The following is an 82,013-nucleotide window of genomic DNA, read 5'->3' as shown; positions in this document are numbered from 1 at the left end:
AGAAAGAAAAATTAGGATAATCCAACTCGATATGTTCTGCAATCAACAAGGGGGTGTTTTTCAAAACTTATCAAAACCACCTTAATTCGACTATAAAACAACTGTTTTCCAACAATCACAGATTAGTCGGATGTCAGTATTACTTTTATATAAAAAATATGGTGCTACTCAATATAGAATTTCTGAAAATAAAAGGTATTTTTCCACCTGACATTTTCCTGTACGCAAACGGCTCTTTTATAGACGTTATAAAAGAAGGGGAAAGCAAAACGCTACCATTGCGCAATGGTCTAAATCAAATAGACCTTGGAGTGAGAAATACAAAGAAAACTTATGTCCATCATATTACAGACAGCAATGTAGAGGAGGATAAATACTACATCAAATCATATTTATCCTTTACCAAGTTTATAGTCTTTTTAGCAGGTACTCTACTGTTATGGGGAGGTGGATGGCTCGCCATTTTCGCCAATCACCCGATTGCTGGAATCCTCCTGATATCGGTATTTCTAGTTTTCATTTTAGTCGATGTACTTCGTCATTTTGTTATTAAAAAAAGAGCACTGTACTTTTTAACAAAAGAGTATTGAAAGGTTTTTACAATGATTGTTTTCGAAACAGAAGCTTTGTAAAGTTAAAATAAACTGAGCAGACTACCTGCTACTCGCTTTTATCCTGATGATTCCGTTTCTGTAAAGATCCAATGCCTGATTCATAATCGAATTGATAGCAGCTATTGGCAAATCGCCGTTTGAATTTACCCTGAAAATTTTCATTCGGGAGCGATCTCCTGCCTCCAGCTGAGGATGATCAAGGTGTTTTCCCTCAACCATCAGAAAATAAGGTTCTTTGCTTTTTTTATCTTCCCATAGGTAGCAGAACATTTTTTCTCTGTAGCAAAAACAAGGCATCCCATATTTCCTTGTCTCAGTAATATCTTTATCATAGCCCAGAATGATTTTTCGCATAGCCAGCAAACAGCTTTTATTTGGTTCCTGCTTATCAAAATAAAAATTATCCTTATCATTCATTGTTTTTGCTCCCAATTGAAAGAATTGTCCTTTCAAAGATAATACATTGTGTTAAATCCTCTCAAAAGGAAAATCACTCGTTGCACCACCCCTTGTAATTCTCCCGATGTAGAATCCGGTTCTTTTGAGGCTTGTTGGTTACAAAACCAACAAGGGCGGAAACAGCTTTTATTTGGTTCCTGCTTATCAAAATAAAAATTATCCTTATCGTTCATTGTTTTTGTTTCCAATTGGAAAAGTACCTCTTTCAAAGATAACTCATTGTGTTAAATCCTCTCGAAATACAAATACATTCATTGCACCACCCCTTGTAATTCTTCCGATATATAATCTGATTATTTAGAGGTTGTGGGGTACAAAACCAACAAGAGGGGAAATGTTAATGGGATTTACAAACCCGAGGGAAGTTTGTCAAGTTGGAAAATCAGATCTTTGATCGATGAGAATGGTAATAGCTAACTCTTTAGAAGTAACTAAATTTGTGAGTCTGTCACATGAAAAACATCAAACAGTAGTTATCAGTGAAGGCAAATTTACTTACTCTCTTAAAAAGATTAATTTTAAAAATACAGAAATGACAATAGTAAAAAACTTTAAAAGAACTTTTGAATTTGAGAACTGAAATGAATCTTGGCAGTAAATAAAACATTCTCTCCACCCATACCCACCCACCTAAGAAATGAAAACAGAAAATTTAATAGCTATCTTTTCAGGCATAGTGATCCCAATAGTTCTATTTCTTTTATCAAAAGACTATTTCGGGCAGAAGTTTAGACAGAAAAAATATCTCTTGTCAAAATTCCTAGAAAACAAACAAAAAATAGAACACTTTACAACAAGCTTAGAGCATTTACTCCAAACTAATAATTCACCGGAATCAAAAATTTTTCCAAATAGTGACATAACATATTTGGAATATCTAAATGTAATGAAATTAAAATATGAAAGTGAATATTCTAGTTTACAATACAGTCTCTTAAAAAAGAAAAAACTATCAAAGTTGGAATTACAAGAATATATTGAAAAACTCAAAATTCAAGAGGACTCTCTTAATAAATTAATATTGAACCTAGATTTAATCAAGGCTAAGTATTCATAAAACCGTAATTTCGCCTTTGTTGGTCTTGTGACCTGCAAACCACTGGAGTAAGGTCTATCACTAAACCAGAAAAAATGAAAGCTGGAACGATATATTTTTATACAGCTACAATACTTAACTGGAAACAGTTACTTCAGGTGAATAAAAGAAAGGAGATTATTCTCAATTCATTGCAATACCTAGTTGAAGAAAAAGCAGCAAAAGTATATGCCTATGTTATAATGCCAAACCACATACACTTGCTTTGGAAGCCACTGGAGAACAAGAAGTTTCAAAATGTACAATTGAGTTTTATGCGGTTCACTGCCCAAAAGCTTTTGTATCAACTACAAGATTCAGGATATAGACACATAGATGACTTTTTGGTTGAAAGTAAAGACAGAAAATACCAGATATGGCAAAGAAATCCTTTGGCAGTTGAGATGTATTCCCGAAAGGTGATCGAGCAAAAGTTGGATTACATTCACAATAATCCTGTCCAAGGAAAATGGATGTTAGTTAAGAGTCCACTTGACTATGAGTACAGTTCGGCTCAGTTTTATGAAAGTGAAGATTTGGCACATCCATTTTTAACTCACTATATGGATGATATCTAAGCCGCTTGCCTTAGAGGCTTGTTGGTTACAAAACCAACAAGGGCGGAAGTACAGCCATTCCTGCCTTTGCAGGTCTTGTGACCTGCAAGCATCCGCTGTATTAGATTATACTTTAGCAGAATCCTGTCCATAGAAAATGGATGTTGGCTAAGAGTCCACTTGACTATGAGTACAGTTCGGCTCAGTTTTATGAAAGTGAAGACTTGACACTTCCATTTTTAACGCACTATATGGATGATGTCTAAGCCGCTTGCCTTAGAGGCTTGTTGGTTACAAAACCAACAAAGGCGGAAACTCAAATGTGGTTTACGAAAAAAGCTCAGATTTCGCCTTTATTTGATTTGTGACCAACAAAAACTTCCCTGATCACAGAAAGGTCATTCTACTTGATAATTCTTATTGCTGATAAGTACATAGAATATAGCCTTAGCATCTATTCCTACTCAACCCATTCAGAAGGTTTGCTCACTTTTTTAAAAGTATTGGCTTTACTTAAATCTTTGTAAAGGTTTTCTACCCACTTGTATGTTTCCGGCCAATCACCAATGGCGACTAATTGCCGTGGGCACATCAATCCCGTCACCTGGGGCAGGTCGGTTATGCGTAAACAATTAAGCATTTCGATTGCCATACCTGTCCCGTCTGGTTCGCTTGGAGCATTTTGAGTAGCAGGAGGATTTTTTAGAAGCAGGGATTTGACTTTATCATCCAGCAGACACGCATAAGAAGCAATTGCTGCCATTTCCCCTTCAGCAACAATACTAATATTGTCTGGATCAACTCCCGGTAATTGTCGTAAGGCCTCAAGACATCTCAGCACATCATAAACCCTCATGGATGCAACGGTACGTCCTGTCCAGGCGGCAGCTCTTCTAATATGCCACTGCAACGAAGGAGACCATCCGGTTTCTCCAATACCTCTGGCTTCAAAAGAAGCTATGATCATTTTGTCAGCTAAACCTGATGTAAGCTCGTAAGAAGACCAACGACTATCCATTGGATTTCTCAACACCAATACTGCAGGTTTTTTTTTCTTTGAAGGCTGACCCGTTCGGAGAAAGACTTTTAACCTCCACCCTTCTTCCGGGACAAAGCTGTAAATCTCTCTTTCATCTCCCTGCTTATTGGTATATTGAAACTCCTTCCGAATCTCCAGGGGAGTATTTTCTTCGGGAAATGCTCCAAATGTTTTTTCTTTCAGAAAGTTTATTACTTCCTTTCTGTAATCCTCCAACTGACCGACACTTTTAATCTCAGGAGGAGTAGCCATCTCTACAAAAGAATCTTGAATTGTTTTTGTCTTGTCATCCTTAGGAGCACCATTTACATAAGCAGCCAATTCCTCATTTGACAACTCTTTCGAAATATCAATAGGCTCTAATTTTTCAGGAGACACCTTTTTACCCATTAGTTCTTTCATGAAAAAAGATAGAATAACCGACCTGAATTCTTCATTAGATCCGTAGCTATGTGCTCCACTTGCTTCTACCATTGAAAGATTTTCAGACTTGCCATACCAATTATATACAGGCTTAATCTTATCATACAATGTTCGCACAGCTTCTATAGAATAATACTGATCCTGAGTGGTCTGAGCTATCATAAATGGCCTTGGGGTGATAAGGGCACCCACATCGGTAAAATCTATTCCATAAGTATTGATGGGCATCATACAGTCGCAATGATCGTCTATGGATTTTTGACATATCTGACCTTCCAGTGACCCTGCTCCTGCCACAGCAGCAACAGCTTTTATCCTTGGATCGGCCACCGGAAGATACCAACTCTGTGAACCTCCGCCAGATATACCGGTAACACCCAACCGTTCTTTATCTACTTCCGGCAACCCGCTTAGCAAATCCAATCCCCGAATGCCGTTCCAGATTTCAACTCCTCCGGGATTGTACCCTTTACTGTACCAATGAAACCAACCCAGAGATTCTGCACCCAGGTGTTCCCCTTTTACTTCGCCACGTTGGATGGTCTCAATAATCAAAACAACAAAGCCATTTTGAGCAAAACTCTTTGCATGCGCCTGATAGTTGTGTTTTTGAGTATGTGAATGCCCACATACATATAATATTGCAGGAACTGATTTTTTAATCCCATCAGGAATGTACAAATTGGCTGGCACATACAACCCCGGAAGAGATTCATAATACAATTTTTCTATCCTGTATCCTTTCTTTTGAATCACCCCTGTTTTGGTCACATTTAGCGGAGACCGCTTGCCTTCAAAAGGTTTCCCTTGCAATCCCATCATTTCCAGAAATTCTGTACGCCGTTGATCCCTAACGGCTTCCCAATCATTTAGACTTTTGATGTCACTCAAAGAATTATGAGTAATTTCACTGGCTACTCTACTCAAATAGGTGCGAATGTTATTGGGCTGGGCAAAATCTGAGCTTACGGAATAAGGAAAAGGCTGGGACAAAAGGCTTCCATAAGACAAAACCAAAAAGATGATAGGTATTACTACTTTTCTCATAATATATACTTTACGTACTCCTAAATTTCTATTCTACTCTAAAACCCTGATGCCATCTACTCCAATCTGACCATTTTCCTTTTGAGTTTTTTTGACGCACTCTGATAAAATAAATTTTACCAGAACTGAGAGCAGTTTTTCCTTTCAATGAACCTTTAAACACTCCACTGTTTTCCTCTACTACAACTTTTTCCTCTTTTCCCAGAACGTTTGATTGAAAAACAACATCACTGCCTTCATAGTCCGAAGCAAGTTCAATTTCCCATGCTGATAATTCACCTGGTTCATGATAAGGGGTTTTGTACAAAGTGGGATTTTCAGGTGAAACAACCGGACCAATTGGTTTTGTGGATATTACAAAATTGTCAAACCAACGTCCTTGAGTTTTTATTGATCCATTGTTCCAATAGGATTCAAGAAAGACCGCATTAATACCATGCTCGGTATAACTCCCTCTAAAGTTCAAATTTTTCCTCTCAGCCTCTAACCTTCCATCAATCCAAAGTTGATTGATACCATCGTCCATTCCAGGAGTGTTGAGTTTAGCCCTGGATTCCACAAGAACCCAATAACCTGATTCTTCCGTTGCGGAAATTTGAAAATCCGACGCAGGCTTATTGCCCAGCCAATACAAATTATCAAAGTCGTTGTATTTGGTTGTTTTAATTTGGTCTGTTTGCCCATCGACACCACGAGCAGGATCAAGGGTAATTGAGTTGTTTGCACCGCTCCACACATGTGCTATCATTGCCTGCTGCCAGTTATCAGAAACAATACTCGTCGCTCTCGACATTTTTGCTGGAGCACCCTCCCACCCATGCTCATGCTTGACATATATTCTCCAATATACCTCATCATACTGTTGCCCTTGGTTTATGACCGATGGATTGCCAGGGAAATCCCCAAAAGCTACTTTTCTATTTCCCCTACCATCAACATCTCCTTTATTGAAACCCATATCAATTGAGCCTCCACTGGTTCCAAAATTTTCATTAGAATCAATTACACCATATCCATCCATGTAATCCTTTTCGGACGAAAAATCATCATACCAGATTATACTTTCATCTCCAATATGAGGCTGGATTTTGGACATTTCTACAAAATCTATATGAGGGATTTCAACGTATTCACTTAAATTATCTTGTTGGTCTCCTCCAGTTTTAGAATCGTCAGAAGTGCTATCTGTACATCTCAAGAAAACTATAAAAACAACACAACTGATTAATTCGGCTTTAACTGCTAGATATTTCATTTCACAATAACATTTATTATTAAATACATTAGAATTTATCTAATTATTTTTATTCTTAAAGAAACATTTTCCTGGCATTTCTAGCGTAAATTTTATCTACCACTTCTTTTGGTAGTTTAAGTCCCTGAAATTTTTCATTAACCCTGTCGCTGGTCATCCAATCGTCTGTGACCAAAAACTGCCAATCCAACAGCCAGGTCTCATGCATTTCTTTTTTCAGGTCTGATTCATTCTTTTTTCCACTGTCTCCCATGTCGGTGGCATAAAGTAACCTGTCCTGATATTTGATGAAAAAATTTCGGACTTTTTCCCTGTCTTGAATGGTTTGATAAAATACCTGCCCAATACGAGCAGCCAAATCCACAGACATATTTGGAAACTTATCCAGGCGTTTAGCCAACTCATCTACATCATGCTCCAGGCTGCCCATGTGCGCTCCCATAAAAGTAAGGTTGGGATGCTTCGCCAGCATTCTGTCACGAGCTGCTATCTGTTCTTCATAAGTTGGCATATCGGGATGTTTGTACATATGATATTCCGGGTGTTCTCTGAAATAAGTAATGTCATTGTTCACTATCATTTCATCAAGTGGCAACCAGCAATTTTGTGGTTCTCCAAGATGTCCTATCAAGGTTTTGCCTCGTTTTTCTATATAGCTAAAAATAGTATCCAACTTAGGATCATCGATCATTATGAGTTCTCCATTTTTATCCCTGAAAACCATTCCAATATTTTTCCAAACTTTCACACCTACCGCCCCATCATTGAAGCATTTATCCAACCAGGCAATGGTATTGGCGACCCAATTCGGATCATCCCATTCTTTGATAGAAAAGGCAGTAGCCATCTCAAACTGTTCAGGGTGTCGGGTCTTCTGATCCAAACGATGAGCATACTGATTTTCTATGTATTCCCACCCTTTGGTAAAATCAACTACAATATTGAGCAGTTTGAAATTGTCTTTTTTGGCTTGCTCCACAAAGGCATCACGAGTAGTACCAACATGAATATGAACATCCATTTTTTCGACCTTGCCAAAGTCGTTCAGAGAATAAAACTGAGTGGATTCTGCGCAAGAAAGGAAAGCGAGTATTAGTATCGATAAGATTAGGTTTTTCATCATTGTGATTGTCTTTTTAAGTGATTCAGTCTTGCTTCTGTTTTTTTTTGTAAAGATTTTAATTCAATGCTTAAAATTTAAAAGCATCACCCAATGTCCGTCGGAAGGTGCTTTTATTGTTGTATATCTACCACCGCTAATCGATGCACCACTTATCCAAATGGATTTCATCACATCTAACCATTGGATTTTCACCTTGCCTTTTGTGTCTTCCAAATTCAGTTTGACTTCTCCCCCATTAGTAAAATATATCGCATAGTATTTTTCTGGCACAGCCCGGCAATATGCCTCATTTTCCTCTCTGCCTGACAACAACTCATTACTGGGCACTGCACTAAAAAAATCAATATTGTCAGATAATTGCCTCATGCTACTAATGACTGCTTGCGCTTCTTTACTTAGTCCAAGGCCAGAATTAGGTCTGTGAAAACGAACAGCGGCAGATCCAAAGAATACACTTCTTATAAAACTCTGAATTCCATTTTGAGTGCCCCCACCATGCTGCCCCAAATCATTTCCATAAGTCTTCACATTGGTCAAAGGCCTGAGCTTGTCAATGGCTTTTAACCGCTCTATCTGTTTCAACCCATTTTCCCAATGATCTTGTCCTCTTTGATGATTATTTTGTGAAATTTCTACAAAATCATAAATTTCAGGATGATCAAAAGTCTCTCTATGCAAAATGTGATCAAGATCCCATGGATCCCACATTTCAGTAATATTCACATGCTTTCCCTGCTCCTGGGCTTTCTTTTGAATATATTCCGCCCAAAATTTACCCCAAGATGCAGTTACCGATGTTTCATTGTCAATGCAATACAGTACGTTCCCGTATTTGAGAGAATAAGACAATAACTTATCTACAAACCTCTGTTGGTAATTGAGTACAGGAATGTTGTTTTGTAGCATGGGAACAGACCAAAAAAAAGGATTTTCGGTCCATGTTGGATGTGAACCTATTTGTTCAGGAAGTTTTACTCGTTCCTTTGTATAGTTACTATTATTTTTTGGGTTAAAAGGGTTTCTATCCCAATTCTCTCGATAAAAATCAAAAGTCGCCCACACTTCAATTTGGACTATAATGTCTCTATCAGAAGTAAGTTGTAATAACTTTTCGAATCGATTCCAGTACTCTTCGTCCCATTTCCCAAGATCAAAAAGTTCTTTTTCGGAATCAAAATAAAAAGCCCATACATTTCCATTGTCTCGAGATGACATAGTATTCCGAACATAATTACCTCCAATTTTCTTTAGACTATCAAGAGAATATTCTAAATCTGGTATCTGAAATAAATTATCTTCTACACTACCTCCAAGTAATAATACCAACTCCCCTTTGTAAGACCAATACTGAGGGAATTCTGAGCTTATCTCTATTGGATTCTGCGCATTTAATTCTAATACCAGAAAAAAATAGATAAATACCAATGTTTTGGTTTTCATAATGTATGAACAATAACTTAAACTATTAGAACTTTTCAATGACTAAAAATCAAATACTTTTTTTGATAATACTAATTCCATTGCACTCATACTATTCTCTGTTTTTTTCAATACCCAACTGAGGTGGGTATAAATAACCCATAGATGCATCCGCTACTCCCAAACGATACTGCCTGTTTTGCATCAAACAAACTTTTTTAGTTGATGCTGGAATATTTGTAGAATAGATGCGTAATTCTCCTTTGATACTGGTAATTATTTCTTCCCGCCAGTCACCGATAACATCCGCAACCATTTTTACTTCTCCTTCAATTTGAAGCAGTGTATCTCCTTTATACTTAAACAAGTTGTCATTATAGTTTATTTCTTTCAAATCATCTCCATCCCACCAAACTGCCTTTGGTGCAAGACCCCAAAGATTTTTATCCGATAGTCGTTCACCTTTTGCCGACATTAGAAAAAATTTATCTCCGCCTTTTGCTTCTCCTGCATAGCATTCAATACCTTCATAATCTGGATCTATGTCGCCAATCATACCCTGAGAATGCACATGATATGTTCTTTCCTCATATCCCCAAATGATTTCTCCTGTTTTAGCATCAACCAGACATACGCCGTTTTTAGGTGATCGTGATTCGATCCCATAAAAAATCTCCATCCCCGGGCGAGTCGGATCTATATCTGCAATGTATCCTACATCATTGTGTCCCAAACCAGTATGCCAAAGTGGTATGCCATTGTCATCAAGAGCAGCAGTTCCAAATACCAATTCATCCTTGCCATCAGCATCAATATCTGCACACATAATACCATGTTGTCCCTGACCTCTGTATTTCTCATACTCTCCCGTACTTTCCCAATACCATATTTTATTAAAATCTTTATCCAATGCGAGTGTTTTGATTATAGTATAAGTGCCTCTTTGTTGAATTAGGGAAGGTTTTTTACCATCCAGATAAGCGACAGTAAGGAAATTTCTACTCCAAAAATTATAAATATCAAACTTTTCTTTTGATAGCCAATCCGTTTTATTCTCAATTTTCCCTGTAAGCCCATTTAATTTTATAAGATATTCTGATCCGTCAACCACGTGCCCGTCAATTTGCCTTGGATCACCCTCCCCGGCTTTAGAATAAACCTCAGCCTTACCATCTCCATCAATGTCATAAACCATATAAGGAGAATACCATGTACCCGTTTCAATTGCCCAACCCATGTTATACCTCCACATAAATTTTCCTTTGGAAGAGTAAGCATCCAATTTGTATGGTTGGGGACTAGGCTTCCAATAATCAGGGCGGTGATACGGATCAACGTTAAAATCAGGATGCTGAAGAACAAAATCGTATGCACCATCTCCATCCAAATCTCCAACACCCAATCTCTTTAGGGTAATATCATCATCAAGCTTAATTGAGTACCATGGCTGATTCCCTGTTTTTACAAAAACATAGCCTTCACCTTTTGTACCCTGCTCTTTCTCATTAATTATTTTTTTTATGGAATAATGATAGGCTCTTCCCGAAAAGCATGTAGAGTCAATATAGTTTGTAGATTCAATAATAGGACTGGGATTGATTTTTTCAAATCTACCCCCACCAAAATCTTTTCGGTAAATATTAAACGCAATATCATCAGGATCGCTTTTAAGAAGTCTCCAGCCTACATAAACAATGTTTTCATTGACCGTAAGGGCTATTACTCCACGGTCCAGTTTTTCATTTAACTGGGCACAAACTACTCTACCCAACAACACTATTGAAACCATTAAAATTATAGTTCTAGCTTTCATTATTTTTAAAATTTTGTTACCTACTTATTCCGCATTTATCATTGATGGCCAGAAATTGTGAGGCTCATATATCAATTACAAACCACCCAGATTAACCAAATTATATCCTGAAGCTGTTAGCTTTTGAGCTAAAATATAATTAGGTGAGGCATATCTCTTTCTTGCTATTTTAGAATCCTTTGCATTTTTATCAGCCCATATTTTAACTGCTCCATCGGGATAATAGCAAAGGATTTGTTCCCCTGGAAGGTTCATGAATTTAGAGGCCATTGCTAAATAGGCATTTGCTCCTAAATCTGCAATTACCTGCCCTGAAATATCATATACTTTTCTATCCGCCTGCTCTCCCATTGCACATGCAAACTCATGATAACCATCTCCATCCAAATCTATCGGTACCGTGTTGTAGGCATTAAAATCCAAATGGATTCTTTTACCCGTCTCACCGTTATAAGCAAACTCTTTTACATCGGTTCTGAAAAAACCATTCGGACCTGCTATTTTTCCGCCTCTACTTATGGTGAATGCTAAAATTGATAAGGAATCAGTATTTACATGAGCGGTCCACCCCATATCCATGTGTCCTAACTCTAAATCCGACCACATACGTTTTCCCATATCATCGAACATAACTACTCTGGGTTTAATCTTTCCCTTGTCACCACTCTCTCTACATGTAAAAACACTCCACTTATTTGTCTCTCTATTTAATGTAGGTTGAATCACATCTGAATGACCATTATACTCCTTTTTATCTGCTATGAATAAATAACTACCATCATCAATACTGATACAACGCTCTCCCCACATGATTTCATCGGTTTGATCAAAATTGATATCTACAACCGGAGACATGTGGCATCCACGAGCTCCCAAACCATCGTCTTCAATAATTAAACCCCATCTACTTTCCATACCCTTTTTCCAGGCTTGCAATCCCATTCGTTGATAAGTACCTTGAGCTGTGACCAATACAGGCTCTCCATTGCTATACCCCCCAATAATAAAGTTGCGATATGTGTGGCTATTTGATTCTCCATAAACTGATCTTTTCCATGGCCACTGTCCAATGCTTTCTCCCGTATTCGAATCAAGTACTTCTAAACGCAAATGATCATAACTTAAGATATGTATGGAATCTATGTTGTTAACAAAATAAATCTCATCGATTCCATCATTGTCTAAGTCGAATGGAAAAATTGGGGTAAACCAAGTACCATTTATTGTACTATTATTTAGCTCCTTTTTCCATAACAGTTTACCTTCCAGATTGAACAAAGCAAATTTAAGCTTATCGGTAGGTGGGTAAAACATCTCAATCCATGGATCAATATCTTTGTCTGCAGAGTACGCCATCAAAATAGCTGATTTCCCTTTTGCAATTTGAACAGGAACCGCCCGCAAGCTTCCAACTTTTGAACCCAATGAAAATTCAACTATAGTTTCTAAACTATTCGTTTTTTTACTTTGTCCATAGGAAGTGTGAAATAAAATACTGGTTATTATAAATGAGGTAATTACTTTTTTCATCTTAGCTAAGGTTTTACATTCAAACAGTCTCTCCATATCATCACCTAAATTAAAATTCCAATTGAAATGCTTCCCGGTATGCTTTCAGTTTTTCAAGGTAGCCTTCCATGTCAAGCAGTTGCTCGTCATAGATCAAATAACTCATATCGGCAGTCCGGTTTGCATAGTGTCGGGAGCGATCCATCTTATAGAAGTATTTCTTTTCAGGAGTGGACATGCCCTTTGGCAATCTGGTTTTCTCCCAGGTCTTTACCAAATCTGAATAAACTTTCTGTCTTCGCTCCAAACTCTCTTCTATAATTTGCTCTGCTTTCTCAAGGCTGTTTTGTGCTTCTTTCCTGTCAATAAATGCATTTCTATGGGCTTCAGTAATGGTATATTCCAGCTTTGACAAATCCAGATATGTAAGGCAGGTATGATCGATCAACTTAGCAATGGACTCATACACTTCAAAATCATAGGCATGTTCGAGATCGAGATTTTTATTCGTTTCAATGATCTGAAGAGCACGCAGCATCTTTTCACTTTGTTTTCCGGATCTTATAACCATTTCCTTATACTCTGTATTCCAATAAGGATCGTATTCCAGGTATTGACCTCTTGGTAAATCCGGAATGTGGGTTTTGCCAATCTCTCCATGATGCCAGATATTTCGTTCCAGAGTTGCTGCGTAGTAATAGGCTCCTTCATTCAACAACTCGTACAGTTCCTTCATATTTTGCGCCTGACTGCCATAATAGCTTGTAAAAAAGGAATCCTCAAACTCATCTAATCCGGGAGCAGATCCGTTCCAGGAATACTGGGCTGAGGTAACAAAACTCAGCATCCACATTTGATTGTGAAGACCTGAATCGTCCCACGAAGTATTGATCATACCATCGAATGCGCCTGATTTTGCTCCTGAAGACAGTAAATTATAAGAGTCTTCCATACAGCCAATGGTTCTCCTTCTAAAATGATAAGGAAGAAAAAGTGGTTCCAAACCCGGATTAGGATCATACATAAAAACTTCAAACCCCATATCCTTTGACTTCATAGCATACTTAAAATCCCCGGTTTCATAGGAGTAACTTTCCGTCAGCACCAAATCAGTATCCGGCTTCATATTCATGATAGGAGATCGATTCATTTCCCATCCCATAGGCCTTTCCCAAAGCATTACCTTCCTTGATTTTTTAAGGTGATCTGCTGCCTTGCTGGCAAACAAATGATACAGGCCACTGTTGCCTATTTCCTTAGCTTTTGTTTTGCACTTATTACAAACTCCCAGCTCAAAGGTCTCATCAGACCCAATGTGAATGTATTTCGATCCAGGAGTGGCTTTGACGGCTTCATCCCATAGATCAAACAATATATCATAAGTACCTTCTTCCAAAGGACAAAATTCCCAGTCCGACCCCTCCACTTCTCTCAATTCTTTGTATTGAGGCCATTTTAAGATAAAACTCACATGACCTAACCCTTGAACCAAAGGAGTCAATTCGATGTGGTATTCTCTGGCATAGCGTGTAAACTCCTGCATCTCTTCTATGGTGAACGCACCCGGAGCTCCAATTTCGGGATGGCTTTCGTATGCCAATTTGTCTTCCCATTCCCACACCAACATGTTGATTTTGTATTTGGCCAAATCTCGTATGAAATCTTTCACATAACTGCCCTTGTCCTGATGGTGTTTGGTATCATAATGAGCCGCTCTTATTTTTACATCTGGCCAATCGGTGATTTCCATACCAGGTACTGAAATATTGTCTCTGTTTCTTTTAATCAGTTGAAAAAGAGTCTGAACTCCATAGAATAATCCGTCTTCGTCTTTGGCTGAAATTGTCAAAACATCTCTTTCTGTTGAAAGTATATATCCTTGTGCGGCAAGAGATTTAGGTGTTCCTTTTCTGGTTAAAATTATATTGCTCGTTCCTTTGGTCTCAGAGATTACAGTTTTCAAATTCCACTTTCCTTCCAACTCACTCTTAAGCAATTCAGCCGTTTTTAGGTCAATCGCCGAAGCATTCTTATCCAATACAATATTTACCGGACTTTTCAATACATACTCACTACCTCCAATTGCTACCTGTTGCGGATAAGGTATCACATGCAGGCCTAAATTGGTGAGATCAGAAGCCAGAATCGTACTTTGGAATGAAATCACTGCAAATAGCAATGCTAAAAACTTATATAATACTGTCTTATTTTTTTTCATCTTTTTCTTAATCAAAATCTATTAAATGAATACAATGAATGGTCTATGTGAGGCTCTTTAGCAGTGATCATTTCTGCAATGAGTTTACCTGTTGATGGTGCCATACTGAGCCCCAACATATTGTGACCACAGGCCATGTACAAGTTTTGGTGTTTTGGAGACTTGTCTATGATAGGCATACCATCGGTGGTCATTGGCCTCCAGCCACACCATTCTTCTGCATTTTCTTCGGTAAAAGGTTCTTTGAGGTACTCTGTAGCCGCTCTTTTCAGGCTTTGCAACCTGTCTCGGTTAAGTGTAGTATCATATCCAGAAAATTCCATAGTCCCACCAAGTCGATATCCGTCTTTCCAGGGTGTAGCCACTACTTTTCGTTCTTCAAAAATCAAAGGACATATCGGACTAATTGCAGGCCTTTTCATAGTGATGCTATAGCCTTTTCCCGGTACGATTGGAATTTTGAGGTTAAGCTGGTTTTCAAGCCAAGGAGACCAGGCACCAGTAGCCAAAACCACATCTTTTGCTTTGATATTTCCCTTGTTGGTCACAAGCTCAGTGATGCGGTTATTATTTTTTTTAAACTCCGTTACTTCACAAAGTTCTTCTATCACCACGCCTTTAGCTATTAGTTCTTTTCTAAGTCCGGTCAGTAGCTTTCCGGGGTTGAGTGAGGCATCTATTTTATAGAACCACGAACCATAAGCACGATCGGTTAAGGCAGGTTCCATATCCAAAAGGGTTTGGCCAACAATGGGTTCAGCAGCCAATCCAATGGTTGCCAATTTATCATCTTTCGCCCTGTATGCTTCAAAATTTTCTTCTTTTCCAAATACAAAATGAATACCGTCGGGAGCCCAGTTGCAATCAAAAGATTGACTGGCAAACAAGTCATTGTAAAGGTTTTTGGAATCAATCAATAAGTTATTACGGCCGTGCATACTCCGTTCTATCTGCTTCTTGTTGAATGCATTCAAAGCAAAACCAAGCATCCAACTCACAAACTTCATATCCAGCTGAGGTTTGATATAAAAAGGAGAATCTTTTTGAAAAAGCCATACTGCAGCTTTCATAATCAATGCGGGACTATTTAAAGGCAAAGCATGACTGGGACTTACTAATCCGCAGTTGCCATAAGAACATGCCTCTTTAAGTGGCCCTTTTTCCAGAACAGTAACAGATTTTCCTTCTTTTGACAAATAGTAGGCACAAAACAACCCTATTATTCCTCCACCTATAATCACTACGTCAGACTCCTTTTGATTCATTATTTTAAAAAGTATTTATTGTTTGTTTCAAAAAAGCTATTCCAATTGTATTAACCAACAAGGCTACTAATTGCCATAGTTTGCCACAACTTAATTTCGACACTAAAATAATAATAAGTTTTTGAAACATAAATATAATAGTATTTTTACTTTTTTCTTTCGATTATACCAATCATATATTTCATATCATTTTATACGAAAAACTATTAATTAAACTTTCAATACTTAAATCGAAATAACATTCACCAAATAAGTTTTAATTCAACTGTACTTTCACATTATGTTTCAAACTTGCTACATCAGCTTTGTTTACCACCCGGAATGCGATTTCATGTACAGATTCTGTTAAAGTTACATCTATGCTATTTTTAACTTTTTCCCAACCTCCATCGGATAGCCTTTTCATTTGAAATTCTTTGAAATTGGGAGAGGACAAATCCCTTTCAAAGATGATATTTTTCTTATAAACCAGATTATCCACTTTGATAAGTCGATAATCTTTCTGACCACAGGCATAGCACCAAACTAGTGTCAACAATATTGCAACAAAGCTTTTCATGAGTTCTGTTTTTTATAATCCATTTCAGTCTATTACTTTTACACTTCCCAAATCATACCACCCATCTTTGGTAATGCCTTCATTTGCCAATTTGATCTTTGCTTTTGGAGTGGCCTCATGGGTTGGAAAGATCTCAACTAAGGCTAATTGAATCTGATACAATCCAGATGGGATCTCCTTAGAAACAAATATTTTATTGTTGTAAACTATGTCTCCCGGCAGCCAGTCACGGATATCTGCATCTGTCAAAAAAGTGTAACTATTCCTTTTATTAACCAATCGTATTACCAATGGGTATTTTCTATAGCAAGGAGCTACTCCACTGTTTTCCCACCAAGATTCAAATTTCAAAAATCCGTTATGTTCTACTTCTTTTGGGTAAGAAAACCTTCGTAGTACAAATCGATACCCCATTTTTTTCTGCCATTCATCAATAAGAGGCCTCCATTCTACCGGAATTTCAGAAGATTTATTATTAAAGGAAGAAATGTGCCATTTCAGGGATTGATCAATGATGTACTTTACATCCTTTTCATCATATCCCTGATTGTTTTTCCAGCCTATTATATCTGCGCAGGATTCAAAGGTTACGGCCGCCTTTTTCCATGCATCCTGCATATTGTATTCTATTATCGTTTGCGGATAGTAGTCGTACATATGAGTCCACCCGTTTTGATCATCTGCCCAAAAACCAAGGTCTCCCAAACAATCCTGCCGCCAACCTATTTCTCTCTTTGATTTAATATAGTCCACCGCCTCTTTCCCATGAAGAAGTGCTGTAAGAGGTGTTTGTTTGAATGACTCCAGATAGGCATCTAATAAATTTATTGTAGTTTCATCGGACAAAAGTTCTGTTCCACCTCCCTCTCCTGCCCAGCCTACAATAGACAAATCAACGCTCTCCAAATCTGGATGTCCATCATAGCGAGCTCCAAGGGCTCTTATCATATTTCCAAAATAATGTGAATATTGCGGATCTTCGGGATCAACTACCCACTTCTGATGAGCAAAATCTCTATTCTCCCCTACATGTTTTCTATACCATGTTGGAACATCAGTCCCAGGGTTTCCTTTGTAAGGGGCAATTCTCAGCATAAGTGTTTGATTACGCTTATGCGCTATTTCCAGAAGCTTATCTATGTAATCCCATCTATATTCCCCTTCTATTGGCTCAATGAATTGCCAAAGGATTCTGAAATAAGCAATAGAAGTATTTGGATACCCTTCGTTTGTTAAATCGTTTTTTTTGATTTGATGATCTTCAATGTTCGGATTGATCAATACATCTACATTAGGTAGTAGATTATCCCCATTAAACATTTGAAAGGTTGTAAAGCCTATGCCAGGATTGGTCAATACATCGTCTATCTCCTTTGGACGTACAACTATAGTTCCTTGATCTGTTTGAGCAAACACCCGTACAGAATGGAGGATTAAAGCCAATTGGAATATTTTGAAAACAAGTTTTTTCATAAAATTCAGTTGCTATCAAATAGGATCGAAGAAAATATTTTCACTCAATTTTGTACTCTTGACAAGTGGCCTTAGATATACTTTTTGATCTCCATTTCTCCATCGATCGGCTCTGGATTCCATTAAATCCAAAGCAAACTGACTTTTGTAACAGTGCATGGCTTTAATGGCATTTTCACGATCTTCTTCTGAGTAAGCTACCTGTGTTGTCAGGTAAGGATCCGCTACTCCTCTTAAAACTTTCTTATCTTCTTCATCGATATGAGAAGATGGTGTTGCTACATAATAGAGTGTCTTCGTTTTATCCCAAATTTTGCTCAAAAAAATCTGAGTAATGGATGCACCCACTATCCTGTGATCCATGTGATTGGATCCTCCGTCAGGCCCCCATGTAATGATGACATCAGGTTCTATTTCAGTAACCAGACTATCCAGTTTTAACATGATCTCCTGTATGTAGGGGACATGTCCAAAAAAACCATCTTTGAGCTTCAATTGATCATGATAGCCCATCCATATTGGTTTCTCTATTCCCATATTCATAGCTGCACAATTCACTTCTTCATTTCTCAGCACTGTCAACTCATCTCCTGGCTTTAGATCGGTTTGTCCTGTTCCATATCTGCCATCAGTCACGGTGACCAACTGTACTTTTGCTCCTTCACGAGCATATTTTGCCATTAACGGCCCAATGTAAAGCTCGTCATCGGGGTGGGCAAAAACCGCCATGATCACTTTACCTTTCACTGAGACAGGCGTTTCCACTCGGGCAATTTCTTTTTGCTCTGTCTTTTTATCAGGTTGACATGAAATGAAAATACATCCAATCAATAACAGAAAATAGCTTGAAGAACTGATTACTGTTAATTGATGAGGTTTTTTTGCGTCTATTTTTAGAATTTGTATCATAAGGTTTATTGAAAGATCGTGAAACATTTTTTCAGTTTAAAATGTGTTTTATTCCTTAATTATTTTTTGACTGTAAAGCTTCCCACCCTCATTTACCTGAAGTAAATAGAGACCGTTATACAGATTCAACTGACCTAGTTCTATGACATTTATTTTTTTTAAATTCCAGTTCCCGTCAAACACTACATGCCCCACGGCATCAAAAACATTTATTCTGGCTTCTCCTCCAACTCCATTGAGTGACAGACTTATATTGCCTTTAAAGGGATTTGGCCATACTTTTAATTTGGATTGGCCTCTTCCATCATTTGAGTCACCAGTAATTGGTGATACATTATCAACAATGGACAATTTGGTTTTAACAATTTGTCGCAAGCCATTGTTTGCCATCAGGGTGTCAACATAGACTCCTTCTTCCATCCTAAATTGTCCCTGTAGAAATATTTTCTCTCCAAAATCAATTGTTTTGTAAACTGAAGTTGTTTTGAATATTTCTTCATTTTCTGAAATCAAATAGGTGTGGTTTACTTCCAGATTTTTAAACACCTGATCTTCACCATTTGGCCAGGTGACAATCAAGCTGTCTATTTCAGGTGTAGTACCCAATCCAAAATGGAGTGTGTTGCTAGTATGGGATAAATAACTTGTACCTCCACTCAATTCCCTGATCAGACTCCTACTTTGAAAAACAACTCTTACCAAACTACCATAACCATCTCTATTGCTTGAAGTACCGTTGAGTTTTACTTTTACCCAGTTTTGAGCATTTCCTGGATTTTGATACAGAAGTGTATGAAACTTTGGTGTTGGACTATTTGAAACTACTCCTACCAATATATCAAGCTGACCATCATTATTATAATCGCTGATGGCAACTCCTCTGCCCTTAAAAGCACTTGCGACTCCCTGCAATTTTGAGACTTCATCAAACGTGCTTCCATTGCCTTTGAACAACCGATGTTCCTGCTCTACAGAACCAATTTCAAACACACCATTAGCAACAAGTAAATCCAAATAGGTATCATTATTATAGTCAAAAAAGGCATTTCCCCAACTGGTGCCATCAGAGTTGTCAATACCTTTTTCATGTGCCCGTTCTATAAAAGTATTGTCTCCCTGATTGTCGAATAGAAAATTATCACCAATGTCACTCACATAGTAATCCAAATCACCGTCTTCATCATAATCCCCTACTGCTATGCCCATGCTATTGATTTCAATATCCCATGATGCTGTTTGGGAGATTTCATCAAAAGACAGTTCAGGAAAATTATTGCTGAAAAAGCGATTGGGTTGATAAAGAAATCCAAAATCATTTCCCACCAAAATGTCAACATCATGATCCATATCAACATCAGAAAAAGCTACAGCCAATGCGGTTCCTCCATTTGAATCACCTAGCAGCTCACTTACATTGCTAAATGTCCTGTCACCATTATTTTTCAATAAAAAATCTCCTGGGTTTCCCGAATTATAATTACATATATACAGATCCAGATTTCCATCAAGGTCAACATCTCCCATTGCTGCTGAACTGCCGTAAAAATTTTCACTGATACCTGCTTCCAATGCCCCTTCGGTAAATGATAATCCTTGGTTGTTCCAAAAGAGATAGAACCGTTCCTTGTTGATAGTGGTTACCAATAGGTCGGCAAAACCATCGTTATCAATGTCACCAGATGTAACTCCCATGGTAAATACCTGATCAATAACATCAATTCCCATTTCTTTAGTTACATCCTTGAAAGTGCCATTTCCATTGTTTTTGTACAACTTATCAGGACGGTCTCCACCAATAAGGTAGATGTCTTCAAAACCATCATTTTGAAAATCAAAAAAAGCCGCACCACCACTCAGGTTATTTGGATCCACGGTCAAATGACTGATACCAGCTTCTTTGCTGACTTCTGTAAATTGAGCATTTACCTGCGTACTGATCAAACAATACAAAGTCATTCCCCAATAAATGAAGTAATGGTATTTGTTCATTGAATAAAGGGTTGCTATGAGTAATAACGTGACTATCTCCAAGAAAAAACCACCTGTTTCTAGAGCATTAAGTCAGTACACCAGACTCTCCTAGATACAAAAGATAATTTTAAGGTGACAATATGATTGGGCAAAAAGTCCAACAAATAGATGTATCGCCATACATTGTGAAAAGTGAAAGTTGTCAGTATATAGTCAACAACTTTCACTTAATTAGTTCACTTTTTTAAATGTCAAATCAATCGTATGGAGGAAAAACACCTTGTTTCGGATGATCAAAAGGCACACCTGGTTTAGTATCCCACCAAATTCGACTGGTAAGCAAATCCCCTCCAACAAGTCTGGCTGCTGCTGCTTTTACGTTTACACCATTCAAATTATACTCACTCAAGGGATAAGCTGACCTTCTAGGCATAGCAAAATCTGTATCAAGTGCAGATAAACTTCCGATCCATTGTCTTGGATACCCTGTTCTTCTGTGTTCTGTCCAAGCTTCATAAGAGTCTCCAAAAAGAGCCAGGTATTTCTGTACTATAATTTGCTCCAATTGCTCCTCGGTGGTTCCTGTCAATGTTCCGGCAGCAGAAGCCAGAAAAGTAGAGATATCACCAGCGTCAATACCATATTGCTCCATAGACAATTGAATTCCTTCTCTGAATAAATTATTTGCATTTTCAGAACTTAATCCTGCTAAGGCTGCCTCTGCTCTTAAAAAGCTTATTTCTGCAGCCAACATAGCATTAAAATCATACTCGGCTTGAATAAAAGCGTCATCAAGTTTGGCAGTTGATGGTGCATAATTTTCCTTTTCATCAGGATCCATGTTTATTGCCCTTCCAATATATTCATCATCAATGTTTGGATTCAAATAAACAGGCATCCTCGGATCAGCAGTACTAAGTAAATTTTCCGTTAATGTAATTCCTACAACCGTTGCATTAGAGGCACCTGCATTACCATTGATAAAATTCTGATAAAGAGGATTTGTATTGACAAGACTAGCAGCACCCTCACCCTCAGAAGTCACAGTAGCATTCTGACCGTTGGAGGTTATCAATGGAGCACTTAATACGTCAGAAATATGGGTTTGCGCCAAGGTCTGATCTGTATACCGAACCCTGATAGCTAATCGCAAACGCAAAGAATTGGCAAACCTCTTCCAGGAATCTGCATCACCACCGTAAAGTACATCTGCTGCACCAAAACCGGTCTGGCCTGCATCCGAGCTTAATTGTGCTGCAGATTCTTTCAGTTCATTCAATAAATCCTTGTATATGGCTTCCTGCGTATCGTAAGCAGGAGATGTTACAACTTCTTCAAAACTCTTGGCAGAGTCAAAATAAGGAATATCTCCAAAAGCATCTGTCATTCTATGAAATACCCAGACTTTCCATATCCTTGCCATAGCATTCATATTGACTAAAGCCGGATCTTCATCTGTAAGTCTGATAATCGCCGCAAGATTTACAATGTGGCTCGTATAATTAAAAGGGCCAAAAACACCGAAACTTAGAGGTTGACCAGAATCACCACGTGAAGAATAACCTGAATACTCACCCGCTCTTCCCTGATCCAAAATCTCGAAACTTGACTCTTTCAGTACTTTTGTAAATAACAAACCCGGTTTGATGATGTCATCTGTCACCAACTTGGGATTGGTATTCAACTCATCATATCCATCAGTACATGAATAAGGCACAAATAATACAATAGCTATAATTATCGCTAAGGGAAATTTATAAATAGTTTTCATATCTTTCTTTTTTTAAATTAAAATGTAAGAGACAGATTAAAACCTAAACTTCTTGTTGTAGGCATAGAGAAGGCTTCATAACCTTGCGCTGCTGCAGTAGGTGCAAAAGCACTTTCAGGAGCAATTCCCATCTCTTCAAATTTGGCATCTCTGTAGAGGTACAATAAATTCCTACCAACAACAGAAAATTTAGCTGAGTTAAATGGCGTTTTTGAAAGTATAGACTTACTTAGGCTATAGCCTAATGTCACTTCTCTCAATGACACATAAGTGGCATCCAAAACGAACTCTTCACCAATGTTTCCCCAAGAAAGCTGCGCAAAGCGATTTTGAGACAGAACTGTTTTAGAAGTTGGAGTATATGTCCCATCATTGTTATCAATAACACCTTCCACTACTAAGTTATCCCTATTATTAGTCCAAACGCCTGTGCCCTTGGCATTTTGATCAACTCTACTCCAAGAATAAATCTCTCCACCCATTCTGATATCTAATAAGGCGCTTAAAGAAATACCTTTGAAGGACAAGGTATTGGTAACACCAGCCAACCAATCGGGCTGAACATCTCCCAACACCGACTGATCATCCTCACGTACATAATAGTCTCCACTTTCATGCACTACCAGTTCTCCATCAGGGCTTCTTTTGTACTTGTATCCATAAATAGTTCCATAAGGCAGGCCAGGGATAGCTACAATACTGGCATTACCAGTACTGATGAAGTTATACCTATCAATACCATCTACAAGCGATTCTACTTTAGAGTTGTTCTTAGAGAAATTAACATCAATTCCCCATGTCAAAGAATTAGTTGATTTAATAGGAGTTGCAGAAACAAATAACTCAATTCCCTTATTGGACACTTCACCCGCATTCAGGAATAATGAACCATATCCCGATGCTTCTGAGAGACCTACATTCAGAATTTGGTTGCTCGTTTTCGAACTGTAATAAGTGAAATCGATCGATACTCTATTATTGAATAACCTTACATCTGTACCAACCTCGAAAGAACTTGACAATTCATTTTTAAGATTGACAGGTGGCACACTTCCCTGGATGCTTGCAAACCGTTGGCCTTGAAAAAACTGCGACTGCACATTATAACCTCCCTTAGTCTTGTAAGGATCAGCATCATTACCAGCCTGAGCATAAGACAACCTTAGTTTAGCAAATGTTAACAGTTCAGAATCAACTTTCAGTGCATCAGTAATGGCATAGCTCAAACTGGCTGATGGATATATAAAGGAATAGTTACTCAAGGTACTTGACCAGTCATTTCTAGCAGTTACGTCTAAAAATATATAATTTTTATAGGCCAATTGACCAGTCATATAAACTGACTGAATTTCCTTTTTTATGATATCATAAGACGGGATAACAAGTTTTGCATTCTCAATAGTATAAAGACCCGGTATATCCATGTTTTGCCCCACAGTTGCTACTTTTTCCCAACTTCTGGTGTACCTGTTACTTCCAACTGATAGAGTTCCCTTGAAATCTTCTGACAAGCTGCCACTTGCAGTTACCAACACATCAGTATTGAGTTCATTCACTCTATATTGATTAAAGTCCACCCTTCCGTTTACATAAGATCCTCCCGGAGTTCCCTGATTGTATTGCTGTCTCTGGCTTTCAGTGTAACTATCGCTACCAACCCGAGCCTGAACATTCAACCAATCTGTCAACTTATAATTGGCAGACATAAGGCCAATCAACCTATCCCTACTGTCCTCACTTGGCATTTCATTGATAATCCAATAAGGATTAGTTGGAGATGCTCTCCAGTTACGATGGCTTCCATCAGGATTCTTATACTCCTTCAACCAATCCAAATTAATGTTTTGAGGTATTAAATTGATTGACCCAGCTACGTTTGTTCCAGATGACACACCAGCGATAGGTCTGTTTACCCCTATACTATTTATAAAATTAGCTTTGGCTTCTATATGTAAACGATCCGTTACATCTGCACCAAATCTTGCACTAAATGTACGTCGTTTGAACTCAGAATTTGGAATAATCCCCTTATTGTCCATATTGGAGGCAGACACTCTATAGCTTACTTTATCAGCACCACCACTTACCGAGATTGTATTTGTAAATGTGGATCCGGTATTGTAAAAATTCCTGATATTATCCTGAGGCTGGGCACTATATGGTACCGGGCCAAGATCCCTCAATAAAGGATAGACAACCAACCGATCATCAAATTTTGGCCCCCAGTTGTCTATAGCCCAACTAGGAATTTGATCATAAGTTTGACCATCAATAGTTGTAGATTCAAAACTACGATCATCATCATCATAAGTCGGTCCGTACGTGTTTTGAAATTTTGGAATTACATTGATAGTTTCGAAAGTAGCATTGCTATTGAATGATACACCTATGCCCTTTTTTGATGATTTTTTAGTGGTGATCAAAATAACTCCATTTGCACCTCTGGAGCCATAAAGTGCGGCAGCACTAGGCCCTTTCAAAACAGAAATTGATTCAATATCATCAGGATTGATGTCCTTAATACCATCACCAAAATCTCGTCCTGCAAAAATATTAGTCTGATTTAAGTTGTCATTGCTGATCGGAATTCCATCCACCACATAGAGGGGCTGATTGTCTCCTCCTAATGAACTACTGCCCCTGATCTGCACAAAGGACGACCCTCCAGGCCCTCCTGAAGATGAGTTTACAAATACACCTGCTACTTTTCCTTTGAGTGAATTGGCTACATTTATTTCTCTGGCTTCTACCAACTCATCTCCACTTACTTCCTGAACAGAATAGCCTAATGCCTTCTTTTCTCGCTCTATACCAAAGGCAGTGACCACAATTTCTGATAGTTGCTGAGCGTCAGGAGTCATTTGAATGTTGATTTCAGATCTAGCTCCTACTTGTACTTCCTGAGTAACATATCCAACATAAGAAACTACTATAATGCCATCGTCTGGTGCGGTCATTTTATAGTTACCATCCAAATCTGAGGTAGTACCTGTAGATAGCCCTTTGACCACTACTGTAGCTCCTGGCAATCCCTGGCCGTTTTCATCAGTCACTTTTCCAGAAATATCAACCTCCAGCATCTCTTCGACAGCAAAACTGTGATCCCTTTCGCCCTTTTTAGAAATATTCCTGATAAAGATGTTGTTGTTTACCCTGCGAAATCCTATTTCCGCTTTGTCCGAAATTTCTCTCAAAATTGTTCCCAAAGAACCAGTGTATTGATCCAGTTCAATGTTTTTTTCCAGATTGATTTTTTTGCTGTTTAGTGCAAATTCAAAATCTGTACTTTCAGAAATCTGGTTTAAGATGTCAGCCAGTTTCTTGGTGCGTTTTTCAATACTGATATTGATTTTCTCAATGCTTTGTTTCTGAGCACTCGCTTCCCTTGAGGCAAGCAAAGACGTTCCCACGATACATTGAATGATAAGCCCATATACACAATATTTAGATATCATGAATAGTTGTCTAAGTACACTTAATTTCATACTTTTGTGTGTTTTTATTAGGTTCGACAAAATTTAATTTAAAAACGATCTTTGAGCCGTGAGATGCCCTACATTACACGGCTCATTTTTTTATGTACTGTTATTGTATCCCTTCATACTCATTTAGTTAGTAAATATATCTTTAGATTTTAATATCACCTTCTTGTCCGAAACAAGGTAATCAAGAGAAAAAGAATACGAGATTCCTTCCAATACTGCCTTCAAACTCTCATTTTTAAAACTGGCAGAAAAAACACCATCAATCTTATCTTCTACCGTTATTTCTACTCCATACCATCTTTCCAGTCTTCTGATCACTTCGTTGATGTCTTCGTTATGAAAAATCAATTCCTTGCTTGTCCAGGCAGTAACCTTGTCAACATCAATGTCTGTTTGAACCATACTTTTATCTAACCTGGAATAAATCACGCCTTGCCCTGGCACCAATTCAAAGGGTTTTTCGTCACCTTCACTTTCCAACTTTTTCACTTCTATCCTACCACTGGTCAGGCTTATTTTGACATCATCTTCATCTTCGAAAGCATCAATATTAAAAGTAGTACCCAGCGCAGTGGTCATGGTATTGGCTGTTTTTACCCTAAAGGGCCTTGAAACATCTCTGGCTACCTCAAAATACGCCTCACCCACCAATTCGATCACCCGTTCATTATTAGCAAATTCGATAGGATACCTAACCTTACTATTGGAATTTAAAATTATTCTTGATCCATCTTTCAGGTGCACCGTTGACTTCTGACCGGAAGGGTTTGATTTTTCTATGTACTCAACAAAATAATCAGACTCTTCCGGATTGTTGGTGAAAAGATTCATAGCCAAATAAGACAACCCGATGATAAGTGTAACAGATGCAGCTATTCTCCAGTTTTTCGGAAAAAAATAGTTTCTTCTTACTGATTTTACCTGATTATATGAATCGGCATTGTGCGAAACAAATAAATCTGATTCGTTCTTAATAGCATTTACTCTGGCTAATAGTTTTTCAGAGTCCCACTCACTATTCGTATTGCTCTGCCAATAATTCTCGATCTGCTCTTCAATTTCCTTTTCGCCCTTACCAGACAAATACCACTTAATAAACCTTTCGGCTTCTTCTTTGGTACATTGGTTATTAAAGAATCTCTCTTGTAGGTTTTGTTCGTCCATTTTTTTCAATCAGTTACTATATATAGCCTTAACCGAAATGAAATACTCAGTGAAATTCTAAAAAAAAATAAAAAAAGAATGGAAACGAATTTACAATCGAAAGGAAACAGAATCTAAAAAGGCAAAAAAACAACGAATAGTAGCAGAAATTGTACTATTTGAAAAAATTAAACAAAAGAAAAAGTGGAGTAATAATTTTCGTAGCAGAGATCACCTGATGCCTGGTCAATTGATTTTTCAACTCCTTGCAAGCTCTGTAAAAATGATTTTCTACGGTTCTTTTAGAGATATTTAATTCCGCAGAGATTTCTTCAATAGAAAAATTATCTCTGGTTTTCATCATGAAAATCTGCTTTTGCTGTTTAGGGAGACTATTCAAACACTCATTTGAAAAAGACTCCAGATCAGAAAAAATCACATAATCTTCTGTTTGATTGGAGTAGGGCAGAGAATTATTAAGCGCATAATTTTCATAGGCAAAATGGTATGCTTTCTTCCTCCCTGACTTTATGATGATAGACTTGGCAATGGTAAGAAGGTAGGAGTTGAATGAAAGTTCCTCATTGAGGCTGGCTCTATTTCTCCAAATTTTCAAAAAAACATCCTGAACGACTCCCTCAGCTTCTTCATGATCCAGATGCATCTTCCGGGATACGGAATACAATTTCTTTGAATACTTCTTGAAAAGCTCATCAAAAGCATGCTCATCCCCATTTTTGAGCTTGAGTACACTGGTTCTGTCGTTATTTTTAAATATGATGTTTTTCATATTAACTTCAAACCTAGTTAAAATTAATTTAACATCCATTTAAATAATATGGCTTTAAATCAAAACAGAAGCAATTGATGTTATTTTTACACTATCAATTCACCTAATCGCTTTCCTTTTTTATGGAAGAAATAAAAGTTCTCCTAAGGAAACCAGGTATTATTATTCTCCCAGAATTGGCACAACACCAATCCGACAAAGTCAGATATGTGCAAAAGATTAGAGATTCTGGTCGATTCGTTTGAAAACTGAGATAACACCGACAGCATTGTCATCATAAAAATTTCCGACCTGTATTGTGTCTTCCGTTTGATCAAAGTAGTATTCTTTAAATGCTGAATTGCTCGACAAATACCAACGTAAAGATATTTTGTCATTTACTACCTCATAATCATAAGGCCCAACATTTGGTTTTGGTAAAACATTGCCATTTTTAATTTCAACTCCTCTTCCAAGGGTCATTACAGGTTTATCTCCAAGCAACTCAAAAGTGAGTGTATCAGTACGGTTAATCACCTCTACCCAATCACCTTCTAATGTAATGCCTTCAGACACATTATCCTCCGAACAATTAACAAAAAGAACTAGCAAAGAAATCCAAATCACATATTTCATGGCGTTGCATTTTATATTTCACTACTTTATTGAAAAGAACAATTCTATTCAAATATAATTAATTGCCATTTATTTTTCAATGAACTGATAGCCAATACAAAAAGGAATTTGCATGTGGTTAGGAAAGATGCTTATGCGACCCATCGCAGTTAGGTTGTTTTTTGGACAGTCCACAAACGCAATCATTTATCCCTTTTCCATTAAGAATTCGTTGTGTGTACTTTTCAATTCTTGAGACTCGGGTTTCGGGTTGTTTGGCTGCCGAAAAATAAAGATTGTATGCCCTTTGTCTGCCTGGTGTCAATGCTTCAAACGCAGTTTTAAAGACTGGATTTTCTTCCAATTTATCTAATAACTCTTTTGGAAATATAAGGTTAGTACTCTCTTTAAAATCGACTTTTAAGCCCGCCTTTTCCACCTCTATAGCCTCATAGATATAAGCTTTCAAGATAGACTCCATCTCAACTATTTGCCTGACATTGGTAAACTTGATCATTCTAACCGTCTGAGAATTTTCTCCCGGTGCGACTAAAATACCATCAACATCATTTAACAAAACACCTTTAAAAAAACCAAGCGTACAGTATTCCTTAAATGCACCAATTAGTACTATGTTACTGGCTTTGTACATGTAGCAAGGCACACGCCACTTCAATTCTTCGGTCAGCATACAGTCAAGAAGGATTGTTCTCAATGCCTCCATTTCTTCTTGCCACTTTTTTGCCTTACTTAAATATTCGTCAACTTTGGGGTTCATATTTTTTTATTGATTTACTGAAACAATCTTTCTATCCGCAGGTCGAAAGTACCAGGATACTACAATCAGAATTAGTAGTAATGTAGGTCCAAAAAGTTCCGTAAGTTGATCATCCATTGCCAAATGGGAAATAATAGCTCCCGACATGTTAAAGAAAAAGCCAGCATAGGCCCATTCTTTTAGCAAAGGGAATTTTGGTAAAAGTACGGCCACAACTCCTAAAATTTTCCAGACACCTATTATTGTTAGGAAATAGATAGGATATCCCAAATGTGTCATCATCTCTACTTCCTCTTCCAATTTTATTAGCTGTACTATTCCAGTTGATGTCATCCCCAGGGCGAGCCAAAGGGTTGAAATCCAATAGATAATTTTATTTCTCTTTGTCATAGGTATTATTTTAAGTTAGTCACTAATTTTTCTAATCGGTTGTGAGCCATATTTATGCCTTGAGCAAAAGGCAATTGTAGCATTTGGTCTCTGTCTGCCACAGATTTATAAATTATGTGCATATTGAGTTTGCTGGTGTTGTCCGTAAGTTTTTCAAATTCCAAAAACTCAAGTTGGACAGGAAAAGGTGCATTCTCCATTTCAAATGTTCTGATGATTTTCTGATTTGGCATAAACTCATGGATTGTTCCATTGAATCCATGTTTGTTTCCTTTAGGATCAGTTGTCTCAAATTGCCAACTGCCATGTCTTTTGTTTTCAAGCTTCAGTACTTTGGTTCCCATCCACTGTTCAACAATTTCAGGCTCTACGTATGCTTTGAAAAGCAATTCCAATGGCAAATCAAACTCTCGTGTAATCACTATTTCCTGTTTGCCATCTTCGGCATGGATTTTAGTCTTAGCCTCCATATATTTCTATTTATCTGATTGATAGTTTTTCATAATGGACTCCAGCTTATTGAACCTGTTATCCCACAATTCCCGAAACGGTTCAATAAAGTCTGCTATCTCCTTGATCCTTTGAGGATTTAAATGGTAATATATCTCTCTGCCATTTTGCTCCTGTTCCAGCAATTCGCACTCAGTTAGAATTTGTAAGTGTTTTGAAACTGTAGGCCTGGCAGTGTCAAAGTTTGAAGCTATAGCACCTGCAGTTAGAGATTGTGAAGCCAATAATAAAAGTATAGTTCTTCTTGTAGGATCTGCAATCGCCTGAAATACATCTCGTCTTAGATTCATTATGTAGTTATTTGACTACAAATATAAATGTAGTCAAATAACTACGCAATTTTATTTTGTTTTTTTTGACAATGAATCAACTATTGTAGTTTGTTGGACACAAGGCCAACAAAGGCGAAAACTTATCAAGCCGTTATAATTTTGAAGCGGGTTACAGCCCTCGAATTCACTACTATTTCGCCTATTTTGTATATACATTATTAGGGCATGTAATTCCTTGCCTATCATTCCTTTGTTGTCCATGATATACAATTTAATGTTCCTCCAAATTTTAAAGTTTCATTCATATCAATTTGAACAATATTTCCTTTATAATCAGAATAGAAGTTTTCAATCTGCTCGAATGCTTGTCCATCCTCATCAATTCCAAATTTCGGAAGAAGTATAAAATCTTTTGTTTGTAAGAAATTCAGATAAGCCCAATTACGTTTATCATTCTTTTTTACAGTGTAATCAATGTATTCTATTTTGAATCCAGCCTGTTTTAATGGTTTTAGCATAGCTGAATAATCTTTAAAGTAATATTGGGTTAAAACAGTTTCATTGTCAATGAACCGAACCATTCCATCTGAATGTCCATATTCTTCTGATTTATCCCAAGGAATCAAAACTATCTTATCCACTTCAAATGTTTCCTGAAGTTTTTTAATCAATTTGGTTTTTGTATAAAGAATTCGGTTTTCTTTAACAATCTTGTCAGCCAGTATTATGCAGTCATTTGATTTCACAAAATTACCACCATCCAATATTAAGTCAGATTTCTTGGTTTGAAGTTTTATAGTGTCACAAACAATATCTGGATATGTTTTTAAATCACGATAGCCTTTTGTGGAACCTTGTAAATAATCTGGGTCAAAACGGTATTCTATGTATTTGTTGTCGTTGATTTGAATTGGCATGTAATCTCTTGCCCAAATATCTTTTGTATCAGGCAGGAACTTAAACTTTGCCCCAAAATTTTCAAGAGTTGAAATTATTTGGTTAGAAGTCTCTAAAAATCGGGAATCCGTTTTTATTAACTCAGAAAAATAGACAGTATTTGTGTCTTTATCTGCTATCATGTTAGAACTTCAATTTCAGGATATGTAAAATAATTGTATTTTAAATCCAGATAAAACTTGTCTGAGTCTTCCTTTTTCAAATTAAGTCCTTGCCTATGCTTCTTGAAAATTTTCAATTCATTATTTTGACATGTTTTTAAGTAAACAAATCCAGAAGAATCAAAGATATTTTTATCTGACTTGTAAAGTTCAACAATTGAAAAAGTACCGTCAATATCACTGATAATCTGATTTGTCAAATTACCTATCCCAGTAATAATTTCACTGGTTTTAATATTTTCGATTGACCGAATAAGTATTCCACCATAAACTGTTTCTTCGTTACCAAAAGTTATGTCAATACCTTTTTGTTTCAATCTCACATATTTTTCAGGGTCTTTGAAACGATGAAAATATAACTTTTGATTCGTTAACTGTCTTTCGTTTTTATGACAATAGAAATCCTTATGAATAACTGAATAATAGTAAAACTCTATTTCTCTAATTCGATATGAATTTTCCTTTGTTGTAAGTTCAAAATGGTTCAACAATACTTTTGCAATTCTATCAAAATCGGATTGATAGCCTTCTCTTGTATCATGTTTGTTAATTGTTAAAGTATCGTTCATTTCGTCATCTGTCTTATGTGTCCTAACGTTTGATGCGCATTATCCACTTTCCAAATATACTTATGATTTTCAAATTTTTCAGTGGGGTTTTCACTTCAATCATGTTCGATTTACTCAAATGGGTATTGATTTCTGACGTCTTGCTGCTCGTATGTCCCAGCAACTCTTGAATGTATCGTGAGTTTAAAACCTTGCTCCAAAAAATGATTGCAAAGCGTGTACATCCCACATGTTTTCTACTGCCTTTGCAGGTCTTGTGACCTGCAAACATCGAATACATCGGTTCAGCCTTTCTTTCCTGTTATTAACTTTAGTGCGCAAGCCTCTATTGTGGTTTGTTGGACACAAGTCCAACAAAGGCGAAAGCATCTCACAGTGACCTTTTTCAAACCAGCTTTACCTTTTATAAAAAATATAGTCTGTAATGACAGGCTCTATTCTTTTTTGTCTCAGGTCTGAGATAATCTGCCCTTTGTGGTGGGTGAAGTGATTGGCTATGTGGAATAAAATCTGCTGAATGGTGTTTTTAAATTGCTTTCCCTTAGAGTTTTGGTACGCTATGTTTTTATGCAACTGACATTGCTCCAAGATTCTCAAAGTATCCTCATAGTTAGTGTCGTCAAGTGCTTTGCACTTTTCGAGGGAATGGGTATGATGAACTCCTACGGTAGGTTGCGTGCTAAGGATTCTCGCATTCCAGATCAGATGGGCATTAATGGTGTGTGAAAACAGCGGCACTGTTCTTTTACTAATTTTAGCCGAGTGTTGAATCAACAAGTCAGCCAGTTTTTGATTGAAATGATGATGGTACTCGAATATGTCCTGAAAAAACTCTTTCATAAGCCTTCCAATTTAGTGTTAACAACAAGTACAAGTGGCATTTCCGATGGCTGGTATCCTAAAAAAACAGGAATTTACTTCTACTAAAATAACTCTTTTACAGGGTACTATCAAATGCAATTCATACGCATATTAAAAAAAATTATACCCCTAGGCTCATGACTAGTTAATAAAAATTATGAATTGCTGTTTGATTACGGCTAGGCTCAAATTGAGACACTTCACTTTGTTCAGTGTGACAAGGCTAAAGAGCAATAAATAACCTTCCTTCAGTTGTTGAACAGACATTAAGCTCTAAAGGCTTCCTTGATATTGTGAATGCCTAACAGATATTGTTGACCGGTTGGCTGATCCCCTCTTTGGAGCAGGGCTGTTGCATTCTAAAATTGTATTTATTTTAGCAGAAAAAAGGGAATTGTGAAAAAAAGTATAGTTGATTTTTTATCGAAGGTGCCTGATACCAGGAGACAAGCAGGTAAAAGGCATGACCAAGAATTGATATTGTTGATTGTATTGATGGCAATAATGAGTGGTTACTATGGTTACCGTGCTATTGGAGATTTTATAGACAGGAACCGTACTGACCTTTTGGCCAATTTAAAGCCATTAAAAGACAGGTTGCCTACTTTTTTCACTGTACGGCGTGTATTGATAGGATTAGACTATGATGAATTTGCCAAGCAATTTTATCATTGGTCAAAATCATATATTGAGATAGAACCGTGGGAGTGGTTAAGTGTGGACGGGAAGGCGATTGGAGGTACGGCCAAGGGGAAAAACAGTTATCAGGATTTCGTTAATATGGTGAGCATTTTTGTTTCCCGCCAAAAAATGGTTTTGACCAATGGCAAAATTATTAACTCGAAAGAAAGCGAGATCCCCATGGTTCGACAATTGATAAAGGCCTTGGACTTAACAGGGGTAGTTTTCACTTTGGATGCCTTACATTGTCAAAAAAAACAGTAGAGGTTATTGTAGAGAGTAAAAATCATTATGTGATTGGGGTAAAGAAAAACCAACTCAAGCTCTATGAACACATTGAAGGGCTTACTAGACAAAAGCCTGTTGGTTGGTTTAGTGAAATGGAATTGAACAAGGGAAGGTTTGAGAGAAGGGAAGTTAAGGTCTTCAACCTGTCGGAGGATATTTCAGAGGTTTGGAACGGGGCAAAACAAGCTGTATGGGTTGAGCGAAATGTCAAGAAGAAAGGAAAGGCCAGTGTAGAAAACGCCTATTTTATAAGCAGTTTTGAAGGCTTTGCCGAGTTGTATTGTTACGGCATTCGATCTCATTGGAGTATTGAAAATAGTTTACATTGGGTAAAAGACGTGACATTAAAAGAGGATGCATCTAAAATACGATCAGGTAACGCACCAGCCAATATATCAACAATAAGGAATTGGGCCTTGAACATCTTTAGAAAAAACAAAATGGAGGAAATAGCAAAAAATATTAGGTTGGTCTCCAACGACATAGAAAAGTTGTGCCAATTAGTAATATAGAATGCAACAGCCCTGCTCTTTGGAGGGATATTTGATCCTGCAAACATCTTAATTTATCATATTTAGACCCGTCGGTTTAATAATCAAACAGGCCTGTGTTGCCCTTTTCCAAAACAGGTTTCAGCTTGTCCACAATATCCGGAAATTTCGCAGAGACATTAATGGTTTCATTTGGGTCATTTTTGTGATCGTACAGTTCGTAAACGATTCCTGATTCTCCATAATATTTAGTAAGACGATAACGGTCATTGCGCATAGTGATGCTGTTTTTAAAATAGCTGTATGCTACATCTTCTTTTTGCGCTTTAGGATTGTTCAGTAACGCCACTAGGCTTTGTCCATCCAAGCCCTCCACATCGTCAATACCACAGAGTTCGGTCAATGTAGGATAAATATCAACGGTCTCTACCACCGCATTAGTAGGCTTCCCCTTTTTCGCTTGGTCTGGTATCCGCATGATCAAAGTACTATTGAGTGACCGCTCAAACACCGTATGCTTACCCCATACCGTGTGGTCACCCAAGTGCCAGCCATGATCTCCCCATACTACTACAATCGTATTTTCACTCAACCCTGTTCTATCCAATTCGTCCAGCAATTTCCCAATTTGAGCATCTACATAGCTGATACAGGCATAGTAACCATGTCGTATTTTTCTTGCATAATCGTCACTGAGTGGTTTTCCAAGTGCAGCTTTTTCTTCTCCCAGTGCATACCCGTTAAACTCTCCACTACCATGGAGACTGTTTTTTTCAGAATTTTCCACCAAAAAAGGGTTGGGTGAAAGCGGGATTTTATCTCTGTCATACAAATCCCAATATTTTTGCGGAGCAGTAAAAGGAAGATGCGGTTTAAAAAAACCAACTGCCAGCAAAAAAGGTTCTTCTTTGTCTTTCAACTCATTGAGCTTCTTAATGGCCAATTGGGCATTGAGTCCATCGGGATACCCTGTATCCTCTACATCAGCTGACTCATAGGGTTTTACCTGTTTTTTTTCTGTAGTACGATTTTTAAATCCTGCATAACCAAAGAATGTATTCCAGGCAGTGCCCCAGCCTCCAACATCACAGAGCGATTCATCCCAACTGAAAGGGAATTCCAATTGATCGCTTTTTTCTTCGTCATAACCATAGACATAACCGTCCGGATGGTGGCTAATCTTTCCTATACCAACAGTATTGTATCCGTTTCTTTTGAAGTGGTGCACAAAAGATTCCGGTATTTCTCCTTCAACTTTACCTGTACTTAACTGTGCTGAAATAGAATTAGACAGGTATTTCTTCTCAATAGGCCGCTTGCCAGTAAGAAGACAATGTCTGGATGCGCCACAGGTTGGCACTTGCACAAAATGATTGTTGAACAACCTCCCCTGATCACTCAATTTATCGAGGTTAGGCGATTTTACTATAGGGTTGCCATAACTTCCCAATTCCGTGCGCAGGTCATCTACACAGATAAGCAGGATGTTTGGTTTTTTTTGTCCAAAAGCAAAAGAGGTAAAAGCAAAACAAAAAGCAATGAGTAAATAGTTGATCCGTAGTATCATAATGAATTTGAAAACAGTCTTGTTACAAGAAAATCAAATTTCTCTATTTAAAACAATAATGCCTTCTAAAATCTTATTTAATTTTCTCCAGTGTCAACTTAGAACTTTATCCAACACTGCGTAGGCATTTGAAATTAGCATGCTCTGACACCTGACTTTTTCATTTCGACGAAGGAGATATCTTTATTATTGTCCTGCAATAAACAAACAAGATTTCTACCTGTCGGAAGACATGGCCTCCTTCGTCGGAATGACAAGGAGATAGTTTACTTAGCCAAACGACCATGACAACTGTTGCTGTAAGGAAGTTTTGTTTTTAAATGCGTTTGTTCTGCACTAAAAATAAATAGTGCTTAAGTATTGAAACTGGTTTCCACAATCATATTGGTACTGATACAAACCATCATTGCCAATCATAAACAACACATCGTCGAGCGGAATAACGTCCAAGGCATGTATTCCTTCATGGTGAGCCATCAAATTCTCACCAATCCGGGATACATCGCTGGCATTAAATACTTTCAGCCCATAGTCTCCTTCGGCAATAAACAAGCAAGTGCCATTGATGCCTAAGCCATGTGGATTTTGCATCGGGTAAGTTTTCACTAAAAATGGATTGTGTACATCTTTAATATTGATGACATCCAACTGGTTTGTAAAATTATCACACTCGTTACCAGACCTCAAGGTAACATAAGCATAATCACCCTGAACCACTACAGGATCACAGGTATTGATGTGTGAGTAAGTAGAAATGTACTCCGGTAAATTTGGATTACTATTATCATAAATATGCATGCCATTGCGTGCCCCTAAGAACAATTTGTCCTGATATGGAAATATGGTCTCTATGCCCCAGCCTAACTCCACTGTGTTGCCTTCAGTCGGATTTTTAAGATCTGTAATATCAAAAAGTTTCATTCTCCAGTCATTGATGGTGTATAAATAATCATCTGTGATTGTAAACCGAGCCAATGAACCTCCAATGCCAGTAGTGGCTCCTCCAGAATTATCCTGAGAGTATGCAATTAAACCATTTTCCGCACGCCCAAACCAAATCACATCATCAAATATTACATCCTGACCACAGTCTAATTGCACTTCTTCTTCTCTCAATTGATAGTCAATCAATACACCCAAATCTTCATAGTAATGGTAGTAGGCATCAAATACATCCTGCACCCGGCCCGACTCTACAATTTTATTTTTATTGGAAATATCCAGAACTACCAAGTCCATGTAGTTATCAGCATACATATAATCACCACGAGCGGCCAGGTCTTTATTGCCGGGCAAATTGACAAACCCGACCGCTACAGGGTGAGACAAATTCCTGTTGTCTATAACATGAATCCCTTTATCTACTTCATTGATAAACACATAACCATCTTTGTAGTAGATTTTTCCGGGATTTTCTATTTCTCTTGCCTGCTCATAAGCAGCCGTGACCCTCACTTCTTCCATAGGTGCAAAAACCGGCTCTGAATATTGAACCAACTGCATCGGACAATCATCTTCCTTACATCCTGACCCCAACAATGCGAGAAACAACAGGATCAAAAAAGTAAGGACAGATAACTTTGCGATATCCTTCTTATCATTTTTAGCTTTCATTGACGATTGTGATTCCATGATAAATTGATTTGAGTTAAAAATTGTATTTGATGCCAAGTGATACTCCAAAATTGGTAGGGCGTCCCTCGAAAGAACTGCCCGTTTTTGTAAAATTATTGATGGCTTTTCTATAATTAGGTTCAAGAGACAAGTGGTATTTCTCTCTAAATCTATATCCCAATTCGACACTGGTAAGAAAGTCGAAATAGGTCTGACTAAAAGTATCACTGGCTTTTTCTGTATTGCTATAATTCTGCAATCCTCCGTCGGAATTGTACAAACTTGATCCTATCAATATGTTGGTGGACATTCCGGAATTCAATACCAAATTAAATTTCCTGTCCAAAATTACATACCCTGCTTTCAACGGAATACTCAGGTACTGTAGCGTATTGGAGAAGTTGGTAACACCCTGAGTCACTTCCAGATTGCCACTTCTCAGTCCGGCATCCAAAGTGGTGCTTTCAGTAGCATTACCAGACAAAGCAAACGATTCGTTGGAATTGCGGTCAGTCACTATGATGTTTGATGTAGAACCCGGCGACACTGCACTATAGTGCAAACCGCTACTCAAGAGTATTTTTTTCGACAGCTTTCCTCCCAAATCCATTCCTGCCGAAAAAGAATTACCCGTTACGTACTCAGATCTTAGGGGTACAGTATTAGCTGTTGTGAAATTTCCCAGGCTGTTGTGAACATCCGCAAACGCCATATCAGAAGTTCCTGAAGTACTTTCACCCGTTCCGGGATTAAATGATCCGGAAGAAAAGCTAACTCCTGCCCATAAATCAAATGCCTGATTTGATTTTGAATTAATGACTGCATTTAAGTCCGGCACGAGGTACAATTGATCAGCTTCCCAAAGCTTTGAGTGGATTTCAGGCTCAATAGATATTGGTTTGATATAAGCAAACTCATGATGCTCTTGTAAACCTTTGCCTACTTCTTCCTGCACCAGAGATGCCGGAGCATTGCTATTTTTCAAGAGAGTATTTAATTTCTTTTCTCCGGTATTTTTTTCTTCTGAAAATTGAATCACTTTGTTATTGGACTCATCAGTGTTATCTGACAATGCCACAAAAGATTTATCTTTTTGCCTGATTTCATCAGATTCTGCCCGAATTAAAACTTCATTTCCTTTCGTAGAAATATTTCCCTCATCATCACTTTTTGCTAACAAATGGTTCGAATTGGTTTCTGCATCAACTTCTTTTGAATCATTCTTCGGCGATATAATTGTTTCTTTATTTTGATCGATTTGTTTTTCTGTTTTAGAAATAATTTCTGATTGCGCAATTGCTGTCTCCTCTGTTTGGGGTATGGCAGATTCTGCATTTTTTGCAATGCTATTTTCCATATCCCGGTTTTGATTTAGCAAAGCAACAACCGAAATGATGGCCAGTGAAATAGATGCAGCAGCTACCCATTTGAAGAAAATTATTCTTTTTTTATACTTGTCTGCTGCCTGATTGGCCAATGCGCCATCAATGGACGCCCATACGTGCTCTGGCGGGCTCATTTCTGCACCCTCAAAAGCTTCACTCCATTGATCTTCGAAAGACTTATTAGCTTTTTCCATAATTTTTGGCGTTATCTAATCTCATTCTATAGTTGTCCATTTTTAAATTTGACATAAACGACAACCTCCTATTTATGCCTTTTTGAATATCCTGACACTGCCTGCTGCATTTGTTCTCTCAATAAATACTTTGCCCTGGAATACTGCGATTTTGAAGTTCCCTCCGTCAGATCCAGCATTTTTGCTATTTCATAATGCTTGTACCCCTCAATCGCATATAAATTAAAAATCACTTTACAACCGGACGGTAATTCATTTATCATTTTCATTAATTCCTCCATGGTAAAATCAGAAACTGGTAAATCATTGCCCTGAGATTCTTTCAAAGAATCCACATCCACCATAGGATACAAATACAGCTTGCTGCGCTGTGCATTCAGTGCCGTATTGATCACGATGCGCTTGATCCAATAAACCAACTTAGAATCCCCTCTGAAATTTTTAATATTTTCAAACACCTTGATGAAAGACTCCTGTAAGATATCTTCAGCCTCTTGTTGCTCTTTGGCATACCTCAGACACACCACATACATCTGCTTAGCGTATTTGGCATAGAGCATCTGCTGAGCCTCCCTGTCTCCTTTTATGCAGCCTTTTAAAATTTCCTGGTCAGTTAACCCCATCGGGAAAGGGTGATTTTTTGTTTGATTTGTTCTTATGACACCACCTGATCAAAAAAGGTTGGAATCAAACAGAAATATTGATGCAAATTTATGCCAATCGGGGATGAATAAGAATAGGATGTTTGTAAGTTGAATTGTGCCGTTTCTATAAAACAATAATGCCATGACTTCCTGTCATGGCATTATAAAATACTTTTTGCAACGTGATTGAGTAGCTATCCTTTTACCTGCTCCAGAATATCAACTATTTGCTTTGCCAAATTCTTCTGATTTTCATAACTTTTTAAGTAGTCTAAATCTTTCTGATTTGATAAAAAACCTAAACTCAACAACACAGAAGGGCATTTACTTTCCTTTAGCACCATAAAATTTGCGGTTTTCACACTATTAGATCGACTGCCTCTTCTAAATTTAAGCTTCTCAGCAAACTGTTGGGCAATAGTTTTCGATTGCTCAGACGCAAAATTAGACTCAGAATAAAAAATTTCTACCCCATTGCTTTTGGAGCCAACTTGAGAACCTACATGTAGTGACACCAGCAAATCTGCATTTACGGAATTGGCTAAGTCAGTGCGGTCTTTCAGGGAAACAAATTCATTTCCTCTGGTGTACACAAAATTGGATTGTGTTTGTATCTCCTTAATGATACTTCCAATAGAATTGATGATTTCAGTCTCTGTAACACTATTGTCATCACTTAGTGTGCCCGGATCTTTGCCGCCATGTCCAAAGTCTATGACAACAGTAAATTGATCATTTCCATTCTCATTCATTTGAGGCTTTTCTATATTCTTAAAAGCCAACATTGCAGCAGTAGCCAATACTAAAAGTGATGCAAGTGCTACCTTATTTGCAAATAGCAACTTACTGTTTTTTGATTTTGATAACATCATAAGTCTGTTTTTTATGGAAGAATAATTAAAACTACATTCGAATAACATTGTATTTTTTGAATGGGCAAACTGGATTAGGTAATTGGCATATTTTTCTAAATCAGAATGTTTTTTTATAACCTTTTCATCTGCTATATATTCATGATTAGATTTCAAAAACAATCTATAAACCCAAACCAGAGGGTTAAAGTAAAAAACGACCAACAACAACTCCACAAAAAGTATGTCAATAGTGTGGTATTGACGAGCATGTACCAATTCATGAGTCCAAATGGTTTCATTTATTTCATCATTCTCAAATTGATTTTTGTTGACAAAAATGAAACTCATAAAGCTAAATGGCCCTATCAACTTTTTGGTCAGAATAAGCTTATGTGATCCTCTGTCAACCCTTTCTGAAGCAGCAATCAACTTGCTGAGGTCAATCAAGTTTTTAAAGTATCTAAAAAACATCAACAATACCCCAATAAAGTACGCCATCAATACAATAGTATAGAATTGGTAAAATGGAGTTATTGCTGTTGACTCTTCATTGGATTTCTTGGTGGTTACTTCAGCAGTTTCTGCCACCACTTCATTGTCTGCAACAATGTTAAAGTGGCTGCTGTCGAAATATGAATATTCCGTTTCAATATCTATAAAAGGAAGTGACAAAGACAAGATTAAAGTAAACAACAGGTAGCCTCTGTTGAAATACAAATACTTATCATTATTGAAAAAAATGACATAACAAATCAAGGAAATTGACATACAAACACCCGATTCTATGATATAAGTAATCATTTTCTTTTCTTTTGGATTTGACTTTCCACTATTTTCTTCAACTCTTCTAGTTCTTCTAGGCTGAGGTCGCTCTTAGTGGTAAAAAATGAGGCAAATTGCGATGCTGAATTATTAAAAAAATTCTTCATAATGTTATTAAAGTGATTCGCAAAGTATTCTGTTTTTTTTAGGACAGGGTAATATTCTCTCACTTTTCCATATTGATTATAAGCCACATAGCCTTTGTCTATCATACGTGTCAAAACAGTAGCTATGGTGGTATAAGCAGGTTTGGGCTCTGGAAATTCTTCCACCAAATCTTTCATAAAAGCTTTTTCCAATTTCCAGAGGTATTTCATAATGACCTCTTCCGTTTTTGTCATCTGAACCATATACTACATTAATAGTTTAATTACTACAAATATAGTAGTAATTAAACTAATTCAAAATTGTTGACTAAAAATAATTAATTTTAGCTTTTATCAAGTAAGACTTATATTGCTGTAAAAAACCACCCTGCACTATGAATCCTGTTCTCAATCGCAACTTATTTTTTGTTAAGGAGCATGTTGGCATGTTTAAGTCTGCCAACAACTACGACATCTATGACCCTGAAAATCAACAAATGATTATGAGTTGTCGAGAGCCTAATCTTGGCTTTTTCACCAAAATACTGAGGTTTACAGATTACAAACGAATGACTCCATTTGAAGTAGTGATTACCACCCCTGCCGGAGAAAAAGTACTCACTGTCAAAAGAGGTGTTTCTATCTTTTTGTCAACCGTAGATGTATTTGATAACCAAGATGAGCTGGTAGGAAAATTCAGGCAAAAGTTCTTTTCTCTTGGAGGGAAATTTGATGTACTCAGTCCAAATGACGATGTACTATGCACACTCAGAGGCAAATGGACTAGCTGGGATTTTAAATTTGAAAAAGATGGAGTAGAGTTTGCTTATGTAAGCAAAAAATGGAGCGGACTTGGCAAAGAGCTTTTTACCTCTGCCGATAATTATATGCTTCAAATCGACCAGAAAATTCCTGCCGGTAATCCTCTTAGGGTTCTCATTATGGCTGCTGTCATGTGCATTGATATGGTGCTAAAGGAATAAACCTCTGCTACTTCTTTCAAAATAAACATTTTTTTGTGGCTCAAACATTTACCTTCTTTTTCATCTGCTTTCTAAGTTTTTACAATCTATATTCTCAGAATAAAAAAGAATATAAAGATGAAATATTTAAACCCTTCATAAAAACTGCCAGGCTTTATCCTGCTATCAACACTCCTGATCAAGACATGCAAGTTCCGATAGTTTCGTTAAGCAGCAATCCGGGATTGGTATTGGAGTTTGATGCGCTGTTGGAGGATTATGAACAATTTCAGGCTAAAATCATTCACTGCAATGCCAATTGGACTCAATCGATGCTATCAGACATTGAGATTCTGCAAGAGTACAACGCCTTTGATTTGAATGACTTTGAATACTCTCAAAACACAAAAACACTTTATGTTCATTATTTATTTCAGGTGCCACCTACTAAAGTTTCTGGTAACTTCATTCTGAAGGTTTATCAAAACAATGACGAAAATGACGTACTGCTCACCAAGCGTTTTGTGGTTTTTGAAAATCGTGTTACCATCAATTCTGATATAGGCCTTTCTACCAGCGTGGCTCGAAGAAACTTTAACCATCAAATAGAATTTGACCTGACTTATGGAGGAATCAAGGTTTCAAACCCTCATTCAGATATCTATGTAGTGGTTCGTCAAAACCAAAGGTGGGACAATGCCATTTATGGATTGCGACCAACCTTAGTAAGACAAGATCAATCCTACATGGAATATCGCCATTTCAATCAGGAAAATAATTTCCAGGCGGGTAATGAATTTCGTTTTTTCGATCTAAGAACTTATTTATTTAAAGGGCAACACATTGCTTATATCAACAGCGATGCTGAGCCCATGATCGCTCATGTTTTTCCCGGAGAGAACAGATCCTCCGATGTATATACCGAATTTCGGGATATGAACGGACAATATTTTATTGAGACAAGGGAACCACAGGCAGGGTATCTGGAAAGCGACTATTTCGATGTGAAATTTCAACTCAATTCTCCTCAGGAGCAAACTCAAAATGTGTATGTGATAGGTGCTTTTAACGATTGGGCAAGAAATCAAGAGAACCGAATGACTTATGATCCTAATACTCAAATGTATTCTTGCGATTTGCTATTGAAGCAGGGTGTTTACAGCTATGCCTACTATCTTGAAGGAAATCCTTATTATTTTGAAGGCTCATATTACCAAACTGAAAACGAATATGACATTTTGGTATATTACCGGCCACTTGGTGCTTTTACAGAGCGGGTCATAGGATACTCATCCTTCTCCTCCAAATTTTGATTCTTCGGGAACTCTATACTTTTGAAATGGAATTTTCAAAAGATTCCCCACACGATTGTTTTCATGTTCTGCCATATGTGTATCAATACCATAAATGAGTGATCTACTGTCATCAACTCTGGCAAAAGTTCCAAACATATGGTCCCAAATTGAAAAAATATTGCCAAAATTAGTATCGGTCAGTGGCTGTTTATAGTGATGATGCACTTTATGCATCAGGGGAGTTACAAACACATATGACAGCATAGCGTCCACTCCTTTCGGCATATTGATGTTGGCATGTGAAATGTGAGCAGCTAAAACAGATAAGCTTTGATACAGCATGATAATCCACATAGGTGCACCAATGATGAATACCGCAAGTGCTGTGAAAAAGATTCTGAAAAATGTTTCTCCCGGATGATGCCTCAGCCCTGAGGTAACATCAATATTGGTATCGCTGTGATGCACCAGATGAAATTTCCACATCCATTTTACTTTGTGCTCAAGCCAATGGATAAAATAGGCTCCAATAAAGTCCATCAACAATATACCAATTACCATTTGCAGCCACAAAGGCAGATCGAAGATATACAATAACCCTATTTTATTTATTGAAACATAATCTGAAACCCATAACAGCATCCCTGCCAGACCAAAACCAATGACCATGGTAGTTCCAGTAAAAAACAAATTGAGACCTGCATGACGGTACTTTGCATAGTCATTTGAAAACAAAGGAAAAACACCTTCTAAAATCCAAAATAACATAAGTCCTCCTATCAAAATAGAGGCTCTGAAAACCGTAGGTATATCGTCAAAAAAAGCAATTACTGGTTCCATAATGAGTGTATAGTTGTATGGAAAGTTAATCATTTCCCTGCTGATGAAAAATAATTGTTTTCGATGGATATTAATCGAATGGTAAATAGTATAGGACTTTTTAATACCAGAGGCTGATATCTATCGTATTTTAGCGATATTTACAACTAACTATGGGATCAGCGAAAACAGAAGCCTTTACACAAGAAGAAAATGAAGTTGCGAAGTATGCCAAAGCACTAGGCCATCCGGCTCGAATTGCTATAATCCAATACCTGATCAAAAAACAATCTTGTATCTGTGGTGACATTGTGAATGAATTGCCACTATCTCAGGCTACTGTCTCCCAACACCTTAAAGAATTAAAAACTTCAGGAATCATAAAAGGAGAAATAGAAGGAGTCAAAACCTGCTATTGCATCGATCCGGAAGTCTGGAAAAAGGTGCAAGGTAAATTCAATAGCATTTTTGATGCCTTCAAACCCATTAACTGTTGTTAGAATATTTTCTAACCTTGATTTAAGTATTTATACTGAATCAATCACCCACATATTTTGTTAAGTTTTGTTATCAGAGTTCTTAAAGGGGTTTCCCTTTGAATTCTGCGTTTTTTAACGTTATATTTATAGAGTTCATTCTCAATTTCATAATGAACTACTTAAATCGGCTAACATTGAGTATTTCCCTTCTTATATTATATGAACATCATCAAATAAAGTTATTGATTTACAAACCATACCGTAACCAGAATTTAACATCATGAAAAAAGCATCAGATTTATTTATTGAGGCACTAGAGAATGAAGACGTAGAATACATTTTTGGAATACCAGGAGAAGAAAATCTGGATTTTCTCGATTCATTGAGCAGATCGAAAATAAAGTTAATTCTCAACCGCCATGAGCAGGGAGCAGGATTTATGGCTGCTACCTATGGCCGGTTAACAGGTAAACCCGGTGTTTGTTTGTCCACACTCGGGCCAGGTGCTACCAACTTTGTAACTGCTGCTGCTTATGCTCAGCTTGGAGCTATGCCAATGATGATGATCACCGGACAAAAACCTATCAAAAAAAGTAAACAAGGTAGGTTTCAGATATTGGATGTAGTAGATATGATGCGACCCATCACAAAATTCACCAAGCAGGTAGTTAGTGGAAATAATATCCCTTCCATAGTAAGAGAGGCTTTTCGTATTTCTCAAGAGGAAAGGCCGGGAGCTGTTCATATAGAATTGCCGGAAGATGTAGCTGCAGAAGATACAAATGAAGTGTTGTTTGATGTGCAGGCCGTACGAAGACCATCCCCGGATCACAAAGCCATTGACAGTGCTGTGGAGATGATTCAAAAGGCTAAAATGCCTTTGTTGCTAATAGGAGCAGGTGCTAATAGAAAAAGAACAGGAAACGCCCTCATCGCATTTATAGAAAAAACCAAAATCCCATTTTTCAACACCCAAATGGGTAAAGGTGTAATAGATGAAAGGCATCCTTTATTTTTAGGAACTGCTGCTTTATCAAGTAGCGATTACTTGCATTATGCCATTGACAAAGCAGATCTAATCATTAATGTAGGCCATGATGTAATTGAAAAACCGCCATTTTTCATGGAGCACGGTGGCAAAAAAGTAATCCATGTAAATTTCTCTCCTGCTGAAATAGATCAGGTGTACTTCCCACATTTGGATGTATTGGGAGATATTGCCGCATCAGTTTGGGGTATGGCAGAAAACATAGAAGTCCAATCTCACTGGGATTTCAGTTACTATGAAAAGGTTAAGAAAGAAGTAGATAGTCACATCACCAAGTATTTCGAAGACGAAAGATTTCCAATATTACCTCAGCGTATTGTTAGTCAAATAAGAAAAATACTGCCAGAAGATGGGATAGTTACATTAGACAATGGCGTTTATAAAATATGGTTTGCCAGAAACTATAAATGCTATGAGCCAAATACACTTTTGCTGGACAATGCATTAGCCACTATGGGTGCCGGACTCCCCTCCGCAATGGCAGCCAAATTGATCAACCCTGACAAAAAAGTAATCGCTGTATGTGGTGATGGTGGGTTCATGATGAACTCACAGGAAGTAGAAACGGCTGTCAGAATTGGTCTAAATATGGTTGTCATCATCTTAAATGACAGTGCCTATGGCATGATAAAATGGAAACAGGAAGGAATGGGATTTAAAAATTTCGGACTTGACTACAAAAATCCGGATTTTGTAATGTATGCACAAAGTTATGGTGCTCATGGTCATAGAATTACCAGCAGCCAACATTTCACAGAAACATTAGAAAAATGCCTGAATGAAGATGGTGTCCATATTATAGATTGTCCCGTTGATTATTCTTTAAACCATTCTATTCTAAACAAAGGAATAAAAGAAAAAGCCAAAGAACTTCTTTAATCTCAATTTGAATTTATAAAACTCTACAAAAAAATGAATTCTTTAAAAGTATATGCTCCTTACGACCTTAGCCTGATCGATGAAGTGCCATTGAAAACCGCAGACGAAATGAATGCAGCAATTGAAAAGGCTTACAGCCTGTTCGAAGACAGAAGTAAATGGCTTCCAAAATATAAGCGGGTTGAGATATTAGAAAAAATAGCTCAATTGATGGAGAAGCATTCTGAAGAAATTATAAATACATCTGCGAGAGAAGGGGGTAAACCTTACATGGATACTAAAGTAGAGATGGCAAGAGCCATAAATGGTGTCAAACTGGCAATTGAGCACATAGGACATTTTGGTGGCGAAGAAATACCCATGGGACATACTGCTTCATCTGTAAACCGACTGGCTTTCACAATGAAAGAACCCATAGGTGTAGTAGCTTCTGTCAGTGCTTTCAACCATCCCATCAACCTGATCATACATCAAACAATACCCGCCATAGCAGTAGGTAGCCCTGTTATTATTAAGCCAGCACCTACTACACCTCTTACTTGTCTTTTATTGAACAAAATCTATGATCAGGCAGGATTACCAGAAGGATGGTGTACTACTATGGTTTGTGACAATGATGTGGCAGAGCTATTGGTAACAAGCCCAAAAGTCAATTTTTTCTCATTCATAGGATCAGCTAAAGTTGGTTGGTATTTAAGATCCAAATTGGCTCCAGGTACACGATGTGCTCTGGAGCATGGTGGAGCTGCACCTGTGATAGTAGAGCCGGATGCAGATATTGATGGTATGATTGCTCCATTGGTAAAAGGAGGATACTACCATGCAGGTCAGGTATGCGTATCTGTACAACGGGTCTATGTACATGAATCCATATTAGAAGAAGTCAAGACAAAAATGGTTGCCTCCATCAAACAAATAGTAACCGGCGATCCATTGAACCAAAAAACAGAAGCAGGCCCGTTGATTTTACCAAAAGAAGTGGATAGAGTAGAGCAATGGGTCAAAGAAGCAAAAGATTCCGGAGGAGAAATTGCCTGTGGAGGAAACAGAATTTCCGAAACCTGCTTCGAGCCAACTCTTATCATAAATCCACCGGAAAATGTTAGTGTATCAACTATGGAAATATTTGGGCCGGTAGTTTGTCTCTATAGTTATAATGATAGAAAGGATGCCATTAGAAAAGCAAACAGTCTGGATTATCATTTTCAAGCTTCAGTATTTACGAAAAACATAGATGCAGCACTTTCTGCGGTAAAAGAACTCAATGCCACAGCCGTTATGGTAAATGACCATACTGCTTTTCGAGTGGACTGGATGCCGTTTGGAGGCCGTGATTCCAGTGGACTGGGAATTGGTAGTATTCCACATTCAATGCACGACATGTCAAGAGAAAAAATGATGGTGATTAAGAGTAGTGTAATATAATCACACTACTCACCTGCTTCTTCATTCTTACTCTCTGCTTGTTGCTTATTATAGTGATAAGTAGCTGCTTTCAATACTTTTTGGAAGTATTCATCCCCCTCAATATCAAACTGTTCAAGTGTTTCCAAACAAGATTTATAATCCTTAGAGTACAAATAATTCAATGCTAGGTTTTTTAATGTTACTTCATAATATGGTGCATAATATAAAGCCTTTTTATAGGTAATAATAGCACTATCGTACTTCTTAGTTTCCGTATATATAGTTCCTAAAGTATTCAAATTACGAGTACTGTGTGGATTATATAACAACGCCTGCTTCGCCTCAACCATAGCTTTATCATAAACCTTTAAATTCTTATAAGCCATAGCACTTTGAATCTCTAAAGGATCTTTATTGGGATCCAATGAAACATATTTACTTTTCCCTGCCATTACTTCTTTTATGATCTTATTATTATCCTTTCTTTTCTGATATGCTTTGGCTCTGTTCATGTGGTATTCAAACCTATGCCGCTCCATGCCAAGAAAAATATTCCAAGCCAAAAAACCTGCAATTGGTATCAACAATAAGCGTGTCCATTTGGCATACCCCGGTTCTTCTTCTTTCTGATTTTTAAAATGGTTTAGATAACTACCAATGGCTAGCCCCATCATTACAAACAAAAACAATGTATGTTCATAACGTTCTAAAGGAAAGCTAAACATGCCATCCAAAGCAAAAGAAGCAAACCCCGCAGTTAACATTATCATCATCAATTTTTGATTGGGCTTTTCAGATTTAAAAAGTACTATCAAGGCACAGGTAAGTACCAATACCCAAGAACCATAATACAACAGAAACCCAATGATCCCATTTTCTGTTAATACCTGAACATAAATATTGTGAGGACGTATTCTGACAATTTTTCCATAATCATTACGTATTCCACCGATTCTATAATATGGAACAGTCACTTTCCAATTACCAGGACCAACTCCTAAAACAGGATGGTCCTTAATAATACCGATAGATTCCTGCCAAACTACCAGTCTTTCATTGATACTCTCACTATTGGTATTAATCTTCTTCAATATGGATACCTCTTCCTGGTTTTCTTTTTTAGTGGTATTAGACTCTTCTTTAACTTCAGCCTTTTTATTGTTTTCACTTAATTCAACTTTCCTGTTTCTCTTTTGAGGCCTTTCATTTAACAACTCATGATACTTAATCAAACCAAATATTACTGCCAATCCGGAACAACCAATAACAAATACCGATATTGTTCTCTTCCTTAGGTCAGGAAGAAAAATCAACACGCCAACAACAGCAATCATAAACACCAACATCGCTGAAATCCATGCTGCCCTGGTTTGCGCAACTACAATTGAGGCTATAAGACATATCATAGAAAACGTTCCAATACCTCGCCAAAAACCTTTTCCTTTGTACACAAGGTAAATAACGAAAGGAAACATTAATGCCATAGCTGAGCCGAAAAGATTTCGATTTGCCATCAACCCGTGCGGACTAACTCCTCCTGGGAATTTAGTATTACCCCATTCAAAATTCTCATCCAAACCAATAAATCCATGAATAATAACCGCAATAGCCACCATTCTACAAAATACCATGAAATTCATTTTAGAGTTAACTACAGCATGTACTACAGTAAACAGTAGTAACAGGTTCAATACATTCCGACTAACTTCATAAACACTCTCCTCAAAATTGATAGACGATAAAGTGGTTACAACACTCCATAACACAAATGCAGAGGCCAATAAAAAAGCATAAGAAGCAATTTTTTGAAAATTGATAAAATACCTTTCTCTTCTGATACCAAAAAAATACAAATGATAGACCAGTAAAAAAGAAGACTCAAATATAAATCGAGGGGATAGAGAGGGCTCCATGCTTTTGCCGGAATACACAAACGGCAAAACAAACATTAAGACAATAATCCAATTAAGCTTATTATTCCAAAATTGAGGTTTGGACGTCCTAACTGGCAACTCCTGAGCAGTTACCTTCTTCTCCTTTTTAATTTTGTTTTTTTTATTCTTACCCAAAACTTAAATTCAATTTAAACCCTGACAATTCGTAAATTTAAAAATAAAAAAGGGGTTAAGATACCATCTTAACCCCTTTTTTATTAAGGTTAGTTATTCCTAATTTGCATTTAATACCACAAATTTAACAACAACAACTCTACTTTCTTCCTGATCATTTGTGGCATTTACTTCACCATTTGGCATAACCATAACCCGGTCTTTGTCACTGTCAGCAAGTTTGGCCTTTAAATAGTTAGCCACTCCTGTAGCTCTTTTGTGAGATAAAACCAAATTATAAATCTCATCTCCAACTTTATCGGTATTACCTTCAACCACCAAACCAACATTAGGATTAGCATTCAAAAAATTAACTGAACTCTCAAAATCTGCATTGTATTTATTTTCATCAAATACAAAAGAATTAGATTTAAACTGAACCCTGATACTCTTAGGCATACCATCAATCAGGCTCTTTTCTTTAATTACTTCTTTAACAACGATTTTCTCCTCTTTTGCTGGTTTTACTACTTCAACAAGTTCCCATGTCCCTTCAAATATATCAGCATACTGAGTATCTCTGTTACTGGATAACATGAATTTACCATTTTCATACAATGAAAAATATCCATCAAATTTATCTGAATTTACATTCTTTCCTAAATTCTCAGGGGTTGACCAATGCAACCAGGTATCATCCAATCTTTTTGACATGTAAACATCACCATTGCCATAACCTTCAAATCCGTTACTGGTAAAAAACAAAGTTTTTTTATCGTCAGTTAAAAAAGGAGACGTTTCAAAACCGCTGGAATTAATATCATGCCCTAAATATAACGGATCTCTCCATCTTCCGTCTTCACTTTTTAAACTCACAAACAGGTCTTCCTCTCCTTCGGACAAATTGTTATACATAGTAATAACAATTACATCCTCAGTATGATTCATAAAAAACGAATATACTTTGCGTTGTGTATCAACGTAAAACTCAATCGGTTCCGGTCTGGTCCATTTCCCTTTGATAAAAGTAGTTTTTGAAATGCCTTGATTACGAATTACTGTTGAGGAATAACTATTAATTAAATACAATGATTTACTTACTTCTCCAATTCCAACAACTGAATTATTACTAGAGTTATTGAGAGCTTCTAAGTTTATACTTTCAGTCCATTTACCGTCCTTTTTATAAGTGTACCAGATATCAAAATTATCCTTATTCTTACCTATGTTATCATAATGATGTGACCTAACGAAAAACATAGTGTCATAAGCCTTATTATATAAAGGAAAAATCTCCTCACTTTTAGAATTAATATCCGGTTCTTTTAAAAAATCTACCGCTGAAAACTTGTAGGTATATTCCTTATCCTGTGCATAGGCATTTGCGCATAAGACAATGACTAAACCCAGGATTATTTTTGTCGATCTCTTTAACATACTTCTTACCAAATTGGCGTGTAATTATTGTTATTAAAAAATCTAATTCCTAATCCAAACTCATGAGAACTAACAACTGCAGATTTACCTGATGTACTACTAAATGTATAACCTAAATTAATATAGTCACCTAACTGAAATCCAAGCTGTGCTAAAATTGTCTTATTGGAAGTAAAATTCATTCCAACAATTACAACTTCATTAATTCTACCTCTTAACCCCACGTTCCATAAAGAAGGCACATCAGATTGTAAAGTGACTGAAGTAACGGCAATTGCCTCAAAACTATGACTATGAAAAAATCTATAACCACCAACAGCATTTGAAATCAAAGGGTTATCGAAATTCAAATCCGAATCCCCTGAAATTAATGCATTTGCTATATTATTAACACCAATAGCAAAATAATAATCATTAGAAGTTACACCTAAACCTGCATCAATGTGCAAATTAGTATTATTCCCTCCAGACGCTACAAATCGATTATATACATCATCATCCAACTCCCTTAACGTCAAATCAAAAACATCAACCTTGGTAGAATTAAAACCAGCAGCCAAACCCATAGTTAAATAAGTGTGATTGGCAATAGGAACATGAACCGCATAACTATTACTGTTATAAGTTTTGGTAAACTCTCCAAACTTTTCCGTATAGATTGCTGTACCAAACCCCATTTTTAAGGTTGACCTCTGATTTCTATTTGCATAAAAATCTTCCATCGTTTCTGTCCCAGTGCCTCTAATGGAATTATTACTACCATGCGCTTGTGATCTGGTAGAGTAATATGCGCTGAACAGGGTAGTGTTGAGTGATGCTCCTGAAGCTAAAGGCTGAACACCATGTCCAACATTGATATCCAAATAATTATTTACACCAGTCATTGCAGGACTAAAAAAAGCTAAGTGCCTATACTTCTGCAATACAGTAGGGATTCCCTGACCAAACAGGTCTAAGTGTAAGCCCAGAATCAAAATTATTATACCTAATCTTTTCATTGAATTGGTGTTTTATGCGCTATTAAATTAATTATTTTTAAGTCGTAATATATGTAGAATCCCTTTCGTCTCCCCTGTACTCAGTTTTATAGTAAAAGGATAAGCTCCAGTTGGCAGTGGCCTTCCATCGAAAGTCCCATCAAAAGGAACACTATAACCTACGCTACTAAAGATAATACTCTTATGAACATCTGTAATAGTAACTTCTGCTTCAGGATGAGCTGAAATATTCTCTATAATCCACTTCTCATTTTTCCCATCACCATTAGGAGTAATGGTGTTAGCGAAGATAATATCCAAGGTTACATCCTGAATCAAGGTAATTATAAATGTCTGCTCAAAAGTTCCTCCTTTGCCATCATCAGTTCTTACCCTTATAGAAGCTACAGGAGTTTCTTCAAAATCAAGAAGTTCTTTAGTGAACAATTCGTTATTGGTAATGTCAAACAAACCATTTTGATCACTTCCAACTCCACCTACAAGTGAATAAGTATGACTGTCTCCTGCATCAGCGTCAGTAGCTGTAAAGAATCCAATAAGGGTACCTACACTCACTGATTCAAATATATCTACATTAGAAACGTCAGCATCTTCATCATCAGAATCAGTCAATGTAATGGCAGTAGGTGCATCATTAGTGTCAATAATAGTAATTTTAATCACTTGCGCAGCACTTACGAAAGTTCCATCAGATACTGTTATGGACAAATCATAAGATGGTGTGGTATCAAAATCAAGATTACTGTTATCTGCTACCGTCAACTCTCCTGTTAAGGAATTTAATGTAAACACATCGTCAACATTGCCACTGGTAATCAGCCAGCTTGTAAATCCGGGATTTAAATCAGCATCAGTTGCAGTTATTGAACCGATTGAATGACCTATTGCTGCATCATCACTAAGCGTAAATGTAAGAGCATCAACAACCGGAGCATTATCATTTACATCAGTAACATTAATAGTAACATTTTCTTCTGCACTAGTATTTAATCCATCAGTAACCTGAACAGATACAGTATATTGTGCTATAGTTTCTCTATCCAAAGCTTCACCTACGGAAATTACACCATCTCCGGATCCAATAGTGAACACTCCATCCAATCCGGTAGTAACAGTATTTCCTGAGCTATTAACAGCTGTTATAGAAACAATAGACCATACAGGTGTTCCTTTAAGATCAGTAGCAGTAATAGCAGGAGATAACATGGTAGTTATATCGGCAGCTTCACTTACACTGATTACAATGTCAGGATTAACCACAGGACGCTTGTCAGTATTGGTAAGTGTGCCTATACCAGTTCCTTTAGAAAAAGAAACGTTTTTACCACCAGCGTCTAGTGTGCTTAAGGTTACGTTGAATATTTCATCTTCTTCAACTATTAAATCTCCATTGGTAATTACCATAACAGGCAGTACCTGACCATTAGCTCCACTGAAATTCAAACTTCCACTAGTAGATACATAATCATTATCGTCAACTGTTGCCGTACCATCACTTGTAGCATAATCAAGAGTTACATTTTGATCAACCGCTCCATTAAGCGTTACATTAAAAGTATAAGTCTTAGTGCCAGTGTCACCTTCATCCATTTCAACATCAGTTATACTTACAAATGCTTCATCTTCATCTGTAATAGTACCTACTCCCGTTTCAGTAGTACTAGAATTACCACTAACGAATGTTACGTTTCTTCCTACAGCTACAGTAATGTTCGATAGTATCAGTTCAAATGTTTCAGTTGCTTCAACTATTGCATTATTTACAATAGGTACAGTAACCGTCTTATCGGTATTGCTTCCAGCTCCAAATACTATTTGTTGGTTTACTATGCCTGTATAATCTTGAGCAACCATTGCAGTACCATTAGCAGTATTTGCTGTCACAATCAAAGGTTCATCTACCGGATCACTTAATTGAACCGTAAATATCATGCTACCTCCATCTTCAGAAAGTGTCTCATCAGAAATACTGACTGTTGCAGCATCCAAATCAGTAATGGTAACCACACCTGATACAGTAGCTCCACCACTGCTAAATACAACATTCTTACCACCTGCAACGATATCACTCAACTCTAATTCGAACTCTTCAGTTGCTTCAACTAAGTTATCATCTTTGATTTCAATTGTTATTGTAGAATTAGTGAACTTATCGCCAGCATCAAAAATATAGGCCGATCCTGCAATCTGAACATAATCGACAGTATTCTTCGCAGTACTTTGTCTTGTATTACCAGTAATGGTAACAGCTTCGTCAACAGGATTGTCCATTGTAATGCTAATAGTAACAATACCAGTAGCTTCTTCAACACTTACATCTGCAATAGATATGACCGCCTGATCATCATTGGTAATAGTTCCAACTCTGGTTACTGACGTCACGACAGTCCCACCATTTTGTAATGAAACAGCGTAAGTATTGTCAGGAACAACCAAACCACCAATTTCAACACTAAATGATTCATTAGCCTCAACCGTTTTATCTTCAACCAACTGGATTGTTACAGTCTGTGAATTATTAGCCATCAACGCATCGAAAGTTAATGAACCAGCAGTTACTGCGACGAAATCTGAAGAAGCCAACGCTGTTCCAGCAATTGTACTGTAATCTAACGTCAGGTCTTCATCTACCATATTATCCAAAGTCACTGTAAATTCAATGACACTGTTGTCAGCAGTTACATTACCCTCATTAGCCGATTTAGAAGCAGACACAGTAAATATCGCTTCATCATTGTCAGTAATTGTGTACTCTGCTACATTGTTAGCACTAATAGCTGCATCATATCCATCACCAGAACCAACAGACAAGTTTGTAATCTTAGCAGTGAATGTTTCATCACCATCTACAATCAGGTCATCAACGATTGGTAACGTAACAGTACCTGTTGTTGAAGTCATCGGTAATACTATAGTAGTACTAGATAACGTACCGTAATCAGCAGCAGTGGCACTACCAGCCGTAATGGACACTGTAACCGTTACATCTTTATCAAACTTCAATCCTGAATCAGACTTAATTCCGATATTCATACTACCTCCATCCTCAGACAATGTAGCTCCAACAATAGAAATAGTAGTAGCATCATCATCAGTAATGGTATAAGTCGCAGTAGCTGCAGCTACATTAATAGCAGCATCATATCCATCACCAGACCCAACTGACAAACCACTAATGCTTGCAGAGAAGTCTTCTGTACCTTCAACAATTGTATTTTCAATTGTCGAAGTAGTTTTAACTCCTTCTTTAGTACCTGCCGGAATGGTAATAATTGTACCAGTCAAGGCCGTGAAATCATTTGTAGAACCAGCTAAAGCTGTATTATCCGTTGTATTTATAAGTACGGTAACGTCTTTATCAAATTCTAAAGCAGATTCAATTGTAAAGGTCATCGCATCACCTTCCTCAGTAGTATTATCTACACTGCTTACAAGTGAAACGGTAGTAGCATCATTGTCATTAATTGTAACAACAGCGGTACCATCGTCTTCAATCAAATCATGGTCTTCCATTGTCACTGATACTATGGCATCTATATCAACGGTAAACATCTCTGTACCTTCTACTACTTCACCATTTACACCTGGTGTATCAGGTAAATCAATAGTGAACGTTTTCGTCATAGACATAGCATCCAACTGAACAGGAACAGATATAACTGTATAGTCATCTCCTTCAAAGGCTCCCTGCAATGTTCCTCCATCAGTAAATGTGAAAGTTAATTCTACATCTTCATCAATCATAAGATTACTTGTGATGGTCATCAATGCGGTACCACCTTCAGTTCCAGAACCGTCAGCTAATGTAAATTCGGCTGTATCATTATCTGTAATGGTCATTGTGTTAGTTGTCACATTGATTGATGCATTATAAGTGTCATCAGGAGAAGTATTGCCTACTCCTACTGACAAGTCGCTTATCAAGGCAGTGAATGATTCCGTCGCATCTACAATATTATCATCCACAACTGTAAATGTAATACTACCTGAACTTGCACCTTCTGCAATAGAGATTGTTTCTGTTGTAACAAAGTCAGTAAAGTCAGCCGCAACAGTTGATACATGTGTTAAATCAACAGCCACTGTTACTTCCTTGTCAAATGTGTAACCATTGTCGGTTTCTACCTGAACTGATATTGTACCATCCGCCTCATCAACAGTTGCCGCCAATACCGAAATAGTAGTAGCATCAGCATCTTCTATAGTCACCACTGCATTGGCAGTTCCAACCGACACCATATTATCACCAGCACTGGCAATAGTTATAGTGTTTGCTGATACGCCAAATGTCTCATCGGCTTCAACTACCATATCATTATCAATAATCGGGATAATGATATCTGCACTTAAATCTCCTGCAATAATAGTTACGCTTGTCGGCCCATCACTGTAATCCACACCATTGACAGCCAATCCTATATCTGCATAGTCAATTTCAATCGTTACATCATTGTCGATTTCATTAGTAGTTGTAAGTTCAACTGTTACATTACCTGCATCTTCATCTACAGTCACATCAGATACAGCCAATTCAGCCGAATCGTTATCAGTAATTGTAGCAGTAGCTGCATTCACAGTACCAATAGACACACTATGTGAAGCCAAATTGGCTACATCCAAACTAGTAATGGCTAACATAAAGTCCTCAGTATCCTCAACCAGTACCCCATTTGGTTGACCAGAAGTCTCAAGAGTAGGTACAGTTAAAGTTTTGGAAGATGTTAATTTTGTTATCACTACATCTGCAACCGCAGTGTAATCAGAACCATCTTCAGCAGTTCCGTCGGTATAAGTAAATGAAACTGTTACATTTTCATCTACCTGATCGCCATCATTAACTACAGTAAATGTAACGTTACTACCTTCAACGAAGCTACCAGTACCATCCACTGTTACACTGAAGTCTGCATGATCACCAGCATCATAGATGGTGAACTCACCCAAAGCATCATCAATAGTCGCTTGATAATTATCAGTTCCCACAGGCGTCAGTACATCCAGTGCACTTATTGTTCCAGTAAATTCTTCAGTACCGTCAACAATGCTATCATCATTAATAGCCACTGTGATTGTACCAGAGAATGCTCCTTCATTTATTTGAATTGTGCCAGATGTATGAGTGAAATCATCAGCAATTGTTGACACATCAGCGAAATCAATATCCACAGCAACATCCGAATCAAATGCTTTCACAGTAGAAACTGTTATGATCATACTTCCACCATCTTCAGAGATGCTATTGTCAGCAATAGAAAGTGTCGTAACATCATTGTCACTGATAGTAACAACTCCAACATTATCAGTCGCACCAGCAATAAGTATATTATATCCATCTAAAGTCAACGAATTGGCCATGTCACTTATCGTAACATCAAATGTCTCAGTACCTTCCACTATATCTCCTCCTAGAATAGGAACAGATAAGGTAGTCGTCAAACTCAGCGCATTCAAATTAGCACTTGATATTCCAGTAGCATCATAGTCAGTACCATCATTAGCAGTTACATCTGATAATGCTACATCAATAACTATTGCTTTATCGATTTGTTTATCACTAGTCAATGTCAATACTGCATTTGCATCAACATCTTCTGTTACTGCTTTATCTGCTATACTAATAGTTGCTATATCGTCATCATGAATAGTAGCTGTAGAACTCAATTCCGTTGTAGTTGTCATTGCATCCACGTCGTAGAAATATACATTTCTACCAGTTGGAATAGCCAGATTAGACAACAACAGGTCGAAGAATTCGTCTCCTTCTACTATGTCATTGTTAACCAGATTAACCGTTACTGTTTTGCCAGAGTTATTACCAGCTCCAAAGGTCAATTGGCTGCTTTTGTTTTCTGCATCAAATCCAGCCATTGCATTGGCATTGAAATCGGTTTGATAATCAAAAGTAACTGTTTGATCTACAGCTTTACTCATTGCTATATCGAAAACAATAGTTTGACCTATTCCCTCAGTACCAACAGGGTTGTTCTCTGCTATAGAAAAGGTAATTTGAGCTTCATCATTATCCAGAATAGTACCAGTTGCATTCAAGGTAGCACCAAGTCCTGTCAATGTCACGTCTCTACCAGCAGCAACAGTCAGCCCACTCAATTCCAGAGTGAAACTTTCAGTAGCCTCTACCAATTCGTCTGTAGTAATAGTAACAGGTAAATCAGCAAGTGAAGCAGATAAAGTTCCAGCAGGGATAGTATAAGTTGCATCAGAAATTGCCGTATAATCTGAACCAGGTGTGGCAGTCACAACTCTGGTGTTAACTGTTAACGAAACTGGCTGATCAATTGGGTTAGTAATAACAATATCAAAATTCATTGTTCCTAGTAATTCACTTTGAGTCACATTAGCCAATGATATGGTTGACTTATCGGTTTCGTCAATAGATACTGTAGCATCAATACTTGCGCCAGCTCCAGCGAATATTACATTTCTTCCACTAGCTGTCAATCCTTCCAGCCTCAATCCGAATGATTCATCCGTTTCTACTAAATTGTCATCAATCACCACAACATAAACTGTAGTATTTGGAGCAAGACCACCATTGGCATCAATGGTAATTGCCTGACCTGATATCAGGTTGAAATCACCTTCTACAACTTCAGTCCCACCTACATCTGTACTTTTTGCAGTACCTTCTACAGTACTCATAGAGAACAATACATCTGCATCAACAGGATTACTCATAGTAATAGTAACTGTCTGAGACATTGCGCCCAAGTTCTCTTCTGTATCAGAGATCCCATCAATTGTAATTATAGCTTGGTCTGTATCTGTTATTGTCACAGTAGAGGTAGCAGCAGCAATAGAAACATTTTTATCCATGATACCACTTGGTACATCAAGGTTACTAATAGACACTGTAAAGGTTTCGCTCAACTCTACCAAATTGGTATTAGTTATAACAACCGGAATATTAATACTTGTAGTACCTGCTGTGATAGGATAAACAGTATTGCTCTGAGCAGTAAAGTCATCACCATCTGTAGTAACATCCAAAGTATTTACAGTGATATTCATATCAACATCAACTGCTTTAGAAAGTGTTACCGGAACATTTACAATTCCGCCAACAACTTCTTCACTAACAGAAGCAGTAGCAGCTATAGATATTGTAGAAATATCATCATCGTCAATAGTCACTACTGCTGTGCTCGTACCACCAGTAACATCCGCACCGTCCATAGTTCCAGCACCTCCGGGAGTTCCTATTGCAATATTGAAATCTTCATCGCCTTCAACAATATTGTCATTATTAATGGCTATGATATGACTACCTGTACTCATATTAGCTGGAATAACCACTGATACATTAGTAGTTGCAAAATCGACACCAGCATCTTCAGCTTCAGTAACACTTATTTCAGAAGTGGTCAATTGTACAGTAACATCTCTGTCTATTAGAGAAGAAGTGGTTACAACTACATTTGCCTCTTCCGTAGATTCGTTTATTAAAAAGTCTGCTATCGAAATTATAGCAGCATCATTATCAATAATCTCAGTTTCCACTTTATCCACACTGAAAGTTAACCCTGTAGGAACAGATACTCCCGATATCGTAGTAGCCAAATCAGAAAGCTGCATTGAAATATACTCATCCCCTTCTACTACAGCATCATCAACAATAGTGACAACAACAGTCTGTGTTGCTCCTGCCAATGAACCATCAGCAAAAGTGATCACATCAGTAAGAGCAGTAACCGTAAAGTCACTGGTCACTGTAGTAGTATTACCTGTAGTAAGTGCTCCCAATATATCGTAAGTGAAAGAAACATCTCCACCGGTAATATCCTTATCTATTGAAAGAGTAAATGTTAAAGTACCAGCACTTTCATCAATAACGGCAGCACTTGTCGCAACAGATACATTAATCACATCATCATCTACTATCGTAGCAGTAGCTTCCAACATAGTAGGATCATCATTCAATTCTGCCTTATTAGAAGCTAAAGGATTAGAAATAGCAATGGACAAGTCTTCATTTCCTTCGCCAATTTCATCATTCAATACATTAATAGTTATATCCTGTGAGGTATTTCCTGAAGCAAATGTTAAAGTACCAGTAAGCGGTGAAGCTGAACCATCATAATCTACAGATTCAATAGCCGTACCACCCGACACTACATAGTCAACAGTTACTGTATTTGCACCAATGATAGGTCCATCCAGATACACTCTAAAGGTTACATCACGAGTGTTCTCCAAACCATTTCCTACAGGAGCCGATGTTGGTACATCCACCCTGAATTTAGGCCTGTCATCATTCAATACATATCCAGTACCTATTCTATGTGTGCCAGTACCAACGGATACCGCTCTCGTATCACCTCCTGTAATGGCAAGAGTAACTGTTTGTAGTTCTGCAGAAAATACTTCATCATTCTCAGGTGTATCATCCACAACGTAGTTAACATTAACAGTTTGAGGAGCATCAATTTCAGCTGAGAAAGTCAACGTACCATTGGTAGAGACGAAATCATTCTTAGCTCCAATATTAGAACCTGCTCCTAAGTCCAAAGCATTACCATCAACAGCATTAGTGCCATCCACAGTTATATATTGTATTGTGAGTGCTCTATCCACACTCACAGGAGTATAGATTGGAATCGTCTCTGCAAGATCAGATGCATCATATAAAAATACCTTAAAGACCGATTTGCCTGCAGCAGTATCAGTGTCGCCTTCAAAGCCATTACTTCCAAGTCCACCATCACCAGCATCCCGAATTACAACAACGGCAGCATCATCATTCAAAATAGTACCTTCAGTAGTTGCAGTCATAATAGACACCTCTTCAACCCATAGGCTGGTAACATCTACCAATACATCATCAACTTTTAGATTCTCAATCAATACACCCACTTTCTCATTGTCTTCAACTTTATAGTCTCCAATAATTGGAATAGTAATAGTCTGAGAAGCCGTTGTTCTTGCATCGAAAGTAGCAGTACCAGTATTAGAAATGTAGTCACCGTCACCAGTTGTGGCATCTTCACCTGGTTCAGCAATGAATCCATCTAGGGAAGAGAATGTTACACTTACCTGATCATCTACTGGTGCACTCAATGTTACATCAAATACAAGTTCATCATCTTCTCCCAAGTCTGTCTCAAACTTCTCTGAATCACCCTGAACAACCACTGATACATAAGCCACATCAGTATCTTCAATAATACCAATGAATTCACGGAATGAATCTCCTGATGTGAATTGTGCCATCCTTCCGTTTTCATTCAATTGTGCGTCGATCTCATCAATTCTAAATCTGAAATCTTCATCCAATTCAACCAAAGTTTCATTTACCAAGGTTACGTCCTGAGTCTCAAACTCATTTATCCCAGGATTAGGATCGAAAGTAATTGTTCCCGTCATAGGAGTAGCAAAATCTTCCACATCCTCAGTATCTCTATATTTAATTTGTGCAGCTCCACCATTCAGTATGGTATAACCAATCGCAAATGTTTCTCCATTGTAAGATTCTATTGCATTGCTTGTGGTTACCGTATAGGTAAATGTTCCACTTTCATCACGTTTAGGATAGGTCTCAGAAGTAGTAGGGCCTGAAGCATTTGTCAATGAGAATGTAGTTTCATCATCATTGGTAATTGTCAAACCTGCTACATCGTTGCTATCCACAGTATTGATTACTACATCTGTATCGCCAGTATAAGAGGTGATTTCAGGATTAGCAACTTCTATGTCATCTATTGTCAATTCTAAGAATTCATCTCTTTCTACTACATCATCCCCTACTATTGTTATAGTAAATGTTTTAGTTGTTTGTCCAGCAGATAAAATCACAACGCTGTTGCTACCAATTTCATAATCCACATCTTGTGTAGCTAGGTAACCCGTTCCAAAGTCGAAATCACTACCGGAAATGAATACATATAAATCCTCATCAATTGAGCGGGCATTATTGGCTCCCTGATCATCAAGTGTCAAGGTGAAAGTTGATGTAATATTTCCATCAGTTTCAGCAACAGTTCCGGTAGAACTGATTCTTACTTGTGTCTGATCATCATTTACAATCTCACCAGCCAATGTAGTGGTTGAACCAAGTACCACATCAAGACCACTATCAAATGACAATCCACTAATAGTGAAATTGAATGTCTCATCAAGTTCAACTACATCATCTTCATTAATAGTCACAGGTATGATATAAGTAGATGGTGTTTTGCTTTCTAATTCAACTGAAGTCGTAGATGCTATTTCTATGAAATCATTATCACCAGCATTTGAGCCTGGTCCTTCAGTACTCACATGCGATGTAGCGTAATCCACAGTTACAACCATATCAGGATCTATATCATTCGACACTACTATTTCAAAATCAACAGTTGTAGTTCCGGCATCTGCCTCAGAAATACTAGATCCAGAAACTTTAGCCAGACTAATTACAGCCTGATCATCATCATCTATTGTTACAGTAACCTCATCCGTTCCTGATGGTATTGTGATGTCATCACTTGCAACACCAGGAGCACCACCAAATGACAGACCATCATAGGCAGTCAAATCAAGGTTAGACAGTGTTACAGTAAACCATTCGTTTAATTCTACCAATTCATCTTCATTTACTGTGAAAGTAAACGATTGCGACTGAGCTGCACCATTTCCAAAAGTAAACCAAGGAGTAGTGTCTAATTGTCCATCATTATAATCAGGGTAAGTAGGATTTTGAACACTACTTTCTAAATCTGACAAATCAAAATCAAGGTCAATTTTCACATCAGCATTGAAATCTTTAGAAGAGGTCACTGTAAATTTCACATTGGTGTTACCCTCTGCTATTGTCTTACTTCCACCAGCAGGTTCAGCATCCACGTTTAAGGTGAAAATTGCCTCGTCATTGTTTTCAACATTATAGTCCTCCGTTAATGGAGTGCTCGTACCAGCTCCTGCAGTACCGAAAGAGATATTTCTATCGCCAGCATCTGTAATTGTAGCCAACGTAATTTCAATCATTTCATCAGGTTCTACAACAGAATCGTCAATAACACCCACCGTTACGGTTTGTGATGCTATCGAAGTAATTGTAGGTGAAATATTATAGGTAAGCGTACCAGTGTTTGCTGCAGAATAGTCATCTGAATCTACAGTTCCCAAAGTACCATCATTTGTTAATGCATAATCCACCGTAAATGAAGCATCCACCGGATTAGAAATATTGATGGTGAAGTTTTGTGAAGCACTCTCAGAAGTATTGCCCAATGGCACTATTGTAATAATAGCTTCATCATTATTTTCAATGATTCCCTGAGCTGTGATATTGCTTCCGGCAATAGTAAATAATCTACCATTCACACCATCGAAAGTTTCAGAATCCACGTCAGCGTCAGCCACATTTACAGTAAACTCTTCGTCTAACTCGACAATATTATCATAAATCAAGTCAATAGTTACAGTAGCAGTTTGTGCGGATTCAGTACCACTGAATGCATCAAAACTAAATACAGCTCCATAAGTTTCATAGTCATTCATTTCAGCAGCATCTTCAGTAATACCTACTGTATTTATAGAAAATTCTACATCATAAGCCTCATCAACTTGTAAACTGGAAGTCAGTTCGTAAGTGATAGAACCATTTGTTGACACACCATCATCTTCTTGCTCTGCACCGTCTCCAATGACTGTCAAAGTGAATTCTGTATTATCATCATTATCTATAGTAGTACTACTTGAAGAAATATCGTCAGTAACAGCCACTGACTCTGTCATGGTATATTCCGGCATTCCAAAGGCAACAACATATGCACTTGGATCAAAACCAGATCCGTCTCCATAAGTCGTGGCAAAATCAGCCTCGCTTTGTACTGTAGCAATTACCGCAGGCTCACCATATAATTCTTTGGCTATTGTAAGTGTAAAATATTCATCCCGCTCAACAACAAGATCACTGTTGATATTAGCATAGAATGTACCAGTAGATTGACCTGCTTCGATAAACGCATACCCATCTATTGTAAAATCACCAAAAGTAGAGGTATTACCCTCAACAGCCATATCTGAAGTTCCATAGTCAGCAACAACACCAAATACTACATTTTCATCAACAGTAGTTACACTTCCACCATTTTGATCGGTAAATGTTATGGTAAATGCAGCAACACCTTCTAAATCTTCAGTTACAGTTGCTACCGAAGAAAGCGTAGCAAACACCGCATCATCATTCTCTATCTTTCCTGTAGTTTCATATTCTGTAGAGGATATAGATACCCCAAGTTCTCCAGGTGCTCCGTCTTTTACAAGGTTTTCAATTCTAAACCCAAATTCTTCATCACGTTCAACGACATCATCTGTTGCAACATCAATATCAACTACATAAGTCAAATCAGTAGTACTCACAAGAGTCCCTGTATTTCCGCTAACTGCGGTATAGTCTGATCCAGCGGTAGCAGCTGCGGTTTCCTGAGTTGACGGCCCTACATCAAACGTGGTGTAATCCACTGTAACACTCAAAGTAGGATCTATATCTTTAGAAACGACAATTTCAAACTGAATATCGTCAGTAAATGGATCAGCATCACCTTCGTTAACCAAACCATCAACCACTCTCGCAGCGCTTAATACAGCTTCATCAGGGTCAACAATAGTTACTACCACATCATTAGTTACTGTACTTACAGTCAATGCATTCGATAAACCATTATCAAACGTCTGACCAGCGTATGCACTTACATTCAAGTTGTTTATACCTGTAACGAAATCTTCATCCAATTCTACCAATGCATCATCAAGGAATGTGAAAGTATAAGACATAGAAGTCACACCAGCAGCAAAATCAATCTGCGTGGTAGCATCATTACTTCCATCAAAAGCAGTATTGATATTGAAATCATTATAGGTTGTACCTCCAACCATCTGACCATTAGCCAACATTCCACTTCCAGTATCTAATTGATGAGCAATATCTACACTTATAGGTGCATTCGCCGGACTAGAAAGCGTAATAGTATAAGTAACATCAACTCCTGAGTTGTCATCATTAGTTCCTTCATTTACTGAATCAGAACCATCGACAGCTATTGTAAACTCAGCCGTATCATCGTTCAAGATAGTAGATGTACCCTGTGCAACAGGGGCATCAGCGGCTGTAAGAATTATGCTTCTATCGTCAGCATCCATTACCGGAGTAAGGGTTGCTACAACGGTTTCATCCGGTTCTACTATATTATCTCTTTCTACTGTAATTGTAATAGTCTGGGAAGCAACACTGGTTGTAGTACCGACCAAAGGATAGTCAACCACAAAACTGTTTGTTCCACCTGTCGATAATATATCACCATAGTCATCAGAATCAACTGTACCTAATGTGCCATCGTCCATAATGGTAAAAGGTACAGTAAAGGCATCATCTACCGGATTATCTATGGATACGGTATAAACTAAATTAGTTGTACCTGCTCCTGTACCCTCGGTAACAGCTACCGGATCATCTATTGTAATGATGGCCGTGTCATCGTTCACTATTACACCATTTTCAGTCTTCTTAGTGAAAACAGCCATCCTGCCAGTACTCATAGGATTAACTGTATTGGCATCAAATGTCATATCTCCCAATGACAATTCTACTCCAAATTCCTCATTCAACTCTACAATGTTCTCTTCGTTGATAGTTACAGTCAACACCTGCACTTCCCCAACATTACCCATGAAAGAAACTGTACCAAATAAGTCGTCGAAATCTGCATCTTCAGCGGTATCATCAGCGGTAACGCCCAGTACGTTTTCAGTTGTTAAAATCTCGAAATCCAAGTCAAAATTAGTATCGACCGCATTAGAACTTGAGACATAGAATGTCAGTACGGTATTATCACCTGAAACATCACCTTCATTACCAGTGCTGCTAGCTGTGGTTATTGACAATTGGGTAATATCATCATTGTTGATTGTGAACGTAGCACTACCCGAAGTTGTACTAGCCTCTACATCCTCATTGTAAGCTAAAAATACATTGTCAAAGTCCGTACCGTTCCAATCCCCAACAATCAAATCTTCAATATTCAATGCCAGGCTTTCAGCCCTCTCCACTATATCATCACCCACTACGTACAACTCAAATGTCGTAGTAGTAGTATTCTTAGATATAATAATAGGATTGGTATTAGAATCGGCATCAATGTTATAATCTACCGAGAAGCTTGCCTTAGCTCCTGACAGAGCACTGGTAATATCCTCAATATCAATTAACAGATCCCTATCTATTTGTTCAACATCATCCAAATGTAGCGGGGAATTATTATTACCTTGATCAACCAATGTTATGGTAAAGGTGCGGGTGTTGGCTCCACCGCCACTGCCTTCGTCAAATGAAATAGGGTCAATCGAAATTTCAACAAACACCTTATCATCATTGGTAATAGTACTGGTTTTGGTAATGGCATTAGGAGTAGCCCCTAAGTCCTCATCTTCGAGTGTAATCGCACGATTACCAGCAGACAAATTATCTATGGTTATGTCAAATATTTCGTCAAGTTCCACAACAAAATCATCGGCTATAGAAACAACTCGCTGGATACCAGATGTAGGGCCAGCCGGGAAGGTAATCACATTATTTGGTGTAGAAGTGAAATCAGCCGCTTCAGCCGCATTAAAACCACCTAAAAGAATTGTTGAAAAATCAACACTTACCGGTACATCTACACCTGATACCGTTGAAGTGCCTGCCCCCACAATAGACACCTGGAAATTCATGTCAGTACCAGAATTAAAATTATCCGGCTCGTTAATTTCAAAATCATTGCTCCCATTGATATGGGTCAGTATTATCTCCGCCACATCATCATTCAGTACATTGGCAGTATGGGTAATTCCAGCCTGTCCGAGTTCTCCTCCATCGTAATATTGGATATTATATCCAAATATCTCTGAAGTCGGATCAGACGATGTTTTCGGGAACGGTGATGAAGTATCACCTATACCATTGTTGTCCAATGTAACTTCAAAGAATTCATCCATCTCAACTACCTGGTCGCCATTAATGGTGATAGTAATTGTATTGACCTGATTTCTTGAATTGGCATCAAAAGTCACTTTGTTACTTGTTGACTCATAATCATCACCACCGAAACTATTCGATCCTGCAACCAATGCAGCATTTGGTGATGCTGTATTTCCATTTAGATCAAACCCATCTTCTGTAAAATAGGACACTGTGAAAGCTTTGTCCACAACCCCTTCAAGCCTTACCTCAAAAGTAATGGTGTTGCTGCCGTTTCCTTCGTTGAAGGACTTATCCGCCTCAAGGAGTACATAGGCAACATCATCATCTTCTATAGTAACATCATCAGTCAATTCAGATGCCCCTCCTGTAAAACTTACATTTCTGGTAGTCAAATGGTCGCCTCCATCCTCAATCTTTCTAAGTTTGAACCTGAATACTTCATCATCTTCGACCAAATCGTCATTTACTATATCCAATACAACTTGTTTCACACCTTGTTCTCCAGGACTGTACAGTAAGTCCCCGGAAACAGGATTTGTAGCACCCCAATCAATCACCTCAACTGCTGAACCAGATTGAAACACATAAGGGATATTAATATCCTGATCAACTTTTGCGGACATACTTACATTAAATACTGCATTATTTACTGAAAGGGTTCCTTCCACCACAGGGTTTTCAACTGTAATTACACTAATGATTGCTTCATCATTATCGATGATAGTACCAGAATCCTGATCTCCACCATCTGTATCAAGAGAGATTTTACCAGTCCATAAACCTGAATTAGGCTCAATAGTAGTCAATTGTACACCAAATTCTTCATTCAACAATTCCACATCCAAATCCCCATTGATCAACACATCTATAGTTTGGCTTTCCTGTGAAATGGCATTGAACTCTCCGGTAAATGAAATCACCTGAGGTCCTTCCGGATCAAAGTCATCGTCAAAACTGTTGACCGTCACTACATCAGTTGCTGTACCTTCAACCAGATCGTAATCAACTGTATAGCCAGCGGCAATCTCTACTTCATGATCAGAAACGATTGTAAATCCGTAGTTAGAGGTTCCTGTGTTTCCTTCAACCACAGATGCCACATCGGCAGTAATGGAAATAGTAGCATTGTCATCGTCCCCTATAGTACCTACTGCTGTAGTTTCGGTATTTCCCCCAATATGGTTGATGTCAACAGTACGGGTCATTGCAAATACACCTTCAGGTATCACTACCACCTCATAACGTTGTTGCAATTCAACTACCTCGTCATCATTGATCGTTACCGTTTGACTAACACTGGAAGACCCGGAGTTAATCGTCAAGGTATTATCAACGGTTACAAAGTCATTACGTCCAACACCATCGTTAGTTGATTTGGCATTGTTGTCAGGTTGACTGAATTCAATTTCGAAATCCCTTGAAATACCTCCGTCACGAGTTTTGAAATTCAATACTACAGGAACATCTACAAGCACATCATAAGTAGGATCAAATTTCACCAGGAAGTCTGCATCCAAATCCGGATTTCCTTCACTCACACTACCATCAGTAGCTACATCTTCTGCACCTTTTTCGATAATTACAACAGCATTATCATCGTTAAGAATCTTGGTCACAATATCATTGTCTCCGGGAGCCTCACTAATCACGACATTTTGGTATCCGGTACTTCCCATCAACTCTGTGAAAGAGATAGAGCTAATAAAATGCTCGTCAAGCTCTACCACATTGTCTCCATTAATAGTAATGGTAAACTGATGTGCAACTGTAGGAGTCATTGAACTTAAGTCTTCCAATAAACCTACAGAGAATCCATCGGGATTATAGTCAGGATCATAATCATCATCCCCAACAGCAGCACTTGTGTTAGATTGGGCTGTTGCGTCTTTTACAGACATAGAGTAATCGTCGATAGAATATCGAATATCAATCGGATTTTCCAGATTCTTATCTATAGAAACAGTAAATGTTACTACAGGGTTATCCCCTGTGTCACCTTCCGTTATGCTATTCGCAGCAACATCAGAAGAAATGGAGAAGGTAGCTGTATTAGCTTCTATTATTGTAGTATTCACCGTATTGCTAGAACCGGAAATCGTTACCGGATTAGTATTAGATCCACTACCAACCCAATCAGCATCAAATGAATTTAAAGTCAGATCGAATGATTCATCTGGTTCTACAGTATTAGGATCAGAGATCCATCCGAAGGTATAAGTTTCTTGCAATGCACCAAATGCTCCAAAAGTGATTGTTTTGGTCATAGCAGCTGACCCTGCTACATCAAAATTAAGATTAGAAGGACCTGTAATATTATAATCCGTACCATCTGTCTCAACATCATCATTTACACCTGGAGCAGTTTCTTCAGAAGTAAAGAATATGCTCACAGTTACAGTATTACTTACAGGGTTTGATATGTCAATTGTATAATCATGTCCTAACGTAGTTTCCAATTTATTGACATCAGCTACAGAAGTAAAACTGAACTCCAAATCATCATCGTTATAAATAACCCCATCACCCTCAGCATCTGCGGCAGTCCCTGTTATATCAGTATATCCATCCACAGAGATATTCAACATATCATAGGAATCCAGGGTGATCACAACAGATTCATCAGCCTCAACCAATTCACGACCACCCACTAGGTTGTCAAGAGTTCCAATTGTCAATGTTTCAGATGAAGCAGTAACGTTATCATCATCTACACCAAATGACAGTGTTCCTGTCATAGCACCAATGTCACTCATCGCATCAATAGGATCCATAGATCCTCCTCCAATACTGAAATTTACTACTACTTCCAAATCACCAGAAGTACCTGTCACGTCTATCCTTGCCTCATTGCTGTCTTCATCTATTATCGATACTTTATAAACCAGATTATTACCCTCAATAGCCTCAATGTCATCATTGATCACAAAGTAAGCCTCGTCATCATTATCTATAACACCCGTAGCAGAGTTTGCACCAAAAGAACTTAATCTTCCGTCTTGGAACACATCAACATCTAAAGCTGTAAGTTCTATTTTGAAATGCTCATCTAATTCAACAATGTTATCGTCTAATGCCGTAACAGTCACAGTCTGAGAAGCAGTAGAGAATGCATCAAACTGCACTGTCATTATAGTAAGTGAACCAGCTTCAGTTTCATTGTTATCAAATGATATATCGAAATCATAATTATTAGCTCCTCCATCAGTAGAAGAGTCTCCATTTATTCCATTCACAGAGAACGTTACAAGGAAAGAAGCATCAACCTCTAGCGAAGAATTCACAACAAAATCCATTGTGTTTGTACCATCTCCTTCAGCCATATTGTTTGGTGCAGGTTGCGTGATGGTAATGATCGTTTCGTCATCGTTGTTAATTGTAATAGAAGCAGCATCGGCTGAGCCTATTTCTAACGTAAAGCCATCAACATCATTCAGGTAACTATTGTCCATAACAGTCAACCCGTTAGCAATTATACCAAGAGTCTCATCACGCTCAACAATGGTATCCGTCATCGGTGAAACAACATTCACCCCATAAGTGGTCATACCAGCAGTGATAGTGATGGTATTGGCATAAGTATAATCATTATTAAAAGTAGCAGTGCCCGGGCTATCTATCAAACTAACCTCTACATCCAAATCAACTGGATGGGATAATGTAAAGGTCATCGCTATCGGGCCGCTATTTTCATTTCCGTTATAACTTGCTAAGATGATATTCAATTCTGAATCATCATCATTGTGTATTTCAGTAGTTGTAGTAAGGGATTCAGTTGCTGGGTCTACATCACCAGTCCATACTATATTTCTATTTGTTGCATTGCTGATTCCAGTCAACGCTATGTCAATTATTTCATCGGCTTCTAAAATATCGTCTCCTAAAATACTTAAGTCAAATGTATAAGTATCAGCTTTAGAGTCTATGTTGTTAAGTGTACCATTGTCGTCTGCACTATAGTCAGTATCACCAAATACTCCACTCTCTTTAGCCGTGTTGGCAGTAATAGTCCAATCAACACTGATTCCGGTATCTATGTCCTTATCTGTTTTCACTCTATAAGTAACTGTGGTGGAACCACTTGCGCCTTCATTATATACACCATCTGTGTCAGATCCAGAAATTTGAGAAAGACTGATGGTTGCAACATCTGTTTCAATAATATTTATTTCAATTGGATCAGTATTAATATCCAGAGCCGGAGTAGCCTGACTAGGATTAATATCTTCATACAAGGCTGTCAATGACACAGAGAACGCTTCTCCAAGATTGCTTTCAACTAATTCATCATCCAAATAGGTAAATGATACATCAACCGTCTGACTATTTGCTGAGAAAGTCACACTCATAGTATATGTACCAGCACCAGCGTCATAAGTATAATTTCCAGAAGTAACAGTTACTCCGTTTATCTCAAATGCATTTGAAGCGTTGTAATCTGTAGAAGTTGATAATGCCGACAAATCAAAAGTAACGTCAACTGTCACTGGCTCATCAACTGAAGTCAATGCCCCACTGTCTACATCTCTTAACTCAATGGTATAAGTAATCTCTGTAGAAGCATCTTTAGAAGGGCTATCGGTATCTTTTCCTATACCTTCTTCACCCACAGTCGATGCAAAGGTTGTTGTCATTGAGAAAACAGCAGTATCATCATTATCAATGGTAACACTAGCTGCACTAATATCACCTGCTCCAATTGATATTTCTCTAGCTGCTACACCAGTTCCGGCGGGTGTACCTAAAGTGATTTCTAAAATTTCGTCTTCCTCTACCTGTATGTCTTCATCTATAGATACTGTAAATGTCTGAGTCAAAGGCCCTACTGTAGTGTTGTCATTTGTACCTGTGAAGGTAACTGTCATAGAACCTGGTGCTGTATAGTCATTTAGTGAAACTATTGAACCTGATTCATTGGTAAAACTTACCGGAATATAAGTATCAACATCCGCAGGATTGTCCATTGTAATGGTAAAAGTTACCTGAGTATCATCACCAGAAACATCTCCCTCATCTACTGAAACCAGATCATCAACAGATATTTCAGCTGCATCATCATTAAATATGGTACCCGTACCAGTCATACTGCTTACGGACAAGTCCGCATCTCTACCATCTTCAACTACTGCTGAAGATCCTCCATCAGGATCAGTCAATGCTATACTAAAGTCTTCATCCAATTCTACCAGACTATCATCAGTAGGTAAAATCTGAATTTGAAGTGTTTCATTTTTTCCAGCCAACTCGCTAAACTGTAGTGTAGTGCCTGTAGCAAAACCACCAGCCCTTTGAGAAGCCTGAACAGTATAATCATTCGTCTCAATTTCACTACCGTCTGTACGTGTAGGAATTACAACTGTAAATTCTATATCATAATCGGCATCTACTTCTAGGGAAGATACCACTTGGAAGGTTAATGTATTTGCTTCCGCTGTACTTATCTGGTTGATAGTAGTGATAGAAAGTACCGTCACATCATCGTTATCGATGGTAACAGTAGCTTCATTATTAGTAGCGTCAATCACTACCTCATCATCAGCTGTATATTCCGCTATGGTTATACTACCTGCGTCAACCACCGCTACACTTGCTATTGTAACGGTAAAATCTTCATCTCTTTCTACGATTTCATCGCCCTTAATAGTAATATCAAATACCGTCTCAGAATTTCCTTTTACAATTGTAACTGAACTAGGAATACTAAAATCATTACCAGCCGCTTGGATGGTATTTAAAGTGGCTGAATTCAAACTCACGATAAGGTCGTTATCTATGGTTTCAACATTATTTCCTAATTTATCAAAAAGCTGAACCCTAATTTGAGTAACATAGTCCGTATTTGTTTCATTTACGGTTCTAGAATCAGCAAATGTATTAGAATCAGCAAAAATCTTAACAAACACCTCATCATCATTGTTAATCGTGTAAGTATCCGAATTCACGTCTGCAATATCAACACCTGTCCTTTCTTCGGGAGAACCATTGTTTTCATCTCTTATAAGGTTATAGAGATCCACAGTAAAATCCTCATCTCTTTCAACTACATCATCATCGTTCACTGTAAATGAAATATTTTTATCCGATTCATCACCAGCAGCCCATGTCAAAGTTCCGTTGCTTCCAGAATAATCCACCCCATTAGTCGCTAGTTCGTTGTTAAATGAATAAGAAACTGTAATAGGAATATCTATTGGGTTGGATAGGCTCACACTAAAATTACTCACACCATCAGCTTCGGCAGCATCCGAAGGAGCCGATATCGATAGCTCTGCAAAATCATCATTCTCGATTGTCACAATTGAAATCAGTGGAGCAGCGTGTGTGACTGTCATTCCATCGGTTGGATCTGAATCAAAAGCAAGTGCCTCGTTTTGACCTAAAGTCAGTGCCGTACCATCAAGACCCGTAAGCAGAAACTTAAATGTTTCATCCCGTTCAACGGTATTATCATTTCCAAATTGAATAATTACTGTTTCAGTATCACCATCTGCTCCATTAAACGTCATTATACCATTGTCAGCGACATAATCAACAAGTGACGTTTGAGCATCATTAGGCTGATTACCGTCCAGTGTAGTCCAAGAAACGCCAAAAGACTCCTCAACATTACCGTTTAGTGTTGCTATAAACGTTACAGAGTTTGCTTGCACGTTTAGTCCACCTATACTTTCCGTTATGCTAAAAGGACCATCAATAGTAATTGTGGCTTGGTCATCATTAATTATGCTAGCCCTAGATAAATTGGATCCAGCGGCAAAAGAAATCGCCATATCTCCTCCAAAACCAGCTGATAGCGCATCCAATATGGCAGTACCCTTTATGTCAAAGTCTTCGTCATCTTCTACCAAATCGTCTATTTGTACGGTCACAGTAAACGCCTTAGAAGTTTCACCCGCATTAAATGTAATTGTAGGGTTGTCTTTTCGATAATCATCACCCACCGAAAATGCACCAGGTGCACCTAAAGCTTCTCCAGCTACATCAGTAATACTAATAAATGCATTTACTTCTTCATCCACAGGAGTAGATAACGTTACCATAAATACAACTTCACCAGAATCCTCAAGACCTGTTGCATTATCGGTAACATCTATTATTGTAGCATCCTGATCGTCAATTGTTTTGGTATTCGCAGCATCACCTATAGTAGCAGTACCTCCATCAACTACAACACCATCAGATATTGTCATCGTCAATAGCTCATCTCCTTCTACCAACATATCTTCTACCGCTTCAAATTTAAGGGTATGTGTGTTTTCTTCTGGCTGAAATGTGATCAATCCTGTGATCAATCCATTGGTACCACCAGAGTTGACTATATTTTGTAAATCGTCCAGATTAGCAGCCTCTCCGGATAAGGTATAAGTCAAAGAACTTACCTGATAAACCTCTCCAGTTCTTGTTATGGTAAATGTTCTTGTAGTGCCACTATTTTCCGCTACTGTTTCTGAATCAATAGTGATATCAAATTCAACTACAGCACCCGTTACCGTCACATGGAAAGTCTGTGTACTTGTATTTCCTGCAATATCTTCTGCTTGCACTGTGACCGTGTTAGCCATTGTTGTACCAGTCTCATCAAAATCTATGGTCAGGGTGTTGGCAGTAATACTCGCAGAAAATACATCATAACTATTCCCTGTCAATAATGTATATGAAAGGTCTGCATCTGCATCGATATTATCCTCAAAATAAGCATATAAGTCAATCTCAACATCTGGAGCATTTACCAATTCAGAAACATTTGGTATGCTGCCAACCAATGCTGGAGCAGTAGTGTCTTTTGTTTCTGTGTCTGTTGCTACGTCTGAAATGTTACCAGCCTGATCGGTTAAAGTTACACTAACAGTAAGTATTCCATCATCTAATCCTGAAACATTTATTATTTCCCCGGGACTACCTAAAGTAGCATTACTCAGCGTAGCACTTACTGTACCAGTCATAGATACAGGACTAGTCGCCCCATTGCTATCATCATCAATAGAAAAACTATATATATATGCGCTACCGCCATCATTATTAGCTCCGTTTATAGCTAAGTCAATAGCGGTTTCGTTTGCTGGTGTAATAATCTCAGGACTCGTTCCACCAACATTGTCATCGTTGAGTGTTACAGCTGGCGAATCGAATGTTGGTTTAGCCGTATCCAATGTGATAGTCATACCAGCTACGCCAATATTCCCAGCAGCATCAGTAGAGGTCACAGAGAAGGTATATACACCATCACCATCAAGGGTAATTGTTGTAGTTAAATCCGCATCGCCATCGAAGGTTGCATCCAATGCTACGCCAGATTGTACCGTTGTTGTTGCTGCTACTGGTACACCTACCAAATCAATCTGAACGGAAGTAGAATTCTCACCAGTTATATTAAATGTAGGGGTTGTATCATTGGTGTAATCATCAATGTCTGATGATCCTGAGTCAGAACCCGCAACCAGATCAATGGCTACTGCTGGCGGTGTATTATCCACTGCCAAAACAGCAGTAGATTCTACAGAAACATTGCCTGCAGCATCAATTACAAATAGATGGTAGTCCCCTTCATCAGCAGGTGTTATTATGCTTGTAGCATCGCCCGAGGCAGTGGTTACAGTAGCACTAGCCACAAAATCGGTTGTACCAGATGGCGCCAGCCAATTGACATCAACAGCAAGTCCTGCGGTAATACCAACACTAACGCCACCTTGGACAGATATACTGGCTGTTAAAACATCATTCTGATTGGTAGGTGCAGTATTATCAATCGTATAAGTCTGCTCTCCTGTTTCATCTGCGACAGTCATAGTATTATGAGCTATGTCATGAACATTCTGCGAAACAACACTCAAATTCAAAACAGCATCAGCAGACGCAATACCATTTACATTTACAGTGGCTGTCATTCCAGCAGTACCCGTAGCACTATTGATGACACCAATAGTAGAAGTGAAACTACTCACCGAAAAAGTCACTTCTTCACTGAATACAACTTCAAATGTTACATCATCTACATTAGTAAATTCCTGAGTAGGAATGCTTCGAGAGATGCTAGTAATGGTAGGAGGTATAACATCCGTTAATTCTGTAACAATAACATCATCAACTTCAATCAAAGATCCCACACCACTATATTCCATTGTAAACACTCCTGATTCAAAAACCCAATCAGGAGAGCCTATAAAATCAGTAATATCAATTGTAGTATTTTCTGTACCAGCTACAGTATAGGTTCCTCCACCTATTGTCAAAGTGCCCGACACCCCACTAGTATTTCTTACAACCAATGAGGTGAGGGTCACCGAAGGGATACCTCCAACGACTTCCTCTATGGTTGCTGTTTGGGCATCACTCAAGCGAATGAAAGGGAAAGTAGCAGAAGAAAAGACCTGTAGTGTTGTAATTTTATAGTTGTCTTCATAATGCACAGTTGTATTAGTTAATTCTGTATTGCCTTCTGCATCCTTAGGAGCATCATTGAAATCTAAGGTTACTGTTTGGGAAAACCCAGTGGCAGATATTCCAATGAAAAGAAATAAAAACAGAATTGCCTTAACGGCAGTTGATTTACCGATGAGATTTTTCATGGTTGTTGTAAATGAGTAAGAAGATTTTTTGAGTTTTTTATTTGGATATCCCGAATCAGGAGTACTGCCCAAAGACAGGCCTGATGGAGTCAGGAAATTAAGTTTTTCAGAAGGAATACTACTAATAGGGAAAGAAGTCCCTGTCAAAGGCGTATTAGATGTCTTCATAAGTTGGCGGTTGTATTCGTGTTTCAATAAAACGGTTTTTATCCAATTGTAAACTTAACGACACACTCTGAATTATCCTACTATTTCTTAAAAGATTATACATGAAATAATTGCATCATTTCGTAACTACCTGATAGCAAGTAAGATAAATTATTTCAGTTAATAGTTTGTTAAACAGGATAATTTACAGTTAACACCGCAAAAAAAAGTCACTTTTTTTCAAAAAAAATGAGGATTTTTTAGGATAACCCAAGAATTGAATTAAAGAAGAAATATATATTCGCATAAGCAAATACTTCATTAATTGTTATGAAAATGAACTATTTCTATGAATTCATATGGGTAATGTGATTTATCTGCATGGTCATGCATGCAGGTATGGAAATAGTACCTTTTTCAGAACCGTTGTGGGAGAATCCGTAAATTGTAGATTCCTTTCTATTACCACCTCGCCGGACTCCTGACTGCCCGTAGGCAGGTATTCCGGCGTCCCTTCGGGTTTTCTTACATTGTCAACTCTGCACACCAGAGAAAACAGACAGATCGCAGAACAGAGTCCGCGAAGGGAGGTACTTCGGAGTATCTACCTCACCGGACTCCTGCCGGCCGTCAGGCAGGTATTCCGGTGTCCCTTGGAGTTTTCTTGCATTGACAGTTTGGGAAAAGATAGATTGCAGAACAACTGCCTGGACAGCAGGAGTCTGAGAAGAAAAGATGAAACAGGTATAGGAAGAAAGAATAGAACAGCTTTGGGAAGAAAGAAGTCCCGGATAAATCCGGGAAGGGAGTAACCACCTCGCCGGACCTGTTCCGGCGTCCCTTCGGGTTTTCTTATATTGCCAGCCCTGACATCTCATTGTAAAATAGACAGATTGCGGAACAACTGCCTGGGACGGCAGTCAGGGAGTCCGCAAAGGAGGTAAGTCTGAGGAAGGATAAGATCCGCAAAAGACAGATGAAACAGGCAGGGGAAGAACGAATTAATCAACAACGAAATCCTCATACAAGTCCCTCCAATCTGGATTGAACTCATTGATAAGGTTTTCCTTCCACTTTCTCCTGTATTTTTTCAACTGAACTTCACGATGAAGGGCATCTGCCATCTCTTTAAATTCCTCGAAATACACCAGTTTGAAGCAATTGTATTTCAAAGAAAAACCTTTGTGAATCTTGTTTCTATGTTCATAGGTTCTCCTCTCCAAATCATCTGTAAATCCGGTGTACAACACTGTATTGTTCTTGTTGGTAATGATATAGACAAAGTAATTTACCGAAACGGACATGGAATTAAAGGTAAGAATTGAATCACTATTTTTGAAGTCAAATGAGGAGAATTTGATGTCTGAATAACCTTAGTATGAAGCAACCACATTGCCGGATTCCTGCCGGCCGTCAGGCAGGTATTCCGGCACCCCTCTGCTTCACCACCTCACTAGATTCCTGACTGCCCCAGGCAGGTATTTCGAAGTATCCACCTCACCGGACTTGTTCCGGTGTCCCTTGGAGTTTTCTTGCATTGACAGTTGGGGAAAAGACAGATCGCAGAACAACTGCCTAGACAGCAGGAGTCTGAGAAGAAAAGATGAAACAGGTATAGGAAGAAAGAATAGAACAGCTTTGGGAAGAAATAAGTCCCGGATAAATCCGGGAAGGGAGTAACCACCTCGCCGGACTCCTGCCGGCCGTCAGGCAGGTATTCCGGCACCCCTCTGCTTCACCACCTCACTAGATTCCTGACTGCCCCAGGCAGGTGTTCCGAGATATGTCTGTTTTCTCTGGTGTGCAGAGCTGACTATGTAAGAAAACCCGAAGGGACGCCGGAATAAATCCGGCGAGGTGGCGTACCCTGGGATCGCAGAACAACTACCTGGGGCAGTCAGGGAGTCTGCGAAGGGAGGTACTTCGGAGTGAAAGCAGTAAGAGTCTGAGGAAGGAGGAAAAACTGGTCAAGGAAGGATAAGATTCGCAAAGAGAGGATGAAACAGGCAGGTTTCGGAACGGATTCGTGAAGGAAGAAGCTTTAATTCCAGAGTAAATCCAAGTATTAATAATGGATGAATTTCGCTTTTTCTCTATCTTTATTAAAAGTCAACGGTCAACGGCCAACTAGCGAAAACTAAAAGACAGAATAAGGGTTAGACAATAAAATAGTTAAACAAAATGGGACATCAGCACTCACATGAGCACCACCACGATGTAGGAAATATCAAAGTTGCATTTTTCCTGAATCTGGTATTTACGATTATCGAACTTATCGGTGGGCTGTATGTGAATAGCATGGCGATACTATCCGATGCTGTTCACGACCTGGGAGATAGCCTCAGCCTGGGAATGTCGTGGTACTTTCAAAAGCTGTCCAAAAAAGGCAGGGATAAAACATTTTCCTACGGTTACAAGAGATTTTCAGTGTTGGGAGCTATCATCAATTCGATAGTACTGGTGGTAGGGTCACTCCTTATAATAAGGGAAACTTTACCCAGGCTTTGGAATCCTGTACAACCCGATGCTAAAGGTATGCTGATATTGTCCATATTAGGAATAATCGTAAATGGGGCTGCTGTTTTTAAATTGAAAAAAGGGAAATCCCTCAATGAAAAAGTAGTGTCTCTCCACCTGCTGGAAGATGTATTGGGCTGGGCAGCAGTGTTGATTGCCAGCATGGTAATGATGTTTTATTCGGTTCCCATTATCGATCCTGTTTTATCGTTGCTGATTACTGGATTTATTCTTTATAATGTTTTCAAAAACCTGAAAACGAGTTTTAAAATTGTACTTCAGGCTTACCCTTCCGAGCCGGATCAAAAAACATTGAAACAAAAGATCATGTTACTCCCAAAGGTAAAAGGCATTCACGACATGCACATCTGGAGTATGGATGGCAATTATCATGTCATGAGCATACATATCGTATTGAAAAAAGGCATTGACATGCAGGAACAAATGTTATTAAAAGCTAAAGTAAGAGAAGTAATAAGTCAAAATGCCATAGATCATGTCACTATAGAGATGGATTGCGAAGAAGAAGATTGTGAGTTGAAGGATTGCTGAGTTATGCTTTAAAGACTTTATTCTCAAGGCGCACGATACGGTCTTCCATTTTATTCTGTTTGGTGAGCAAGTGATCATTCATCCTGTGAAATTCTGTTGTTAGCCGCTCCTGTCCTTCCAACAGCTTACCAAGGATGCCACTTTGTTTTTCAAGGATGACTCCTTGCTTTTCTATCAATGAACCCTGTCGTTCCAATATTGTTCCATGCTTTTCTAATATAACTCCATGCTTTTCCATGGTTTCCCCTTGCTTTATATGAGATTCAACTAGCTTGGTCAACAATTCTTCCTGCCTGTCTTGCTTTCTCAAAGATTCTGCAAGGATTTCTATAATTCTTTCTTCGTTTTTCATCTTACTAATTTAACAAAAAAATCTTTTGATCTCAACAAAAAAAACATAACTACAACTGGCTAAGAAACTCCAGTGTATCCACCCCGTCAGCATAATCCCACACCTCCGGTTCTTGCGCCTTGCCAAACGGAATATACTCCTCTCCTATGATGCATTGAATCTTGCCTTCATTTTCCTTCAAAACAGACTTCAACTCCTCTTTACTCTCATATTGCTCATAAAACAGTACCGAAATAGGAGACACCAATTCCTTGCTTTCTTTTACCAATAAAAACCCATTGTCCAAATGAGGCTCTCTATTCACCAAATAAATTGACCTATTGTAATCATAATTGTTTCTGTACTTATGATGGTCTCCCACTGACTCAAACTGCTGCAATGAGTCCAGGAAAAACTGGAAGCTATACCCCTGAGGCACATAGGCCTTTGATACGTTTCTGCATCCCAGTCCATAATAAGTAAAGATGTCTTTCCCCAGATTGTGAATGTCTTCTTCTGATTCATTTCCAGTCAAAACAGCAACAGAAGTTCTGTTTTTTCTGATAATATGTGGCTTCTTTCCAAAATAATATTTGAAATATCTGGCTGAATTATCACTACCCGTACCAATAAAAGCATCTGCATCATTGAGTCTCTCTACGATTTCTATCCTGGCCTTATATTCCGGTTCAATCTCTATCAGCGTATTAATTATTTTGGTCATCAATAAGCTGTCCTGTGATCCGGGCTTCACCATAATATGGTGCCCAGATATAAGTACAGAAAGCAAATCATGAAATCCAACCAGGGGAATATTACCAGCCATTATCACCCCTATTCGTTTATTCGAATCTTTGGGTAATGTATAATTACCAGTCCATTTTTCAAGTATTTCCCTATCCAAAAATTTCCTGATACCCAACAATGAAAACCTGAC

General features: G+C 37.9%; 49 protein-coding genes and 1 pseudogene (1 of these 50 only partly in view). 11 read left to right on the top strand and 39 right to left on the bottom strand.

Going from position 1 to position 82,013, the window contains the following annotated elements; all coding sequences use genetic code 11:
* Positions 1 to 158 precede the first annotated feature (158 nt).
* On the top strand, positions 159 to 590 hold the full coding sequence (locus AAOP42_RS09140; protein ID WP_349528191.1) for a hypothetical protein: 432 nt from the start codon (positions 159 to 161) through the stop codon (positions 588 to 590).
* A 63-nt stretch (positions 591 to 653) separates the two neighbouring features.
* On the opposite strand, the gene AAOP42_RS09135 is transcribed toward AAOP42_RS09140, so the two are convergent.
* Positions 654 to 1,031 carry a DUF1801 domain-containing protein gene (locus AAOP42_RS09135; RefSeq protein WP_349528190.1) on the bottom strand — a complete coding sequence of 126 codons (378 nt, stop codon included), beginning with the start codon at positions 1,029 to 1,031 and terminating at the stop codon, positions 654 to 656.
* A gap of 679 nt (positions 1,032 to 1,710) precedes the next feature.
* Between AAOP42_RS09135 and AAOP42_RS09130 the strand changes: the two genes are divergently transcribed.
* Both AAOP42_RS09130 and AAOP42_RS09125 read left to right on the top strand, forming a co-directional pair.
* On the top strand, positions 1,711 to 2,130 hold the full coding sequence (locus AAOP42_RS09130) for a hypothetical protein (RefSeq protein ID WP_349528189.1): 420 nt from the start codon (positions 1,711 to 1,713) through the stop codon (positions 2,128 to 2,130).
* A 74-nt stretch (positions 2,131 to 2,204) separates the two neighbouring features.
* A complete protein-coding gene (locus tag AAOP42_RS09125) occupies positions 2,205 to 2,726 on the top strand; it encodes an REP-associated tyrosine transposase (RefSeq protein ID WP_349528188.1) in 522 nt (173 codons plus the stop codon).
* A 439-nt stretch (positions 2,727 to 3,165) separates the two neighbouring features.
* On the opposite strand, the gene AAOP42_RS09120 is transcribed toward AAOP42_RS09125, so the two are convergent.
* The 24 genes from AAOP42_RS09120 to AAOP42_RS09005 form a co-directional block, all read right to left on the bottom strand.
* Positions 3,166 to 5,214, bottom strand: coding sequence for an acetylxylan esterase (locus AAOP42_RS09120; protein WP_349528187.1), 2,049 nt, complete (start codon positions 5,212 to 5,214; stop codon positions 3,166 to 3,168).
* A gap of 28 nt (positions 5,215 to 5,242) precedes the next feature.
* Positions 5,243 to 6,469 carry a hypothetical protein gene (locus tag AAOP42_RS09115; RefSeq protein WP_349528186.1) on the bottom strand — a complete coding sequence of 409 codons (1,227 nt, stop codon included), beginning with the start codon at positions 6,467 to 6,469 and terminating at the stop codon, positions 5,243 to 5,245.
* A gap of 55 nt (positions 6,470 to 6,524) precedes the next feature.
* Positions 6,525 to 7,592, bottom strand: coding sequence for an amidohydrolase family protein (locus AAOP42_RS09110; RefSeq protein WP_349528185.1), 1,068 nt, complete (start codon positions 7,590 to 7,592; stop codon positions 6,525 to 6,527).
* Positions 7,593 to 7,652: 60 nt separating this feature from the next.
* Complete coding sequence (locus tag AAOP42_RS09105) at positions 7,653 to 9,032, bottom strand: putative collagen-binding domain-containing protein (RefSeq protein WP_349528184.1); 1,380 nt, start codon at positions 9,030 to 9,032, stop codon at positions 7,653 to 7,655.
* Positions 9,033 to 9,123: 91 nt separating this feature from the next.
* Positions 9,124 to 10,824, bottom strand: coding sequence for a rhamnogalacturonan lyase family protein (locus tag AAOP42_RS09100; protein ID WP_349528183.1), 1,701 nt, complete (start codon positions 10,822 to 10,824; stop codon positions 9,124 to 9,126).
* A gap of 75 nt (positions 10,825 to 10,899) precedes the next feature.
* On the bottom strand, positions 10,900 to 12,354 hold the full coding sequence (locus AAOP42_RS09095; protein ID WP_349528182.1) for a rhamnogalacturonan lyase family protein: 1,455 nt from the start codon (positions 12,352 to 12,354) through the stop codon (positions 10,900 to 10,902).
* A 49-nt stretch (positions 12,355 to 12,403) separates the two neighbouring features.
* Positions 12,404 to 14,551 carry a beta-N-acetylhexosaminidase gene (locus tag AAOP42_RS09090; protein ID WP_349528181.1) on the bottom strand — a complete coding sequence of 716 codons (2,148 nt, stop codon included), beginning with the start codon at positions 14,549 to 14,551 and terminating at the stop codon, positions 12,404 to 12,406.
* Between the two features lie 11 nt (positions 14,552 to 14,562).
* Entirely contained in the window at positions 14,563 to 15,816 is a 1,254-nt protein-coding gene (locus tag AAOP42_RS09085; protein WP_349528180.1) for an NAD(P)/FAD-dependent oxidoreductase, read from the bottom strand.
* A 256-nt stretch (positions 15,817 to 16,072) separates the two neighbouring features.
* Positions 16,073 to 16,375 carry a hypothetical protein gene (locus AAOP42_RS09080; RefSeq protein WP_349528179.1) on the bottom strand — a complete coding sequence of 101 codons (303 nt, stop codon included), beginning with the start codon at positions 16,373 to 16,375 and terminating at the stop codon, positions 16,073 to 16,075.
* 24 nt (positions 16,376 to 16,399) lie between these two features.
* On the bottom strand, positions 16,400 to 17,848 hold the full coding sequence (locus AAOP42_RS09075; RefSeq protein ID WP_349528178.1) for a DUF4832 domain-containing protein: 1,449 nt from the start codon (positions 17,846 to 17,848) through the stop codon (positions 16,400 to 16,402).
* 15 nt (positions 17,849 to 17,863) lie between these two features.
* Entirely contained in the window at positions 17,864 to 18,757 is an 894-nt protein-coding gene (locus AAOP42_RS09070; protein ID WP_349528177.1) for a PIG-L deacetylase family protein, read from the bottom strand.
* Between the two features lie 48 nt (positions 18,758 to 18,805).
* Positions 18,806 to 20,746 (bottom strand): CRTAC1 family protein, encoded by a 1,941-nt coding sequence (locus AAOP42_RS09065; protein ID WP_349528176.1) that lies wholly within the window; start codon positions 20,744 to 20,746, stop codon positions 18,806 to 18,808.
* Positions 20,747 to 20,984: 238 nt separating this feature from the next.
* Positions 20,985 to 22,499: a SusD/RagB family nutrient-binding outer membrane lipoprotein gene (locus AAOP42_RS09060; protein WP_349528175.1), complete on the bottom strand. Its 1,515-nt coding sequence runs from the start codon at positions 22,497 to 22,499 to the stop codon at positions 20,985 to 20,987.
* Between the two features lie 17 nt (positions 22,500 to 22,516).
* Positions 22,517 to 25,984, bottom strand: a complete 3,468-nt coding sequence (locus AAOP42_RS09055; protein ID WP_349528174.1) for a SusC/RagA family TonB-linked outer membrane protein — start codon at positions 25,982 to 25,984, stop codon at positions 22,517 to 22,519.
* Positions 25,985 to 26,107: 123 nt separating this feature from the next.
* Complete coding sequence (locus AAOP42_RS09050) at positions 26,108 to 27,148, bottom strand: FecR family protein (protein ID WP_349528173.1); 1,041 nt, start codon at positions 27,146 to 27,148, stop codon at positions 26,108 to 26,110.
* 154 nt (positions 27,149 to 27,302) lie between these two features.
* Positions 27,303 to 27,917, bottom strand: a complete 615-nt coding sequence (locus tag AAOP42_RS09045) for an RNA polymerase sigma factor (protein ID WP_349528172.1) — start codon at positions 27,915 to 27,917, stop codon at positions 27,303 to 27,305.
* A gap of 219 nt (positions 27,918 to 28,136) precedes the next feature.
* Positions 28,137 to 28,532, bottom strand: a complete 396-nt coding sequence (locus tag AAOP42_RS09040) for a hypothetical protein (protein WP_349528171.1) — start codon at positions 28,530 to 28,532, stop codon at positions 28,137 to 28,139.
* Positions 28,533 to 28,650: 118 nt separating this feature from the next.
* Positions 28,651 to 29,289, bottom strand: a complete 639-nt coding sequence (locus AAOP42_RS09035) for a DUF1801 domain-containing protein (protein WP_349528170.1) — start codon at positions 29,287 to 29,289, stop codon at positions 28,651 to 28,653.
* Between the two features lie 6 nt (positions 29,290 to 29,295).
* Positions 29,296 to 29,679, bottom strand: coding sequence for a DoxX family protein (locus tag AAOP42_RS09030; RefSeq protein ID WP_349528169.1), 384 nt, complete (start codon positions 29,677 to 29,679; stop codon positions 29,296 to 29,298).
* 5 nt (positions 29,680 to 29,684) lie between these two features.
* On the bottom strand, positions 29,685 to 30,149 hold the full coding sequence (locus AAOP42_RS09025) for an SRPBCC domain-containing protein (protein ID WP_349528168.1): 465 nt from the start codon (positions 30,147 to 30,149) through the stop codon (positions 29,685 to 29,687).
* Positions 30,150 to 30,155: 6 nt separating this feature from the next.
* Positions 30,156 to 30,479: an ArsR/SmtB family transcription factor gene (locus AAOP42_RS09020; RefSeq protein ID WP_349528167.1), complete on the bottom strand. Its 324-nt coding sequence runs from the start codon at positions 30,477 to 30,479 to the stop codon at positions 30,156 to 30,158.
* 224 nt (positions 30,480 to 30,703) lie between these two features.
* Positions 30,704 to 31,540, bottom strand: coding sequence for an agmatine deiminase family protein (locus tag AAOP42_RS09015; RefSeq protein ID WP_349528166.1), 837 nt, complete (start codon positions 31,538 to 31,540; stop codon positions 30,704 to 30,706).
* Entirely contained in the window at positions 31,537 to 32,148 is a 612-nt protein-coding gene (locus AAOP42_RS09010; protein WP_349528165.1) for a hypothetical protein, read from the bottom strand. The genes AAOP42_RS09015 and AAOP42_RS09010 overlap by 4 nt, the downstream gene beginning before the upstream one ends.
* A 396-nt stretch (positions 32,149 to 32,544) precedes the next feature.
* On the bottom strand, positions 32,545 to 32,988 hold the full coding sequence (locus AAOP42_RS09005) for a DinB family protein (protein WP_349528164.1): 444 nt from the start codon (positions 32,986 to 32,988) through the stop codon (positions 32,545 to 32,547).
* A 417-nt stretch (positions 32,989 to 33,405) separates the two neighbouring features.
* Between AAOP42_RS09005 and AAOP42_RS23770 the strand changes: the two are divergent.
* Positions 33,406 to 34,490 (top strand): annotated as a pseudogene (locus AAOP42_RS23770) (ISAs1 family transposase).
* A 76-nt stretch (positions 34,491 to 34,566) separates the two neighbouring features.
* Here AAOP42_RS23770 and AAOP42_RS08990 read toward each other — a convergent pair.
* From AAOP42_RS08990 to AAOP42_RS08965, 6 genes are all read right to left on the bottom strand, one after another.
* Positions 34,567 to 36,036 (bottom strand): sulfatase, encoded by a 1,470-nt coding sequence (locus AAOP42_RS08990; RefSeq protein WP_349528161.1) that lies wholly within the window; start codon positions 36,034 to 36,036, stop codon positions 34,567 to 34,569.
* 336 nt (positions 36,037 to 36,372) lie between these two features.
* On the bottom strand, positions 36,373 to 37,668 hold the full coding sequence (locus AAOP42_RS08985) for an LVIVD repeat-containing protein (protein WP_349528160.1): 1,296 nt from the start codon (positions 37,666 to 37,668) through the stop codon (positions 36,373 to 36,375).
* A gap of 16 nt (positions 37,669 to 37,684) precedes the next feature.
* On the bottom strand, positions 37,685 to 39,229 hold the full coding sequence (locus AAOP42_RS08980; protein ID WP_349528159.1) for a hypothetical protein: 1,545 nt from the start codon (positions 39,227 to 39,229) through the stop codon (positions 37,685 to 37,687).
* A 68-nt stretch (positions 39,230 to 39,297) separates the two neighbouring features.
* On the bottom strand, positions 39,298 to 39,852 hold the full coding sequence (locus AAOP42_RS08975) for an RNA polymerase sigma factor (RefSeq protein WP_349528158.1): 555 nt from the start codon (positions 39,850 to 39,852) through the stop codon (positions 39,298 to 39,300).
* A 215-nt stretch (positions 39,853 to 40,067) separates the two neighbouring features.
* A complete protein-coding gene (locus tag AAOP42_RS08970) occupies positions 40,068 to 41,528 on the bottom strand; it encodes an N-acetylmuramoyl-L-alanine amidase (protein WP_349528157.1) in 1,461 nt (486 codons plus the stop codon).
* Positions 41,525 to 41,890 (bottom strand): BlaI/MecI/CopY family transcriptional regulator, encoded by a 366-nt coding sequence (locus tag AAOP42_RS08965; protein WP_349528156.1) that lies wholly within the window; start codon positions 41,888 to 41,890, stop codon positions 41,525 to 41,527. Before AAOP42_RS08965 ends, AAOP42_RS08970 begins: the two co-directional genes overlap by 4 nt.
* A gap of 140 nt (positions 41,891 to 42,030) precedes the next feature.
* Here AAOP42_RS08965 and AAOP42_RS08960 point away from each other — a divergent pair, with 140 nt between their 5' ends.
* Positions 42,031 to 42,618 (top strand): LURP-one-related family protein, encoded by a 588-nt coding sequence (locus AAOP42_RS08960; RefSeq protein ID WP_349528155.1) that lies wholly within the window; start codon positions 42,031 to 42,033, stop codon positions 42,616 to 42,618.
* 35 nt (positions 42,619 to 42,653) lie between these two features.
* Positions 42,654 to 43,910: a type IX secretion system plug protein gene (locus tag AAOP42_RS08955; RefSeq protein WP_349528154.1), complete on the top strand. Its 1,257-nt coding sequence runs from the start codon at positions 42,654 to 42,656 to the stop codon at positions 43,908 to 43,910.
* On the opposite strand, the gene AAOP42_RS08950 is transcribed toward AAOP42_RS08955, so the two are convergent.
* The gene (locus AAOP42_RS08950) at positions 43,887 to 44,732 is read right to left on the bottom strand and encodes a sterol desaturase family protein (RefSeq protein ID WP_349528153.1); all 846 of its coding nucleotides are present in this window, start codon (positions 44,730 to 44,732) and stop codon (positions 43,887 to 43,889) included. The genes AAOP42_RS08955 and AAOP42_RS08950 overlap by 24 nt on opposite strands.
* A 152-nt stretch (positions 44,733 to 44,884) precedes the next feature.
* Between AAOP42_RS08950 and AAOP42_RS08945 the strand changes: the two genes are divergently transcribed.
* The 3 genes from AAOP42_RS08945 to AAOP42_RS08935 all read left to right on the top strand — a co-directional run bounded on the left by AAOP42_RS08945 (position 44,885) and on the right by AAOP42_RS08935 (position 48,542).
* Complete coding sequence (locus tag AAOP42_RS08945; RefSeq protein ID WP_349528152.1) at positions 44,885 to 45,211, top strand: ArsR/SmtB family transcription factor; 327 nt, start codon at positions 44,885 to 44,887, stop codon at positions 45,209 to 45,211.
* A 259-nt stretch (positions 45,212 to 45,470) separates the two neighbouring features.
* The gene (locus AAOP42_RS08940; RefSeq protein WP_349528151.1) at positions 45,471 to 47,117 is read left to right on the top strand and encodes an acetolactate synthase large subunit; all 1,647 of its coding nucleotides are present in this window, start codon (positions 45,471 to 45,473) and stop codon (positions 47,115 to 47,117) included.
* A 33-nt stretch (positions 47,118 to 47,150) separates the two neighbouring features.
* Positions 47,151 to 48,542, top strand: a complete 1,392-nt coding sequence (locus AAOP42_RS08935; protein ID WP_349528150.1) for an aldehyde dehydrogenase family protein — start codon at positions 47,151 to 47,153, stop codon at positions 48,540 to 48,542.
* Positions 48,543 to 48,547: 5 nt separating this feature from the next.
* On the opposite strand, the gene AAOP42_RS08930 is transcribed toward AAOP42_RS08935, so the two are convergent.
* From AAOP42_RS08930 to AAOP42_RS08915, 4 genes are all read right to left on the bottom strand, one after another.
* On the bottom strand, positions 48,548 to 50,593 hold the full coding sequence (locus tag AAOP42_RS08930; RefSeq protein ID WP_349528149.1) for an O-antigen ligase family protein: 2,046 nt from the start codon (positions 50,591 to 50,593) through the stop codon (positions 48,548 to 48,550).
* 99 nt (positions 50,594 to 50,692) lie between these two features.
* Positions 50,693 to 52,009, bottom strand: a complete 1,317-nt coding sequence (locus AAOP42_RS08925) for an OmpA family protein (RefSeq protein WP_349528148.1) — start codon at positions 52,007 to 52,009, stop codon at positions 50,693 to 50,695.
* A 5-nt stretch (positions 52,010 to 52,014) separates the two neighbouring features.
* Positions 52,015 to 53,007 carry a PorP/SprF family type IX secretion system membrane protein gene (locus tag AAOP42_RS08920; protein WP_349528147.1) on the bottom strand — a complete coding sequence of 331 codons (993 nt, stop codon included), beginning with the start codon at positions 53,005 to 53,007 and terminating at the stop codon, positions 52,015 to 52,017.
* Positions 53,008 to 53,034: 27 nt separating this feature from the next.
* Entirely contained in the window at positions 53,035 to 77,697 is a 24,663-nt protein-coding gene (locus AAOP42_RS08915; protein ID WP_349528146.1) for a Calx-beta domain-containing protein, read from the bottom strand.
* Between the two features lie 656 nt (positions 77,698 to 78,353).
* Here AAOP42_RS08915 and AAOP42_RS08910 point away from each other — a divergent pair.
* Positions 78,354 to 78,488, top strand: coding sequence for a hypothetical protein (locus tag AAOP42_RS08910; RefSeq protein ID WP_349528145.1), 135 nt, complete (start codon positions 78,354 to 78,356; stop codon positions 78,486 to 78,488).
* A gap of 189 nt (positions 78,489 to 78,677) precedes the next feature.
* On the opposite strand, the gene AAOP42_RS08905 is transcribed toward AAOP42_RS08910, so the two are convergent.
* Positions 78,678 to 78,980 (bottom strand): GIY-YIG nuclease family protein, encoded by a 303-nt coding sequence (locus AAOP42_RS08905; protein ID WP_349528144.1) that lies wholly within the window; start codon positions 78,978 to 78,980, stop codon positions 78,678 to 78,680.
* A gap of 877 nt (positions 78,981 to 79,857) precedes the next feature.
* Between AAOP42_RS08905 and AAOP42_RS08900 the strand changes: the two genes are divergently transcribed.
* Positions 79,858 to 80,745 carry a cation diffusion facilitator family transporter gene (locus AAOP42_RS08900; RefSeq protein ID WP_349528143.1) on the top strand — a complete coding sequence of 296 codons (888 nt, stop codon included), beginning with the start codon at positions 79,858 to 79,860 and terminating at the stop codon, positions 80,743 to 80,745.
* 1 nt (position 80,746) lies between these two features.
* Here AAOP42_RS08900 and AAOP42_RS08895 read toward each other — a convergent pair whose 3' ends face one another.
* On the bottom strand, positions 80,747 to 81,097 hold the full coding sequence (locus AAOP42_RS08895) for a hypothetical protein (protein WP_349528142.1): 351 nt from the start codon (positions 81,095 to 81,097) through the stop codon (positions 80,747 to 80,749).
* 49 nt (positions 81,098 to 81,146) lie between these two features.
* Positions 81,147 to 82,013, bottom strand: partial view of an acyl-CoA reductase gene (locus AAOP42_RS08890; protein WP_349528141.1) — the 3' portion only. It continues 129 nt past the right edge of the window; the window shows 867 of its 996 coding nt (coding positions 130-996); its start codon lies off the right edge, out of view; its stop codon occupies positions 81,147 to 81,149.

It is taken from the genome of Reichenbachiella sp. MALMAid0571, from assembly GCF_040151475.1.
Classification (GTDB): Bacteria; Bacteroidota; Bacteroidia; order Cytophagales; family Cyclobacteriaceae; genus CAXBNB01.
This window is presented reverse-complemented; position numbering and strand designations above follow the sequence as displayed.

Bases quoted from the DNA above. Each gene is read 5' to 3' on its own strand.
- AAOP42_RS09025 (WP_349528168.1), bottom strand. From the start codon at position 30,149: ATGGAGGCTAAGACTAAAATCCATGCCGAAGATGGCAAACAGGAAATA.
- AAOP42_RS09010 (WP_349528165.1), bottom strand. From the start codon at position 32,148: ATGAACGATACTTTAACAATTAACAAACATGATACAAGAGAAGGCTAT.
- AAOP42_RS09135 (WP_349528190.1), bottom strand. From the start codon at position 1,031: ATGAATGATAAGGATAATTTTTATTTTGATAAGCAGGAACCAAATAAA.
- AAOP42_RS09100 (WP_349528183.1), bottom strand. From the start codon at position 10,824: ATGAAAGCTAGAACTATAATTTTAATGGTTTCAATAGTGTTGTTGGGT.
- AAOP42_RS09035 (WP_349528170.1), bottom strand. From the start codon at position 29,289: ATGAACCCCAAAGTTGACGAATATTTAAGTAAGGCAAAAAAGTGGCAA.
- AAOP42_RS09065 (WP_349528176.1), bottom strand. From the start codon at position 20,746: ATGAACAAATACCATTACTTCATTTATTGGGGAATGACTTTGTATTGT.
- AAOP42_RS09110 (WP_349528185.1), bottom strand. From the start codon at position 7,592: ATGATGAAAAACCTAATCTTATCGATACTAATACTCGCTTTCCTTTCT.
- AAOP42_RS08920 (WP_349528147.1), bottom strand. From the start codon at position 53,007: ATGAAAAGATTAGGTATAATAATTTTGATTCTGGGCTTACACTTAGAC.
- AAOP42_RS09005 (WP_349528164.1), bottom strand. From the start codon at position 32,988: ATGAAAGAGTTTTTTCAGGACATATTCGAGTACCATCATCATTTCAAT.
- AAOP42_RS09095 (WP_349528182.1), bottom strand. From the start codon at position 12,354: ATGAAAAAAGTAATTACCTCATTTATAATAACCAGTATTTTATTTCAC.
- AAOP42_RS09140 (WP_349528191.1), top strand. From the start codon at position 159: ATGGTGCTACTCAATATAGAATTTCTGAAAATAAAAGGTATTTTTCCA.
- AAOP42_RS09040 (WP_349528171.1), bottom strand. From the start codon at position 28,532: ATGAAATATGTGATTTGGATTTCTTTGCTAGTTCTTTTTGTTAATTGT.
- AAOP42_RS09070 (WP_349528177.1), bottom strand. From the start codon at position 18,757: ATGATACAAATTCTAAAAATAGACGCAAAAAAACCTCATCAATTAACA.
- AAOP42_RS08985 (WP_349528160.1), bottom strand. From the start codon at position 37,668: ATGGAATCACAATCGTCAATGAAAGCTAAAAATGATAAGAAGGATATC.
- AAOP42_RS08965 (WP_349528156.1), bottom strand. From the start codon at position 41,890: ATGACAAAAACGGAAGAGGTCATTATGAAATACCTCTGGAAATTGGAA.
- AAOP42_RS08970 (WP_349528157.1), bottom strand. From the start codon at position 41,528: ATGATTACTTATATCATAGAATCGGGTGTTTGTATGTCAATTTCCTTG.
- AAOP42_RS09085 (WP_349528180.1), bottom strand. From the start codon at position 15,816: ATGAATCAAAAGGAGTCTGACGTAGTGATTATAGGTGGAGGAATAATA.
- AAOP42_RS08960 (WP_349528155.1), top strand. From the start codon at position 42,031: ATGAATCCTGTTCTCAATCGCAACTTATTTTTTGTTAAGGAGCATGTT.
- AAOP42_RS08900 (WP_349528143.1), top strand. From the start codon at position 79,858: ATGGGACATCAGCACTCACATGAGCACCACCACGATGTAGGAAATATC.
- AAOP42_RS08950 (WP_349528153.1), bottom strand. From the start codon at position 44,732: ATGGAACCAGTAATTGCTTTTTTTGACGATATACCTACGGTTTTCAGA.
- AAOP42_RS09045 (WP_349528172.1), bottom strand. From the start codon at position 27,917: ATGAAAAACATCATATTTAAAAATAACGACAGAACCAGTGTACTCAAG.
- AAOP42_RS08990 (WP_349528161.1), bottom strand. From the start codon at position 36,036: ATGATACTACGGATCAACTATTTACTCATTGCTTTTTGTTTTGCTTTT.
- AAOP42_RS09120 (WP_349528187.1), bottom strand. From the start codon at position 5,214: ATGAGAAAAGTAGTAATACCTATCATCTTTTTGGTTTTGTCTTATGGA.
- AAOP42_RS09090 (WP_349528181.1), bottom strand. From the start codon at position 14,551: ATGAAAAAAAATAAGACAGTATTATATAAGTTTTTAGCATTGCTATTT.
- AAOP42_RS08925 (WP_349528148.1), bottom strand. From the start codon at position 52,009: ATGTTAAAGAGATCGACAAAAATAATCCTGGGTTTAGTCATTGTCTTA.
- AAOP42_RS08915 (WP_349528146.1), bottom strand. From the start codon at position 77,697: ATGAAGACATCTAATACGCCTTTGACAGGGACTTCTTTCCCTATTAGT.
- AAOP42_RS08905 (WP_349528144.1), bottom strand. From the start codon at position 78,980: ATGTCCGTTTCGGTAAATTACTTTGTCTATATCATTACCAACAAGAAC.
- AAOP42_RS09055 (WP_349528174.1), bottom strand. From the start codon at position 25,984: ATGAAATTAAGTGTACTTAGACAACTATTCATGATATCTAAATATTGT.
- AAOP42_RS09125 (WP_349528188.1), top strand. From the start codon at position 2,205: ATGAAAGCTGGAACGATATATTTTTATACAGCTACAATACTTAACTGG.
- AAOP42_RS09015 (WP_349528166.1), bottom strand. From the start codon at position 31,540: ATGATAGCAGATAAAGACACAAATACTGTCTATTTTTCTGAGTTAATA.
- AAOP42_RS08980 (WP_349528159.1), bottom strand. From the start codon at position 39,229: ATGGAAAAAGCTAATAAGTCTTTCGAAGATCAATGGAGTGAAGCTTTT.
- AAOP42_RS09060 (WP_349528175.1), bottom strand. From the start codon at position 22,499: ATGAAAACTATTTATAAATTTCCCTTAGCGATAATTATAGCTATTGTA.
- AAOP42_RS09105 (WP_349528184.1), bottom strand. From the start codon at position 9,032: ATGAAAACCAAAACATTGGTATTTATCTATTTTTTTCTGGTATTAGAA.
- AAOP42_RS09050 (WP_349528173.1), bottom strand. From the start codon at position 27,148: ATGGACGAACAAAACCTACAAGAGAGATTCTTTAATAACCAATGTACC.
- AAOP42_RS09075 (WP_349528178.1), bottom strand. From the start codon at position 17,848: ATGAAAAAACTTGTTTTCAAAATATTCCAATTGGCTTTAATCCTCCAT.
- AAOP42_RS09115 (WP_349528186.1), bottom strand. From the start codon at position 6,469: ATGAAATATCTAGCAGTTAAAGCCGAATTAATCAGTTGTGTTGTTTTT.
- AAOP42_RS08945 (WP_349528152.1), top strand. From the start codon at position 44,885: ATGGGATCAGCGAAAACAGAAGCCTTTACACAAGAAGAAAATGAAGTT.
- AAOP42_RS09080 (WP_349528179.1), bottom strand. From the start codon at position 16,375: ATGAAAAGCTTTGTTGCAATATTGTTGACACTAGTTTGGTGCTATGCC.
- AAOP42_RS09130 (WP_349528189.1), top strand. From the start codon at position 1,711: ATGAAAACAGAAAATTTAATAGCTATCTTTTCAGGCATAGTGATCCCA.
- AAOP42_RS08975 (WP_349528158.1), bottom strand. From the start codon at position 39,852: ATGGGGTTAACTGACCAGGAAATTTTAAAAGGCTGCATAAAAGGAGAC.
- AAOP42_RS08895 (WP_349528142.1), bottom strand. From the start codon at position 81,097: ATGAAAAACGAAGAAAGAATTATAGAAATCCTTGCAGAATCTTTGAGA.
- AAOP42_RS08935 (WP_349528150.1), top strand. From the start codon at position 47,151: ATGAATTCTTTAAAAGTATATGCTCCTTACGACCTTAGCCTGATCGAT.
- AAOP42_RS09030 (WP_349528169.1), bottom strand. From the start codon at position 29,679: ATGACAAAGAGAAATAAAATTATCTATTGGATTTCAACCCTTTGGCTC.
- AAOP42_RS09020 (WP_349528167.1), bottom strand. From the start codon at position 30,479: ATGAATCTAAGACGAGATGTATTTCAGGCGATTGCAGATCCTACAAGA.
- AAOP42_RS08940 (WP_349528151.1), top strand. From the start codon at position 45,471: ATGAAAAAAGCATCAGATTTATTTATTGAGGCACTAGAGAATGAAGAC.